This is a genomic window from Saccharopolyspora rhizosphaerae (assembly GCF_003931915.1).
Classification (GTDB): Bacteria; Actinomycetota; Actinomycetes; order Mycobacteriales; family Pseudonocardiaceae; genus Saccharopolyspora; species Saccharopolyspora rhizosphaerae.
Genome location: NZ_RSAA01000001.1, coordinates 228019 through 341037 on the forward strand (window position 1 = coordinate 228019; position 113019 = coordinate 341037).

General features: G+C 71.1%; 114 protein-coding genes, 2 pseudogenes and 1 riboswitch (2 of these 117 cut by a window edge). Of the genes and pseudogenes, 59 read left to right on the forward strand and 57 right to left on the reverse strand.

What is annotated here, in order from left to right:
• Together EIL87_RS01055 and EIL87_RS01060 are read right to left on the reverse strand one after the other, a co-directional pair.
• Positions 1-761 carry the 5' portion of a tripartite tricarboxylate transporter substrate binding protein gene (locus EIL87_RS01055; protein WP_125088217.1) on the reverse strand. Its footprint begins 208 nt before the window's first position, so only the first 761 of its 969 coding nucleotides appear in the window; it begins with the start codon at positions 759-761; its stop codon lies off the left edge, out of view.
• A gap of 34 nt (positions 762-795) precedes the next feature.
• On the reverse strand, positions 796-1968 hold the full coding sequence (locus EIL87_RS01060; RefSeq protein ID WP_233575924.1) for a CaiB/BaiF CoA transferase family protein: 1173 nt from the start codon (positions 1966-1968) through the stop codon (positions 796-798).
• Positions 1969-2158: 190 nt separating this feature from the next.
• On the opposite strand from EIL87_RS01060, the gene EIL87_RS01065 reads away from it, so the two are divergent.
• Both EIL87_RS01065 and EIL87_RS01070 read left to right on the forward strand, forming a co-directional pair.
• Complete coding sequence (locus tag EIL87_RS01065) at positions 2159-2914, forward strand: GntR family transcriptional regulator (protein ID WP_233575925.1); 756 nt, start codon at positions 2159-2161, stop codon at positions 2912-2914.
• Positions 2911-3435 (forward strand): gamma carbonic anhydrase family protein, encoded by a 525-nt coding sequence (locus EIL87_RS01070; protein WP_125088219.1) that lies wholly within the window; start codon positions 2911-2913, stop codon positions 3433-3435. Before EIL87_RS01065 ends, EIL87_RS01070 begins: the two co-directional genes overlap by 4 nt.
• Positions 3436-3656: 221 nt before the next feature.
• On the opposite strand, the gene EIL87_RS01075 is transcribed toward EIL87_RS01070, so the two are convergent.
• Together EIL87_RS01075 and EIL87_RS27210 are read right to left on the reverse strand one after the other, a co-directional pair.
• Positions 3657-4451: a putative protein N(5)-glutamine methyltransferase gene (locus EIL87_RS01075; RefSeq protein WP_407690505.1), complete on the reverse strand. Its 795-nt coding sequence runs from the start codon at positions 4449-4451 to the stop codon at positions 3657-3659.
• A gap of 447 nt (positions 4452-4898) precedes the next feature.
• Positions 4899-5159, reverse strand: a complete 261-nt coding sequence (locus EIL87_RS27210) for a Prokaryotic metallothionein (protein WP_125088220.1) — start codon at positions 5157-5159, stop codon at positions 4899-4901.
• 165 nt (positions 5160-5324) lie between these two features.
• Between EIL87_RS27210 and EIL87_RS01085 the strand changes: the two genes are divergently transcribed.
• Positions 5325-8300 (forward strand): alpha-mannosidase, encoded by a 2976-nt coding sequence (locus tag EIL87_RS01085; RefSeq protein ID WP_125088221.1) that lies wholly within the window; start codon positions 5325-5327, stop codon positions 8298-8300.
• A gap of 52 nt (positions 8301-8352) precedes the next feature.
• On the opposite strand, the gene EIL87_RS01090 is transcribed toward EIL87_RS01085, so the two are convergent.
• A complete protein-coding gene (locus EIL87_RS01090; RefSeq protein ID WP_125088222.1) occupies positions 8353-9459 on the reverse strand; it encodes a peptidoglycan recognition protein family protein in 1107 nt (368 codons plus the stop codon).
• Positions 9460-9691: 232 nt separating this feature from the next.
• Here EIL87_RS01090 and EIL87_RS01095 point away from each other — a divergent pair, with 232 nt between their 5' ends.
• The 3 genes from EIL87_RS01095 (at position 9692) to EIL87_RS01105 (ending at position 13292) form a co-directional block, all read left to right on the forward strand.
• Positions 9692-10003 (forward strand): DUF6221 family protein, encoded by a 312-nt coding sequence (locus EIL87_RS01095; RefSeq protein WP_125088223.1) that lies wholly within the window; start codon positions 9692-9694, stop codon positions 10001-10003.
• Positions 10004-10065: 62 nt separating this feature from the next.
• The gene (locus EIL87_RS01100; protein ID WP_125088224.1) at positions 10066-11064 is read left to right on the forward strand and encodes an NADP-dependent oxidoreductase; all 999 of its coding nucleotides are present in this window, start codon (positions 10066-10068) and stop codon (positions 11062-11064) included.
• A gap of 1691 nt (positions 11065-12755) precedes the next feature.
• Complete coding sequence (locus EIL87_RS01105) at positions 12756-13292, forward strand: thermonuclease family protein (protein ID WP_158628558.1); 537 nt, start codon at positions 12756-12758, stop codon at positions 13290-13292.
• Between the two features lie 95 nt (positions 13293-13387).
• On the opposite strand, the gene EIL87_RS01110 is transcribed toward EIL87_RS01105, so the two are convergent.
• The 3 genes from EIL87_RS01110 to EIL87_RS01120 all read right to left on the reverse strand — a co-directional run bounded on the left by EIL87_RS01110 (position 13388) and on the right by EIL87_RS01120 (position 15849).
• Positions 13388-13567 carry a hypothetical protein gene (locus EIL87_RS01110; protein WP_125088226.1) on the reverse strand — a complete coding sequence of 60 codons (180 nt, stop codon included), beginning with the start codon at positions 13565-13567 and terminating at the stop codon, positions 13388-13390.
• Between the two features lie 376 nt (positions 13568-13943).
• Complete coding sequence (locus EIL87_RS01115; protein WP_125088227.1) at positions 13944-14123, reverse strand: hypothetical protein; 180 nt, start codon at positions 14121-14123, stop codon at positions 13944-13946.
• Between the two features lie 172 nt (positions 14124-14295).
• A complete protein-coding gene (locus EIL87_RS01120) occupies positions 14296-15849 on the reverse strand; it encodes an FAD-binding protein (protein WP_199740129.1) in 1554 nt (517 codons plus the stop codon).
• Between the two features lie 112 nt (positions 15850-15961).
• On the opposite strand from EIL87_RS01120, the gene EIL87_RS01125 reads away from it, so the two are divergent.
• Positions 15962-16372: a hypothetical protein gene (locus EIL87_RS01125; RefSeq protein ID WP_125088229.1), complete on the forward strand. Its 411-nt coding sequence runs from the start codon at positions 15962-15964 to the stop codon at positions 16370-16372.
• Here the strand turns inward: EIL87_RS01125 and EIL87_RS01130 are convergent.
• Together EIL87_RS01130 and EIL87_RS28005 are read right to left on the reverse strand one after the other, a co-directional pair.
• Positions 16366-17010 (reverse strand): NAD(P)-dependent oxidoreductase, encoded by a 645-nt coding sequence (locus tag EIL87_RS01130; RefSeq protein ID WP_125088230.1) that lies wholly within the window; start codon positions 17008-17010, stop codon positions 16366-16368. The genes EIL87_RS01125 and EIL87_RS01130 overlap by 7 nt on opposite strands.
• A 66-nt stretch (positions 17011-17076) precedes the next feature.
• On the reverse strand, positions 17077-18177 hold the full coding sequence (locus EIL87_RS28005; RefSeq protein ID WP_199740131.1) for an alpha/beta hydrolase: 1101 nt from the start codon (positions 18175-18177) through the stop codon (positions 17077-17079).
• A 194-nt stretch (positions 18178-18371) separates the two neighbouring features.
• Between EIL87_RS28005 and EIL87_RS01140 the strand changes: the two genes are divergently transcribed.
• From EIL87_RS01140 to EIL87_RS01150, 3 genes are read left to right on the forward strand one after another with little or no spacing between them, the layout of a single operon-like run.
• Positions 18372-18839: a hypothetical protein gene (locus EIL87_RS01140; RefSeq protein WP_125088231.1), complete on the forward strand. Its 468-nt coding sequence runs from the start codon at positions 18372-18374 to the stop codon at positions 18837-18839.
• A gap of 3 nt (positions 18840-18842) precedes the next feature.
• A complete protein-coding gene (locus tag EIL87_RS01145; RefSeq protein ID WP_125088232.1) occupies positions 18843-19277 on the forward strand; it encodes a hypothetical protein in 435 nt (144 codons plus the stop codon).
• A 25-nt stretch (positions 19278-19302) separates the two neighbouring features.
• On the forward strand, positions 19303-19758 hold the full coding sequence (locus EIL87_RS01150) for a hypothetical protein (protein ID WP_125088233.1): 456 nt from the start codon (positions 19303-19305) through the stop codon (positions 19756-19758).
• Between the two features lie 6 nt (positions 19759-19764).
• On the opposite strand, the gene EIL87_RS01155 is transcribed toward EIL87_RS01150, so the two are convergent.
• On the reverse strand, positions 19765-20397 hold the full coding sequence (locus EIL87_RS01155; RefSeq protein ID WP_125088234.1) for a TetR/AcrR family transcriptional regulator: 633 nt from the start codon (positions 20395-20397) through the stop codon (positions 19765-19767).
• 73 nt (positions 20398-20470) lie between these two features.
• Between EIL87_RS01155 and EIL87_RS01160 the strand changes: the two genes are divergently transcribed.
• Together EIL87_RS01160 and EIL87_RS01165 are read left to right on the forward strand one after the other, a co-directional pair.
• Positions 20471-21328, forward strand: a complete 858-nt coding sequence (locus EIL87_RS01160; protein ID WP_125088235.1) for a sterol desaturase family protein — start codon at positions 20471-20473, stop codon at positions 21326-21328.
• A gap of 77 nt (positions 21329-21405) precedes the next feature.
• A complete protein-coding gene (locus tag EIL87_RS01165; protein ID WP_233575926.1) occupies positions 21406-21756 on the forward strand; it encodes a DoxX family protein in 351 nt (116 codons plus the stop codon).
• A 3-nt stretch (positions 21757-21759) separates the two neighbouring features.
• Here EIL87_RS01165 and EIL87_RS01170 read toward each other — a convergent pair whose 3' ends face one another.
• The 5 genes from EIL87_RS01170 to EIL87_RS01190 all read right to left on the reverse strand — a co-directional run bounded on the left by EIL87_RS01170 (position 21760) and on the right by EIL87_RS01190 (position 25073).
• Positions 21760-22539, reverse strand: a complete 780-nt coding sequence (locus tag EIL87_RS01170) for an ArsR/SmtB family transcription factor (protein ID WP_125088236.1) — start codon at positions 22537-22539, stop codon at positions 21760-21762.
• 141 nt (positions 22540-22680) lie between these two features.
• The gene (locus tag EIL87_RS01175; RefSeq protein WP_125088237.1) at positions 22681-23004 is read right to left on the reverse strand and encodes a putative quinol monooxygenase; all 324 of its coding nucleotides are present in this window, start codon (positions 23002-23004) and stop codon (positions 22681-22683) included.
• 83 nt (positions 23005-23087) lie between these two features.
• Complete coding sequence (locus tag EIL87_RS01180; protein WP_125088238.1) at positions 23088-24005, reverse strand: SRPBCC domain-containing protein; 918 nt, start codon at positions 24003-24005, stop codon at positions 23088-23090.
• Positions 23984-24313: an ArsR/SmtB family transcription factor gene (locus EIL87_RS01185; protein ID WP_125088239.1), complete on the reverse strand. Its 330-nt coding sequence runs from the start codon at positions 24311-24313 to the stop codon at positions 23984-23986. Before EIL87_RS01185 ends, EIL87_RS01180 begins: the two co-directional genes overlap by 22 nt.
• Positions 24314-24350: 37 nt before the next feature.
• Positions 24351-25073 carry a 3-keto-5-aminohexanoate cleavage protein gene (locus tag EIL87_RS01190; protein ID WP_125088240.1) on the reverse strand — a complete coding sequence of 241 codons (723 nt, stop codon included), beginning with the start codon at positions 25071-25073 and terminating at the stop codon, positions 24351-24353.
• A 108-nt stretch (positions 25074-25181) separates the two neighbouring features.
• Between EIL87_RS01190 and EIL87_RS01195 the strand changes: the two genes are divergently transcribed.
• The gene (locus EIL87_RS01195; RefSeq protein ID WP_125088241.1) at positions 25182-25748 is read left to right on the forward strand and encodes an ASCH domain-containing protein; all 567 of its coding nucleotides are present in this window, start codon (positions 25182-25184) and stop codon (positions 25746-25748) included.
• On the opposite strand, the gene trpS is transcribed toward EIL87_RS01195, so the two are convergent.
• Both trpS and EIL87_RS01205 read right to left on the reverse strand, forming a co-directional pair.
• Complete coding sequence (gene trpS / locus EIL87_RS01200) at positions 25730-26794, reverse strand: tryptophan--tRNA ligase (RefSeq protein WP_125088242.1); 1065 nt, start codon at positions 26792-26794, stop codon at positions 25730-25732. The two genes, EIL87_RS01195 and trpS, sit on opposite strands and share 19 nt — an antisense overlap.
• 207 nt (positions 26795-27001) lie before the next feature.
• Positions 27002-27742, reverse strand: a complete 741-nt coding sequence (locus EIL87_RS01205) for a GNAT family N-acetyltransferase (RefSeq protein WP_125088243.1) — start codon at positions 27740-27742, stop codon at positions 27002-27004.
• A gap of 212 nt (positions 27743-27954) precedes the next feature.
• On the opposite strand from EIL87_RS01205, the gene EIL87_RS01210 reads away from it, so the two are divergent.
• Positions 27955-28722 (forward strand): SDR family NAD(P)-dependent oxidoreductase, encoded by a 768-nt coding sequence (locus EIL87_RS01210; RefSeq protein ID WP_125088244.1) that lies wholly within the window; start codon positions 27955-27957, stop codon positions 28720-28722.
• Positions 28723-28945: 223 nt separating this feature from the next.
• Here EIL87_RS01210 and EIL87_RS27215 read toward each other — a convergent pair whose 3' ends face one another.
• Positions 28946-29155 (reverse strand): hypothetical protein, encoded by a 210-nt coding sequence (locus tag EIL87_RS27215; RefSeq protein ID WP_233575965.1) that lies wholly within the window; start codon positions 29153-29155, stop codon positions 28946-28948.
• A 34-nt stretch (positions 29156-29189) separates the two neighbouring features.
• Positions 29190-29477 (reverse strand): annotated as a pseudogene (locus tag EIL87_RS27220) (LysE family translocator); the annotation flags it as partial.
• Positions 29478-29814: 337 nt separating this feature from the next.
• Between EIL87_RS27220 and EIL87_RS01220 the strand changes: the two are divergent.
• The gene (locus EIL87_RS01220) at positions 29815-30801 is read left to right on the forward strand and encodes a malate dehydrogenase (RefSeq protein ID WP_125088245.1); all 987 of its coding nucleotides are present in this window, start codon (positions 29815-29817) and stop codon (positions 30799-30801) included.
• Positions 30802-30892: 91 nt separating this feature from the next.
• Positions 30893-31465, forward strand: a complete 573-nt coding sequence (locus tag EIL87_RS01225) for a GNAT family N-acetyltransferase (protein WP_233575927.1) — start codon at positions 30893-30895, stop codon at positions 31463-31465.
• 240 nt (positions 31466-31705) lie between these two features.
• Here EIL87_RS01225 and EIL87_RS01230 read toward each other — a convergent pair whose 3' ends face one another.
• Complete coding sequence (locus tag EIL87_RS01230; protein ID WP_199740133.1) at positions 31706-32875, reverse strand: coiled-coil domain-containing protein; 1170 nt, start codon at positions 32873-32875, stop codon at positions 31706-31708.
• A gap of 67 nt (positions 32876-32942) precedes the next feature.
• On the opposite strand from EIL87_RS01230, the gene EIL87_RS01235 reads away from it, so the two are divergent.
• On the forward strand, positions 32943-33758 hold the full coding sequence (locus EIL87_RS01235; protein ID WP_125088246.1) for a pentapeptide repeat-containing protein: 816 nt from the start codon (positions 32943-32945) through the stop codon (positions 33756-33758).
• 247 nt (positions 33759-34005) lie between these two features.
• On the opposite strand, the gene EIL87_RS01240 is transcribed toward EIL87_RS01235, so the two are convergent.
• Positions 34006-34794, reverse strand: a complete 789-nt coding sequence (locus EIL87_RS01240) for a TIGR03619 family F420-dependent LLM class oxidoreductase (protein ID WP_125088247.1) — start codon at positions 34792-34794, stop codon at positions 34006-34008.
• Positions 34795-34992: 198 nt separating this feature from the next.
• Between EIL87_RS01240 and EIL87_RS01245 the strand changes: the two genes are divergently transcribed.
• A complete protein-coding gene (locus tag EIL87_RS01245) occupies positions 34993-35358 on the forward strand; it encodes a MerR family transcriptional regulator (protein ID WP_125088248.1) in 366 nt (121 codons plus the stop codon).
• A 30-nt stretch (positions 35359-35388) separates the two neighbouring features.
• Complete coding sequence (locus EIL87_RS01250; protein WP_233575928.1) at positions 35389-35607, forward strand: transposase; 219 nt, start codon at positions 35389-35391, stop codon at positions 35605-35607.
• Between the two features lie 58 nt (positions 35608-35665).
• On the opposite strand, the gene EIL87_RS01255 is transcribed toward EIL87_RS01250, so the two are convergent.
• Positions 35666-36247 (reverse strand): GNAT family N-acetyltransferase, encoded by a 582-nt coding sequence (locus tag EIL87_RS01255; protein WP_199740135.1) that lies wholly within the window; start codon positions 36245-36247, stop codon positions 35666-35668.
• 344 nt (positions 36248-36591) lie between these two features.
• On the opposite strand from EIL87_RS01255, the gene EIL87_RS01260 reads away from it, so the two are divergent.
• Positions 36592-37254, forward strand: a complete 663-nt coding sequence (locus tag EIL87_RS01260; protein WP_125088249.1) for a DUF6518 family protein — start codon at positions 36592-36594, stop codon at positions 37252-37254.
• 7 nt (positions 37255-37261) lie between these two features.
• Positions 37262-37999: an SDR family oxidoreductase gene (locus tag EIL87_RS01265; protein WP_125088250.1), complete on the forward strand. Its 738-nt coding sequence runs from the start codon at positions 37262-37264 to the stop codon at positions 37997-37999.
• A gap of 33 nt (positions 38000-38032) precedes the next feature.
• Here EIL87_RS01265 and EIL87_RS01270 read toward each other — a convergent pair whose 3' ends face one another.
• Together EIL87_RS01270 and EIL87_RS01275 are read right to left on the reverse strand one after the other, a co-directional pair.
• Complete coding sequence (locus EIL87_RS01270; protein WP_125088251.1) at positions 38033-39517, reverse strand: NCS2 family permease; 1485 nt, start codon at positions 39515-39517, stop codon at positions 38033-38035.
• A gap of 121 nt (positions 39518-39638) precedes the next feature.
• Complete coding sequence (locus EIL87_RS01275; RefSeq protein WP_125088252.1) at positions 39639-40499, reverse strand: LysR family transcriptional regulator; 861 nt, start codon at positions 40497-40499, stop codon at positions 39639-39641.
• Positions 40500-40568: 69 nt separating this feature from the next.
• On the opposite strand from EIL87_RS01275, the gene EIL87_RS01280 reads away from it, so the two are divergent.
• A complete protein-coding gene (locus tag EIL87_RS01280; protein ID WP_233575929.1) occupies positions 40569-41429 on the forward strand; it encodes an EamA family transporter in 861 nt (286 codons plus the stop codon).
• Between the two features lie 879 nt (positions 41430-42308).
• Here the strand turns inward: EIL87_RS01280 and EIL87_RS01285 are convergent.
• On the reverse strand, positions 42309-42704 hold the full coding sequence (locus EIL87_RS01285) for a VOC family protein (protein WP_125088254.1): 396 nt from the start codon (positions 42702-42704) through the stop codon (positions 42309-42311).
• Positions 42705-42779: 75 nt separating this feature from the next.
• Complete coding sequence (locus tag EIL87_RS01290; RefSeq protein ID WP_125088255.1) at positions 42780-43808, reverse strand: tyrosine-type recombinase/integrase; 1029 nt, start codon at positions 43806-43808, stop codon at positions 42780-42782.
• Between the two features lie 1698 nt (positions 43809-45506).
• On the opposite strand from EIL87_RS01290, the gene EIL87_RS01295 reads away from it, so the two are divergent.
• From EIL87_RS01295 to EIL87_RS01310, 4 genes are all read left to right on the forward strand, one after another.
• Entirely contained in the window at positions 45507-46919 is a 1413-nt protein-coding gene (locus tag EIL87_RS01295) for an LCP family protein (RefSeq protein WP_125088256.1), read from the forward strand.
• 1474 nt (positions 46920-48393) lie between these two features.
• Complete coding sequence (locus EIL87_RS27225; protein ID WP_233575930.1) at positions 48394-48672, forward strand: hypothetical protein; 279 nt, start codon at positions 48394-48396, stop codon at positions 48670-48672.
• Between the two features lie 1281 nt (positions 48673-49953).
• Positions 49954-50421 (forward strand): hypothetical protein, encoded by a 468-nt coding sequence (locus tag EIL87_RS01305; protein ID WP_125088257.1) that lies wholly within the window; start codon positions 49954-49956, stop codon positions 50419-50421.
• Positions 50418-50747: a winged helix-turn-helix domain-containing protein gene (locus EIL87_RS01310; RefSeq protein ID WP_125088258.1), complete on the forward strand. Its 330-nt coding sequence runs from the start codon at positions 50418-50420 to the stop codon at positions 50745-50747. The genes EIL87_RS01305 and EIL87_RS01310 overlap by 4 nt, the downstream gene beginning before the upstream one ends.
• 36 nt (positions 50748-50783) lie before the next feature.
• Here the strand turns inward: EIL87_RS01310 and EIL87_RS01315 are convergent, their stop codons facing one another.
• Entirely contained in the window at positions 50784-51098 is a 315-nt protein-coding gene (locus EIL87_RS01315) for a DMT family transporter (protein ID WP_125088259.1), read from the reverse strand.
• A 22-nt stretch (positions 51099-51120) separates the two neighbouring features.
• A riboswitch (guanidine-III (ykkC-III) riboswitch) is annotated at positions 51121-51186 on the reverse strand.
• Positions 51187-51363: 177 nt separating this feature from the next.
• On the opposite strand from EIL87_RS01315, the gene argG reads away from it, so the two are divergent.
• The 3 genes from argG (at position 51364) to EIL87_RS27230 (ending at position 54416) form a co-directional block, all read left to right on the forward strand.
• Entirely contained in the window at positions 51364-52779 is a 1416-nt protein-coding gene (gene argG / locus EIL87_RS01320) for an argininosuccinate synthase (RefSeq protein ID WP_125088260.1), read from the forward strand.
• Between the two features lie 163 nt (positions 52780-52942).
• Complete coding sequence (gene mug, locus EIL87_RS01325) at positions 52943-53515, forward strand: G/U mismatch-specific DNA glycosylase (protein WP_125088261.1); 573 nt, start codon at positions 52943-52945, stop codon at positions 53513-53515.
• A gap of 310 nt (positions 53516-53825) precedes the next feature.
• A complete protein-coding gene (locus tag EIL87_RS27230; protein ID WP_233575931.1) occupies positions 53826-54416 on the forward strand; it encodes a hypothetical protein in 591 nt (196 codons plus the stop codon).
• Positions 54417-54504: 88 nt separating this feature from the next.
• Here EIL87_RS27230 and EIL87_RS01335 read toward each other — a convergent pair whose 3' ends face one another.
• Positions 54505-55308 (reverse strand): ABC transporter ATP-binding protein, encoded by an 804-nt coding sequence (locus EIL87_RS01335; RefSeq protein ID WP_125088262.1) that lies wholly within the window; start codon positions 55306-55308, stop codon positions 54505-54507.
• Positions 55309-55496: 188 nt separating this feature from the next.
• On the opposite strand from EIL87_RS01335, the gene EIL87_RS01340 reads away from it, so the two are divergent.
• Positions 55497-56501, forward strand: coding sequence for a translation initiation factor eIF-2B alpha/beta/delta subunit family protein (locus tag EIL87_RS01340; RefSeq protein WP_125088263.1), 1005 nt, complete (start codon positions 55497-55499; stop codon positions 56499-56501).
• Here EIL87_RS01340 and EIL87_RS01345 read toward each other — a convergent pair.
• Positions 56489-56944, reverse strand: a complete 456-nt coding sequence (locus EIL87_RS01345) for a MarR family winged helix-turn-helix transcriptional regulator (RefSeq protein WP_233575932.1) — start codon at positions 56942-56944, stop codon at positions 56489-56491. The genes EIL87_RS01340 and EIL87_RS01345 overlap by 13 nt on opposite strands.
• A gap of 95 nt (positions 56945-57039) precedes the next feature.
• Between EIL87_RS01345 and EIL87_RS01350 the strand changes: the two genes are divergently transcribed.
• From EIL87_RS01350 to EIL87_RS01360, 4 genes and pseudogenes are all read left to right on the forward strand, one after another.
• Entirely contained in the window at positions 57040-57960 is a 921-nt protein-coding gene (locus tag EIL87_RS01350; RefSeq protein ID WP_125088264.1) for a quinone oxidoreductase family protein, read from the forward strand.
• A 189-nt stretch (positions 57961-58149) separates the two neighbouring features.
• Positions 58150-58194, forward strand: a pseudogene (locus tag EIL87_RS27880) (hypothetical protein); the annotation flags it as partial.
• Between the two features lie 254 nt (positions 58195-58448).
• The gene (locus EIL87_RS26685; protein ID WP_158628559.1) at positions 58449-58625 is read left to right on the forward strand and encodes a hypothetical protein; all 177 of its coding nucleotides are present in this window, start codon (positions 58449-58451) and stop codon (positions 58623-58625) included.
• Positions 58622-59839: an MFS transporter gene (locus tag EIL87_RS01360; protein ID WP_125088265.1), complete on the forward strand. Its 1218-nt coding sequence runs from the start codon at positions 58622-58624 to the stop codon at positions 59837-59839. Before EIL87_RS26685 ends, EIL87_RS01360 begins: the two co-directional genes overlap by 4 nt.
• A gap of 7 nt (positions 59840-59846) precedes the next feature.
• Here the strand turns inward: EIL87_RS01360 and EIL87_RS01365 are convergent, their stop codons facing one another.
• A complete protein-coding gene (locus EIL87_RS01365) occupies positions 59847-60602 on the reverse strand; it encodes a type I methionyl aminopeptidase (protein ID WP_233575933.1) in 756 nt (251 codons plus the stop codon).
• A gap of 206 nt (positions 60603-60808) precedes the next feature.
• On the opposite strand from EIL87_RS01365, the gene EIL87_RS01370 reads away from it, so the two are divergent.
• Both EIL87_RS01370 and EIL87_RS01375 read left to right on the forward strand, forming a co-directional pair.
• Positions 60809-61258, forward strand: coding sequence for a hypothetical protein (locus tag EIL87_RS01370; protein ID WP_125088266.1), 450 nt, complete (start codon positions 60809-60811; stop codon positions 61256-61258).
• Positions 61252-61842 carry a hypothetical protein gene (locus EIL87_RS01375; protein ID WP_125088267.1) on the forward strand — a complete coding sequence of 197 codons (591 nt, stop codon included), beginning with the start codon at positions 61252-61254 and terminating at the stop codon, positions 61840-61842. Before EIL87_RS01370 ends, EIL87_RS01375 begins: the two co-directional genes overlap by 7 nt.
• Positions 61843-62115: 273 nt before the next feature.
• On the opposite strand, the gene EIL87_RS01380 is transcribed toward EIL87_RS01375, so the two are convergent.
• Complete coding sequence (locus EIL87_RS01380; RefSeq protein ID WP_125088268.1) at positions 62116-62817, reverse strand: histidine phosphatase family protein; 702 nt, start codon at positions 62815-62817, stop codon at positions 62116-62118.
• 117 nt (positions 62818-62934) lie between these two features.
• Positions 62935-63765: an undecaprenyl-diphosphate phosphatase gene (locus EIL87_RS01385; protein WP_267898785.1), complete on the reverse strand. Its 831-nt coding sequence runs from the start codon at positions 63763-63765 to the stop codon at positions 62935-62937.
• Between the two features lie 261 nt (positions 63766-64026).
• Here EIL87_RS01385 and EIL87_RS01390 point away from each other — a divergent pair, with 261 nt between their 5' ends.
• From EIL87_RS01390 to EIL87_RS01400, 3 genes are all read left to right on the forward strand, one after another.
• Complete coding sequence (locus tag EIL87_RS01390; protein WP_125088269.1) at positions 64027-64998, forward strand: aldo/keto reductase; 972 nt, start codon at positions 64027-64029, stop codon at positions 64996-64998.
• A 160-nt stretch (positions 64999-65158) separates the two neighbouring features.
• The gene (locus EIL87_RS01395) at positions 65159-66139 is read left to right on the forward strand and encodes a YncE family protein (protein WP_125088270.1); all 981 of its coding nucleotides are present in this window, start codon (positions 65159-65161) and stop codon (positions 66137-66139) included.
• Positions 66136-66354 carry a DUF5703 family protein gene (locus tag EIL87_RS01400; RefSeq protein WP_125088271.1) on the forward strand — a complete coding sequence of 73 codons (219 nt, stop codon included), beginning with the start codon at positions 66136-66138 and terminating at the stop codon, positions 66352-66354. Before EIL87_RS01395 ends, EIL87_RS01400 begins: the two co-directional genes overlap by 4 nt.
• Here the strand turns inward: EIL87_RS01400 and EIL87_RS27640 are convergent, their stop codons facing one another.
• Positions 66355-67428 (reverse strand): lipoate--protein ligase family protein, encoded by a 1074-nt coding sequence (locus tag EIL87_RS27640; RefSeq protein ID WP_267898786.1) that lies wholly within the window; start codon positions 67426-67428, stop codon positions 66355-66357.
• Positions 67429-67481: 53 nt separating this feature from the next.
• Between EIL87_RS27640 and EIL87_RS01410 the strand changes: the two genes are divergently transcribed.
• The 3 genes from EIL87_RS01410 to EIL87_RS01415 all read left to right on the forward strand — a co-directional run bounded on the left by EIL87_RS01410 (position 67482) and on the right by EIL87_RS01415 (position 70577).
• Positions 67482-69029, forward strand: a complete 1548-nt coding sequence (locus EIL87_RS01410) for an N-acyl-D-amino-acid deacylase family protein (RefSeq protein WP_125088272.1) — start codon at positions 67482-67484, stop codon at positions 69027-69029.
• A gap of 212 nt (positions 69030-69241) precedes the next feature.
• Entirely contained in the window at positions 69242-69379 is a 138-nt protein-coding gene (locus tag EIL87_RS26690; RefSeq protein ID WP_158628560.1) for a hypothetical protein, read from the forward strand.
• A gap of 220 nt (positions 69380-69599) precedes the next feature.
• Positions 69600-70577 carry a TIGR03621 family F420-dependent LLM class oxidoreductase gene (locus EIL87_RS01415; RefSeq protein ID WP_125088273.1) on the forward strand — a complete coding sequence of 326 codons (978 nt, stop codon included), beginning with the start codon at positions 69600-69602 and terminating at the stop codon, positions 70575-70577.
• A gap of 124 nt (positions 70578-70701) precedes the next feature.
• Here EIL87_RS01415 and EIL87_RS01420 read toward each other — a convergent pair whose 3' ends face one another.
• Positions 70702-71577, reverse strand: a complete 876-nt coding sequence (locus tag EIL87_RS01420; protein ID WP_125088274.1) for a hypothetical protein — start codon at positions 71575-71577, stop codon at positions 70702-70704.
• Between the two features lie 1048 nt (positions 71578-72625).
• On the opposite strand from EIL87_RS01420, the gene EIL87_RS01425 reads away from it, so the two are divergent.
• Positions 72626-73123: a helix-turn-helix domain-containing protein gene (locus EIL87_RS01425; protein ID WP_233575934.1), complete on the forward strand. Its 498-nt coding sequence runs from the start codon at positions 72626-72628 to the stop codon at positions 73121-73123.
• 81 nt (positions 73124-73204) lie between these two features.
• Here EIL87_RS01425 and EIL87_RS01430 read toward each other — a convergent pair whose 3' ends face one another.
• The gene (locus tag EIL87_RS01430) at positions 73205-73945 is read right to left on the reverse strand and encodes a TetR family transcriptional regulator (protein ID WP_125088275.1); all 741 of its coding nucleotides are present in this window, start codon (positions 73943-73945) and stop codon (positions 73205-73207) included.
• Between the two features lie 139 nt (positions 73946-74084).
• On the opposite strand from EIL87_RS01430, the gene EIL87_RS01435 reads away from it, so the two are divergent.
• On the forward strand, positions 74085-75239 hold the full coding sequence (locus EIL87_RS01435) for an acyl-CoA dehydrogenase (RefSeq protein WP_125088276.1): 1155 nt from the start codon (positions 74085-74087) through the stop codon (positions 75237-75239).
• A gap of 152 nt (positions 75240-75391) precedes the next feature.
• Here the strand turns inward: EIL87_RS01435 and EIL87_RS01440 are convergent, their stop codons facing one another.
• On the reverse strand, positions 75392-75682 hold the full coding sequence (locus EIL87_RS01440) for a hypothetical protein (protein ID WP_125088277.1): 291 nt from the start codon (positions 75680-75682) through the stop codon (positions 75392-75394).
• 299 nt (positions 75683-75981) lie between these two features.
• Between EIL87_RS01440 and EIL87_RS01445 the strand changes: the two genes are divergently transcribed.
• On the forward strand, positions 75982-76443 hold the full coding sequence (locus EIL87_RS01445; RefSeq protein WP_125088278.1) for a DoxX family protein: 462 nt from the start codon (positions 75982-75984) through the stop codon (positions 76441-76443).
• On the opposite strand, the gene EIL87_RS01450 is transcribed toward EIL87_RS01445, so the two are convergent.
• A complete protein-coding gene (locus EIL87_RS01450) occupies positions 76437-76913 on the reverse strand; it encodes a YkvA family protein (RefSeq protein WP_125088279.1) in 477 nt (158 codons plus the stop codon). The two genes, EIL87_RS01445 and EIL87_RS01450, sit on opposite strands and share 7 nt — an antisense overlap.
• A gap of 115 nt (positions 76914-77028) precedes the next feature.
• Here EIL87_RS01450 and murJ point away from each other — a divergent pair, with 115 nt between their 5' ends.
• Positions 77029-78654, forward strand: coding sequence for a murein biosynthesis integral membrane protein MurJ (gene murJ, locus EIL87_RS01455; protein WP_125088280.1), 1626 nt, complete (start codon positions 77029-77031; stop codon positions 78652-78654).
• Here the strand turns inward: murJ and EIL87_RS01460 are convergent, their stop codons facing one another.
• The 9 genes from EIL87_RS01460 to EIL87_RS01500 form a co-directional block, all read right to left on the reverse strand.
• A complete protein-coding gene (locus EIL87_RS01460) occupies positions 78655-79380 on the reverse strand; it encodes a type 1 glutamine amidotransferase (protein ID WP_125088281.1) in 726 nt (241 codons plus the stop codon).
• On the reverse strand, positions 79377-80771 hold the full coding sequence (locus tag EIL87_RS01465) for a MurT ligase domain-containing protein (RefSeq protein WP_125088282.1): 1395 nt from the start codon (positions 80769-80771) through the stop codon (positions 79377-79379). The genes EIL87_RS01460 and EIL87_RS01465 overlap by 4 nt, the downstream gene beginning before the upstream one ends.
• A gap of 69 nt (positions 80772-80840) precedes the next feature.
• A complete protein-coding gene (locus EIL87_RS26695) occupies positions 80841-81011 on the reverse strand; it encodes a hypothetical protein (protein ID WP_158628561.1) in 171 nt (56 codons plus the stop codon).
• 564 nt (positions 81012-81575) lie between these two features.
• Positions 81576-82184 (reverse strand): LysM peptidoglycan-binding domain-containing protein, encoded by a 609-nt coding sequence (locus EIL87_RS01470; RefSeq protein ID WP_125088283.1) that lies wholly within the window; start codon positions 82182-82184, stop codon positions 81576-81578.
• Positions 82185-82603: 419 nt separating this feature from the next.
• Positions 82604-83500, reverse strand: coding sequence for an NrfD/PsrC family molybdoenzyme membrane anchor subunit (gene nrfD / locus EIL87_RS01475; RefSeq protein ID WP_233575935.1), 897 nt, complete (start codon positions 83498-83500; stop codon positions 82604-82606).
• Positions 83497-84363 carry a 4Fe-4S dicluster domain-containing protein gene (locus tag EIL87_RS01480; RefSeq protein ID WP_125088285.1) on the reverse strand — a complete coding sequence of 289 codons (867 nt, stop codon included), beginning with the start codon at positions 84361-84363 and terminating at the stop codon, positions 83497-83499. Before EIL87_RS01480 ends, nrfD begins: the two co-directional genes overlap by 4 nt.
• A 2-nt stretch (positions 84364-84365) precedes the next feature.
• The gene (gene fdh / locus EIL87_RS01485; RefSeq protein WP_199740137.1) at positions 84366-87641 is read right to left on the reverse strand and encodes a formate dehydrogenase; all 3276 of its coding nucleotides are present in this window, start codon (positions 87639-87641) and stop codon (positions 84366-84368) included.
• Between the two features lie 114 nt (positions 87642-87755).
• Positions 87756-87983 (reverse strand): hypothetical protein, encoded by a 228-nt coding sequence (locus EIL87_RS27885; protein WP_158628562.1) that lies wholly within the window; start codon positions 87981-87983, stop codon positions 87756-87758.
• 690 nt (positions 87984-88673) lie between these two features.
• The gene (locus EIL87_RS01500; RefSeq protein ID WP_125088287.1) at positions 88674-90428 is read right to left on the reverse strand and encodes an SDR family oxidoreductase; all 1755 of its coding nucleotides are present in this window, start codon (positions 90426-90428) and stop codon (positions 88674-88676) included.
• A 167-nt stretch (positions 90429-90595) separates the two neighbouring features.
• On the opposite strand from EIL87_RS01500, the gene selA reads away from it, so the two are divergent.
• The 5 genes from selA (at position 90596) to EIL87_RS01525 (ending at position 96308) form a co-directional block, all read left to right on the forward strand.
• Positions 90596-91879, forward strand: coding sequence for an L-seryl-tRNA(Sec) selenium transferase (selA, locus tag EIL87_RS01505; RefSeq protein WP_125088288.1), 1284 nt, complete (start codon positions 90596-90598; stop codon positions 91877-91879).
• Positions 91880-91888: 9 nt separating this feature from the next.
• Positions 91889-93625 (forward strand): selenocysteine-specific translation elongation factor, encoded by a 1737-nt coding sequence (gene selB / locus EIL87_RS01510; protein ID WP_125088289.1) that lies wholly within the window; start codon positions 91889-91891, stop codon positions 93623-93625.
• A gap of 72 nt (positions 93626-93697) precedes the next feature.
• On the forward strand, positions 93698-94636 hold the full coding sequence (gene ku, locus EIL87_RS01515) for a non-homologous end joining protein Ku (protein WP_125088290.1): 939 nt from the start codon (positions 93698-93700) through the stop codon (positions 94634-94636).
• A gap of 290 nt (positions 94637-94926) precedes the next feature.
• Positions 94927-95907, forward strand: a complete 981-nt coding sequence (locus tag EIL87_RS01520; protein ID WP_125088291.1) for a phytoene/squalene synthase family protein — start codon at positions 94927-94929, stop codon at positions 95905-95907.
• Between the two features lie 68 nt (positions 95908-95975).
• Positions 95976-96308: a hypothetical protein gene (locus EIL87_RS01525; RefSeq protein ID WP_233575936.1), complete on the forward strand. Its 333-nt coding sequence runs from the start codon at positions 95976-95978 to the stop codon at positions 96306-96308.
• Positions 96309-96411: 103 nt separating this feature from the next.
• On the opposite strand, the gene EIL87_RS01530 is transcribed toward EIL87_RS01525, so the two are convergent.
• Positions 96412-97575, reverse strand: coding sequence for a S8 family peptidase (locus tag EIL87_RS01530; RefSeq protein ID WP_125088292.1), 1164 nt, complete (start codon positions 97573-97575; stop codon positions 96412-96414).
• A gap of 202 nt (positions 97576-97777) precedes the next feature.
• Between EIL87_RS01530 and EIL87_RS01535 the strand changes: the two genes are divergently transcribed.
• Positions 97778-98203, forward strand: coding sequence for a universal stress protein (locus EIL87_RS01535; RefSeq protein WP_125088293.1), 426 nt, complete (start codon positions 97778-97780; stop codon positions 98201-98203).
• Here EIL87_RS01535 and EIL87_RS01540 read toward each other — a convergent pair whose 3' ends face one another.
• On the reverse strand, positions 98204-98965 hold the full coding sequence (locus EIL87_RS01540; RefSeq protein WP_125088294.1) for an IclR family transcriptional regulator: 762 nt from the start codon (positions 98963-98965) through the stop codon (positions 98204-98206).
• A 166-nt stretch (positions 98966-99131) separates the two neighbouring features.
• Here EIL87_RS01540 and EIL87_RS01545 point away from each other — a divergent pair, with 166 nt between their 5' ends.
• The 4 genes from EIL87_RS01545 (at position 99132) to EIL87_RS01555 (ending at position 102713) form a co-directional block, all read left to right on the forward strand.
• Entirely contained in the window at positions 99132-100058 is a 927-nt protein-coding gene (locus EIL87_RS01545) for a U32 family peptidase (protein WP_125088295.1), read from the forward strand.
• Between the two features lie 17 nt (positions 100059-100075).
• A complete protein-coding gene (locus EIL87_RS01550; RefSeq protein ID WP_125088296.1) occupies positions 100076-101524 on the forward strand; it encodes an MFS transporter in 1449 nt (482 codons plus the stop codon).
• A 90-nt stretch (positions 101525-101614) separates the two neighbouring features.
• Positions 101615-101779: a hypothetical protein gene (locus tag EIL87_RS26945; protein ID WP_199740139.1), complete on the forward strand. Its 165-nt coding sequence runs from the start codon at positions 101615-101617 to the stop codon at positions 101777-101779.
• Between the two features lie 28 nt (positions 101780-101807).
• On the forward strand, positions 101808-102713 hold the full coding sequence (locus EIL87_RS01555; RefSeq protein ID WP_125088297.1) for a pseudouridine synthase: 906 nt from the start codon (positions 101808-101810) through the stop codon (positions 102711-102713).
• Between the two features lie 18 nt (positions 102714-102731).
• Here the strand turns inward: EIL87_RS01555 and EIL87_RS01560 are convergent, their stop codons facing one another.
• From EIL87_RS01560 to EIL87_RS01570, 4 genes are all read right to left on the reverse strand, one after another.
• The gene (locus EIL87_RS01560) at positions 102732-103781 is read right to left on the reverse strand and encodes a cyclase family protein (RefSeq protein ID WP_233575937.1); all 1050 of its coding nucleotides are present in this window, start codon (positions 103779-103781) and stop codon (positions 102732-102734) included.
• 97 nt (positions 103782-103878) lie between these two features.
• A complete protein-coding gene (locus EIL87_RS01565) occupies positions 103879-104772 on the reverse strand; it encodes a LysR family transcriptional regulator (RefSeq protein WP_125088462.1) in 894 nt (297 codons plus the stop codon).
• 63 nt (positions 104773-104835) lie between these two features.
• A complete protein-coding gene (locus tag EIL87_RS27645) occupies positions 104836-105120 on the reverse strand; it encodes a DUF3616 domain-containing protein (protein WP_267898787.1) in 285 nt (94 codons plus the stop codon).
• Complete coding sequence (locus tag EIL87_RS01570; protein ID WP_233575938.1) at positions 105026-105967, reverse strand: DUF3616 domain-containing protein; 942 nt, start codon at positions 105965-105967, stop codon at positions 105026-105028. Before EIL87_RS01570 ends, EIL87_RS27645 begins: the two co-directional genes overlap by 95 nt.
• A gap of 163 nt (positions 105968-106130) precedes the next feature.
• Here EIL87_RS01570 and EIL87_RS01575 point away from each other — a divergent pair, with 163 nt between their 5' ends.
• Positions 106131-106343, forward strand: coding sequence for a hypothetical protein (locus EIL87_RS01575; RefSeq protein WP_125088298.1), 213 nt, complete (start codon positions 106131-106133; stop codon positions 106341-106343).
• Between the two features lie 166 nt (positions 106344-106509).
• Here EIL87_RS01575 and EIL87_RS01580 read toward each other — a convergent pair whose 3' ends face one another.
• Entirely contained in the window at positions 106510-107226 is a 717-nt protein-coding gene (locus EIL87_RS01580; protein WP_233575939.1) for a GPP34 family phosphoprotein, read from the reverse strand.
• A 284-nt stretch (positions 107227-107510) separates the two neighbouring features.
• Here EIL87_RS01580 and EIL87_RS01585 point away from each other — a divergent pair, with 284 nt between their 5' ends.
• Positions 107511-109370, forward strand: coding sequence for an ABC transporter ATP-binding protein (locus EIL87_RS01585; RefSeq protein WP_125088463.1), 1860 nt, complete (start codon positions 107511-107513; stop codon positions 109368-109370).
• 3 nt (positions 109371-109373) lie between these two features.
• Here EIL87_RS01585 and EIL87_RS01590 read toward each other — a convergent pair whose 3' ends face one another.
• From EIL87_RS01590 to EIL87_RS01600, 3 genes are all read right to left on the reverse strand, one after another.
• On the reverse strand, positions 109374-109886 hold the full coding sequence (locus EIL87_RS01590) for a MarR family winged helix-turn-helix transcriptional regulator (RefSeq protein WP_199740141.1): 513 nt from the start codon (positions 109884-109886) through the stop codon (positions 109374-109376).
• 26 nt (positions 109887-109912) lie between these two features.
• Positions 109913-110908, reverse strand: a complete 996-nt coding sequence (locus tag EIL87_RS01595) for a hypothetical protein (protein ID WP_125088300.1) — start codon at positions 110906-110908, stop codon at positions 109913-109915.
• Positions 110909-111026: 118 nt separating this feature from the next.
• On the reverse strand, positions 111027-112019 hold the full coding sequence (locus tag EIL87_RS01600) for a PHP domain-containing protein (protein WP_125088465.1): 993 nt from the start codon (positions 112017-112019) through the stop codon (positions 111027-111029).
• A 124-nt stretch (positions 112020-112143) separates the two neighbouring features.
• Here EIL87_RS01600 and EIL87_RS01605 point away from each other — a divergent pair, with 124 nt between their 5' ends.
• Positions 112144-113019 carry the 5' portion of a tartrate dehydrogenase gene (locus EIL87_RS01605; protein ID WP_125088301.1) on the forward strand. The gene runs 192 nt beyond the window's last position, so only the first 876 of its 1068 coding nucleotides appear in the window; its start codon is at positions 112144-112146; the stop codon falls past the right edge of the window.

The following is a 113019-nucleotide window of genomic DNA, read 5'->3' on the forward strand; positions in this document are numbered from 1 at the left end:
GCGAAGGCCACGTCCACCCCCTGCTCCAGGGAGGTGGGGATGTCGGCGAGTTCGGGGTAGGTGTAGCGCTGCTCGGCGAACACGCACAGCGCCTTGAGCTCCCCGGCGCGCAGCTGACCGATGACTTCGCTGGGGTTGAGCGAGGCCAGCTCGACCTGACCGCCCAGCACCGCGGCCATCGACTCGCCGCCGCCTTCGTAGGGCACGGTGTCCAGGTCGGCTCCGGTGGTGGCGCGGATCTGGGAGAACACCACCGCGTCCGGGCCCATCGCTCCCGAGATCGCCGCCAGCACACGCCGCGTGCGCGCTTGCGCGACCGCATCAGCGCAGCTGGTGATGGGGGAGTCGGGGCGGGCCACCAGCAGCGTGTAGTCATCGCCGAGCTTGACGACCGGGGTGAACGAGCGGTGCGAGAAGGCCACCTCCACCGAAGCCGGCAGCGACAACAGCGAGGTTTCGGTGGCCAGCAGGTAGTTCGGCGAACCGGCCTTGCCCAGCAGGTAGGAGTAGCCGACCGCGCCTTGGCCGCCTTCGCGGTTGTCGACGTTGACCGACAGTCCCGGGGTCACCGACACCAGCCCGTCGGCCACCGCGCGCCCGGCGATGTCACTGCCGCCGCCTGCGGCGAAGGGCACGACCATCGTCACCGGCCCGGCCGGCGCGCGCGCCCCGGCGGCGTCCTGCGAGGCCGGCGCGTCAGAACACCCGGCCAGCACCCCGGAGGCCACCAGCAGGGCCGTGATCACCGACAACGCGCGCATCGCTCCTCCTCGAGCTCACCGGTCGCGCCACTGCTCAGGGCTCGGCGACGACTCCTTCGCGCACCAGCCCTGCGATCTCGTCCTCGGCCAGCCCCAGCTCGGCCAGCACCTCACCGGTGTGCGCGCCCAGCACCGGCCCCGCGGCCACCCGCTGCGGCGGGGTGTCCGACAGCCGCATCGGCGAGCCGATCTGACGCACCGGGCCCAACTGCGGGTGCGGGGCGTCCCAGAAGAAGTCGCGTTCGGTGAGGTGCTCGTCGGTGAAGACCTCACCGGTCTCGGCGATCGGCGCGCACGGCACCCCCGCGGCCACCAGCGCCTCCACGACCGCCTCGGTGCCCCAGCCACTCGTGGTGCGCTCGATCGCGGCGATCAGCTCGTCGCGGTGGTGGTAGCGGTCGTAGGAGGAGCCGTAGCGCTCGTCGTCGAGCAGCTCCTCCAACCCCAGAGCCCGGCAGAACGCAGGCCAGGTCTTGGTGGTGGTGGCACCGACGGTCACCCACCCGTCCTTGCTGCGCACCGCCTGGTACGGAGCGCTGTTCTGATGCGCCGAACCGTGCTTGCGGCCGCTTTCGCCGGTGGCGAAGTAGGTTCCTGCCTCCCACACCGCCAGCGACGCGCCGGCTTCGAACAACGACACGTCGGCGAACTGCCCACTCCCGGTGCGCTGCCGCGCCTGCAACCCGGCCATCGCGCTCATCGCCGCGTACAACCCGCACACCAGGTCGCACACCGGCACGCCGACCTTGACCGGGGCGCCACCGGGCTCGCCGGTGATGCTCATCAGCCCGGCACGCGCCTGGGCCATGATGTCCAGGCCCGGCTGGGTGGCCAGCGGACCGTCCTGGCCCCAGCCCGACACCGCGACGTAGACCAGTCGCGGGTAGCGCTCGCGCACCACCTCGGGTGCGAACCCCAGCGAGCGCAGCGCACCTGGGCGCAGGTTCTCGATGAGCACATCAGCAGAGGCCAGCAGGTCGCCGAGCAGCTGCTTGCCGCGCTCGGTCTTGAGGTCCAGCGCCACCGAACGCTTGTTGCGGTTGAGTCGCACGAAGGGGGAGGAGTGGCCCTCCAGGAACGGGCCGGTCTGGCGCACCGGGTCACCGCCGGCGGGGTTTTCCACCTTCACCACGTCAGCGCCCAGGTCGGCCAGCTGCATCGCCGCGTACGGCGCTGCCATGAACGCGCCGATCTCGACCACACGCACACCAGCCAGCGGGGCTGACTCTGATCGGGTACTCAATCCACGCCTCCCACTCCACCGGGCGCTGCCGCGACTACCGTGATCGGCATCACCTGACTTTTGTCTACAGCAGTCAGATCATGGCTGACAAGCTCGACGCACCAGGTTGCTCCGGCCGAGGCAATAGGATCGCGCCGAGCACCGAAGGAGAAACGTGACCGGATCCCTGGACAACACCAGCAGCGCCCCGCACATCGTCGAGCCACCCAGCCTCGTCGAACTCGCCGCCACGACCCTGCGCCGCATGATCGTCGGCGGCGACCTGCTGTGCGGACAACGCATCGTGGAAAACCGGCTCACCGGCCAGCTCGGCATCTCCCGCCCACCCCTGCGCGAAGCCCTGCGCCTGCTGGAGAACGAAGGCCTCGTGCGCCAAGTCCCCCGCAAGGGCGTGATCGTCACCCCGCTGACGCTGCACGACATCTACGAGATCTGCACCCTGCGCGCCGAGTTCGAACGCATGGCCATCCGCCTGGGCGTGCCGGTCACCGACCCCGCCCGGCGCCAGCGCTGCCAGCAAGCCCTCAACGCCATGGCCACCGCCGCCCAGACCGGCGACCGCCCCGCCTACCTGGAACGCTCCTTCGAGTTCCACGTCTCCGTGGTCGGCCTGTCCGGCCTGGCCCGCCTCGAAGAGGCCTACCGCTCCCTGCAACTGCAGATGATGCTGTCGATGGCGCTCAACCGGCGCGCCCGCGAAGACCACGAGAGCCTCGACGGCGACGTGGCCCGCCACGCCCACCTGCTGGAGATCATCGACACCGGCGACCCCCACGCCGTCCTCGACGAACTCGCCACCCACGGCGACCGCAGCTTCCTCGACGGCATCGAGGACAAAGTGGACGGACACACCGACGTCGCGCTCACCTGGCTCGCCCAGCAGCGCACCACCGGAAAGGAACACCGTTGAACGACCCGCTGACCGTGACCGTCGACGACATCACCCCCCAGATCCACCCCGAGGCCTTCATCGCCCCCGGCACCAGCCTCATCGGCCGCGTCGACATCGCCGCACAGGCCAGCATCTGGTACGGCGCCGTGCTGCGCGGCGACCAGGAGGACATCACCATCGGAGCCTCCACCAACGTCCAGGACGGCACCGTCATCCACGCCGACCCCGGCTTCCCCGCCCACATCCACCCCGAGGTCACCGTCGGCCACCGCGCCGTCCTGCACGGCTGCACCGTCGAATCCGGCAGCCTCATCGGCATGGGCTCCGTCGTGCTCAACGGCGCCCGCATCGGCGCCGGATCACTCGTGGCCGCCGGCGCCGTGGTCCTCGAAGGCACCGAGGTCCCACCCGGCTCCCTGGTCGCCGGCACCCCCGGCAAGGTCCGCCGCGAACTCAGCGACGACGAACAAGCCGCCCTCAAGCTCTCCGTCGAGCAATACCTCAACCTCGCCGCCAAGCACCGCAACACCCTCGGCTGAGGCCAGCACGCCGGAGCGGCAGGCCGCGGTGGCGGGAGCAGCGGCGATCTCGCCGCGGATCCGTCGCCGCGGCCTGCCGCTCCGGCGAGAACGGGACGCTGCAGAAGGCGATCAGCACGCCGCCGGTTTCCGCGCTCGTCGAACACGAGGCCCTCCGCCGGCGAACCCACTGCTGATCGACCACCAGCGCTGCAACACGGACTCTGCCGAACGCCGCGCGATCAGCGCTTGCGGCCGGAGACGACCGTGGCATCCAGGTCCTCCCGCCGCGAGATCCGAGGCACGAGACCGGCCGCGCTCATCAACTCTGCGGTCCGCTCGGCCTGCTCCTGCGAGGTCTCCACCAGCAGCACACCCCCGGCCGCGAGCCAGTGCGGTGCCTCGGTGATCACCCGGGCTTGCACAGCCAGCCCGTCGAGGCCTCCGTCCAGAGCGGTGCGCGGTTCGTGATCGCGGGCCTCCGGCGGCATCAGCGCCACCGCGTCGCTGGGCACGTAGGGAGCGTTGGCGGTGACCACCCGGACCCGCCCGGCCCACCGGTCGGGCAGGGGAGTGAACAGATCACCCGTGCCCACCTGAGCACCGGGCAGGTTCAGCTGCGCGCACCGGGTGGCGCGCTCGTCGACGTCGAGCGCCCACACCCGCGCCTCCGGACGTTCGGCGCGCACCGCGGCGGCCACCGCCGCCGTCCCGCAGCAGACGTCCACCACCACATCACCGGCACCGACGTGCTCCACCGCGAGCTCCACGAGGTGCTCGGTGCGCCGGCGGGGCACGAAAACCCCTGGCAGCACCGCGATCCGCAGCCCGCGGAAGCACGCCCAACCCACCACCTGCTCCAGCGGCAACCCCGACTCGCGCGCCGCCAGCAACTCGCCCAACCGCTCGCAGTCCTCACCGGCCTCGGCGGTCAGCAGCTCGGCCTCGTCCTCGGCGAACACGCACCCCGCCGCCCGCAACCGGGCCACCACCGCATCCCGCGACATCACCAGCACAACCCCCCGAACTCGTCCCACACCGATCCTCGCACCCACCCGCTGAGCGAAAATGTCTGCCGTGACCCCGAGGGATCACGGCAGACGAGAAGTCACGTGTTCGGTTGTGCGCTCAGCCCCTCAGCCGCGCGGGTGGCGCGTCATGTGGGTCTGCGAGCGGGGGTGGCGCATTTGCGCGCGGGCACGTTCGAGTTCCCGCGTGAAACCGCCCAACCAGCGAACCATGCTTGCCATAGGGCGTCCTCCATACTGCTCTCAAGGGACTTCATGTGGAGTTGACGGTGTTCCCGCTCGTTGTCAACACCCGGATACGCGGACACCCGTTTCTCCGGTCGAGTACGTACCCGTCACCCGGCATGTCGTCGCAGGTCGTCCGCGTGTTTCAAGCGTGACATAACAGAATGGTCACAACAATGAGCGGACGGTCACACCCCTCCCAGCGACCCCCGGGGCCACGCCTCGTGACGATCAGCCCGGGTGCGCCCCCACGGTGTCCCGCAACTCACCGGCCACCGCCACGTCCGACTGACGCGCACAGTGAGCACAGCAGAAGAACCGCCCGCTGGCCTCCACACCGTGCCCCAGGATCCGGCACCCGCAGTGCTCGCACTGAGGCGCCAAACGCTGGGCCGCGCACTCGAACGAATCGAACGTGTGCACCCCGCCGCCCACGGTGCGCACCTCGAAACTCATCCAGTAGTCGTTACCGCAGACCTCGCAGGTCCCCATGACGAACCGCCTCCACAACGCGATGACGAGCCAACATCGCGAGCATGCGGCCTCACCCCACCCCCGGCAACCGCACACCACCAAGATCCACCCCTGGCGCGCCGCCGGGCCGAGCCAGCATGATCACACACCACACCACAGCACCGAAGCACCCGGAGCCGCACCATGCACGACGACCGCCGCATCGTCGAACAACGACTCGACCGCGTCCTGCACCAGCGCATCAAACCCGCCCAGCACCCCCAGACCCTGCCCATGGACGTCGCCGTCTGGCACACCCCCGGCGAACCCGTGCCCGTCACCGACGCACTAGCCGCCACCTACGAACCCAGCCACGTCGGCCAACCCTGGGGGCCAACCTGGGGCACCGCCTGGTTCCGCTTCACCGCCACCATCCCCGAATCCTGGGCCGGCCACACCGTCGAAGCGCTCATCAACCTCGGCTCCGTCGACGAACGCCCCGGCTTCCAGTGCGAAGGCCTCTGCTACACCCCCGAAGGCACCCCGCTCAAGGCCATCAACCCCCTCAACACCTACGTGACCCTGCCGGCCACCCCCGGCACCCACACGATCTACGTCGAAGCCGCCGCCAACCCCGACATCCTCGGCCCCCACGGCTTCCAACCCACCCACCTCGGCGACGCCCCCACACCCGACGGACCACCCCTCTACCGGCTCCGCCAAGCAGACATCGCCCTGCGCCACACCGACACCACCGCGCTGCACCACGACGCCGAAGTCCTCGACCAGCTCATGCGCGAGCTGCCCGAGAACTCACCCCGCCGCCACGAGATCCTCCGGGCCCTCGAACGCATGCTCGACACCCTCGACCTGCACGACATCCCCGGAACCGCCGCCCAAGCCCGCCAGCAACTCGCCCCGGCCCTGAAAACCCCAGCCCACCCCAGCGCCCACCACATCTCCGCCGTCGGCCACGCCCACATCGACTCCGCCTGGCTGTGGCCCATCCGCGAAACCATCCGCAAGATCGCCCGCACGCTGGCCAACGTCACCACGCTGCTCGACGAGCACGACTTCCACTTCGCCATGTCCCAGGCCCAACAACTCGCCTGGATGAAGACCCACCACCCCCAGATCTACGAACGCGTCCGCCACCACATCCACCGCGGCGGCATCGTCCCCGTCGGCGGCATGTGGGTCGAATCCGACACCAACATGCCCGGCGGCGAAGCCCTGGCCCGCCAGTTCATCCACGGCAAACGCTTCTACCTCGACGAGTTCGGCATCGAAACCCGCGAAGTCTGGCTACCCGACTCCTTCGGCTACAGCGCCGCACTCCCACAGCTCATCCAGCAGTCCGGCTCCACCTGGTTCCTCACCCAGAAGCTGTCCTGGAACCAGACCAACCGCTTCCCCCACCACACCTTCCACTGGGAAGGCATCGACGGGACCCGCATCTTCACCCACTTCCCACCCGCCGACACCTACAACGCCGAGATCACCGGCGCCGAACTCGCCCGAGCCCAGAACAACTTCAGCGAACACGGCTACGCACGCCACTCCCTGCTGCCCTTCGGCCACGGCGACGGCGGGGGAGGACCCACCCGGGAGATGCTCGAACGCGCCCATCGCACCCACGACCTCGAGGGCTCACCCCGCGTCCACCTGCACACCCCAGCCGAGTTCTTCACCGCCGCCCAAGACGACCACACCCAGCCCGCCGTCTACTCAGGCGAGCTCTACCTCGAACTCCACCGAGGCACCTACACCTCCCAAGCCCGCACCAAACAAGGCAACCGACGCAGCGAACACCTCCTGCGCGAAGCCGAACTCTGGGCCACCACCGCCGCCCTGCACACCGGAGCCGACTACCCCTACGACGAACTCGACGAGATCTGGAAACAAGTCCTGCTCCACCAGTTCCACGACATCCTGCCCGGATCCTCCATCGCCTGGGTCCACCGCGAAGCCGAAGCCGCCTACGCCGCCCTGGCCACCCGCCTCACCACCCTCATCGAACGCGCCCAGAAAACCCTGACCGGACCCGGCGAAGTCCCCATCACCTTCAACGCCGCACCCCACACCCATGAGGGCATCCCCGCCCTCGGCGCCGGAACCGCCACCACCGACCCACCCGCCACACCCCAACGCCACCCCGGCGGCACCACCACCCTCGACAACGGCCTCATCCGCGCCACCATCGACGCCCAAGGACTCCTGCACGCCGTCCACGACCACACCGCCGACCGCGAAGCACTCGCCGCCCCCGCCAACCTCCTGCAGATCCACCCCGACCACCCCAACCACTGGGACGCCTGGGACATCGACGGCTTCTACCGCCACAACACCCACGACCTCGTCGAACTCGACTCCCTCGACATCGACGAGCACACCGTCGTCATCCGCCGCAGCCACGGCGACTCCACCATCACCCAAACCCTGTCCGTACCGGCAGGGGAGAAGCGCGTCGACATCACCACCGACATCGACTGGCACGAATCCGAGAAACTCCTCAAAGCCAGCTTCCCCCTCGACGTCCACGCCGACCGCTCATCCTCCGAAACCCAGTTCGGCCACGTCACGCGCCCCACCCACACCAACACCTCCTGGGACGCCGCCCGCTTCGAGATCTGCGCCCACCGCTACATCCACGTCAGCGAACCCGGCTACGGACACGCCCTGGTCAACGACTCCACCTACGGCCACGACGTCACCCGCCACACCCGAGGCGACCAAGGCACCACCACGACCATCCGCCTGTCCCTGCTGCGCGCACCCCGCTTCCCCGACCCCGACACCGACCACGGCCACCACACCCTGCGCTACTCCCTCTGCGTCGGCGCCGACATCACCGAAGCCGCCCGCCAGGGCTACCGCATCAACCTGCCCACCCGAACCCACCACGGCAGCAACCCCGTCACGCCCCTGATCAGCCTCGACAACCCCCACGTCATCGTCGAAGCCGTCAAACTCGCCGACGACCGCAGCGGCGACGTCATCGTCCGCCTCTACGAAGCCCGCGGAGCCCAAGCCCGCACCTACCTCACCACCAGCTTCCCCGCGGGCACCATCACCCGCACCGACCTGCTCGAACGACCCACCCACGACCCCCAACCACCCGACACCCCCCTGAAACTCCGCCCCTTCGAGATCCGCACCCTGCGCATCACCCAAGCGTGAGAAGACCCCCCGGGGGGACCCCCGGGGGCTCGCACCAGCCCGGCAAAGCCGCTCACGACAGCAGACGCTGCCAACTCGCCCGATCCACCCGACCCGACACCGCCAGACCCCGCACCGCCTGGAAATCACGCACCGCCGCGACCACCCGATCACCGAACACACCGTCCACCGGCACGTAGTGCCCCCGCGAGGTCAACAACACCTGCGCCGCGCGCACCGCCTCCCCACCGGCACCCGCACCCAGCTCCGGCGTCACGCCCTCCCAGGCCACACCACCGAACAACCCCGACGGATCCACCCGCGACGCGAAGCACGAAGCCCCCGACGCGGCCTGCTCCACCGACACGCCCGAGGCCGCCCGCTGCGTGGACTCACCGAACACCCCGTCGACCGGCACCGAAGCGCCCCGCGCACCCAGCAGCATCTGCAGCGCCGTCACCTCCGGGCCCTGCACGCCCGGACGCAGCAACGGCCACGTCAACGGCTGCACCACCGGCAGACCCATCACCTTGGCCACCGACTCGCGCAGGTCCGGCAGCTTGCCGTAGAGCACATCACCCGGGCACTCGGTCGACATGTAATCCCGGTGCCCGTAGATCGCACTCGGGCTGATCCCGTACTGCGAGACCATGTACGAGCACAGCTCCACCAACGAGTCCCACAACGACCCCGGAACCGACGCCTCGGTGTAGGTGCCCTCGTTCTCGATGCCCAGCGCCACCGAGTTCTGCTCACCCGCGTGCGCACCCTTGACGTGCTGCGAACCGCCCTTGAGCGCCGAGAGGCTCTTGTGCCGGCCCTCCATCAGGTGCCCGCCGCGCGAGTTGGTGAAGTTCTGGCCCGTGTCGGACCAGCCGTTGGAATCCATGTGGTAGTTCTGGATCTGCCTAGCCAACTCGAACGCGTGCGACTGCGACGTGTCATCGCTGTCGGGCGTCGCCGTGTGGTGCACGATGATCTTGGTCGGCTTGGAGTCGAGCACCTCGATCTCCCCCGACGCGTCCCGCGCGTTCCAGTCCGACGTCGAAGCGATCGACGGCGCCGCGTGCGACCGCCCCGCCGCAGCACCCGCGGGCAACCCGGTGAACCCCACCGCCGAGACCGCCAGTCCACCGGCCAGAACCACACGTCGAGCCACTCGCACTTGCCGTTGCGCCATAACTTCCCACTCCCGAATCCGGTCACCGATCACGAAACAGGGCATGGGCCCTCGGAGATCGACACGCTACAAAGCCGATCACGCTCACGGGAATTCCTGGCGACAAGCCGCCACCAGTTCGCCAAGAAGTCACCAACCGATGATCCGGCGGCAACACCGTCATCACCCGGCGCCCGCCACGTCACTGCAGTGGACCGAGATCACCTGAAGCACACCCGGGGGAGAGCTCACGATGGACCGCTTCGTGACGTTCCTGCGCCGCCAGATCGACATCGACCTCGAACTGCACAGCCAGGCCAGGCACGACCAAGAAACCGGCACCGCCACCCACCGCTGCCTGGTCGGCCCACTGCGCGGCTTCCGCGAGTGCGAGCTCAAAACCCGCCTGCTCACCCAGCACCGGCGCTGCGGCACCGGAGAAGGCCCCTGCGACACCCTGGGAACCAGCTACCCGCCCGAAGACCAACGAGGGTGCCCCACCCTCGCCCTGCTCGCGCTGCCCTACGCCGACCGCCCCGGCTACGCCCAGCGCTGGCGACCCTGACCGGCGCACCAGCAGGGAAGCGGGGTAAGCACCGGGAAAGGACACCCGGTCACGGTGAGGAGATGAGAGAAGTCCGCCTCGCGGCCCACCCGCAGGACACCGCCGCACTCGAACACTTCGACGTCGTCGAAACCACCACACCCGAACCCCAGGACGGGCAGATCCTCGTCCGCAACCTCTGGATGTCGGTGGACCCCTGCATGCGCGCTCAGATGAACAGGGGCGTGGCGAACCTGCCGGGCTTCCAGGTCGGCGAGCCCCTCCACCGCGGCGCGATCGGGGCAGTCATCGACTCCCGCACCGACGACCAGGAGAAGGGCGACGTGGTCCTGCACCGCAAAGGATGGCGCACCCACGCCGTCCTGGACGCACACCACGCCACGAAGGTCGACGCCCACGCAGTGCCCCCGCAGGCCTACCTCGGAGTCCTCGGCACCACGGGTTTCACCGCCTACCTCGGCCTGGCCCGCGAGACCGGCGTCCCCCCCGGCGAAACCGTCTTCCTCTCCGGCGCTGCCGGAGCCGTCGGATCCACCGCCGGCCAACTCGCACGGCACCTGGGCGCCGGACGCGTCATCGGCAGCACGGGAGATCCCGACAAGGCGCGCTGGCTCACCGACGAACTCGGCTTCGACGCCGCCATCAACTACCGCGAGGGCCCGGTCAGCGAGCAACTCGCCGAAGCCGCCCCGGAGGGCATCGACCTCTTCTTCGACAACGTCGGCGGAGAACACCTCGAAGCGGCCCTCGGCGCGATGAACTACCGCGGCCGCATCGCCCTGTGCGGCCAGATCTCCACCTACGACACCGGCGAGCCGCCCACGGGCCCGCGGAACCTGGTGGAAGCCTCCCTCAGGTGCATCAGCATCCACGGCTTTCAGATCACCAGCAGCGAACAGCGTGCTCTGGTCCCCGAGTTCATCGCCGAGGTCGCACCCATGGTCGCCTCCGGCGCCCTCAAGCACCGCGAAACCGTCTACGACGGACTCCACCAGGCACCCGAAGCTCTGCTGGGCCTGTTCACCGGCAAGAACACGGGCAAGATGCTCGTGCGCCTCTGAAACGACATGGGGGAACGGCAGTTCGAGCCGCTGCGACCAGCCCCGGGTCCTGCACCTCAGCGAGGGGGAGAGGAGGGGTGCAACTGAGGGCTTGGCAGGAGGGCAGTGGGGGCAGGTGTGCGGAGGGCGGGAACGGGGTGCTGCAACCGAGAGCGCGTGGAAAAGCTTCATCCCGCACCACTTCTCGGAGTTGGATCATGATAGTACGTGGATAATCTACGTTATCCATCAATCGGAGTGATGGCGGGGCGGTGGCGAGCGGCCGGCTCCTGGGGGATCGTGGCCCTGCCGACCGCGCGGCCACCTGCTTGTCGACCGGCGTTGTGAGCGCAGTGCAACCGCTGCGTCGTACATCGCGCGCACGTCCAGACGCTGCCGGACTTAGCCAGCCTTCGAGCACAGTGCCGGCTCGAGTTGATCAACCGGCCCCGGAATGCCCTGCACGGCGCACCGTTTCGAGGTCCAGTCAGACCAACCCCATTACGTCACAGTGACGCAAATAGGGGTCGTGAGGGGCTTGGGCTTGCAGGGGGATGACAAGGCCATGCAGCCGCCTCAGGTCTGCGGCTGAGCTCGCGGAGTGAAGACGTGAGGTCCCGGCGCCTCCGAAGCGCGAGCCGCTCCACGGAAGTCGGCGGGATCCTTCACCAGGCTGCACAGGACCCGGCCACCGCCTGGCCCGGCCACGACTGCCGCACGTCGCATCCGTGCAGCGTCACAAGCCAAGTCGCACGGGACGTCTCCTCGCAGCGGCCCGTCGAGGCCGAAAACCTCCCGCGGCAACCACTCTCGGCTCGACCGCGCACGATGGCGTAAAGCCGATAATGCACATTATGTTAAGTGGGATGTTCGCGGGCCTCGGGAGGCGCTTCCCCGGGTGGTGCTCCGCTCTTGCTCGACCGGGCCGCCAATGGGCTTCCCACTCCAAGGGCGGCGGGCCCGCAGTTGCGCGGACCTCCAGCAGAGAGCCGGTCAGCGCGTGTCGTTCGTGGCCGTGCAGGATGACCGCGCAGCAGCACGCTGGCGGTCAGCACGACGATCATGGTGATCAAAGCCGTTCGCGCCCCTTCGTTGCGTGGGACGCAGTTCGTCGCTGCCGGTGCACGAGTCGACTTCGCCCCGGCAGCATGGTCCTTCAAGATCGGTGGAAACTGGTGGGCTCTGGCTCGTTGCGCGAACCACGCTTCCGCGGCGGGCGGCTTCGGCCGCTTGGTGCGGAGCCCCGCGGTCGGGCGAGCCCCCACTCCCCTCGCCTGGGATCTCCCGCCACACGAGAACTCGGCCAGCGCACCACTGGAGAGCACCTCGGTGAGGCCGCACCAGCGGTGACAGCCGGGTGCCCAACGTCCGCCTCTCCGTTCGAAGCGCGGTCTACGGGCCGAGCTGCACCAGCGACGTCCCCTGGTCTTGTTGAGTGCCCGAGGGCGGGTCCAAAGCCCCTAGTGGACAGCTGACCTGCGCTTATTCTCGGCGTCAAGGACGACTCGAGACTGGGGGAACACGTGCGGGTCGGCTCCAGGTCTCCGCGGCAGCGAACCGTTGGTGCCGCCTGCGGTGTCCTGATCGTGGGGGTTCTCATCGTTGCGGCTTCCGGCAGCTGCGTCGGCGGAGGCGATGATTCCGCGCCTCCCACACCGCCGATCTCGTCACCCCATGCCGCCGGTTCCGGCGGTGCCCACCCCCCAGCGCCGGTGGCCGCCGCCAAGGTCTGTTCGTACAGCGCGGCCACGGTCTACGACGGTGTGAGCTGCGTTCCCGGCGGCGAGCGGGTGGCTGTCTCGCGTGCCGTGGACGGCGACACCCTGGAGCTGTCCGATGGCCGCCGAGTCCGGCTGCTTGGCGTCGACACCCCCGAGCAGGGTGAGTGCGGGTTCGACGAGGCCACCGAGAACGCGAGCCGGCGCGCCGTCGGCAAGGAGGTCTGGCTGTTCCGCGAGCCGGAGGTCACCACTGATCAGCACGGTCGCGAGTTGGCCTACGTCGACGTGGCTCGGACCGGCAGTGCCAGCGATCTCGGCTGGGTTCAGGCGGTGGCCGGCCACGCCGAGTCCTCCTCGGACAGCGACGCCAACGCCGCCTACGAGGAGCGCATCCGCTCGGTCGTGTCGACTGCGACGGGGCCGTGCGAACAGCCGGCCTCGACGCCGCAGCAGAACTACTACGCCCCTGTTCCGGGTGACGGCGATGGCGACGAGGACTCCTCCTGCCGCCGCACGTGGTCGTGTTAGGCCGTGCCTGCAGTGCGAACCCAACGTGGTCGGGCCTTCGATCCGCGGTGATCTTCTTCGGCGAGCCCGCACGCCTGCCGGTGGTGCTGGGGTCGTCAGAGCTTCGTGCCCTCGGTCTTGGCTTTTCTGCAGTCCTCGCAGTCGGCGCCGCCGTTGAACCACGGGCGCTTGTACGAGCCGGACTTGAGCGTCTTGCCGCACAGCGTCGTCGCGCGGCCGTCCCAGAAGGAGACCGTGCCCTGGTGCGTGCACTCGTCGGGGATGATCTCGGGCATGATCTCGTCCCTCCTACCCCGCCGGTGTGCTGCCTGCCGGTCGATCGCGAATGGGGTACGCGATCGACCAAGCTAGACACGCAGGGTGATCAACAGGGCAGGCGGCTCCACGAATGCGGCGTGCGGCACCTGCGACGCGGTGAACGGTCGGTGGGATGAGGACCCGCCCCACGTCTCTCGGCGACGGAGCCGAGCACGGGCTTGCCCGTGTGCTGGACTCGTGCACGGACACGTCGCGCATGCGTGACCAGGAGGACGGACAGCCGGTTTCGAAGCGAGCTTCGCAGTCGCGGGAGGTGTGTCTCGGGAGCCGGGGCCTCCACTCCGGTGCAGTGGCAGCCCCGAGTCCAGGTGCGCTCAGCGCGTGAGCTTCCGATCAGCGTGTGCTGAGGCAGTCGGCGCAGTTCGCGTCAGTGAGCCACCAGGCGCGGCTCTCCTTGTACGTGCCCTTGGGGAGCGACTTGCCGCACGCGGTCGTGAACCGGCTGTCCCACGACGACTGCTTCCCCTTGTGCATGACGCCTTCGTGGGCGGCCTCGATCTTGAAGTGGAACATGGCACCCTCGCTTCCGGTATCCACTGGTGGACCAGTAAGCGCGAGGTTAGCTACGCCGTGTGATGTTGGATAGGCAACTGAACGGTAATGCGCTGATTGCTTGGTGCATTGCGGTGAGCGGGCGAGGCCCGATTCGAGCCTTTGGTCACTGGAGGTGACCGCCGACCAACGGTCACTCCTCTCCAGCCCTGTGGGCCATGTCGAGGGCGGCGAGGTGGCTGAAGACCATGCAGGCGCCGATCGGGTTCCCGCCGCCGGGGTAGGTGGTTCCCGACACCGCTGCCATCGAGTTGCCCGCGGCGTAGAGGCCGGGGATGACCTCCCCGTGGGTGTCGAGCACGCGGGCGTGGGCGTCGGTGCGCAGGCCTCCCTTGGTGCCCAGGTCCGAGACGCCGAAGGCTGCGGCGTGGAAGGGGCCTTTCTCGATGGGGACCAGGGGTGAGGCGCCGCCGGTGAACGCGCGGTCGAAGGGCTCGTCCCCGCGGCCGAAGTCCTCGTCGGTTCCGTTCGTCGCGAAGGTGTTGAAGCGGGCGACGGTTCGCGTGAGCTCGTCAGCGGGGACGCCGATCGTGGTGGCCAGTTCGTCGAGGGTGTCGGCGGTGTGCCACAGGCCTGCGGCGACGTAGTCGTGGGTGTCGCCGAGCGGGACGCTGGTGGACTGCACGGGTGGCCGCTCCCCTGCCCTGTCGTCGTAGATCATCCAGAAGGGCAGGCTCATCCGGCCGTCGGCGAGGCGTGCGAGGACTTCTCGGCCGATGCGGTCGTAGGCGGCGGATTCGTTGACGAAGCGCCGGCCGTGGTCGTCGACGAAGATGCCGCCGGTGAACCACAGGGAGAAGGTGGAAGTGCCGTCGGGGTGGGTGATGCCGGGTGACCACCAGGCTTCGGACATGAGGTCGGTGTCGGCTCCGGCGGCGATGCCGGCGAGGGTGGCGAGGCCCTGGTTGCTGGGTGGTCCCATGGCGTCGCGGGTGGAGCCGGGCACGCTGTGCTCGGTGCGCATCTGCTCGTTGCGCTCGAAGCCGCCGGCGGCGATGAGCACGCCGCGTCGGGCGTGGACGTGGCGGCGGGTGCCGTGGTGGGTGATCACGGCGCCGGTGACGGTGCCGTGGGTGTGCAGGAGCTCGTCGCAGACGGCGTTGCGGCGCAGGTCGGTGTGGGGTTGTTCGGACAGGGCGAGCAGCAGGCGTGCGAGGAGGGCTTGTCCGCCGAACAGGCCGTCCGGGAGGGGTTCGCCGGCGCGTTCGGTTCCCAGTGGTGGGCGCAGGGCTTCGCGCAGCGCTCCGAGCTTCTCGGCTTTCACGGGTTTGGCCATGATGTGGCGGCCGGTGGTGCTGGCTGCGGGTGCTGAGCCGAAGTAGTCGGGCCAGGGGAAGGCCATGAACTTGAAGGCGGGGTCGGCTTCGAGGTAGTCGATCAGGGGTGCGCCGCCTTCGAGGAAGGCGTCTTGGAGTTCGGTGGGTGTGCGGTCGCCGACGACGGCGCGGAAGTAGGTGCGGGCGTCTTCGAGGGTGTCGGTGTCGCCTGCGCGTTGCAGGGCGGCGTTGCAGGGGAACCACATGCCGCCGCCGGAGTAGGCGGTGGTGCCGCCGAAGTGGTCGGAGGCTTCGGCCACGATGACCGAGAGTCCTTCGCGGGCGGCGGTGTAGGCGCCGGTGAGTGCGCCGCCGCCGGATCCGATGACGAGCACGTCGCATTCGTCGTCCGGGGTGTTCACCATGCCCATGAGTAGAACATGTTCCAGTTCGTGTGGCGAGGTGTTCTTCGGGGTGTCCTCGGGGGTGGTGTCGGGTCCTTCCCGGAGTCGCGGGCGTGCGGTGGTTTCTTAGGTTGGGGCCATGACCTCGCAAGATGTGCGGCTGTCGTGGCCGTTGATCGCGTCGCTCGGTGGGTTGGCCCTGGTGCGTCCGGTGTTGAGCATGACCGGTGCGTTGGACGTGCTGGGCAGGCCGTGGTCGCCGTTGGCGGCGACGGCGGCGATCTCGCTCGTCTGGCTCGCCGTGGTGGTGTGGCGGCGTGAGCCCCGGCCGGTGTTGACCTTGACCTGCGCGGGTGTGGTGTACGGGGCGCTGGCGGTGCTGCTCAGCGCGGTGCTGTCCCCCGTGCTGCACGGTGAGCTGATGGGACCCTTGGCCGCGCCGGCCGGTGTCGGTGTCGTGGTGGTGCTGGTGACCAACGCCGCCTGGGGTGCCGTGGTGGGGTTGGTGGCCTGGGCGGTGCTCTCCCAGCGCGCCCGGGTCGGTCAGTAGGCCACCGACAGGTGTGCTCGGTGGTGCACGGGGGTGTCGATCTCGTCGACGATGGCCAGGGCGAAGTCGGGACCGGAGATGTGCGACTCCCCGTGCTCGTCGGTGAGCGCCACTTCCCCACCGAGCCGGTAGGTGCCGTGGGCGTTGTGGGCGCCCTCGGCCCAGCTGCCGTAGCCGGCCGCGGGGCTGACGAACAGCCAGTCGAGGTCGCCGGGTGTGCCGACCAGGAGCTGGCGGACCTGCTCCATCTCGCGGGCTTCGTCGGCGAAGGAGGCGGGCAGCTCCGGGTCTTCGACGAAGCGGGGCTGGTCGACGTCGGGTCGCAGTGAGCTGAACCCGCCGATGACGAGGAAGCGGGCTCCTGCGGTGCGGGCGTGTTCGGCGAGGTGGCCGTAGATGCGCACGAGCTGCCCGGCCATGTCCCCGCGGGGGGCCAGGGCGGCGATGAGCACGTCGCTGCCGCGGGTGAGTTCGGAAGCGCGGTCCTCGACCGATCCGGTCAGGTACTGCACGCCTTCGAGCGGTTCGCGGGGGTGCGAGCGGCTCAGCGAGGTGACCTGGTGCCCTCGGCTGGTGGCGTGGCGGACGATGTTGCTGCCGGTGAACCCGGTGCCGCCGATGATGGCGATCGTGGACATGCGCTGCTCCTCGTGGCGGGACGGCTTCGGCCCCGTCCTACCACGAGGAGCCTCGGGGCGCGGTGTTCAGCTCCCGGCGGGGTCTTCGAAGCCGACTTCGGGGTGGTGGGCCGAAGGGCCGCGCAGCAGGGGTTGCGGGATGCCGCGCCGGTGCTCGTCGAGGAAGGCGGCCACGTACTCGCGGCTGATCGTGGCGGTGCGGTGCCCGTCGAGGGGTTCGTCGGGCAGTCCGACGCCGAACTGCTCGGAGAGGATCGAGAAGTCGGTGAACGAGGAGTGGCTGGTGCCCGAGATGGTCAGCCAGCGCCGCCAGTCGGTGAGGTGGGACCAGGTGCGTCCCAGGACTCGTCGGTGCCACCGGGCTGGTGCGGGGGTGCGCCGACGAGCAGGAAGGGTGTGTCGAGGTCGCGGTCGAGCGCGGGGAAGGAGGTGCCGTCGAGGTTGATCCCGGCGTGCGTGCGCGGGTCGGCGAGCAGGGTGTGCGCGGCGCTGGCGCCGCCGATCGAGTGGCCGACCACGGCGATGCGCTCGGGCTGCAGCGGTGTGGTGCGGGGGCAGTTCGTCGAGCAGGAACCTGATGTCGGCGACGCGGCCGCGCACCACCTTCTGCCCGTCGAAGGGGTCGCAGGCCAGGCACGGGGTGAGGTGGCCGTCGGGGAACTCGGTGGCGAAGGACTCGTGGTTGTGGCTGAGCAGGGCCACGGCGTAGCCGCGGCTGGCGAGGTCTTCGCCGAGACCGGTCAGTGCGGCGCGGGGGTGGGAGAAGCCGGGCGAGAGCACCACGAGCGGCAGCCGGGGCGCCAGGAGTGGCGCGCCGGTGTGGGCGTGGGTGCCGACGGTGCTGAGGATGTCGTCGGGGACCTCGGGCACGCCTTCCAGGTGGGCGAGGACTTCGCGTGATTCGGCCGGGGTGAGGTACTGGGCGGGTTCTCCGGTGGGCTGTGCTGTGGGGTACCAGAGGGTGATCATGAGTTCGCGTGGTTGCTCGGGTGCCCACGGGTCTGGTCGGTCGTGGTCGACCAGGTGCTGCTGCCGGTGTCCGATGGGCAGCGGACCGGTGGGTTGGGGCAGTTCGAGGGTCGGTGTCGTGGGCGCGGCGGTCGCGGTGGTGGCGAACATCGCCAAGCCGGTTCCGAGTGCCAGTGCGGTGAGCCAGGTTCGTCGCATGCGGTGAGTCTGGCGGGGTGCGCGGGTGGCGGTTTCGAGGCGAACCCTGGTGCGGCCCGGTAGGTTCGCCAGCCCGCTGCCCTGTCGTTGCCCGCAGCGGGGATCAGGGTGGGGCCGAGGAGGGGTGTGCGGTGTCGCTGGAGCGGGCGGCTCGGGCTCGGGTGTCGGGGGCGCGGCCGGGTGAGGTGCCGGTGGTGGATGCGGAGTCGGCGCTGTACGTGGCGGTGTGGGCGTGGAGCAGCGGTGATCTGCTCACCGCGCACCGCGCTGCGGTGCGGGCGCACCGGTCGGGTGGGGGTGAGTTCGCGCGGTTGCTGGTGGCGTTGACCGACCGCGAGGACGCTCGGGATGTCTACGACTCCCCTGCGGCCTTCCGAGCGTTCATCCGCGGTGGCGGGAACGTCGGCTTGTACGAGGCGGTTTCACAGGCCTTGCGGGAGGTCTACCGGCGGGATCGGCCTGCCTCGGTGCTCGACCTCGGGGTGGGTGATGGGCTGGCGCTGGTGCCGGCGTTGGCCGAGCACCGGCCGCGGGTGGGTGTGGTGGAGCCCAGTGCGGCGCTGCTGTCCGAGGCGGAAGCGGGACTGGCCGAGCTCGGGGTCGACCACCGGGCCTGGCAGGTCTCGGCGCAGGAGTTCGTGCGCACCCACCGGCAGCAGTGAGAGGTGGTGCAGTCCAGGTTCGCGCTGCAGTCGTTGACCGACGACGACAAGCGCGAGGTCCTGGGCTGGGTCTGCGGGCACGCGCGGCGTTTCGTGCTGGTGGAGTTCGACGTGCCGCCGGTGGCCGATGTGTGGGACCCGTATTGGTTCCACGACTGCGCGGCGCGTCTCGAGCGGGGGTTGCGGGAGTACGGGCAGGAGCGCGACCTGGTGGGGCTGGGCTTCATCCTGCCGGTGGTGCTGGGCCGGTTCTCCACCACCCCGCCGGTCAACCACGAGCTGGCGATCTCGCGGTGGCGGCAGTTGTGCGTGCAGGCGGGTTTTCGTGAGGTGCGCGCTGTTCGGGTGGTCGATCACTGGTGGCGCCCGGCCTACCTGGTGCGGGCGTGGGGTCAGGGGTGTGGAACGGGTTCGGGGCGTGGTGCGTCGGAGCGGTGAGTGCACCGGTTCGAGAGGAGTGGTCGTGGTGGACGACGCTTGGCCCGAGATGGTGGAGGGCTGGGAGTTGGCCCGCTCGCACGGGCGGGAGACCTACCGCAAGCGGTTGGCCAACAACGTCACGGTGTTCGCGATCTGGGAGTCGGCTGCGGGCCTGGGCCGGGTCAAGGCGCGGGTGGGCTCTGCCGGTTTGGGGCGGGAGTTGACCTGCAGCCGCACCGATTTCCGGGACCGGGAGTCGTTCTGGACCGCGGCGTGGTGCGTGGTGGAGATGGCGGCGAACCTGCCGTTGTTCGACGGCGAGAGCGCAAGCCCCGCGGGCTCGGTGGTGCACGAGCGGGTCGCCGGCTCGGTGGAGGTGGCCGAGGACGGCCTGACCTTCACGTTGGTCAGCGGCCGGACGGTGACGGTGGTGCTCTCCGGTGAGCAGGTCGTCGGGTTGGCGCGGGAGTTGCAGCTGGCCTCCCGGGTGCGGGCCTGAGCGGCCTCACCGGGTGGTCAGGGGCAGCGCGTCGAGGTCGAGCGGGCCGAAGACGACGGTGAACAGCCGTGCGGCGCGCTCGGTCATGGCTTGCGGGGTTTCGCCGGGGTGCTCGGTCCACCAGGTGACCAGGGCGTCGAAGACGTTGACCCACGCTGCGGTCAGCGCTGAGGCGTCCAGCGGGTCGTGGTTGTCGGCCTTGCGGAGCATGTCGGCCACGCCTTGGGCGCCGACGGTGTGCATGCGCTGCTGGTAGTGGACGTGCGTGTCGGCGATCTCCGGGGTGGCGGGCCGGGTGGGGTCGTGCAGCAGCCGCCACATCCAGGTCTGGCCGTGCAGGGTGGTGAAGATGCGGTCGAGGCTGAGGACAGCTTGTTCGGGGCCGACGTAGCCGAGCTGGTCGGTGCGTTCGATGACGCCGGCGACGGTCTCGCCGGCGTGGGTCAGGCACGCCGAGTACAGGCCTTCTTTGGAGCCGAAGTAGTTGTAGATGAGGGGTTTGGAGATGCCTGCGTCGGCGGCGATGCCGGCCAGTGAGGTGCCGGCGTAGCCGTGTTCGGCGAAGGCGCGTCCGGCGATGTCGAGGATCTGGCGTTCGCGGTGTGCGCGGGCGACGCCCTTGGTTCCTGCTTTGGCCACTGCTGGAGTCTACCGCTTCGATTGACCCGCTGGTAACTTACCCGACGGTCAATTCGGCGGCGGGAGGACTCCCATGACGGAACTGCTGGACCCGATGAAGAACCCCGTGACCTACGCGGTGCCGTTCTTCGTGCTGAGCATCGCGGTGGAGCTGGCCGCGCTGAAGTGGCTCGACCACGACGACAACACCACCGGCTACGCCTTCAAGGACGCCCGCACGAGCCTGACCATGGGACTGGGCTCGCTGTTGTTCCTGACCGTGTTCAAGGTGGGCACGTTCTTCATCTACAACGCCATCTACACCCACCTGGCCCCCTGGCAGCTGCCGACCGGCACCTGGTGGTTCTGGGTCGTGCTCATGCTGGGCCTGGACCTGGCCTACTACCTCAACCACCGGTTCGTGCACCGGGTCAACATCGGCTGGGCCGCCCACCAGGCGCACCACTCCAGCGAGTACATGAACTTCGGCACCGCCTTGCGGCAGAAGTGGAACCCCTGGTTCGAGTTCTTCTTCTGGCTGCCGCTGCCTTTCCTGGGCTTCGCGCCCTGGGCGCTCTACGTCGCCTTCTCCTTCAACCTGATCTACCAGTTCTTCGTGCACACCGAGACCATCGACAAGCTCCCGCGGCCTGTCGAGTTCGTGTTCAACACCCCCTCGCACCACCGCGTGCACCACGGCTCCGACCCCGAATACCTCGACAAGAACTACGCCGGGATCCTCATCATCTGGGACCGCGTGTTCGGCACCTTCCAGCCCGAACTGCACCGCCCCACCTACGGGCTCACCCACCCCGTGGAGACCTACAACGTGATCACGCTGCAGTACGGCGAGTTCGGCCGCATCCTGCGCAACGTCCGCGAGGCCACCCGCTGGCGCGACAAGCTCGGCTACCTCTTCGGCCCGCCCGGCTGGGCCCCCACCGCGGACTGAAGCCCTCCCCTGCCCGTCCCGGCTGTCACATCCGAACCCGCGTGTGCGTCGAGCAGGTGAAGGCGATGAGAGTAGCCATGATGTTCGCAGCACACGTGGTCGTGGTGGTGACCGCGGCGCTCAACGCGCTCAGCGCAGGGATGGACCTGGCCGGCTCGCGCTTCGTGCTGGCCAACGCCGAGGCCAACGGCGTGCCGCTGCGGTGGGTGCCGGTGCTGGGTGGCCTCAAAGGCGCTGCGGCGCTGGGACTGCTGGCCGGACTGGCGGGCCTGACCTGGTTGTGGGTGGCGGCCGCGGCGGGGCTGCTGGTCTTCTTCGCCGGTGCGGTGGTGGTGCACGCGCGGGCGGGCACCTGGAGCACCGCGCCGGCACCGGCGTGCTTCCTCGCCCTGGCCGCCACCTCGTTGTGGCTCGCCCTGGCCGGATGAGGCCTACAGCGGTTGGCCGGTTTCCAGCAGCGTTTTGAGGCTGGAGAGCAGCTCCGGCCAGCCCTGGCTGATCATCGAGCGCACCGTGGAGCCGGGGGTGAAACCGGTGTGGGTCACGGTGAGCACGACCGTACCGGCATCGGTGGGTTCGAGGTCGAAGGTGACGGTGGTGCGGGGTTCGGCAGCCAGCCGGGCCCGCAGGTCCTCCTCGATGCCGACGCCCTCGGCCCAGTCGGGGGTGAAGGTGTGCCAGGTGTCGGCCAGGCGGCGCGGCGGGTCGGACTCGACCACGACCTGCTCCGGGTCGCTGATGGTCGTCTCCTTCTCCTGCCAGGTGACCGGTGAGCCGGGATTCCAGTCGCTGTGCAGGCTCACGCCCCAGTAGCGGCGGGTGAACTCCGGGTCGGTGAGGGCCTGCCACAGCTGCTCGGGCGTGGTGCGGATGTGGGTCTGGTAGACGAAGTCGGTGTCGGACATCGGGTTTTCCAGCGTGGTGGCGAGTTCGTGCAGCGCGTGGGCGTGGCGCTGGTGGTAGCGGCTGATCCAGCGGTCGGTGATCGCGGCGATCGGCGCGGAGTTGAGGTGGTGGAGCTTCTCCCTGCCGCGGCGGGTGGTGGTGATCAGCCCGGCGGCTTCCAGGACCGCGAGGTGCTTGCTCACCGATTGGCGGGCCATGTCCAGTTCGCCGCACAGGTCGCGCAGCGTCTGGCCGTTGGTGCGCTGCAGGCTGTCGAGCAGGCGACGCCGGCTCGGGTCGGCCAAGGCGCGGAAGACCTCGTCCACCCCCGCCCTCCTCGATCAATAGCAGTGTCATGCAGCCGTTCGGCTGCATGACACTGCAGGCAGCCGAACGGCTGCATGTCAAGTGCGCGAAAGGGCCCCGGGGCCAACCCGGGGCCTTTCCTGCTGGGGCTCAGCCGGGGATCATTCGACGGCCATCTCGCCGAGCAGAGACCAGTCGTCCTGCTCCAGCGAGGTGTTGATGACCTTCGGGGTCTCGGCCAGGTGCTGCGGCAGGGTCTGCTGGGCGTGCTTGAAGTGCTCGCTGTTGACGTGGGCCGCACCGGCTTCCCCGTCGCGGAAGGCTTCCACCAGCACGTACTCGTTGGGGTCCTCCAGGCTGCGCGACCAGTCGAACCACAGGCAGCCCGGCTCGTTGCGGGTGGCGTTGGTGAACCCGGCGGAGATCTGCGGCCACTGGTCGGCGTACTCCGGCTTGACCCGGAACTTCGCGGTGATGAAGATCATTCGCTCTCCTGATGGCGCTGCGGCGCGATGTCGGACGATGACCATCCTATGTGGCCGATCGCTCCCGGCCAGACGGGTCCGTCTCAGCCCAGCCGGGCGCTGTAGTGCGCGCGCAACCGCTCGGTGCGCTCAGCGGGCCACGGGCAGCGGATCTCGCCGTGCAAGGCGGCGAACACCAGCTCCAAGTGGGTGTGCCAGGCCGCCAGCAGCACGGCGCGCTCGTCGGGGTCGGTGGTGGTGTGGGTGAGCACCAGGCGGGTGCCGATCGGGTGCTGCTCGCGCATCGCGAAGCGCACCTCGCCGCCGGTCCACCCGTAGGCCAGCGTGCGCGGTGCCTCGGCAGCGGTGACCGTGCCGGCCTCGCCGTAGCCGTGGGTGGCCGGCAGGGGCGGCTCGCCGCCGACGGCGGGCTCCTCGCCCCCGGTGAGCAGCTCCCACACCTGCTGCGGGGGCTGCACCAGGTCGCGTTCGAAGCGGATCGTCCACCCCCGGTCCTCGTCGATGACCTCGCCCTCGCCGAGGCCGAAGGTCTCGATGAGCTCTTCGGCGCGGGAGAACCACAGCGCCATGTCGAACTCGCTGGTGGTGCCGGAAAGCCCGGCCTCGAGAGCGTCGAGGCAGATCAGCCAGCCGGCGCCGTGGCGGGCCGCCGAGGGGCGGTCGCTGTCGGGGCCGGAGAGTGTGTGGCTGAACACCAGCAGGCAACCCTGCTCGTGGGCCAGCAGTTCGCAGCGGATGACGTCGGTGTTCCAGCGGAAGGCGAAGACCTTGGGCTCGTCGGCCTCCAGGACCTCCCCGGTCTCGGGTTGCTCGGCCCCTTCGAAGTGGAAGCGCATCGGGGCGCCCGGGGTGGGCGCGTCGAACTCCACGCGCGCCGGGAACCAGGCCGAGAGCTCGTCGGGTGTGGTGATCGCCTTCCACACCGCGGCCGGCGGGTGTGTCAGCACGCGGTGCAGGCGCAGCACCGGGTGACCGTTGATCATCGACAGTTCGGGTTCCATGGCTCATCCCTGGAATCGAGGTGCTGCTGCAGGGCGTCGAGGCGCTGCTCCCACATCTGCCGGTAGGGCCGCAGCCACGAATCGATCTCGGCCAGCGGTTCCGGGCGCAGCCGGTACCAGCGGCGCTGGGCGTCCTGACGGACCTCCACCAGCCCGGCCTGGCGCAGCACCTTGAGGTGCTTGGAGACGGTGGGCTGGCTCAGCGGCAGCTGCTCGACCAGCTCGCCCACCACGCGCTCGCCGGTGCGCAGCAGGTCGAGGATCTCGCGGCGGCGCGGCTCGGCCAGCACCTCGAACGCGGTTTCCACACCAGGAATATAGCCAGTGGGCAATGTTGTGTCGAGTTCAGCGCGACTCCACCGCCAGGATCGCCTCCGCCGCAGCCACCAGCTCAGCGTTGTCGGTGGCGATCTGACCGTCGGGCAGCACCAAGGTGTCCTCCAGGCCGATGCGCGTGGAGAAACCCCGCCGCGCTGCCACCCGCAGCACCGGCCAGGCACCCGCGCCCTCCCCGTGCAGCAGGATCGGCGCCGAGGCCGGGTGCAGCCGCCCCAACAACGCCTCCGCGGTGGCCGCCGCACCCGAAGCGGTGACGTCGGTGACCTCGGCCAGCACCCGCAGCACCCGCCCGCGGTGCGGGGAGAGCTTGAAGTGGTGATCACCGTCGGTGCCCGAGAAGATCCCCGCTTCCACGCCGACGCCGCGCTCCAGCAGCGCCGCGGCCACCTCATCGGCACCCGGCTCGTGCCAGTTCACCGAAGCGTGGTCGGGCAGCAGGGTCCAGGCCTTGATCGCCCGCACCCGCGAGGCGGTGTCGGGCGCGGTCCACGCACCCGTGGTCACTCCCACGCTCACCCCCGGCGCGGCGGCGCGCACCGCCCGCAACGCGGCGGCCACCGCGTGCGGGTCGAGGGTGTCGGTGCCATCAGCGGACTTGGGGTGCAGGTGCACGTCGGTGGCCCCCGCGGCCACCGCATCGGCGGCCGCCTTGGCCAGTTCCTCCGGACGCACCGGAAGGTGGAAGTGCTCGCGCGGTGACCGGGCGCCGTTCAGGCAAACCTGCAGCATGCGCTGATTGTCACCCCATGCGGTGCACCTGCGGTAGTTGATGAACTCGTTTCGTGATCAACGCGCACCCCGCCGGGGGCGTGCAGACCGGGCACTAGCGTGGTTGGCGTGTTGAGCGAGAGGATCGCGCGCGGCGTGGCCGCCGGGCAGATCACCCACACCTACTTCCGCTGGCCCAGCCCGCAAGCCCGCCCCGGCGCCCGCGTGCCCACCCGCGCCGGACTCATCGAGATCACCAGCCTCACCGAGGTCGACCCCGCCGAGCTCACCGACGACGACGCCGCCCGCGCCGGGTTCAGCTCCGCCGCGGGCCTGCGCGCGTCCCTCTCCCGCCACCGCGGCGCGACCTACCGGCTGGAACTGACCCACCTCGGCCACCCCGGCACACCCGCACCGCAACCGGCACCGCTCGAGCAGGCCCGCCGGCGCGAGCTGCAAGCCCAGCTGGCCCGCCTGGACCTGGGCACCCCGCGCGGGCCGTGGACCCGCCGGCTGCTCGAACTGCTGCGCACCCACCCGGGTATGTCGCCGGCCGAAGTCGCCGCCGCCCAGCAGCGCCCCGTCTCGCGCACCAAGACCGACCTGTGGCGACTGCGCGAACTCGGCCTGCTCGACACCACCGCCGAGGGCCTGCGCCTGTCCGGGCTGGCACTGTCCTACCTGGACGCCCCGTAGACCGTGCCCATCGCCTCGCGCACCCGCGCCAGGGTCGCCTCGGCGCGCTCCTCCGCACGCGCGTTGCCCTCCCGCAGCACCTGGTGCAGGTACCCCGGATCGGCCAGCAGCTCGGCCCGCCGCGCCCGCAGCGGCGCGAAGCAGGCGTTGACCGCCTCGGTCACCTCCGCCTTGAGCACCGCCGCCCCACCGGAGCCGATGGACCCGGCCAGCTCCACCGGGTCCCGTCCGCTGCACAACGCCCCCAGCAGCACCAGGCTGGAAACCTCCGGACGCGTGCCGGGCTCGTAGGTGATGTGGCGCTGGGCGTCGGTCTTCGCGCCCCGGATCAACCGCGCGGTCTCCTGCGAAGAGGACCCCAGCATGATCGCGTTGCCCCGGCTCTTGCTCATCTTCGCCCCGTCGGTGCCCAGCAGCAGCGGCGCGGCCGACAACAGCGCTTCGGGCTCGGGGAACACCGGCCCGTAGCGGTCGTTGAACCGCCGCGCGATCGTGCGGGTCAGCTCCAGGTGCGGCAGCTGATCCGACCCCACCGGCACCAGGTTGGCCCGGCAGAACAGGATGTCGGCGGCCTGGTGGGCGGGATAGGTGAACATCAGCCCCGACACACCCGACTGGCGGGAATGAGCGATCTCGTCCTTGACCGTGGGATTGCGCTGCAACTCCGGGACCGTCACCAGGCTCAAGAACGGCAGCAGCAGCTGGTTGAGCGCCGTCACCGCGCTGTGGGTGAAGATCATCGCCTCGTCCGGGTCGACACCGGCCGCCAGGTAGTCCGCGATCAGCGTGATCACGTGCCCCTCGAGGTCCTCGGCCACGTCGCGGTCGGTGAGCACTTGGTAGTCGGCGATCACCAGCCCCAGCTCCACACCCTGGCGCTGCAGGCGCACCCGGTTGTGCAGCGTGCCGAAGTAGTGGCCCAGGTGCAGCGGCCCGGTCGGCCGATCACCGGTGAGAACCCGGAACCGGGAGGGGTCCGCGGTGATCTCGGCTTCCAGCTCGGCGCTGCGCCGCGCCGCGGGAGAGATCTCGACGGTGCTGGTCATGGCGTGCTTCCTCTCGTGCCAGGCGCCGCCGACCGGGGCAGCCCGCACGAGCACGAGCGACGCGCACGAGAAGAGGGCCGTCGGTCGAACGGCCCTCGGGTGAACTGGGATGTGCCGCAGTGGGTGGCCGCTCCTAGCTGGAGCGCCACCAAGCAGAACTGCGCGTGCGGATCACACCCCCACCATAACCGGTGCGCGGCGAGGAAGTCAGGGCACCGCGAAGGTCATGGTCGTGTCGGTGACCTCGAAACCCAACCGCCGGTAGAGCCGCTGCGCCGGGTTGCCGACGGTCACCGCCAGCCCCACCCGCGCGTACTGCTCATCCAACCGCGCCAGCGCGCGGCGCAACAACAGGCCACCCAACCCGGCGTAGGCCGGTGCCGGACGGCGGTAGACGTCGCTGATCCAACCCGTGCCGCCGCGGTCGTTGACCACCAACCCGGCCACGACGCGGTCCGCGCCGTCGACGACCAGCGCGCTGCACTCCAGCAGCGGGCCCAGCACCCGGCCCGACAGCAGCGGCTGCAGCAGCTCGGTGCCCAGCGTGTGGTCGTCGGCGGTGACGTGGTCGGGATGCCCCGGTGGGTAGGCCTCCCGCCACGCCGGCAACAACGCCGCAGCAGGCCGGTCGCAGGCGGTGATCTCCCACGGAGGTGCCGGCGCGAGCTGCGCCCACTCCGGTGGCACCGGATCGGCCTGCAGGTCGCGGTGCATGGTGTGGGCGTGGCGGCGCAACTGCGCCCCGGCGGCCACCAGCCGCTGCCCGAGCTCGAGGTCGGTGACCACGTTCCAGCCGGAAAGCCGCGCGCGCAGCAGTCCCAGCACATCGGGCCCGTCGGTGTCGATCAGCCGCGCCAGGCGCGGGGCCTCGGTCAGCGGCACGTAACGCACCGTCGTGGCCCCGCCGGTCAGCGACACGACCTCACCGGTCCCGCTCTCGTGCAGCATTCAACGACCTCTACACCCCCGCATTCGCCCAGGGCAAGCACTTTTTCGCCCGACACGGCCGGGACACCGGCTCGAGCGAGGTCTTCTCACCGCACCCTCACCACCAGAGGCGCCGGCCGCCGCCGCGCCGCTCTCGGCTGCCCGGGCTGAGGTGCTCGTGCTGGAGCACCCGCCCTGCGCGGGACCGCGGTGGGTGGGCCATGATCGAAGGCATGATCGACCCGCGACTGCGCGACCGCGTCGCCGTCATCACCGGAACCGACAACGCCCTGGGCATCGGTGCCGCCATCGCCCGCGCCCTGGCCCGCCAGCAGGTGCGGCTGCTGCTGGTCAACCCGCCCGGTGCGGTCGACCACCTCACCCCCTCGCTGCGCGCCGACGGTCACACCGCGCACGCGATCACCGCCGACCTGGCCGACCCGGCCTCACCGGAGCGCATCTACGACGAGGCCGAGGCCCGGCTGGGGCCGGTGCAGATCCTGGTCAACAACGCCGCCCACAACGACCCCGACACCTTCACCCGCGCCCGCGGCGCGCGCCCCGTCAGCGCGGCGAGCCTCGACGCCCACCACGCGGTCAACACCCGCGCCCCGGCGTTGCTCATGGCCCAGCACCACCGGCGCCACCAGCAACGCCGCGACGAGTGGGGCCGCATCATCACCCTCTCCACCGACGCCGCCGACGGCGCACCCGGGGAGATCTCCTACTGGGCCACCAAGAACGCCCTGGAGTCGCTGTCGCGTTCGGCGGCCGCGGAGTTCGGGTCCGCCGGCATCACCGTCAACATCATCGCCCCCGGCCCGGTGCAGACCGGCTGGATCAGCCGCGACAACACCACCCGCTTCGCCGAGTTCAGCCCCCTGCGGCGCGTCGGGCACCCCGAGGACATCGCCGACATCGCCGTGTTCCTGGCCTCCCACCAAGCCCGCTGGCTCACGGGACAAACCCTCTACGCAGGCGGCGGCAAACGCATGACCTGAGTTTCGGGGGAGGACTTGTGCTGCGTGGCGGGGCGGGTGGCCGGTTCTGATCGGCTGCGTGGCTCCGTGCGCCACTCCTGATGCATGTCCGGTCCGCGGTGTCGTGGCGAACTCGCCACGACACCCCTCAGAACCGGCGGCGGTGCCAGCCGAGTCCCACACCTGGAGCAGCGGCTACCGCCGCACGCCCCTGGAGCCCCTCAGACCGGGCGGGCCCGGTCGGTCAGCAGGCGCAGAGGACGGTGCCCAGCAGCCACCGTTGCACCCGCATCCACACCGCGCGTCCCGCCAGCAACCGCGACACCGCGCCCGCGGTGAGCACGATCAGGGCGTTGACCGACAGCGCCACCACGATCTGCACCGCGGCCAGCACCAGCCCCTGCACAGCCACCGAGCCGCGCGCCGGGTCGATGCACTGCGGCAGCAACGACACGGAGAAGCACCGCGATCTTGGGGTTGAGCAGGTTGGTCACCAGCCCCATCGTGAGCAACCTGCCCGCACCCACCGGCGGTACCGGCCGCAGGGCGAACACCGACACCGCGCCCGGGCGCAGCGCCTGCCAGGCCAGCCACAGCAGGTATCCGGCCCCGGCCAGCTGCAGAACGGTGTGCAGAGCCGGGACCAGCGCGAACAGCGCCGAAAGACCGGCCGCGGTGGCCACGGCGTAGGCGCCGAAGCCCACCGCCACGCCCAGCAGCGACACCACACCCGCCCGGCAGCCCTGCGTCAGGGTCCGCGACACCAGGTAGAGCATGTTCGGCCCCGGTGTGAGGACCAGGCCCAACGCCACCACCGCGATCCCGCCGATCGCCGACCCAGCCACCACCGCGCCTCCCCTGCTCGCCCCGCCCGTCCCCAGGTGACGCTAGAGCGCAGTCGAGGCGGAACCCAGGCCAATCCCGGTGTGGTGGCGTCATCCACCCAGCACCGCAGGTGTGGTGCTGTGGTGCGGGTCTCGCCTCACCTGCCCGGCTGAATCGGTCCCGCACCGTGTCCACTGTGATCCATGACGGGTCTCCGACAGCGTGGCCGGACTGGGGATAGCATCCCCGGCAGAGCAAACCACCCGTCGAGCAGGAGAACGAGACCTCATGACCAAAGCTCCCGTCACCGTGACCGTCACCGGTGCGGCCGGTCAGATCGGCTACGCGTTGCTGTTCCGGATCGCCTCCGGCCAGCTCATCGACGCCGAAACCCCGATCAAGCTGCGGCTGCTGGAGATCCCGCAGGCGGTCAAGGCTGCCGAGGGCACCGCGATGGAGCTCGACGACTGCGCCTTCCCGCTGCTGCAGAGCATCGACATCACCGACGACGCGCGCACCGCCTTCGACGGCACCAACGTCGCGCTGCTGGTCGGTGCCCGCCCCCGCGCCAAGGGCATGGAGCGCGGTGACCTGCTCGAGGCCAACGGCGGCATCTTCAAGCCCCAGGGCGAGGCCATCAACGCCGGCGCCGCCGACGACGTGCGGGTGCTGGTGGTCGGCAACCCGGCCAACACCAACGCCCTGATCGCCCAGGCCCACGCCCCGGACGTGCCGGCCGACCGCTTCACCGCCATGACCCGCCTGGACCACAACCGGGCCCTGACCCAGCTGGCGCAGAAGCTGGGCGTGTCGGTCACCGACATCAAGAAGATGACGATCTGGGGCAACCACTCCGCCACCCAGTACCCCGACCTGTTCCACACCGAGGTCGGCGGCAAGATCGCCGCCGAGCAGGTCGAGCAGTCCTGGCTGGCCGACGAGTTCATCCCCACCGTGGCCAAGCGCGGCGCGGCCATCATCGAGGCCCGCGGCGCCTCCTCGGCCGCCTCGGCCGCCAACGCCGCCATCGACCACGTCCACACCTGGGTCAACGGCACCCCCGAAGGTGACTGGACCTCGGCCGGTGTGGTCTCCGACGGCTCCTACGGCGTGCCGGAGGGCCTGATCTCGTCGTTCCCGGTCACCGCCCGCGACGGCAAGTTCGAGATCGTCCAGGGCCTGGACATCGACGAGTTCTCCCGCTCGCGCATCGACGCTTCGGTCAACGAGCTGGTCGAGGAGCGCGACACCGTCCGCAAGCTCGGCCTGGTCTGAGCCCGAGCCGCGACCACGTGGGGTGGGTGCGATCCGCGGGATCGCACCCACCCCACGCTCGTTCCACCGCGAAAACTGCTTGCGAACGCGGGTGCCCGGCCAGCAGCATCAGCGCATAGACCGTCCCGCCGAACGCATCGAACTGCCCGGGGCGCTGCTGCGCCGCCCGGTGGCGGCCGACGCCGGCGCGCTGCACCAGGCGGTCACCGAGTCGCTGGAGCACCTGCGCCCGTGGATGCCGTGGGCCGCAGGTGACTACACTACCGATTCCGCGGTGACCTTCATCGACGAGGCCACCACCAGCTGGCACACCGGCCTCAGCTACACCTACCTGATCACCACCGGGCCGAGCATCGCCGGCGCGATCTCGCTGGAGCACCGCATCGGCGACGGCGGCCTGGAGATCGGCTACTGGCTGCACCCGGCCCACACCGGCCGCGGACTGGTCACCACCGCCGCACGCGCGTTGACCGAGCAGGCCTTCGCCCTGCCGGGCATCCACCGCGTGGAGATCTGGCACGACGCGGCCAACACCGCCAGCCGCCGCATCCCCGAACGCCTCGGCTTCACCTGCATCGACACCCAGCACCCGCCGCGTTTCGCCCACACAGCCGGCAAACGCGGCCTCGAGGTCGTCTGGCGGCTCACCCGACCGACCGCCTAGTCCCCCTCGGCTGCTCGACCTCACCTCCACGCCTGACGCAGGCAACGCACCAGGACCTCGCAACCCGCGTCCGCCACGAAGCGCTCAGGAACAAGCCGCCGGGACAGCTGCGTCGGCTTCGTCGGACTTCGCGCGAACGTCGAAGCCTGAAGTCCCCCTCGAAAATCGCGCGAAGTTCGACGGCGTCCTACGCGGCGCGCGTCCTGAGGGCGGTGGACTCCCCTCTCCGTGAACCGGCGCCTACTGCTCCTCTGCGGAAGACGCGGAAGACGCGGAAGGTGCGGGGGTCGAGCGCAGGGCACGCAGCTCGCCGCTGACCTCGTCGAGCTGGGACTCGGCCCGCTCCGCCCGTGCACGCGCCTGATCCCGGGCGTCCTGCACGGCCTCCCACCGCTGGGCGTGGGTGTCGCGCTCGGCCCGCAGCCGCTCAGCAGCCTCCTCCCGCACCCGCTCGAGCTCGGTGGCCTGCTGCTCGCGCAACTGGGCGAGTTCGTGGCGCTGGCGCTCGATCTCGGCCCGCGCGTCCTGCGCAGCCGCCCGCAGCTCCTCCAGCTGATCCCGGGCGGTCTCGGCAGCCGCCTCGGCGCGCGCGGCGCGTTCGGTGGCCTCCGCACGGCGGGAATCGGCCTCGGTGACCTCGCGACGCGCCTGCTGCTCGGCGGCTTGCGCCTGCGCCGCGGCCTCGGCACGCGCCCGCTCCACGTCGCGGTGCGCGGCAGCGATGCGCTCTTCGGCGTCCTCCCGCGCCCGGGTCACCCGCTCCTCGGCCTCCCGGCGGGCGGCGGCCGTGGCGACCTCGGCTTCGTTGCGGGCCGCCTCCACGTCAGCAGCGGCCTGACTGCGCGCTTGCTCGGACTCGGCGTGGGCCTGCTCCGCTTGCGCACGAGCCCGCTCGGCCTCCTCCGTGGACGACTCGGCCTGAGCGATGGCGTCCTCGGCAGCCTCCTCCGCGGCTCGACGGGCCTGCTCGGCCTCGCGCCGCTCCTGCTGAGCGGTGGCCAACGCCTGCTCGGCCTGGGCGATGCGGTGCGCGGCCTCGGCCTGGGCGGCCTGGATCTGCGCCTCGGCAGCCGACGGATCGGTCAGGGTGGCCAGCTCCTCCAACCCGGCGCGCAGGTTGCGGCCCAGCTGCTCGGACAACAGCCGGTACTGGCGCAGCAGCTCCTCGGCACGCAGCCGCGCCCCGTCGAACTCGCTCGAACCCTCCGCGGTGGCCGCGGCCGGGGTCGTGTCGGCCACGGCCTGCAGGCGCTGGCGCTGCTTCCACGCCCGCCAGCGGGTGTGCTCGGGCAGATCGCAGTACTCCGGCGGACGACCCGGCCCGCTGGGGCGCTCCACCGCCCGCTCGCACCCCGGGAACCGGCAGATCCCCTCGGCTTTGTCCTCGGCCCGCTCCGGCTGCTCACTCACGATCAGTGACGGTACCAAGCAACGCCCCCAACACCGGTGATCACCGGAGGTGGGCGACACTGGGACCGTGGTGGATGCCAGGCGGGATCTGCGCGCCCAGTGCGCGCAGTGCTTCGGGTTGTGCTGCGTGGCGTTGCCCTTCTCAGCCTCCGCGGACTTCGCGGTCGACAAGCCCGCCGGTCAGCCGTGCCAGAACCTGCTCGCCGACTTCTCCTGCGGCATCCACGACCGCCTGCGCGAGAACGGTTTCGCCGGGTGCACCGTGTTCGACTGCTTCGGCGCCGGCCAGCACCTGTCCCAGCACACCTTCGGCGGCCTGTCCTGGCGGCACGCTCCCGAGACCCGGGCATCGATGTTCGCGGCGCTACCGATCATGCGCGGGCTGCACGAACTGCTGTGGTACCTCACCGACGCACTCGACCGCACCGACACCACGCCGCTGCACCCGGACCTGCGCACGCGTCACGACGAGGTCGTGCACCTGACCGACCTCGACGCCGACCAGCTCACCGCAGTCGACCTCAACGCCGAACGCGCCCGCACCGGCGACTTGCTGGAACAGGCCAGCCGCCTGGTGCGCGGCGATCCGCCCGGCCCGAACCACCGCGGCGCGGACCTGGTGGGCCGCCGGTTGCGCGGGAAGGACCTGCGAGCCGCCCACCTGCGCGGTGCGCTGCTCATCGGCGCTGATGCCCGCCGCGCCGACCTGCGCCGAGCCGACCTGCTGGGCGCGGACCTGCGTGACACCGACCTGCGCGCAGCAGACCTCACCGAGGCGCTCTACCTCACCCAGCCGCAGGTCTCCGCTGCCCGCGGAGACGCACGCACCCGCCTGCCCCCAGGCTTGGACCGCCCGCAGCACTGGGAACCTCAGGCCCGCTGAGCGCCGCGATCCGCGAACCTGCGCCTGCTCCCGCAGTGGAGGTCTCGCCGGCCGACCCGAGCCTGACAACCGCATCGGACCGAGCGCGACAGGCAGAGGGCGGGTCCAGGGCTCACCCGGCAGATGGCGCCGCCCCGGACCTGTGCCGAGTCGGCCCGCGGTCTGCTCGACGTGCCCGGGACCCGCCTGCGGCACCGAGTTGAGCCCGCCTCGGAGGAACCGGTCCACACTGCGACTCCTTCCTGTGTCAGCCGAGGGCCAGCGCTTCGCCGAGAGCGGCGATCCGAGTGCGCGCACCCTCGAGGTCGCCTGTCCACACGGCGAGGTGTGCGGGTTCGACCCGGGACCACCGGTCGATCTCGGCCACCAGGTCGGCGAGGGTCTGGTCTGCCCTCCAGGTGATCCGTGCGCCTGCGGACACCTCCCAAGAGGTCAGGCTGCGCAAGTGCTTCCGGTCGTCGCTGAACTGCTCAGGTGTGCGGCCGACCGCCTGCCAGGCGTCGCCGAACCGAGCGGCGCGGCGCAGAGCCGAGGCTGAGGTGCCGCCGACGACGAGCGGCACAGGCGGAGAGGGCGTGGGCGCGAACGTGCCACCACCCGGCCCGCGTCCGGTGCGGTGCAGCTCGCGCACCGCCTCGAGGACCTCATCGGTGCGGCGCCCGCGGGCGGCGTAGTCGGCGCCGACCGCGTCGAACTCGGAGCGCTCCCAGCCGGTTCCGACTCCCAGCAGGACTCGTCCGGGGGCCAAGGCGTGCAGCGTGGCGGTCTGCTTGGCCAGCAGGACGGGCTCGCGCAGCGGTGCGATCAGCACCGAGGTGCCCAGCAGCAGTCGCTCGGTGTGGGCGGCCAGGAAGGCCAGCGTCACGAGCGGTTCGTGCACGCCGCCGTAGGTGGTGTTGTAGCCGTGCGGCGGCAGCAGGTGATCAGGCAGCCACAGCGCGCCGAAGCCGTGGTGCTCGGCTGCCACGGCGAGCTCGGCCAGGGCCCTGGGGTCGTCGGTGGCCGATTCACTGGGCAGGACGAGATCTACGCGCACGCCCGGACACCTCCCGCCACGCCACTCGGATCACCGTTGACGTGGCAGCAGACTCCGTGCGCGCCGGAGAGGCCTGAGATCTGCTCGGCGGAGCGGGTGACGTCGAGGCGGCCGGGCCGTGATGGCTCCAGTGCTGTGGTGGTCATGGCAGGATCTTCCACGTTGAGACCGGTGTGAAGGTCAAGAGGAGGACCAGCGGTGCGCATCGGGGACCTGAGCCGACGAACCGGAGTCGCAGCGCACCTCCTGCGCTACTACGAGGCCCAGGGACTGCTCGAGCCCACGCGCGGCGCCAACGGATACCGCGACTACAGCGACGACGCAGTGCTCACGGTGGTCCAGATCAGGAAACTGCTCGCCGCCGGGCTCTCCACAGCCGAGATCAAGCTCCTGCTGCCCTGCGCCTCCGGCGCGACCCCTGACCTGCACCCCTGCCCGGAGTTGCTGGCCACCCTGCGCACGCGCCTGCGTGGACTCGACGAACGCATCGACGCACTCACCCACTCCCGCCAGACCCTCCGCGCCTACCTCGACGCGGTCGACACCGGCACGCACTCCCGCTAGACCCTCGACCGGCGAGGGCCCCAGGCCACGGTGCTGTGCAACACCCACCACCTCGACGCCGCCATCACCGAACTCCGCGCCGCCGGATACGAGGTCGGGGACGAGAACGTCGCCCGCTTGTCGCCGTTCGTACGGCACCACATCAACATGCTCGATCGCTCCTCCTTCCTCACACCGGAAGTCGCCTGCGGCTTGCGGCCGCTGAGGAACCCGTCAAGCGCCGAGGACGAGGAGGAAGTAGACGTCTGACCGTGCGTTCTGGTGTCCCCGGGTGCCCTGATGCGCGCCGGGATCAGACGGATCTGCCTCAGAAGTTGGTCGCCGCTCGCTCGTCCTCTCCGTCACACGCAGCCTCGAACCAAGAACCCGAGCCTCTCCGAAGAACCTCGCCGTCCGCTACCACGTTCGTCGTGGTCATTCCGAGTGCCCGCGCCATGGTGTTGGATGCTTCGTGCTGGGGATGGACGTGCGCCGTCACTTCAACGACGTCGTGCGTGCGCAGCCACTTCACCATGGCCGTCGCGGCTTCACGTGCGTACCCGTTGCCCTGGTGATCACTTCCGACCACCCAGGCGAGTTCGGCGCTGAACCCCGGTGTTCCCAGCGGGGAGAGGGTTGTCTGGACGGTGCCGACGACACGTTCGTCCGACAGGCGCCGCAGGCCCCAGTTCAGCCAGCCTTGCTCGCCATCAGGAGAACTTCCAGCTGATTGCCTCAGGTACTTGGCTTCAAGCTCCTTGAGCGTGCACGGTCTCCCGCCGGTCCACTTGTGCAGGCGGAGCTCGTTGAAGACCGGTACGGCTCTGCCGCGTGCGCCACGCGCAACGGTTCGAGCCGAAGACGTGGTCGTGATGAGCGTGGCTGCTGGCCACGCGGCTGTGCCGGGCACGGTTCGATCGTCATGGTCCTTCCGCCCGTACTGGTCTGGTCTCGTTCAGTCCCAGAGCCGGTGTGAGCACAGACAGGCGGAAGTCTGGGATCTCTCACCGCCTCCGGGCGGCCGGATCCCGGGCTTGCACCGCGACCGTCGCGTCGGCGCCGAGTTCAGCGACTAGGCCGCGCACCGCGGTGGCGTAGGCGCGCCGGGTGTTCGAATTGACACACCTCGGCCAGGAACGACCGCACCGTCGGCCCTACCAGCGATGCTGCTGCTCAGCGCTGTTCTCCGTTCCGGTGTCCCTCGAACCCCGGAACGGCCTCGCGAACCAGCCGCCGGATGGGAAACTGCACGGCATGACCGAGCTCGTCGGTGATGCCGTCCTCACCGGTGCCCACCGACGCCGTGGTGCCACCGGGCCCGTCGTGCTGGCCGTGGCGGCGGGCCTGGCCGCCGGTGCGGCCACCTCCGTGGCCCAGGGCGTGCTGCCCGAACAGGTGGCGTCGCTGGCCAACTCCAGCGGCTCCTGGTGCCTGCTGGCGTTCCTGCTGGCCCTCACCGCCCCCTCAGCACCGGCCGGTGCGGTGTGCGGGTTCGCGTCGCTGGCCTGCATGCTCGCCGGCTACGTGCTCACCGCGTGGCTCCACGGCTACCCCTCCTCCACCGGCATGGTGGTGTTCTGGTCGGCAGCGGCCCTACTGGCCGGGCCCGTGCTCGGCGTGGGCGCGCAGTGGCTGCTGCGCAAGCCGGGACCCCACGCAGCCCTGGGCATCTCGTCGCTGTGCGGGGTGCTCATCGGTGAGGCCGCCTACGGGCTGCTGGTCGTCGCCGAGTCCACCGAGCCGCGGTACTGGTGGAGCGAAGGCGTGTTCGGCGTGGTGCTGCTGGTCGCCGCTGCGGTCTGGAAGTTGCGCGGGCTCGGGGTGATCCTGCAGGCGGTGCTGGTCACCGCCGCGGTGGCCTCTGCGTTCCCGGTGATGTACCTGCACGGCGGCGTGCTGATGCGGCTGCTGCCATGATCGAGGCATGCTCACCATCGTCACCGGCGGCTCGCGCGGTATCGGCGCGGCCACAGCTCTGCACCTGGCCGGCGAAGGCCACGACCTCGTCCTGGGTTTCCGCAGCGACCCTCGTGCCGCCGAGCAGGTGGCAGAGCAGGCTCGAGCACGCGGTGTGCGGGCGGTGGCGGTGCGCGCCGATGTCACCAGCGAACCCGACATCGAGGCCCTGTTCACCGCCGCCGCGGACCTGGGCCGGTTGACAGGGCTGGTCAACAACGCCGGGCTGACCGCGCACATCGCCGACCTCGCCGACACCCCCACCGAAACGATCCGCCACGTGCTCGACGTGAACCTGCTGGGCGCGATCTTGTGCGCGCGGCGTGCCGTGCAGGTGATGTCCACCCGCCGCGGCGGGGAGGGCGGGGCGATCGTCAACGTCTCCTCCAGCGGCGCCACCTTGGGATCGCCGCACGAGTACGTGCACTACTCCGCGGCCAAGGCCGGCGTGGAGGCGTTGACGGTGGGGTTGTCCAAAGAGCTGGCCGCAGAGGGCATCCGGGTCAACGCGGTCGCACCCGGGCTGGTGCGCACCGACATCCACGCCGGGGCGGGCAAGCCCGAACGGGTCGAGACCGCCGCGGCCCGCGTGCCGGCCGGACGTGCCGGTGAGCCCGAGGAGATCGCCCCGGCCATCGCCTGGCTGCTGGGCGAGCAGGCCAGTTATGCCAGCGGTGCGGTGCTGCGGGTGGCCGGAGGTCTCTGAGGCGGCGCGAAGGCCGCCTCAGAGACCGCGGGTTCACACGCCGAGCAGTTCCTTGAGGGGCTCGACGCAGAAGTACAGCACGAACAGCGCCGAGACCACCCACATCAGCGGGTGGATCTCCCGGGTGCGCTTCTGCACGCTGCGGATGAACACGTAGGTGATGAACCCGACGCCGATGCCGGCGCTGATGGAGTAGCTGAAGGGCATGACCACGATGGTCAAGAACGCCGGGATCGCCAGGCCGTAGTCGCTGAAGTCGATGCCGCGGATCTGGGTGAGCATCAGGAACCCGATGACCACCAGGGCGGGGCTGGCCGCCTCGAACGGGACGGTGGAGATCAGCGGGGTGAAGAACATCGCCAGCAGGAACAGCACGCCGGTGACCACGCTGGCCAGTCCGGTGCGCGCGCCTTCGCCGATGCCTGCGGCCGATTCGATGTAGGTGGTGTTCGACGAGGTCGAGGCCGCGCCACCGCTGACCGCGGCCAGCGAGTCGATGAAGAACACCCGCCCGATGCCGGACAGCTTGCCGCTGCGGTCGAGCAGATCGGCCTCGGCGCCCAAGCCCACGACGGTGCCCATGGTGTCGAAGAAGTCGACCAGCAGCAGGGTGAACACCAGCAGCAGCACCGCCACGATGCCCACGTTCTCCAGCGAGCCGAGGAGGTTGAACTGGCCCACCAGGCCCAGGTCCGGCACGCCCAGCACCTTCTCGGGCAGGGCGGGCACCACCAGGCTCCAGCCGCGCGGGTTGCTCGAGCCGTCATCGCCGGTGGACGGGCCGGTGTGGGTGAGCGCTTCGACGATGATGGCCAGCACGGTGGTGGAGATGATGCCCAGCAGGATCGCGCCCTTGACGCGGCGGGCCACCAGTGCGGCGGTCAGCAGCAGGCCGATGGCGAAGACGAACACCGGCCACCCGGCGAGGTTGCCGTCGATGCCCAGCTGCACCGGGGTGGTCGTGCCGGCTTCGTCGGGCACGCGGCGGATGAACCCGGCGTCGACGAAACCGATCATCGCGATGAACAACCCGATGCCCACGCTGATGGCGGTTTTCAACTGAGGGGGCACGGCGTTGAACACCGCGGTGCGCAACCCGGTGAGCACCAGGATGGTGATGATCAGGCCCTCGAGCACGATCAGGCCCATCGCATCGGCCCACGTCATCTGGGTCGCCACCGCCGAGGCCAGGAAGGCGTTGAGGCCGAGACCGGCGGCCAGGGCGAAGGGGTAGCGGCCGACGACGCCCATCAGGATCGTCATCACCCCGGCCACCAGCGCGGTCGCCGAGGCCACCGGCGCCACACCCAGCGTCGTTCCGGTCGCATCCTTGGCGGTGCCCACGATCAGCGGGTTGAGCACGACGATGTAGGACATCGCGAAGAACGTCGCCACACCGCCCCGGACCTCCCGGGAGAGCGTCGAGCCGCGCGCGGTGATCTCGAAGTAGCGGTCGAGCGCACCCACCGGTCTGGTGCTGCGCGGTGGTGAGGGCGTGGTGCGGGGACCTTCGGTCATCTGCTGCGCTCCATGGCGTTCGCGGACAGGCTCGAACGGGTGATCTTAGGCTTCCCTCGCGCCCGTTCTGGCCCGGGTTGTCGAAACGAAACACCGTTCTTCCACCGCGGTGACCCGCTCCTCACCGCGTCGGCCGCCGGTAGAGCTCGGTGAGCAGGTCGACGATCTTGCCGGCGTGGGGATGGCGTTCGTCGCGCCACCAGATCAGCTGCACCGGGATCGGCGGGGCGTCGCGCACCGGGCGGAACACCACACCGCTGCGCCGGTACTGGGTGAGGGTGGCCTCGGAAGTGATGCCGACGACGCGTCCGCTGGAGACCGCGGTCAACCAGTCGTCCACATCGGAGGTGTGCTCGAAGCGGGGTTGCTGCTCCGGCGGCCACAACTGCGGGGTGGTCGACCCGGCGCGGCGGTCGAGCAGCACGGTGCGCTCGGCGAGGTCGCTCAACCGCACGAAACGGCGCCGCGCCCACGGGTCGTCGGTGGCCATCGCGCAGTACCGGCGCTCCAGTCCCACCACGACGCTGGTGAAGCGACGGCGGTCCGGTTCGGAGCGCACCACCGCCACGTCGCAGGCGCCTTCGGCCAGTCCCGCGGTGGCGGAACCGGTGCGCACCAGCTGCAACCGCACCTCCGGGTGTTCCTGGGCCCACCTGCGTTGGAAGGCCACGGTGTGGCGACCCAGCGCCGACCAGGCGTAGCCGACCCGCAGCACCGCCTCGCCGCTGGTGGCGTCGCGCACCAGCTCTTCGACTTCAGCCAGCACTCGACGCGCCCGCGCCAGCACGCGGTGGCCTGCGGCGGTGGGAGCGACCTGGCGGCTGGTGCGCCGCAGCAGCCGGACCCCGAGGGTGTTCTCCAGCCCGGCGAGGGTGCGCGAGACCTGCGCTTGGGAAAGTCCGAGTTCGGCGGCGGCGTCGGTGAAGGTTCCTGCCTCCACGATCGCGACCAGGCACTTCAGCTGCCGCAACTCCACGTCCATGCATCGAGCGTATCGGTGGCGTGGCGGATGCATTGTGCGCAACAGTTCCGCGGCGTCAGGCTCGTCGCCATGACCACCGTGCACACCCCCACCCCGACCGCACCCTCACGTGGAGCCGGGGTGGCGTTGATGTCGGGCAGCGCCCTGTCCAACCAGTCCGGTGCGGCGATCGGCTCGCTGGCCTTCGACATCATCACCCCGGCCGGGGTCGTCGCGGTGCGCCAATGGCTGGCCGCCGTGCTCCTGCTGGCCCTCACCCGCCCCCGCCTGCGGGAGCTGACCCGAGCGCAGTGGCGGCTGGTGATCGCCCTGGCCGCGGTGTTCGCGGTCATCAACCTCGCCCTCTACAGCGCCATCGACCACATCGGACTAGGACTGGCCGTCACGCTGGAATTCCTCGGCCCGCTGGCGGTCGCCCTGGCCGGATCCCGCCGCCGCACCGACCTGGGATGCGCGCTGCTGGCCGCAACAGGCGTGGCGGTGCTGATGCGCCCGCAACCCACCACCGACTACCTCGGCATGGGCTTGGCGTTGCTGGCCGCGGTGTGCTGGGCCTGCTACATCCTGCTCAACCGGGCGCTGGGACGCAGCCTGCCCGGTGCCCAGGGAACCGCCACCGCCTGCGGACTCTCCGGCTTGGTGTTCGTCCCGATCGGCATCGCCGTGCTCGTGACCCACCCGCCAACCGCGCCCGCGCTGGCCTGCGCGATCACCGCAGGCGTGCTGTCCTCGGCGGTGCCGTTCCTGTGCGACGCGCTGGCACTGCGCCACGTCCCGGCCCCGCTGTTCGCGATCTTCATGAGCCTTAACCCGGTCCTGGCCGCCACCACCGGCATGCTCATCCTCGACCAGCACCTCGACGCCGCGCAGTGGGCCTCCATCGCCGCGATCGTCACCGCCAACGCCACCACGATCCTCACCCGCCGATAACCCGTTCCCGCCGGGCAGGGGGCCGCTCTGCGCGATGTCGCGCGAGGTCACGGGCGGCGACCCTGCGGTACGAGCAGCTTGCTGGTGCTGCGTCGCCGCACCTCGGGTGCGGGTTCTGCCTCCGCACGTGTTGACCACCACCAGCCCCAAAACCCCACCACTGCAGACCTCCGTCTGCAGCAGGTCCGACCAGCCGAAACCCCGGTGACCACGCACCCGATCACCGCAGTGGTCCCTCCCCTCGCCCGTGCGCAGCTCCGGCACACGCTGACATCCGGTGATCGGGCTGGCGGAGCACCGGGGCAAGACGTCACCGACTGCTGCGAGGACGGTTACCTGAAACCAGCAGTCATCAGATCCCTGGTTGCGTGCGGAGATCACCCCTCGGCCACCCGCGCGTCCACCCCACCAGCCCCGGAAGCCCGGATGATCGAGGGGCCGGGGCGATCCGTTCTTCTGCGACGACGGGAGACATCCGGCTACGACGGATCTCCGCCGTGGTGGGAGATCTAGTGGTGAGTCCGAGGCGCGCCATCGTGAGCCGATGCGTGGACCGATCGTCGACGTGCACCGTCGTGACCGGCCTTCGTGATCCGGGCGCCGCGGTGGCCGGCAGGGCGAGTGGTGGGCAGGTGGCTCAGCCAGGGCCCCGGGCTGGGGAGCCTCCGCCGACTGGCGCTCAGGGAGCGTTCTTCGCCGAACCCGGCGCTACGCACCTGGCGGCTGGCGGGCTCGCTGACCCCGCACTTCGGACGGCTTCCTCCGAGCCGCTCGCCCTACGAGCGGGCGCGACAGGGGCGCCGTTCGCCGGTGGTGCGGGGCGGCGCTCGGCGAGGCCACCCCGCACCACCCTCTTCCCCCGAGGTGGTGGGCTCGAGGTCAGACTTCGACGATGGCGATGTGGTTGCCGTCCGGGTCGCTGATCATGAACAGCAGCGGAGCTCCGGGGCTGCTCTCCGGCTCGGAGTCGATCTGGACACCACCGAGGGAGCGCAGCCGCTCGTGCTCGGCGTGCGCGTCGGGGGTTTCCACCCCGATGCCGCCACCGCCGGGTTGCCCGCCCATGGGCGGGTTCAGCGCCAGCCGTGCGGTCGAGCCCGGAGGGGCCACCTCCAGCCAGCGGTACTCGCCGTTGGGTCCGAAGGGGGTGTCGCCGCGGACTTCGAACCCGAGCTTCTCGGTGTAGAACCGCTTGGCCGCGTCCTGGTCGGCGACGGTGAACATGGTGACGCCGATGCTGTTGACGGTGGTGGGTGTCTGCGTGTGAGTAGCCATGCTCTGTGGACCACCCGCGGGCCGCGAACTCATCGGCGGCCGACCAAGATTTTTTCGTCACCGTGACTGAAATGATCATGGGGAATGATCATCGGAATCCGGGGGTGTGCGGGTCGCTTCGGCCACCAGGTGCGCCGGGTCGCGGCTCAGCGACAGCGCCACGTGGTCGTAGAGCTGGGTGATCGCCGCTGAGGAGTGTCCGAGCGCGTCGCGGCGGTCTTCCAGGGCCGCGCCGTGCTGGCGGGCGATGGTGTTGAAGGTGTGGCGCATCGAGTGCGGGGTGATGCGCTGCGGCATCGGCACCCCGGCCTGGCCTGCCGTGGACTGCACCAGCCGGTAGATCTGGTGCCGGTTGACCCGCCGGCCGTCCCGGGTGATCACCAGCGCGTCGGTGTCGGCATCGGGGCGCTGCTGCAGGTAGGCGTCCAGCACCCCGTGCAGCCCGCGCGGAATCGGGCGGATGCGCACCTTGCCTCCCTTCATCCGCACGGTCAGCACCCGCGTGCCTTCGCGCTGCCCCAGGTCGGACAGGTCGGCGTTGCACAGCTCCGAGACCCGCACGCCCAGGTCGATCAACAGCGCCATGACCAGCGCCGCGGCCTGCGGACCCAGGGTGCGGTGCTGGTACTGGCCGGCGCCGGTCAGCATCGCACCGGCCTGCTCGGCCGAGACGCTCGCGGTGGGTGAGTGCCTGCGGTCGTAGCGGGGCCGGGCGGCATCCCGCGCTGGGTTGGCGTCGATCGCGCCGGCGCGCACGAGGTAGGTGTAGAAGCTCGAGACCGCGGCGAGCTTGCGAGCGCGGGTGCTGGCGGCCGGGGGCCGCCCGGTGCGCGGGTTCGGCGTGGCGGCCAGTTCGGCGGCGTACATCTGCACCTCGGGCAGCCGCACGGTCACGGGCTCGAGGTCGCGGCGGGTGCACCAGTCCAGGTACTCGCGCAGATCGCGCGCGTAGGCCTGGCGGGTGTCGGAGGAGTCGGTGAACGAGCCCAGCCACGAGGCGATCAGCGCGCTGAGGCTGTGACCGGTGCGCGTGGCCGTGGCCAGCAGTTCCGTTTGCGCCCGACGTCCCGCTACCCCACCGCTCGGCGCCGTCTCGATCTCCACGCTCCCACCTTACCGCACATAAGCGCGATTATGCGCGGTGTCGTTCCCAGCGTTTTCCCGGGCCGCAGTTCCGTTTCGTTTACTTCATAACGTTAGTAACGTAATCAGTTTCAGAAGGATGCGGAGGCCGCGAGAACTAGCGGGGAGCCGATGGATCGGCGGTTGCGCGCTACCGGGGCTCGGGCGCGACCGCCGCCGGCTGTCGGCGCGGCACGAGAACACGCCCGGGCGACGGAGAGGACCCGCCGCGGTCAGCGACTCGGTTGCTCGCCGGCCAGGGAGTGGGAGCGGTTGGCTTTGAGCTGCCCGGGCAAGCCGGCTCGGCTGTCGAGGTGGGCACCCTCGCGACCCTCGGGTCGCTGATCAGCAGGTGCGGAGGCTTGCCGCACGAGGAAGCACGTGCCCCCGCAGTCGTGCACAGGTCTGCTCCACGCTCGCGCGCACCATTCTTCGCCGAGGCAGCGGGAGCGCGCACGAGGAACCGTCCGCATCGGCGGCAGCACTGTTCGACGCCGAACTGGTGCTGCTTGCCATCGTCGGCACGCCAGAACCGGTGTCGATGACTCGGACGTCGACTCACACCAGCAGCGCACAAGGCGCAGGAGGATCGGTCCGCGTTGACGGTGTCACCACGCCAGTCCTCGTCGAGCGCTCTCGGCATCGGCGTGGTCGGCGGTGACCTCGAACCAGGGCATGCCCCTGCCGGGTGTGGACGTCCACGTGCCCGCGCTGGCCGGGGCACCAGGCGCGCAGCCAGAAGCCGCATCCTGCAGTCTGACGTGTGACGCGGGTTTCGAGCGGTCGGTGGCGTGCTGCCGATGCGCGGCTCCGCAGAGCGGACCTCGCGTTGGGCGTTCCACCCGGCCATGAGCACGCCGTCGCGGACGCAGGGGTAGTCGATGCCGCGCTCGGCGGAGAGCTTCGTGCCGCGAGTCGCAAGGCGTGAACCCACTGCACGGCGAACGCCGCTTCGCTCAGCGAGATCCCCCGCTCGCGCGGACGTCGATCAACGGGCGGTTCGAGTGTCTCGGGGCACGATCGCCGGTCCGCACTGCAGCGAGCACGGTCCGGAGGCGAAGCGAGCGGAAAACCTGACCAGCGAGGACACCGAGGTCAGCCAAGCGCGTCCAGGCTGTAGGTCGTGCGCAGCTCAGTCGCGCACAGCGAGCGCCAGCACGGTGAACAGGACATCCCGTCGGTGCCACTGACGAGCGGCCCAGGATCGTCGAGGCGCGCTCCAGGTCCGGCGGTGAGCTCGCTGGTCGGTGGATCGATGTGCGCAGAATCGCCTCCCCGGCGCGCGAGTCGAGCCGGGCATCGGCGCCTGACCGTGGACGTCGGCACGCCGTCACCTCACGCCTGCACCACCCCGGCGGGCCGACTTGGCGGATCCTCAGGCAGTCCGAGGTTCCCTCGTCGAAGGCGAGCGGGTCGTGGTGGTCGACCTCCGACTTCGGAGGGTTCGACTTCCACCGCGGTCGCGCGAGACGCGAGGAGTGCACCGCGGTGACTGCTGCGAGGGTCTTTCGAGTCGCGCAGCTGATAGCTCGTGCGTGTGAACGACCCTCGCGTTGGGGGCGGGTGGTTGCACACTGTTGATCAACACCTGGTCGAAACGCCGCCAGTAGATCATCAGATAGTGTGATCACCCCCGACGTGGCGCTGCGGGGTGCAGTGGAGCGGATCACTCTCGCTGACATGACGCAAGGTACGATCAACCCCGCTCCCCCTGATTTCGAGCCTTTCCCCGAGAGGTCCGAGCGGTCCACTGCGGACACTTCAGGACGGCGCGCGCTGTGGCTGACCCTGCTGTCGGTGCTGACCCCGGGCGTGGCTCACTGGCATGCGGGGCGCCGACGCACCGCGACGGTCCTCGTCGTCTTCAGTGGCTTGATCTGGCTGTCCGTGGCGTTCGCCGTGCTCACCCTCGACCGCGAGCACCTGGTGGGAGCGGCTGTGCGTCCCGCGGTGCTGCTGCTGGTCGCCACGACCGCGATCGTGGTCATCCCCATCTGGATCCTCCTCGTGATCACCTCCTACAACGCGGTGCGGCCGCGGTGCCTCTCCCGGCGCCGCGCCCGCACCGGGCGGATCGCGGTGCTCGCCCTGTGCGTGGCGGTTGCCGCTCCGCCTGCGCTCGTGGCCCACTACGCCTACTCCCAGTACGACCTGATCAACGCCGTGTTCGCCGACGGCGGCGGCAGCCGCTCGTCGGCCGCCGCCGCCGACAGCGACGACCCCGCGGAATCGGCGAAACCGCTGCCGGGCGTCGACCGGCTCAACGTGCTGCTGCTCGGCAGCGACGCGGGTGACGGACGCGTCGGCACGCGAGCCGACACGATGGTCCTGGCCAGTGTGGACCAGGACACCGGCCGGACCGTGCTGCTGAGCCTGCCGCGGAACCTGCAGAAGGCGCCGATGCCGGAAGGACCCCCGAGGGCGAAGTACCCCGAGGGTTATCCGGGCTTGCTCAACGGCGTCTACCGCGAAGGCGAGGACCACGACCCCGGTCTCATGCCCGGTTCCCCGAACCCCGGCGCGGACCTGCTCAAGGGAACGATCTCGGAGGTCCTCGGCATGCCGGTGCACTACTTCGCGCAGGTCAACATGCAAGGTTTCCGCGAACTCGTGGACGCGATGGGCGGCGTCGACGTCAACGTCGCGCGCAGCATGCCGATGGGCAACACCGGCGCGTTCTTCCAGCCCGGGCCGCAGCACCTCGACGGCGCTCAGGCGTTGTGGTACGCCCGTTCGCGCACCGGGGCCAGCGACTACGACCGCATGGAGCGGCAGCGGTGCATGCTCTCCACGCTCGCCGAGCAGGCCGACCCGCTGACGGTGCTGAACCACTACCACCAGGTGGCCGCGGCGGCGAAGGACAACTTCCGCACCGACATCCCCGCCGACATGCTCCAGGACCTCGCGAGTTTGGCGAACAAGGTGGAACCGGCCGGCAGCGTCCAGTTCATGCCACCTCTGATCGAACCGAGCAATCCCGACTTCAACCACATCCGGGCGGTCGCCAAGGACACGGTCGCCCAGTCCGAAGCCGGCGAGGAACCGCAGGCCACCGCTGTGCAGGCCAACAGCCGCGTGGCGGCGGCTTGCTGAGGGCAGCCACCTCGCCGACGCTGCTCGGCCCTGACGGGCTCGCACGCCGAGCAGCGACCCCGGGTCTCCGCGCAGACCCCGACCCTGCGCGGAGACCCGGGACCCTCCTCTCGCTGAGAGACCTTCCGTGAGGCGGCGCAGACGGGCGCCACCCTCGTCACCGCTTTCTGCCTTCGCTTGAGGGGTGGTGGACGTTTCGCGCGAAACGTCCACCACCCCTCAAGCGAAGGCCTTCTCGCGTGAGGTGAGGCCCTCCCGCGAGAAGTTGGCGCTGTGACCCCGCCACACGCGGGCTTTCGAGCCCGACCGGGACTTGAGCGGCTTCGTGGTTGCGCGGCTCCTGGTGCAAGCCAGTACACGACGTCGCGGTGAACACGCATGATGCCGCTGGAACAGGTGCGCGGCGATGCCGTCGAAGGTCCTCTGCCGAACTTCGCGCGAACCTCGACGTGGAGCTTCCGGGGCCGAACTCCGCGCGAAGTTCGGACGCACTGGCGCGGCGCGGGAGCGAGATGGGGCTCCCCGCCGCTGCTCGTTCGAGCCTTGGGGAGACGAGGTGACTCCTCCGGCTCGAACGCCGCGCACAGCTCGGCCGGGGTGGCGGAGTCCCGTGGCCGGCACTACCGCTGCTGAGCGGGCCGCGCACCGAATTGCCGCGGTTCGCCGTGGATGAGCCGGGCAGGAAAACCTGAGTTCGTGACGACCACGCAATCCCAGGCGCTCTCTCGTTGTCACCCGCTGGCTTGGGCCGGAGCCGGCCCTGGGGCACGCCTACGTCTGCGCCGCTTCTCGGATGTTGCTGGGCGGCCTGCCCACTCACGCTGAGGGTGAGGGAGGACGGAGTCGAGGAACCCGACCACGCCTGCTGTTTCGGCCATTGTCAGCGTGGCGACCCGCTGGGTTTGAGTCGTGGTGGTTCCCGGCTGATCATCGGCGTGGTCACCTTCTTCGATTTTCCGGTCAAGGGGGAACGCCGAAGCTCGGGAGCTGGGTGCCCATGGGTGCCGTCCCGTACTCGTCCTCCCGACGTTCTGGGCGGCGACGGCACCGTGCTCTCGGCATGGGCGACTGGAGGAGCTGTTCCTGGCACCTTCAAGGGGGAACGGCGCTAAGGTTCGGAGATGTCTCGATCAGCAGTGAACGCCGATGACGTTGCTCGTGCTGTGCAGCTGGCCATCGCGGTGTTGCGCGAGGTGCCGGAGGAGGGGTGGCGTTCACAGGCCCGGTCGCTGGAGTGGGATCGTTGGGAGACCGTCGAGCACCTCAGCGATGACCTGTTCTCCTACGCCGTGCAGCTCGGTCCCGCTGAACCGTCCGCGGAGCGGCCCGTGCCGTTCGTGTGGCAGCCGCGGCGCAGGGCGGCCCGTGGAACACAGTGCACGCCGACCCGGGCTCCGGACCGGAGGGACTGCTCGAAACTGTGGAGGCGACGGCGGCTTTGCTGGTGGCGATGGTGCGCACAGCACGGCCACGCATGCGTTCCTTCCACGTCTACGGCACCTCCGATCCCGAAGGGTTCGCGGCGATGGGCATCGTCGAGACGCTCGTGCACACCCACGACGTCATCGAAGACTTGCCGCTGACCTGGAACCCGCCTGCCGAGGTCTGCACCAAGGTCCTCGACCGGCTCTTCCCCGACGCCCCCACCTCCACCGACCCGTGGACGACCCTGCTGTGGTCGACCGGCCGCGCGGAACTACCCGGGCGCCCGCGTCTGACCACGTGGCGTTGGTACGGCACACCCCGCGGGTGAGGACCCGTGGGACTCGGGCCCGCTTCCCTGCGGCGGTTCTGCCCCACCGCCTGAGGCGCTGATCAGGGATTCGTCAGTGACGTTTTCCGCTGTGGGCCCGGAAGCCGGTGGATCACGGCCCGTCGCAGCGATCGCCCGGCCGAGAGGGGTGACGTTCGGGCGATAGGTCCCTTTCGGCCCATTCCACCGCGAAGGATCTCGCGGTACTTCCCCGGAGAGCGGGCGCGTGGTCGGCGGGGGTCGGGGTGGACCGAGCACCCCGCGGAGCGCACGTGGTCCTTGGGCGTCGGATTCGACACGCTCAGGGTCGACGGCGCGCCCCTCCACCGCGGCGGCTCTCGACCACGGGTCGTCGCCGAACTCCGGGGTGCCGCCGTGTCAGCACCCGCATCGACCGGCTGGTCGCCACAGGCGTTTACCCACACCCCTCAGGAGACTGACCGGCGGCCCCTGGCCTGCGTTCTAGAACTCCGTCGGAGAAGCCGCCCTGACGCCCGAGTCGCCCACGCTGGACCAGGTGCCGCTGTCCCGCTGCCTGACGACGCACGGCTGGCAACGGCAGATCAAGACCGTCCAAGAGCGGCACCGCGAGCGCCGGGACGAGAGCGCCTCCGGCAACGTGGATTTCGCACGGCGAACCGGCTGCGGTGTCCCGGTGGGACGGACTTGAGCACGCCAGACAAGCCAGGCGTTGGGTCCTCGGGTGCCGAAGAGCCGTGTCAACAGCTGGTTCATAGGCCGAGGGCGAGCAGGAGGCGTCCGCGCATTCCTCCGGTCTCTTGGTCGAGGAGCGCGGGGAATCTCGGTGGGTCGAAAGAGCCTGGGCTCTGGTATGCCGCCGGGAGCTGGTTGGTGGGTAGATGACGTGGGTCGGGACTCAGTCGGCCCGGGTCGGGGACGTCGAGCCGGGTGGCGCTCGACGTGCCTTCGGTGTCGTCGGGCCGCTGCGAGGATCGGCGGTCCTGCCTCGCAGGTAACCCAGTCGTCCCAGCGCGGACCGCAGCAGTCCCAAGCTGCCGAGAGAGCACCGAGCCCAAGCTCGTCGGCGAGATCGAGCACAAGGCAGGACTGCGGCATCCCGGGATCCGGCGGCGCCCGGTTCGACCGATCGGCGCTGCGCGCAGCGGCAGCGAGCTCGCGCGTGCACGCGGAGCGATCCGTCGTTCATCCACGCTCCCCCGGGGGACCACCACCCCGGGGTGCGGCCTGGCATCTGGCAAGGTCTTGCCAATTCGCGTACACTTTCCAATTGGAAAACGAACTGGGATCGGAGAGCCGCTGATGTCAGGAACGCCTGAACTCGACCAGGTCGCCCACGCACGCCGCCAGCTGGCGGCCCACAGCCAGTTCCCGGCCGCCTACTGGGTGCTGTTCGGGATCGGCATGGTGCTGGTGGCCGGGCTCCCGATCTGGATCTCCTGGCTGAACGCGACGGGCGCCTCGGCGGTGACGTGGGTGATCGCGGCGGTGGGCATCGCCTCGTCGTTCTACTCCTTCGGGCGTCGTCGGCGCTCGGGGGTGTCCCTGCCCAAGCGGATCGGCTCCTACCCCGGCGCCTGGCCGTGGTGGCTGGCGAGCGTCGCGGTCACGCTGGGCGGTCTGCTCGGCATCACCGCGCTGGTGGGCGCAGGCCAGCGCGGTTTCGCGCTGCTGGTGTTGCCGGTGGTGGCGCTGCTGGTGCTGGCCACGCAGCTCAAGACGCGTTCGGCGATGCGCCGGGACCTCGAAGAGGGCCGGGTCCGGCCATGACCGAGCACGACCGGACCGCCCGCGCCGAGGAGGGCTCGGGCCGGCACCCGATCTTCGAGACCGGGCCGCGGCTGGCGCTGTGCGCGCTGCTGCAGGGCGCGGACTGGGTCGAGTTCGCCACGGCGCGCGACATGCTGGGGGTGAGCGACTCGGCGGTCTCCAAGCACAGCCGCACGCTCGAGGAGGCCGGCTACCTCGAGGTCCGCAAGGGTTCGGTGGGCAGGCGGCCGCGGACGTGGTTCCGCCTGACCCCCTTCGGCCACGACGCGATCCGCAGCCACTTGGACTGGCTGTCCCGGCTGCGCAACGCCCTCGACTCGGCCTGAGCGCACCTGCCCTTGCGCGGGTCGGAGTCGCGGCGGTCAGTGGGCGAGCTTGAGGCCGACGACGCAGGTGATCAGCCCGAGCAGCAGCGCGATCTTGACCGGCGAGAGGGCCTCGTCGCCGGTGGCCATGGAGTAGCCGACGGTCAGCACCGCGCCGATGGCCACCCACACGGCGTAGGAGGTGCCGGCGGGCAGGGTGCGCATGGCGATCGCCAGCCCGCCCATGCTGATGGCCAGCGCGACGGCGAACACCAGGGACGGCGCGAGGCGGCTGAAGCCTTCGGACTTGCTCAGGGCGACCGCCCACACGGCTTCGAAGGCGCCGGAGATGATGAGGATGAGCCAAGCCATGACGTCGCGCGCTCCCCACGCGCCTGCACCGTCTTTGCATGGCCAGGTACGGTGCGCCTCGTCCGGTTCCTCGTCGCCCTCGATTGTGCCCGGCGGCCGCGGTGGGCGGGCTGCGGGTACCCGGTGAGCTCGGCCACCGCCGCCTACCAGCGCGTCGGTCACTGCCAGGGTGGCTTCGCACCGAGCGTGAGGGCCGCAGGTGAGGTGCCACACCGATGGGCGACCCGGGTGGATAACCATACATCTGGTCGCATAAACTTTCCGCATGTCCAAGGTTCTGACGTCTCTGCCGGTCGGCCAGCGGGTCGGCATCGCCTTCTCCGGGGGTCTCGACACCTCCGTCGCCGTGGCCTGGATGCGCGACAAGGGCGCTGTGCCGTGCGCCTACACCGCTGACATCGGGCAGTACGACGAGTCCGACATCGCTTCGATCCCGGGCCGGGCCAAGGACTACGGCGCCGAGATCGCGCGCATGGTCGACTGCCGCGAGGCGCTGGTCGAGGAGGGCCTGACCGCGCTGTCCTGCGGTGCCTTCCACATCCGCTCGGGTGGGCGCACCTACTTCAACACCACGCCGCTGGGCCGGGCGGTGACCGCGACGCTGCTGGTGCGCGCGATGCTGGCCGATGACGTGCAGATCTGGGGCGACGGGTCGACGTTCAAGGGCAACGACATCGAGCGGTTCTACCGCTACGGGCTGATGGCCAACCCGCGTCTGCGGATCTACAAGCCCTGGCTGGACGAGGAGTTCGTCCAGGAGCTGGGCGGGCGTCAGGAGATGTCGGAGTGGCTGGTCGAGCACGGCCTGCCCTACCGGGACTCGGCGGAGAAGGCCTACTCCACCGACGCCAACATCTGGGGTGCCACGCACGAGGCCAAGTCGCTGGAGCACTTGGACACCGGCATCGAGATCGTCGAGCCGATCATGGGTGTGCGGTTCTGGGACGAGTCGGTGGCCATCGCGGCCGAGGACGTCACGATCGCCTTCTCGCAGGGCCGTCCGGTCGCCATCAACGGCAAGGAGTTCTCCTCGCCGGTCGACCTGGTGCACGAGGCCAACGCGATCGGTGGCCGGCACGGGCTGGGCATGAGCGACCAGATCGAGAACCGCATCATCGAGGCCAAGAGCCGCGGCATCTACGAGGCGCCGGGCATGGCGTTGCTGTTCGCCGCCTACGAGCGGCTGGTCAACGCCATCCACAACGAGGACACCGTGGCGGCCTACCACAACGAGGGCCGCAAGCTGGGCCGGTTGATGTACGAGGGCCGCTGGTTCGACCCGCAGGCGTTGATGCTGCGGGAGTCGTTGCAGCGCTGGGTCGGTTCGGCGGTCTCCGGTGAGGTGACGCTGCGGCTGCGCCGCGGTGAGGACTACTCGATCCTCGACACGCGGGGCCCGAGCTTCTCCTACCACCCGGACAAGCTGTCGATGGAGCGCACCGAGGACGCCGCGTTCGGCCCGACCGACCGGATCGGCCAGTTGACGATGCGCAACCTCGACATCGCCGATTCGCGGGCGAAGCTGGAGAGCTATGCGCAGCTGGGTCTGGTGGGCAAGGCCCAGACCGAACTGGTGGGCTCGTTGCAGGCCGGTGGCGCTGAGGCGATCGCGTCGGTGGGTGCCGAGGAGTCCGAGTCGCAGGCGCTGGACCGCGCGGCGATGGAGTCGGGAACCGACTGAGCACGGATGCGGGCCATGGCCGCTCGCGCGGGTCGCACCGCGCGAGCGGCCATGATCGCATCAGCCCCGCGACCGCCGGCGTGCGGGGGCGCTGGGTGCGGCGGCCGCGTTCGGTGTGGTTAAGGTCCGGTGATGGACCGGGGTCGGGTTGCGGAGGTGCGAGTTGTCGGGTGACCGGCCGAGTGCGCAAGAGCTGGAAGCCGCCAGTGGGGCCACGATCGGTGATGTGCTGGCGCCGGGTTTGAAGGTCTTGTTCTGCGGGATCAACCCGGGTTTGTGGTCGGGTGCGACGGGTTGTCACTTCGCGCGGCCGGGCAACCGGTTCTGGCCGGTGCTGCACGCCAGCAGTTTCACCCCGCGCCAGTTGGCCCCTCAGGAGCAGTCGGAGTTGCTGGAGCTGGGGCTGGGCATCACCAACCTGGTGGACCGGGCCACCTCGAAGGCCGCGGAGCTCACCGATGAGGAGCTGCAGGCCGGGGCGCAGGCGCTGTCGGAGAAGGTGCAGCGCTACCAACCGCAGTGGGTGGCGGTGGTGGGCATCACCGCCTACCGGGCCGCTTTCGGCGCCAAGCGCGCCACGTTCGGTCGCCAGGAGCGCACGATCGGTGAGGCCGGGGTGTGGGTGTTGCCCAATCCCAGTGGTTTGAACGCGCATTGGAGCGCGGGCACGCTCGCCGCGGAGTTCGGGCAGCTCAGGCAGGCGGTGATGGCCGGTGAGGAGTGCCGGTGCGGGTGAATGATCGTGTGCTGCCGAACAGGGGGTGTGCTTTACCGGTCCGTTACCGGTAGGGTCTGCCCCGCCGGAAAGGAAGTCCCCGATCCGGTGACATTGGCCGTTTGCTGACGCAGAGTCGATACGGATGACTATTCAAGACGATCTTGCTCGACCGTGGTTCCAGCCCGTGGTCCCCTCGGAAGCGCAACAGCAGCAGCCGGATCCGGGACCGCCGCAGACGCGCATCAGGGGCGAGTTGCCCGTGGACGAGGTGAGCGAGCCTGCTCAGCCGGCTCCCGGCTCGATGCCTCCCCCGAACGGTGCCCCGCAGGTGGGTGAGTTCCAGACCGCCACGTCCCCGCAGCAGCCGGTGCAGGAACCCGCGCCGCAGGCCCGTCCGCCGCGCCCGAGCACCGCGATGTCGGAGGGCACGACTTTCGCCGAGGCGCTCAACCCCGGTGCGCAGACCCAGTTCTCGCCGCAGCCGGAGACGCAGTTCGCACCGCGACCTGAGGCGCCGTTCTCCCCGCAACCTGAGACCCAGGGCCGGGACATCGCCGGGGACACGGCTTTCCAGGCCTTCTACAGCGACGAGCCGGCTTCGATGCCCTCGATGCCGTCTGTGCCGCCGGGTGCGGGGGCGCAGCAGCCGCCGATGGCGCCGCCGCCGGTGCCCGAGCACGTCGAGGTCACCCAGCCCTACATCCCCGCGATCCGTGATGAGCAGCCGGAGTTCGCCAAGCGGCTGAACCCGGAGATCGCCGCGGCACCGCCGGCGGCGGTGACCGGCCCGCAACCCCCGGTCGAGGAGCGTCCGGCCGCGACGCCGCCGGCCCGCAAGCGCAGCTTGATGCGCCGGGTGGTGCGTCGCATCATCGGGCCGGACCTGCTGCGCAAGGACCCGCCGAAGAAGCGGCGCTGAGCACGTCCTGCTCGGAGGCGGTGGTCTCGGCACGGGCGCAGACCTGCATCCTGCGCCCGTGCCCAGGCCACCGCCTCCGTTGTTGTCGCTAGCGGGCGCGGGCGTGCCAGCGCCCGTGGTCGCGGGTGATGTGCACCGGGTGGTCGAAGCACTTGCTGATGTGATCGCTGGTGAGGACCTCGGCGACTGCGCCTGCGGCCAGGCAGCGTCCTTCGCGCAGCAGCATGGCGTGGGTGGTGCCGGGCGGGAGTTCTTCGAGGTGGTGGGTGACCAGGACGGTGGCCAGCTCGGGGTGGCCGGTGCGCAGGTCCTCGAGGCTGGTCAGCAGTTGTTCGCGCGCGGCCAGGTCCAGGCCGGTGGCGGGTTCGTCGAGCAGCAGCAGCCGTGGCTGGGGCATGAGGGCGCGGGCGATGAGTGCTCGGCCGCGTTCGCCTTGCGAGAGGGTGTTCCAGCGGGCGTGGGCGCGCTCGGTCATGCCCAGCAGGCTGATCAGTTCTTCGGCGCGGTGTTCTTCGTCGTCGGTGGGCTGCCGGCGCGGGACGAGTTCGGTGGTGTTGGTGGCGCCGGTGAGCACGACCTGCCGCACGCTCAGCGGGGTTCGCAGCGGGTGGCGGGGGTTGATGTGGCCGACGAGGCTGCGCAGGGCGCGCATGTCGACCGCGCCGAGGCGGTGTCCGAGGACTTCGACGCTGCCGCGGGTGGGGTGGCCTTGGGCGCCGAGCAGGTGCAGCAGGGTGGACTTGCCTGCGCCGTTGGGTCCGAGCAGTGCCCAGTGCTGACCGGGGTGGACCTGCAGGCGGATGTCGCTGAGCAGGTGGGTGCCGTCGCGGACGACGTCGACGTCGGTGGCGCGCAGCACCGGGCCGGTGCCGGTGGGGCGGGGTGGGGTCACGGCGGTGTCCTTCGCGTGCGCCTGCCGGCGCGGGTGTTGCGTGCTGCTCGGGCGAGATCGAGCCTGCCGGGTGCGGCGATCATCGCGGTGGTGAGCTTAGCAAACGAGTTGGTGGCGGCCGGGCGGGCGCGAGCGGCTGGTTAGGCTTCGGCGCGCACGTGTTCCTCCGTCCTGCCTCTGAGGGTTCGATGTCTTCTCGTCTTGCGCCCGTTCTTGCCGACAGCGTCCGCTTGGGCGATGACGGGGTGCACGTCCTGGATCGCCGGGTGTTCCCGTTCGAGCACCGGTGGGTGCACGCGCGCACGGTGGAGGAGGTCGCGCGGGCGGTCGAGGAGATGGTCACCCAGTCCTCGGGCCCCTACTTCGCGGTGCTGTGGGGGCTGGTGCTGGCCGCGCGTGAGGCCGACGGTGACGATCCGCAGGTGGCGCGGGAGCGGGTGGGCGCGGCGGCGCGCCGGTTGATCGCCACGCGTCCGACCAACGACCAGCCGCGCAAGGCCGCGGCGTTCGTGCTGGAGGCCATCGCCGAGCGCGAGGACGTCGCGGCTGCGGCGTTGGAGGGGGCTCGTGCCGGGGATGCCGATTACCGGCGGCGGTGCCGGGAGATGGGTCGCGCGGGGGCGGCGCTGCTGGGGCACGGTGCGCGGGTGCTGACCCACTGCTGGGGTGATCTCTACTTGCTGGGACTGGTGGAGGCGTTGCTGGAGCAGGGCAAGGCTCCGGAGTTCGTCTGCACCGAGACCCGCCCGTACTTGCAAGGGGCGCGGTTGACCGCGGAGTCGCTGGCCGAGATGGGGGTGCCCACGACGCTGGTGACCGACGCGATGCCGGCGTCGTTGATGCGCGAGGGCCGGGTGGATGCGCTGGTGACCGCCAGCGACCGGGTCACGCTGGACGGGTCGGTGGTCAACAAGGTGGGCACGTTGCAGTTGGCGGTGGCGGCCCGGGCTTTCGGGGTGCCCTTCCACGCGTTGTGCCACGCCCCGGACCCGCATGCGCGCGAGGGCGCGCAGGTGCCCATCGAGTTCCGCGACGGCCGAGAGGTCCTGCACACCTTGGGGCGCCGCAGCGCTAGCGAGAAGGTCAGCGGCCTGTACCCGGCTTTCGACGTCACCGACCCGCAGTGGGTGAGCACGGTGGTCACCGACCGCGGCGCGTTCAGCCCGGCCGAGGTGCACCGCTACTGGTCGTGATCGTCGCGCTGCAGCCGTTGCAGCAGGGTGATCAGCAGTTCGCGTTCGGCGGTGCTCAGCGGGGCGAGCAGCTGCTGGTTGGCCTGGTCGGCCAGGGTGGCGCAGCGCTGGAGGGTGGCCAGTCCTTCGGGGGTGGCCGACACGGCGTTCTTGCGGCGGTCGCTGGGGTTGGGGCGGCGCTGCAGCAGGCCTTTGCCCTGCAGTTCGTTGACCAGGCCGACGACGTCCTTGGGGTCGATCTCCAGGCGGCGCACGAGGTCGGCTTGGGCCAGCGGCCCGTGTTCGGCCACGGCGGCCAGCACGGCGTGCTGGCTCAGCCGCAGGCCTTCGGCGGCCAGAGCGGCTGCGACGAGGTCGCGGCCGCGGGCGGCGACGCGGCCGGTCAGCCAGCTGGGCAGGGACTGGATGTGCTGCAGGGCTCGGGTGCTGCGGGAGTCGGCCACGTCGGCATCCTAACCTAAATTCGTTGGACTCCCCAACGAGACCTGCTCTACCGTCGGATCGTTGGTGAACCCATCGATCTGGTCAGGAGTGCGTGATGCGACGCGTCAACTACACCGTCCACGGCGGCCCCGCGGTCTTGTTCGTCGAGGACGCCCCCACCCCCGTGCCCGGCCCCGGCCAGCTGCTGGTGCGCTGCGAAGCCGTCGGCGTCACCCTGCCGATGGTGCGACGGGTGCGCGAGGCCCCCGAACCGGTACCGCTGGGCGGCGAGATCGCCGGGGTCGTGCAAGCCCTGGGTCCGGGAGTGCGCGGCTTCGGCATCGGTGATCGCGTCACCGGACTGTGCTTCGAGCACGCCTACGCCGATCTGGCGCTGCTGAGCGAGGACATGGCCTCCCGCATCCCCGACCACGCCGACGCCACCACCGCGGTGGCACTGGTGCGCAGCGGCCTCGTGGCGCGCCAGGCCTGCGCTCTCGGGCTGCTCGGGCACGGCGAGACGGTGCTGATCACCGCCGCGGCCGGTGCCGTGGGCACGATGGCGGTGCAACTGGCCCGCGCCCACGGCGCCCGCGTGATCGCCGCGGTCAGCACCGCGGCCGACAAGCGCGCCTACCTCACCGCGCTGGGCGCCGAGACGGTCGTGGACTACGACGCGGACAGCTGGGGCGAGCCGGTCGACGTGGCCCTGGAGGGAGTGGGCGGGCAGCTGCTGGGCAAGTCGGTGCGGGCGCTGGCCCGCAGCGGACGCCTGGTGGCCTTCGGCGCGCAACCCGGCTCGATCCCCGCCGGCGAGCTGATGTCGCGGACGGCCTCGGCGACCGGGTTCCGGATGGCCACCACGTCCAAGCCGGCGCTGCTGGCGTGCTGGCGCGACGAGTTGTGGGACTGGCACCGCGACGGCTGGCTGCGCACCCGGGTGCACGCCGAGATCCCCCTCGCCGAAGCCCACCGGGCCCACGAGGCCATCGAGTCCCGCACCAACCTCGGCAAGGTGGTGCTGGTCGTGGACTGACCCCCGGGCTGCAGGAGCGAGCACCCCGCTCCTGCAGCCCGGACCACAAAGCCACTTTGCAAACGTTCTTTGCGATCGTGCTGTCAGAGCATGGATGAGCGGACCCAGCCGGAGGTCGTCGAGCTCGACGCCGCGAAGCTGCGGGCCCTGGCCCATCCGCTGCGCGTACGGCTGCTCAGTGCGCTGCGCATGGAGGGGCCCTCCACGGCCACGGCACTGGCCCGTCGCTTCGGTGAGAACTCGGCCAACACCAGCTGGCACCTGCGCCAGCTCGCCCGGGCCGGGCTGGTCGTCGAGGACACCGGACGCGGCAACCGCCGCGAACGGTGGTGGGCGGCCGCCCACGAGCTGACCTCCCTCGACCCCGCCGCCCTCTCCCGCGACCCCGAACTGGCCGGCCCCCTGGCGACCTACCTGCACGCGGCCAACACCGCGCACCACGACCAGGTCGCCACCTACATCGCCACCATGGGCGAGCACCCACTACAGTGGCGATCGGTGGCCGGCTCTCCGACGAGCGCCTGTGGCTCAGCGCCGAGGAAGCCGCCGAACTCGGCCACCAGATCACCGAGCTCGTGCAGCGCCACCGCAGGCCGCGCCGCGACGACGACACCGAGGTCATCGACCACTGGCACCTGCTGCCCCGCCGCCGGGTCGACCCGTGAACCGGCAGCTGGCCGGCCTGATCGCCTCCACCGCCATCTCCGGGCTGGGCACCGGGATGACCATGCTGGCCATCCCCTGGTTCGCGCTGGTGGCCCTCGGCGGCACCCTGCACACCGGCCTGGTCGTCGCCGCCGAAACCACCGGCCTGCTGGTGGGCTCGGCGATCGGCGGTGGGTGGGTGGACCGGCTGGGAGCACGCCGCGCGGCGGTGACCTTCGACCTCACCGCCGCAGCCGTGGTCACCACCGTGCCCGCACTGCACCACCTGGAGGCCCTCACCGAACCGGCACTGATCGCCCTGGCAGCAGCGCTGGGCCTGGCGCGCGCACCGGCCGGCACCGCACGCCACGTCCTGGTGCCCGACATCGCCGCCCGCACCGGGATGGCGGTGGAGCGCGTCACCAGCGCCCACGACGCACCTCAGCAGGGCGCGCACGCGCTGGGCGCCCCGGTGGCCGGTGTGGTCATCGCGGTGCTCTCCGCACCGGCGGCACTGCTGCTCGACGCGGTCAGCTTCCTGCTCGCCGCCGCGATCACCCAGGCCTGCCTGCCGGCAACCAGGCGCTCAGGGCCGCGATCGCGAGGGGTGGCGGCCCTGCGCGAGGGGTGGCGCTTCGTGCTCGGCGACCGCACCCTGCTGGCGATCATGTCCATGGTGGCGGTGACCAACGGCCTCAACGCCGGCCTGTTCACAGTGCTGGTGCCCGCCTACGGGGTGCAGGTGCTGGGCTCACCGGTGCAGCTGGGCGCGGTGTTCGCCGCCACCTCCGCGGCCCTGATCGTCGGCTCGGTCGGCTTCGCCCTGCTGGGCCTGCGCTGGCCCCGCCGCCCGACCGTGGCGGTGTGCTACCTGCTGGTGCTGGGCCCGCGCGCGGCGATCTTCGCGCTGCAGCCGCCCCTGTGGTTGTTGGTGGCCCTCAGCCGCGTGCTCATGCTGGCCTTCGGGCCGCTGAACCCGATCCTCGGTGCGGTCAAGGCCGAACGCACCCCACCAGCGATGCGGGCCCGGGCCTACGCGGTGATCTCCACCGCGGCTCTGGCGGGGATGCCGCTGGGCACGGTGCTGGCCGGGGCGGTGAGCGCGCAGATCGGCCTGATCGCCTCCTTCGCCCTGTTCGCCGCGGCGGCCACCGGGATGTCGTTGTGCCCGCTGCTGTTCCCCGCGTGGCGCGGCTTGGAGCGCCCACCCACCGCAGCGGCAGCCACGGTCTGACGCGGGCTCAGCTGGCGGTGAGGACGCGCGGGCCGTGGTCGGTGATGACGAGGGTGTGGCCGACGTGGGCCGCGCGGCTCTCGTCGCCGGTGCGCACGATCGGGTTGTCGCGTTCGAGGTGGTCGCGGCCGCCTGCGGTGAAGATCGGCTCGATGCTCAGCACCAGACCGGGCCGCAGCGGGATCCCGCGGCCGGGGTGGCCGTCGTTGGGCACCGCCGGTTCCTGCCGAGGTTGCCTGCCCAGGCCGTGACCGCCCAGTGGAGGGATGCCGTATCCGGCGCTGCGCCCGACCAGGCCGATCGCGCGGCACACAGCACCCAGCCGCGCTCCGGGCTGGGCGGCGGCGATGCCATCGGCCAGGGCCTGGCGGGTGGCATCGATCAGGGCCTGGTCCTGGGGGCGTGCGGTGCCCAGGACCAGGCTGGTGGCCGCGCGGGTGCACCAGCCCTCCAGGTGGAGCGTGACGGCCACGCTGAGCAGGTCCCCGTCCTCGGGCACCCGGGAATCCGGTGGGCCGCCGGTGATCTCGTCGTTGAGCGAGGTGCTGATCACCTGGTCGCCGAGTGGGCGAGCTCCGGCCCGGTCGGCGACCTCGCGTGCGACCTCGTCGAGCTCGGCCAGCGACACCCCGGTCACGGCGTGCTCGCCCACCGCGCGCAGGACCGCGGCCGCCACCGACCCGGCCGCCTCCAGCGCCTCGATCTCATCCCGGTCGCGCAGTTCGATCACCACACCCCCGATGATGCCTTGCCGCACCGACACGAACTCACCACAGTGGACACTGACCGAGCGTGGTGGTTCGTGCTGAACCCGTGACCACCAATGGTTTTCAGTGAAGATCCGAGACGGATTCGGCAACAATCACGTAAAGTGCGCGGGACCCCGCACGAAGGAGATCGCCGCACGTGCCCGCCCAACCCCCCGTCTGGCTCCGCCGGTGGTGGCGAAGCCCCCTGGTGGTGCGCTTGGTGCCCGCCGCAGTTCTGATCGTGGCCACCGGATCCGGGGTGGCGGCCAACCTGCCCGCCACCCCCGAGACGACCCACACCGCCACACCCGCACCCCAGCCGGTCGCCGCTCCACCGGCCGCGCCCAGCACGGCAGCACCACCGCCCCCGCTGGCACCTCCCCCTGCGCCGGCGCCCCCGCCCGCACCGACCACCACCAGCGAGTCCACGACCTCGGCGCCGAGCACGACGCGCAGCACCCCGCGCACGACCCGGAGACCTGCACCGCCCCCGCCGCCGACGACCTCGAGCCTGGAGCCGGCGCCGACCAGCACGGGCCGGTCGACCTCGCAGCCGGAGGTCGCCGAGGGCCAGCCCTGCGACGATCCCGGCGACGTCAGCCGCGGCGACGACGGCGACCGCTACGTGTGCGACTACGACGACGGCACCTGGAGGTGGCGCGAATGGTGACCCCCGACCGCCAGGCACCGCAGACCGAGTACGACACCCTCATGCTCGGCGAACTGACCCCCGTCCGCGAGCAAGCGCTGCACGGCCACGAAACCCTCGCCAAAGCCCCGACGCACTCGCAGCGCCGCGACGTCGGCGAAGACCTCGACTTCCCCGACCAAGCCCCACCCACGCCCCCGCGCGGCACCCTGCCCGACGGCACCATCCGCACCACCGGCTGGCTGCAGATCGGGCCCGTGACGATCTCCTCAGGGGTGTGGGCGGCGCTGAGCGGACTGGCCGCCGGACTGGCCCTGACCTGGCTGTGGACGTGGCTGCCGCTGGTGCTGGCCGTGGCAGGGGTGCTGGCCTGGTGGACCTGGACGCGGCGGCTGCGACCGGCCTCCCGCGCCACCAACCTGCGCCGCCTGCCGGCAGCCCGACTGCGCCCGGGCATGCCCGTGCGGCTCTACGGCCCGATCGGCCCCGTGGGCATCGTGGAGGACATCGAGGCGGACGAGCTGGTGAAGGTGACCTTCACCAGCGGCCACCGGCGCAGGCTGCGACCGCAGCACCCCTGCCACCTCGTCGAAGTCCAGGATTAGGTCTCGGAATCTTCGTTGAGGTCGTTGTGCTGGGCGGTGCGGGTGGCAGGACCTGAGCGGCTCCGTGGACTCCGTGCGCCGCTCCTGATGCATGTCCGGTACACGGCGTCGCGGCGTACGCGCCACGACGCCGTGTACCGGCGGCGGTGCGAGGTGAATCCCGCACCTGAGGACGCGGCTGCCGCCGCGGGCCGCCTGGTCCTCGGGTCTTGCGGCGGTGCCGCGGTTGAGTCCCACCCAGAACGGGCGGTTTTCGCTTCGTTCGGGCGAGTTCTAAGGCGTGCTTTCGGCGTCGCCGTTGTCCGTGCCGCCGGTGCTGCCGCCGACCACGGCGTCCGAGGACTCCGACTCGGCCGGGGGCAGCAGACCGGACACGTCGCCACCGGTGTCGTTGACCTTGAGCACGAAGGGGCGGGTCTCGGTGTAGCGCACCACGCTCACCGAGCACGGGTCGACCACGATGCGCTGGAAGGAATCCAAGTGCAGCCCCAGCGCATCGGCCAGCACCGACTTGATCACATCACCGTGGCTGCACACCAACCACACCTCGTTCGAGCCGAGCAGGCGGTCGTGCTCGCGCACCGCGGCCACCGCGCGCGACTGCACCTGCGCCAACCCCTCACCGCTGGGGAACACCGCCGCCGAAGGGTGCTGCTGCACGACCTTCCACAGCTCCTGGCCGGTCAGGTCCTTGATCTTCTGGCCGGTCCAGTCGCCGTAGTCGACCTCGGAGAAGCGCTGCTCGACCACCGGCTCGATCCCGCGCGCCACCGCCAGTTCCGACACCGTTTCCCGGCAGCGCTGCAGCGGGGAGACCACCACCCGGCTCAGCGGCACGTCCTTCAACCGCGCCTGCAGGCCCGCGGCCTGGGCGCGGCCCGTTTCGTCCAGACCGACACCGGGCGTGCGCCCGGCCAGAACCCCGGAACCGTTGGCCGCCGAACGCGCGTGCCGGAGGAGGATGAGAGTCGCCACGTCCGCCGAGGGTAGGCCTCCCCGACCACCCCACCGCCCGCAGGGCCGCTGCGAACGCGAAACGGGGCGGCCCCGATGGGGCCGCCCCGTCTTCTCCGTCCACTGCGCGTCAGGACCTCACGGCTGGATCACACCGGAGCCCAGCAACGCGAACACCGCCCCGCCCAGCACGATCCGGTACCAGACGAACAGGTACACGCTGTGCTTCTGCACGAACCGCAGCAGCCACGCGATCACCGCGTAGCCGATGACGCCGGCCACCACGGTAGCCACGATCATCTGCGCTCCCGTGGGCTGCAGCCCGTACGGGCTGGGCTCGAACACGTGCGAGACCTCCGAGATCCCTGCGGCGAACACCGCCGGGATCGCCAGCAGGAACGAGAACCGCACCGCCGTGGCCCGCTGCAGACCCAGCGCCAGACCTGCGGTGATCGTCCCGCCGGAGCGGGACACACCCGGGATCAGCGCCATCGCCTGGGCGAAACCCATCAGCACACCGTCGCTGAGGCGCAGCCGGCTCTGCTCCCGCAGCTGCTTGCCGTACCGCTCGGCCAACCCCATCAGCACACCGAAGATCACCAGCGTCGCACCAGTGATCCACAGGCTGCGCAGCGACGAGCGGATGTAGTCCTGGAAGAAGAATCCCAGGACACCGATCGGCAGGCTGCCCACGATCACGTACCAGGCCAGCTTGTAGTCCTGGGTGGCACGCACCTCGGCGTTGACCAGTCCGCGGAACCACACCCCGACCAGCCGGACGATGTCACCGATGAAGTAGATCACCACCGCCAGTTCGGTGCCGATCTGCGTCACCGCGGTGAACGACGCACCCGCGTCCTCGCCGAAGAACAGCTTCGACACGATCGACAGGTGCCCGGACGAGGAAATCGGCAGGAACTCGGTGAGCCCCTGGACCACGGCCAGCACCATGGCCTGCAACCACGACACGAAACCCACTCCACACATCGACAAGGGACGACCCGGGCCGCCCTGCAACCGCCGACCCGGTGCCCAGATCTTCCAGCATCACCCCGTGCCGACCTCCCCCGCCCTTGATCACCCCATCAGGGCAGGTCAGACACTCTTCGATCACGCAACGCAACCACACGGGCGACGCACCACCACCAGTGTGATCCACACCACCCCACAGCGGACCCGCCGAGGCCACATCACCCGCCACACCCACCACACCGCCTACCCTCCACCACCGTGGAACAGCGACAACTCGGCAACAGCGGCCTGCGCGTCTCCCGGCTCGCACTCGGCACCATGACCTGGGGACTCGACGTCGACGCCGACGAAGCAGCCGACCAGCTGACCACCTTCCACGACGCAGGCGGCACCCTCATCGACACCGCCGACGTCTACCAAGACGGCCACGCCGAACAACTCCTCGGCACCCTGCTCACCCACCACCTCCCCCGCGACGAGATCATCCTCGCCACCAAAGCCGCCGCACGCCGCAAACCCGGCCCCTTCGGCGGCGGTGCCTCCCGCGGAGCACTGCTCAACGCCCTCGACGAATCACTGCGCCGCCTCGGCACCGACCACATCGACCTCTGGCAACTCCAAGCCTGGGACCCCGGCGTCCCCCTCGACGAAACCCTCGCCGCCCTCGACACCGCCGTCACCACCGGCCGCGTCCGCTACACCGGCATCGCCAACTACACCGGCTGGCAAACCGCCACCGCCGCCGCACACCAACACCACCACCCCACCCGCACCCCCCTGATCTCCACCCAAGTCGAGTACTCCCTGCTCGAACGCGGCGCCGAACGCGAAGTCGTCCCCGCCGCCGCACACCACGGCCTCGGGATCCTCGCCTGGGCACCCCTCGGACGCGGCGTGCTCACCGGCAAGTACCGCAACGCCACCCCACCCGACTCCCGCGGCGCCACCACCCACCTCGCCGGCTACGTCGACCACCACCGCACCGAACGCGCCGCCCGCATCGTCCAAGCCCTGCTCACCGCAGCCGAAGGCCTCGCCACCACACCCGGCCACGTCGCACTCGCCTGGACCCGCGACCGCCCCGGCATCACCGCCCCCGTCCTCGGCGCCCGCACCACCGCCCAGCTCAAGACCGCGCTCACCACCGAAGACCTCACCCTCCCCCCAGCCATCCGCGCCGCCCTCGACGACATCAGCGCACCCCAGCACGGCTACCCCGAAGCCCAATAACACCCCTCGGCACGCTTCCCGCCACACCACCGACATGCCACGCTGAAAGGTCCCCACCCCACCAGGGGCGCACCGGCACCGATCGGCCATGCTGGAGGAAGCAGCAACCACCCAGCGGAAGCAGCGGCACCGCAGGGCAGCAACACCGAGGAGGACCTCGTTGCGTCGTCTGATCACCACCTGCCTCACCCTCACCCTGCTCGCCGGGTGCGGCGCAGACGACAACACCGACCCCCTCCAAGTCACCGACACCCTGAGAGCCGCCACCCCCGCCACCGCACCCCCGGCGACCACCCCTCCCGCAGGCACCGTGCACCCCGCACCACCCGTCCAGCACACCGCCTACGACCGCGACACCCGCACCCTCGTGCTCGCCGCCGGCCCCCAGCTGCACCTCATCGACACCGCCACCGGCCACCGCCGCACCCTCGACCTGCCCGCACCACCCGGCAACCTCCGCGCCAAAGGCGGACAGGTCCTCGCCGCGCTGCCCGACGCCCACCAGATCACCCGCGTCGACCTGCGCACCGCCACCGCACACCCCACCCCCGTGCCGGGCGCCCCGGTCGACGCCCTCGACCTCGACCCGCACCGCACCGCCGTCGCCCTGCGCGACACCGCCACCGTCACCATCCTCACCGACGGCCGGCCAACCACCACCACTGAGAAGTTCCAAGGCCCCGCACGCCTGCTCGTCCAAGGCGGCCGCCTCCACGTCCTCGACCGCCTCACCACAGCCATCACCCCCGTCGACCCCACCAACGGCGGCAAAGGGGCAGGCCTGCGCGCAGGACAAGGCGCCACCAGCGCCGTCCAAGACCGCTACGGCCGCATCCTCACCATCGACACCCGCGGCCAAGCACTCCTCGCTTTCAGCACCGACCCGCTCATCCTCAAGCAGCGCTACCCGGTCCCCGGCGCCCCCTACGGCCTCGCCTACGACCCCGGCACCGACACCGCCTGGACCACCCTCACCGCCACCAACGAACTCGTCGGCTACGACATCGCAGGCGGCGAACCCCAAGAACGCCACCGCATCCCCACCATCAGCCAACCCGACTCCCTCACCCTCGACCCCGACACCCACACCCTCTACATCGCCTCCGCAAACGGCGCCGGATACCAGGTGGTGAGAATGTGAGCACGAGCGAAGGAAACACCGACACCGATTGGGAATACCAGCCGCTGCGCCTGCCACCCGGCACCACCCGGATCAGCGCGGCGACCCAACTCAGCATCCACGCCGAGTACTCCGGCTGGGAACTCTCCCGCGTCCTGCTCTACTCCGACGGCACCCGCAAGGTCTGGCTCCGCCGCAAACGCAGCACCCCCGGCCTGCCCAACGTCATCACCTGATCACGGCACCCGCCACAACCACGACTCCGCGGCGAACTTCGAGGCCACCAACTCCTCGGCCCGAGCCACCTCCGCCGCGCTCACCGGCCCCGCCGTGAGCCCGAACCGCGACCGGAAACCCCCCACCAACCGGTCGACCACCACTTCGCGCGCCAGACCGGTCTGCCGCGCCAACGGGTCCACCCGCTTCGCCGCGCTCCCCACCCCCTTGTCCGACAACTTCTCCCGGCCCACGCGCAACACCTCGGCCAACTTCGCGCCATCGACCGAGTACGACATCGTCACGTGGTGCAACACCGCACCCGAGCCCATCCGCTTCTGCGCCGCACCGCCGATCTTCCCGCCCTCCGAGGCGATGTCGTTCAACGGCTGGTACCACACCTCCAGACCCAGGTCCCGCAACACACCCAGCACCCAGTCGTCCAAGAACGGGTACGACTCCGCGATCGACATCCCCGCCACCAACGACGGCGGCGCGTACAGCGAATACGTCACCGTGCAACCCGGCTCCACGAACATCGCCCCACCACCGGTGATCCGCCGCACCACCTCCACCCCGTGCCGGCGCGCAGCCTCCAGGTCCACCTCGTTGCGCACCGACTGGAACCCGCCCAACACCACCGCAGGCGACTCCCACTCCCAGAACCGCAACGTCGGACCACGACGCCCCGCACCGACCTCCTCGGCCAGCACCTCGTCCAACGCCATGTGCATCAACGGCGACCGCGGCCCCTCACGCACCAACTCCCACGCGTGATCCGACCACCCCGTGGCCCGCGTCAACGCCCGACGCACCGCCGTGGCCACCGCCTCCGGCGAAAACCCCACCAACCGCGCCTGATCCGGCAACCCACCCCGGATCCGACGCGCCAACTCCTCCGCCTCCGCCGACACCGCAGCCCCCACCAACGAGGAGTTGATCGCCTCCAACGCCTCGTCCGGCTCCAGGAAGAAGTCACCGCTCACCCGCACCTGCGAGAGCCTGCCCTCGGCCACCTCCACGTCGGCGGCCACCAACTTCCCGCCCGGGACCTTGAACTCACCGTGCACGCCCGCACCCCTCTCCGCCAACATCGACTCCACCCACCACACCACAACCACCCGCCGGCGTCCCGGAAGGCCCACGCATGACCGAACTGCTCACCGGCGCCCACCTCGCCGACGGCACGGGCGCAGCCCTGCACCACGCCGACGTCCTGCTCGACCACGACCGCATCACCGCCGTCGCACCACCCGGCACCCTGCCCCGCCACCACCCGCACCGCGACCTCACCGGACTCGTGCTCGCCCCCGGCTTCATCGACTCCCACTCCCACGCCGACAACGCACCCCTGCTCACCGAGCACGACACCACCAAGGTCCTGCAAGGCGTCACCACCGAAGTCGTCGGCAACTGCGGCTTCAGCCTCGCACCGCGCACCACCACCCACGACAACGAGCACCGCGAACTCCTCCACCGCCTCTTCCCGCCCCTGCACGCCACCTGGACCGGCTTCACCGAACTTTTCGCCGCCACCGACGCCGCGGGCCACGTCACCAACCACTGCCCCCTCGTCGGCCACGGCACCCTCCGCGTGGCGGCCACCGGCATGACCCAAGCGGCACCGGACACCGACGCACTCCGGCAGATGCGCGCCCTGCTCGAAGAAGCCATGGGCGCAGGCGCTTTCGGACTCTCCAGCGGACTCATCTACCCACCCGCCACGTTCGCCACCACCACCGAACTCACCGCACTGGCCGAGGTCCTCGGCGGCGACGGCCTCTACGCCACGCACATGCGCGACGAAGGCGACCACCTCCTCGACGCCATCGACGAAGCCCTGCACATCGGCCGCGCCGCCGGGCGCACCCACCTGTCCCACCTCAAGAGCACCGGCCCCAGCAATTGGGGCGCCATGCCCTCAGCCCTCGAGCGCATCCAGCACGCGCGCAGCACCGGGCAGGTCGTCCACCAGGACGTCTACCCCTACACCGCCTCCTCGACGACGCTGACCGCCCTGCTGCCCGCCCACTACCTCAGCGGCAACGCCCGCCACACCCTGGAGAAGCTCACCGCTCCCGGAGTGCACGCCGAACTCACCGACGCGCTCACCGGCTCCACCCGCTTCGACCGCATCCTCATCGCCACCACCACCAGCCACCGCCACGAAGGCCGCACGCTCACCGAGATCGCCACCGCATCGGACACCGACCCGGTGCAGGTGCTCATCGACCTCCTCGTCACCGAGGAGCTGCGGGTGGCGATGATCCACTTCTCGATGCACGAGGACGACCTCGAGCACGCGTTGCGCGATCCCCGCACCGCCATCGGCTCCGACGGCCTCCCACCCGGTAACGGCGGCACCCCGCACCCGCGCCTGACCAGCACCTTCCCCCGGTTCCTCGGCCGCTACGTCCGCGGACGCGGCGTCCTGGACCTGCCGGAGGCGGTCCGCCGGATGACCTCCCTGCCCGCCGAGATCTTCCGCATCCCCGACCGCGGGGTGATCACCCCGGGCCGCATCGCCGACCTGGTCGCCTTCGACCCGGCCACCGTCCTGGACGTAGGCGACTACCGCGACCCCTTGCGCCCGCCCACCGGCGTGCCCTGGGTGTGCCTGGCAGGGCAGACCGTGGTCGAGGCCGGCGAGTTCCTCGGCATCCCCGCAGGACGCCGGCTCAGCCCATCGGCTTGACGCCTCCTTCCGAGCAGTTTTGCCGGTGGGAAATGGGCCCACTGGACGCAGTATTGAATTCAGCTGACACTGAAGTGATAGAAGTTAAGAAGGAGAAGAAGGCGGCTCGACCGGGGGATTTCCCAACCGGGTGTGGCGCGTCGCACATGCGATCAGTGGACCTCCGGCGCACGATCGGCCGGGTGAAATCCATTGCCGAGAGGAGCCCCGCCATGACGCTCTCAGATCATCGAGCAGCCCCGCAGGACTCCTTCGACCCGGACGTGGACCTGGACCTCCCGGCCCAGTCCCGTCGGGAGTCGGTCGAGACCGAAGACGACGAGAGCCACGTCATCCGCGGCTACGACTGAGCACCGACCCGGCGCGCCGCTCACGGTCGCAGCACGACCTCCCAGGACCCAGCGGCGCGCCGCCGCTCCCTTCCTCGCCTTCCGTGCGGTCTTCCGCGACCCAGGTGCTCTTCGACTGATTTCACTCGGCACTGAAGTCACGGAGGAAAACAACTCGCCAGTTCGGTGGACTTCGCTCGATCCGGCCGCCGCGCGGCACCCGGCCGGGCACCATCCGGACATGGCTGACTTCCGGTTCTCCACCAACATCTTCGGGATCCGCTCGCTCCCCGACTTCACCGGGACCTGTCGTCGCGCTGAACGGCTCGGCTACGACACCGTCTTCGCCGCGGACCACCTCGGAGTCCCCTCCCCCTTCCCCGTGCTGGTGGCCGCCGCGAACGCCACCGAACGGCTCCACGTCGGCACCCTGGTGCTCAACGTTCCGTTCTGGAACCCGGTCCTGCTGGCGCGCGAGATCGCCACCACCGACGTCCTCACCGGCGGCCGCCTCGAGGTCGGGCTCGGCGCCGGGCACATGAAGTGGGAGTTCGACGAGGCCGGCATCGACTGGGAACCCTTCGCCACCCGCACCGAACGTCTCCGCGCCACGATCGACGAACTCACGCGGCAGTTCGCCCGGGACGGCTTCGAGCAGCAGCGCGAGCGCAACGCCGAGTTCGACCTCCCCGCCCTCCGCCCGGTCCAGCGCACGGGCTTCGACGGGTCCGGCCCCCCGCTGCTGGTCGGCGGCACCGGAGACCGCGTGCTGCGCATCGCGGCCGAGCACGCCGACATCATCGGCATCGCAGGCGCGCGCCAACTCCCCGGCCAGGAACCCGGCACGCTGCGGCTCTGCACCGCCGAGGAGGCCGACGAGAGGGTCGCCTTCGCCCGCAGGACCGCTGGGACTCGCGCCGACCGGGTCGCATGGCACGCCCTCGTCCAAGCCGTCGTCCCGAGCGTCGACCGGCAGGCAGCCGCGTCCGAGCTCCTCCCCCGCTTCGGCGACACGATGTCGCTCGAGCAAGTCCTGGAGACACCGTTCCTGCTCATCGGCACACCGGAGGAGATGGCCGAGCAGCTGCGCCACAACCGGGACCGCTACGGCTTCACCCACTACACCGTCCACGGCCCCTTCATGGACGCCTTCGCGCCCGTCATCCCCCTCCTCAAGTCCCCGGCCTCCGAGGCCGGGGACGGCCCGCTCCGGCGGTAGCGGGCGAGGGCGCGGTGGTGCAGCACAGCTCGGCGAGCGGTTCCGAGGGAGTACGCCACGAACGCACGCGCGCCCCTCGGGAGGATCCCGAGCGGCGCGTTACCAAGCTTCTCGCGCTGCGCGGTCACACGTACTCGGGCGTGAAGATCCGGGCTTTGTAGAAACGGGCGTCCGACCAGCCTCGCTCATCGGTCACTTCGAGCTTCTCGTTGTCAGCGAAGCTGACGTGCGTGCCCATCTCCCCGGTCTCCTTGGAACCGACCACGTAGACGTACTCGCCAGAGGGGTGGTGGGCGATGGACTTGACCCTCTTCTTGGCCCAGTTCTCCTCCGGGGCGCCGATCTCCTCGTCGTCGACGTGGAAGCGGTAGACGCCTTGGCTGTCGGTCACCAGCAGGTGACCGGGGTTGGCGTAGTCGGGCTGCAGGTCGTGGCCCATCTTGGGGCCCGCGTGCTTGATCGGCACAGTCTTGTAGACGTCGAGGTCGGTGTTCAGTCCCGACCCCTTGACCTCGTAGGCGACGAGCTTGCCGTCACCCAGAACCCAGAGGAGGCCCCTGCCTCCGTACGGGCACCAGTGGATCCCGTGCGCGCCGGCGAAGGTCCACGACCTGACTCGCTCGTAGTTGTCGAAGTCGTCGATGTTGTCCGGGTTCCTCGGGGAGTACAGCTGGAGGTTGTTGTCCCCCTGGGAGCTGACGGTCAAGATCGAGCCGTTGTGCGGAACTCGCTCGATGGAGTGGGGGTTGTCATCGGGCAACTCGGCCCAGATCAGGTCACTCCGGGAGTCGGTGTGTTCTCCCCTCTTCTTGATGTCGACGACACCGGCGGCTCCACCGGACGCGACGACCAGGGCGATCAACCCACGAGCCCGGGTCTTGCGGATCTTGACGTCGGAGAGGTCAGCCCAGCTGTGGTCCCACGGGTACTCCTTGCCCTCGAAGGTCCAGATGATGGCGTCGTCGTTCCACCGCTTGGCGTTCCGGTCGAAGACGCGCACGGTCCGGGAGTTCTGATCGACTACTGCAAGGTGGTAACTCGGCGCGGCGCTCGCCGTACCAGCGCCGAGAACCGACGACGAACCGAGGATCGTGGTGGCGGCCATCCCTTTCAACACAGTGCGTCGGTTCGTCCCCGATCCGCGCGGATCAGTCATTCCCACGTTCGCAACTCCCCAGTGTGAACTAGCAACTTCCCCAGGTGTGATCCTGTCGATCAGGAGGAAGTATGCCCACGGCAGGGTGGGTGGCGGGCGCCGAACGCTCGGGTTCCCCCGTTCAGCGCATTCGCCGGGATGCAGTGCAGGTTGACTCGCGCCGGGACGTTCCGGGTCCGAGGTTTGCCTCTGTGGGGGTCACGTGGGCAGCGACAGGAGGCGGAGCGCACCAGGAGGCCACGGCACTGCGGGACCAAGGGACGTCCACATGGCTCGGCAGGGGCATGGTGAGGATGCCGCCGGGTTGTTGGACCATGACGTCGGTGGGTGGAGGAGTCCACCCCGATGTCCCGGTAGACAGGCATGCGGTGTCGAGCGGCAGAACAGGAGACCGAACTGTTGGCCCTGCGCCGATGCCTGGGCCATGACTGCGGACACGACACGCCTTGCCAAGCCGCGGCCCTGCAGTTCCGGTGCAATGATCACGCCCTCAGGCCGGCCACATGCGAAGTGGTGCCCGCGACGGAGACAGGTACGGCGACCCAGCCGGCATGTGCCACCAGGCGGTTGTTCGCCCTGATGCCGGAGTGCTGTTCCTCCGGCGCCAGGTCAGCCCCCGAACGGAGACTTTGCTCGACCGGCTGACCCCACGCACTCGCCGTCGTCTCCGGCCTGCGGAACCGCGGCATCGGCTTCACGTCGCTCCACGAGGCGCTCGACACCACCACACTTGGCGGGCGCTTGACCTTCCACGTCTTCGCCGCGCTCGCGAGTTCAGCCGCGAACTTGTCGTCCAGGGCACAACGAGAGCCCGGACGCACTTCTCGCCCGTGGCGCCCGTCTCGGCCGCCCGTCGGCCAGGTCCGAGGAACAGATCCGTCACGCCCGGAACTTGCTCACCCGCTCGGAAGGCACCGTCACCTCGATCGCCAAGCTCCTTGGCGTCTCCCGCAGCACGATCTACCAGTACGTACTCGAGCCGAAAGGCGCGCCAGACCACGCTCGGGCAAGACGGAGAGCACGCCGGTTCTGCCCCGCCTCGCGCAGTCAGCGGCGGCGGTCACCGCTGACTCCCCTCCGATGCTCCCCACGGGCCAACGTCCGGTCGAGCGCGCCCGCCTGCGCCTGGACCCACCTGGACCCGACGACGGTGGGGCGGCTCACCTGGCCTGTGCCGCGACCAGTGAGGAGCTGGAGAGCCGAGCGAACGAGACCGCCGAGCTCGACGCCTGGGCTGTGGTGGCCCGTCTGGAGACCGGACCCCGGTGTCCGCGCCCACCACGACCGGATGCGCCGGCTGGTGCGCTCCACCGCCCGCCCGCCGACTCCGCCCTGGGGTGGCTCCTGGCTTGGCGGCGCGTTCCGCGAGGGCCGGGTGCGCGAGCAGTGATTTCACTTGGCACTGAAGTGATGGATGCAACCAAGATGTGACTCAGGTGATCATCTTCGGCACTCAGTGCCGTGAGGAACGTCAGCGCTCGATGTCGCGCAGGGCGTCCTGGACGCGCGTGGCGACCACGTCGGCCGAGGCCGAGGTCCGCACGGCCGCCACCACGACGGTCTCCGCGCGGTCGGACTCCCCGGTCGGCCACTGCCCCGACAGCGCCTCGGCGACCTGGCCGGTGGCGTGCCGCAGCGCGGCGCGGGCGTCGAGCTCTCCCCCGCTGCGCAACCACTGCCGCAGGACGTGGTTGTGCGCGGCGACCACCGCCGCCGCGGCCACCGCGGCGTGCAGCTCGGCGTCGGGCCGCCCGGCGAAGCGGGCGCGCAGGTACCGGGCGAAGACGCGCTGGTAGCGGTCGATGCTGGCGATCTCCTTGTCGCGCAAGGAAGGGACCTGCCTGGTCAGCTCCGAGCGCTTCAGCGAGACCTCGGGTTCCTCCAGGTACATGCCGAGCACGAACTCGGCCGCCTGCCCGAGCACCAGCAGGGCGTCGGCGTGCGGGTCGGCGGACTCCAACAGCTCCACGACTTCGGCCAGCCGTTCGTCGTGCCCGGGGAACACGACGTCCTCCTTGGACCGGAAGTACCGGAAGAAGGTCCGCCGGCCCACGCCGGCGGCTTCAGCGATCTGGTCCACGGTGGTCGCCTCGAAGCCCTGCTCGGCGAACTTCTCCAACGCGGCGACCGCGATCGCGCTGCGCACCTTCCGGCGGCCGTGCGGAGTTCGTCCGGAACGGGGCTTGGGCGCCGCAGCGACTGCCTCGGACATGGCCGGAATATAACACCGGTGAATTGCTAGTGGCACTCAGTGCCGTTACGATGAGCCGCGACATCAGGTCCGCCGCGTTACGCGGGCGGCATGCGACGTACCCCGCCGCGATGGTGCGACGGGACTAGGGAGGGACCCGGTGGACCCGAACTTCGACACCTACAAGCTCGCCGAGGAGCACGACGCGCTGCGCGACGCGGTGCGCGCTCTGGCGGAGAAGGAGATCGCGCCCCACGCGGCGGAGGTCGACGAGCAGGAGCGCTACCCGCAGGAAGCGCTCGACGCCCTGGTCAAGGCAGGATTCGCCGCGACCCACATCCCGGAGGAGTACGGCGGCGAGGGCGCCGACTCGGTGGCCACCTGCATCGTCATCGAAGAGGTCGCCCGCGTGTGCGGCTCCTCCTCGTTGATCCCGGCGGTCAACAAGCTCGGCACCATGCCGATCCTCCTGTCGGCCTCGGAGGACCTCAAGAAGCAGGTCCTGCCCGCCATCGCCAAGGGCGAGACCACTGCGTCCTACGCGCTGTCCGAGCGCGAAGCCGGCTCCGACGCCGCGGCGATGAAGACCCGTGCCCGCCTCGACGGCGACAACTGGGTGCTCAACGGCAGCAAGTGCTGGATCACCAACGGCGGCGTGTCCAAGTGGTACACCGTCATGGCCGTCACCGACCCCGAGAAGGGCGCCAACGGCATCAGCGCGTTCGCGGTGCACGCCGACGACCCGGGCTTCACCGTCGGTCCGAAGGAGAAGAAGCTCGGCATCAAGGGCTCTCCCACCGTCGAGCTGTACTTCGAGGACGCCACCATCCCGGCCGACCGGATCATCGGCGAGCCGGGCACCGGTTTCAAGACCGCGCTGAAGACCCTCGACCACACGCGCCCGACGATCGGCGCGCAGGCGGTCGGCATCGCGCAGGGTGCGCTGGACCAGGCCCTGGCCTACGTCAAGGAGCGCAAGCAGTTCGGCAAGGCCATCGCGGACTTCCAGGGCGTGCAGTTCATGCTCGCCGACATGGCGATGAAGGTCGAGTCGGCCCGGCAGATGGTCTACGTGGCCGCGGCCCGCGCCGAGCGCGGTGAGCCGGACCTCGGCTTCATCTCGGCCGCTGCGAAGTGCTTCGCCTCCGACGTGGCCATGGAGGTCACCACCGACGCCGTCCAGCTCTTCGGCGGCGCCGGCTACACCCGCGACTTCCCGGTCGAGCGCATGATGCGCGACGCCAAGATCACCCAGATCTACGAGGGCACGAACCAGGTCCAGCGCATGGTGATGGCGCGCAACCTGCTGAAGTGAGCGGCTGACACCGCGTGCCCCGGCGGACCCGGTCCGCCGGGGCACGCGCGTGAGGGAGGGCCGGCGACACCGGTCGATCGCGCTGGAGCGAGCTGCGCACCCGCCGAGCGTCGGTGGTGGCTGCTACCTGTAGCCGCATGACCGACGACCGGTCACCTTGGAGGCCAGGGCGATCCCCGGCCCGTGGCCGGACGCTGAACCCGTTCGTCGTCCTGGACGACGCGGCCGGGTTCAGCGCCTTCGCGGAACAGGTCGTCGACGCGGTCGAAGTCACCGACGCCAGGACGCTCACCCCGGCGGGCACGCTCATCCACGCCGAACTCGCCCTCGGTGACTCGTTGCTGCTGCTGGCCGATCGACACGACGGGTGGGCGCCGCGACCGGGCCTGCTGCAGGTGTGGGTCGCGGACGTCCGAGCCGTGCTCGACCGTGCCGTCGAACACCAGGCCACCGTCGTGACGCCGCCGACGCCCTTCTACGGCTCGGTGACCCTCGCCCGGCTCCAGGACCCGTGGGGGGGCCTCTGGTGGGCTACCAGCCCGTGCCCTCCAGACGGACCCGAAGCCGGTCTGGGAGGGCGGGCCGGACACCGTCTTCCGGACGCTCGACGAACACCTGCGCGCCCAGCCGTAGGTCGAGGTCCTCACCGGTCCTGTGCGGGCGGACCGCCTTCGAGATGTCGGTGGAGCCAGGCGCCACCACACTGAGTTCACTCGACGCAAGGCCCGACACAGGAGTGGCCATGACCGCGCTTGGGAGCTTGTTCACCTTCATCGGCCGGATCTTGATCGGCATCATCCTCATCGCGCACGGCTGGCAGAAGCTCATGGTCTGGGGCGTGCCGACCACGGCGCAGAACTTCAGCCAGATGGGCATCCCACTGCCCCAGGTCGCGGCCTGGTACGCGACCATCGTCGAACTCGTCGGTGGGATCCTGCTGATCCTCGGCCTCGCCCTGCCGCTGGTGGGCCTCGCCGTGGCGATCAACATGGCCGGCGCGATCCTCTTCGTCCACCTGCCCCACGGCCTGTTCGCCCCCAACGGCTTCGAGCTGCCGCTTGCCGTGGGCGCGGCCGCGCTGGCGATGGGCTTCAACGGCGGCAACTGGTCGATCGACCACGCCGTGTTCGGCCGCCGCGGGAGGCGTGGTCGCAAGCCGGCGGACGAAGCCACGACGTGGGACCGGCCCAGCGACACCTACTGAGGCTCTCCCGGGTCGACCGCACGCCGCTCGTCTCGGGCGGCGATGTAGTTGCCCGACTCGGCGTAGAGGCTGGTCAGCAGCCAGCTGGCCACGCCGATGTCGTCGCCGATGCCCAGCAGCGGCAGGAACTCCGGGATGAGGTCGACCGGCGAGACCAGGTAGACCAGCGCGATCAGCCACAGCAGGAGCTGGTAGCGCGGCAGCTGCGGGTTCTCGCCCCACGCGGTCACCCGCAGCATCGTCGGCACAGCGCGGACCCGGGCCACCGGGGAGCCGCCCGCGGCCGCGCGGTGCGCGCGAGCGGCGGCGCGCAGCGGGGATCGCCGCACCCGGGCCACCAGGCCGGCGACCGCGATGCCCAGTCCCCCGGCCATCAGCCCGACCGGCAGCAGCCAGCCGCCGGCGTCACCGCCGAAGGCGATCGCCACCACCGCTCCGGCGACGAGCAGCAGGACTCCGAACACGATCACGCGCGCACTCCTTCCGCAGCCTCCGCTGATCAGCCTGCCACGGATCGGCTTCATCCGGCGGGAGCGGGTGTTCCGTGGCACCTTCAACATCGAACTGCGCCGAGGGGAGGGACACGTGGTCGACCAGGCCGACACCGGTGTTCGACGCCCCTCACTGGCCCGCGCGAGCGCCGCGATGGCCGTGGCCACCGCGACCAGCAGGGTCAGCGGACTGCTCGCCAAGGTGCTGCTGGTCGTCGTGCTCGGTCTGGGCGTGGTCAACGACTCCTACACCGTGGCCAACACGCTGCCGACCGTCGTCAACGAACTGCTGCTCGGCGGGGTGCTGACCAGCATCGCAGTGCCGCTGCTGGTGCGCGCGCAGCAGGAAGGGCCGAAGCAGGGCGAGTCCTACGCCCAGTGGATGATCACCATGGGCGGGGTGCTGCTCGTGGTGGCCACCGCGGTGGCGGTCGCCTGCGCCGGGCTGCTCACCGCGCTGTACCTGGGCGCCGACACGCGGGCCAACGCGGAGCTGACCACCGCCTTCGCCTACCTGCTGCTGCCGGGCATCGTCTGCTACGGCATGTCGGCGCTGCTGCAGGCGATCCTCAACGTGCGCGGTGTCTTCGGGACTCCGGCGTGGGCTCCGGTGGTCAACAACCTCGTCGTCATCGGCACGGTCGTGGTCTACGCGCTGGTGCCCGGGGAGATCTCCACCGACCCGGTGCGCATCGGTGAACCGAAGCTGCTCGTGCTGGGGCTGGGGACCCTGGCGGGCATCACCGCCCAGCTGCTGGTGATGGTCCTGTCGTTGCGGCGCAGCGGGTTCCGCTACCGGTGGCGCTGGGGCTGGGACCGCCGGCTCTCGGAGTTCGGCGGACTGGCCGGCTGGGTTGTGCTCTACACGTTGATCAGCCAGGCCGGGATGGTGGTGATCACCCGGGTCACCGCGCAGGGCACCCCGGGCAGCGTGGCGACGTTCAACTACGCGTGGCTGCTGTCGCAGGTGCCCTACGGCGTGCTGGGGGTGTCGCTGCTGACGGCGCTGATGCCGCGGATCAGCGAGGCCGCCGCGGCCGGGCGGACGCGCGCCTTCGTCGACGACGTGGCGTGGGGGACGCGGATGACCGCGGTGCTGCTGATGCCGGTCAGCGCGCTGCTGGTGGTGGCCGGCGGCCCGCTGTCGGTGGCCTTCTTCTCGCTGGGCGCCAGCGATGTGGCCGCCGCCGGGCGGCTCGGCTGGGCGCTGGCGGCCGCCGCTGCGGGGGTGGTGCCCTTCGGGATCACCATGCTGCAGCTGCGGGCCTTCTACGCGATGCACGACGCGCGCACGCCGACCTGGATCAACGTGATCATGGTCGTGGTGCGCAGCGCGCTGTGCTACCTGGTGCTGGCCACGGTCGAGCCGGAGCACCTGGTGCTGGGCGTGACCGCGGCGATGTCGGCGAGCTTCCTGCTGGGCGCGGTCGTCGGGCAGGTGTGGTTGCGGGTCCGCCTCGGCCCGCTCCGCACGGCGTCGACGCTGCTGGGCTGCTCACGCGCACTTGTGGCCGGGGTGGCCGGTGCGGTGTGCTCGCTCGCAGCCCTGTCCGGTGCGCGGTCGCTGGTCGGGCCGGTGAGCCCGATGGTCGACGCGTGGCTGGCGCTGCTGCTGCACGGGGTGGTCGTGCTCGCGGTCAGCGTCGGCGTCCTGGCGCTGCTGCGGGCGCCCGAGCTGAAGCCGGCCCTGCAGAAGCTGGGCCGGCTCGCTCGTCGCTGACTACTTGCGGTTGCGCACGTGCACGCGGGTGCGTTCGGTGCGCAACGCCGTGAGCTCCGGTGGGTCCGGCAGCGGCTCGAGGGGTTCGCCGAGGGCCCACTCCAGCAGCAGGTCGGCCAGCTTCGGGTTCCGCGCGAGGACGGGGCCGTGCAGGTAGGTGCACACGACGTGGCCGCTCACGGCGCCTTCGGCCTCCGCGTGGCCGTTGCCGGTGCCGCGCATCACCCGGCCCAGCGCGTGCGAGCCGGGGCCGAGGACGGTGCGGCCGAGGTGGTTCTCGAACCCGGTGAGCACGCCGATGCCGCCGAGGGTGGCCTGGGTGGTGACCTCGCCGATGGCGCGTCCGCGACCCGGTTCGGTGGCGGCGTCGACCAGGCCGAGCCCTTCGTGGCGCTGCCCGTCGCCGGTGACGAAGGTCGTGCCCAGAACCTGCAGCCCGCCGCAGATGCCCAGCACCGGCACCCCGCGCTGCACGGCACGGGTCAGTCCCCCGCCCCGGCGCAGGAAGCGGACGGCGGCGACCTGGGCGACGTCTTCGCCGCCACCGATGAGGTAGAGGTCGCAGTCCTCCGGCACGGCGTCGTCGGAGGAGAGCACGGTGACCAGTTCGCTGCCGATGCCGCGCCAGCGCAGGCGTTGTCCCAGCACGATCGCGTTGCCGCGGTCGCCGTAAGTGCCCAGCAGGTCGGGCAGCACGAGTGCGATGCGGACCCGTTCCCCGGTCATCGCCGACTCCTGGCCAGCACGTCGCGGAAGGCGGTGTAGTTGGCGATCACGTCGGGCACCCGGCCGTCGGTGCCGCCGAGCGCGACCTCCACGGTGGAGGCGACCGTGGCGGGGACCTGGGCGTAGCGCAGGCGGACCGCCAGGTCCAGGGCCCGGTCGCCCGCGACCTGCACGGGTCGGCCGCGCAGCATCTCGAAGTCGACGTCCCACAGCCAGGACACGTCGTAGCCGTCGGCTTCGCGGCTGTTGACCACCAGCACCAGCGGTTCGTCGTTGCCGGAGACCAGGTCGAGCATCTCCAGCCAGCTGGCGGGGTTCTTGGCCAGCAGCAACCGCACCTTGCGGCCACCGATGCGAACGGTGTCGTAGCGCCCGGCGGCCTGCGAGATGCGGCGGATGCGGGCCAGCGCTGGGGCTTCCTCACCGCCGAGGTGCAGGGCCGCGGCGAGCGCGAACGTGGCGTTGACCCTGTTCACGTGCCCGGGCAGCGCGAGGGCGAGTTCGTGGTGGGTGCCGGCGGCGTCGAGGACACCGGTGTCGGTGACCTCCCAGTCCGCGGCCGGGCGGGCCAGGCCGCACTGGCAGCGCCAGTCGCGGTCGACGTCGCCGATGAAGGCACCGCAGCGGGGGCAGTTGAGCGCGTCGTCGCGCCAGCGCACGCCGCCCGAGACCCAGGTGACGTTCGGGTGCCCGGAGGCGGCGAAGACGATGTTGGGGTCGTCGCGGTTGGCCACGACCTGGGCGCCGGGCGCGCGGGCGAGCGCCCGGCGCAGGCTGGCGGCCACCGTGCGGACTTCACCGACCCGGTCGAGCTGGTCGCGGCTGAGGTTGAGCAGCAGGATCGCAGCCGGTTCGAAGCGCTCGGTGACCTGCGCCAGGTGCAGCTCGTCGACCTCCAGCGCGGCGAACGGGGCGTCGAGCTTGGTCATCAGCGCGGCGACGTGGCCGTCGAGCATGTTGGCGCCGGTGGCGTTGCTGACCGCCGGTGCCTGGGCGCGCAGCGCTTCGGCGACCATCTGAGTGGTGGTGGTCTTGCCGTTCGTTCCGGTGACCATGACGACACGCCGACCGGTTGCCAGCCGTTCCAGCAGGCTGGGTTGTAGCGTCAGCGCGAGTCGGCCGCCGATCATGCCGCCAGAACCGAGACCGAGCCGCTGGGACAGCGACGCGGCCATCCGGCCGGTGTTGACGGCCAGGGCGCTGCGCAGGTCCAGCCGACGTTGACGTTCGGCCGGTGGCCGCGTCGGCGCGGGAACGACCTCCCAGCGCTGGCCGGTGCTGCGCCGCTGGTCAGGTGGCCGGTGCTGTCCGGTGCGCTGCTCCGGCGCTTCGCGCTGGGCCGGTGTCTGGTCGACCGAGGGTCCGTCGGTCTCCCGAGTGGTGTCGGTCATGCGTCGCCTCCCCCCTCGGGCGGCCGTCGCACGCGGCGCGCCCTGTCGGCTCAGGGCGGCGCGACACCGCTATTCGGCCGCACTGGAGTGCGCCGCCCGTCGCTTCTCGGCCAGTGTGGCTCGGGCGCGGCGAAACAGCGCGACGATCAAGAGCACGAGACCGGTGGTGATCGCGGCCGGTCCCACCCAGCCGTCGATGCCGTTCGAGGCGGCGGCATCGAGCTGAACTGCGGTGAACATCGGGGTCCCCTTTCCGAAGGTCGGGGGGAGGGGTGCACGTCGTGAGTGCGGTCACGCCCATAATCCGGCGCTACCGAACCCGGCGGCAGCGCAGACTTACCCGCACTTCCCGCTATCGGGGAGTTTTCACTCGCGCTGATTCCGCGCGAGGACGCAGTGTGATCACGTGGTCGGCTCGGGAGATCAGAGCCGGATTCATGGAAGGTGCGTTTTTCTTGCCGCTGCGGAACTTTGAGGCCGAATGGCGGAGTGACCACGTCCGCGCGATCCCCCGTTGGGGTTCTTCGTGCCAATACGCTCGGCGATCAACGAATGTGCAATTACGCTCGGATTCGATCCCGACGGCGTCCGTCAAGATCCGAAGGGAGCCGACCGTGATCGAACTCCTGCTGCTGCTGGGCCTCTTCGCCTTCGCCGGAATCGGCTGGACCGCGTGGGACATCCGCAACGACCTGCGCCGCCGCAAGCTCAAATGAGGAGCGCATCTGCGAACGAGGGGCCCCGCCGGAGAGAGGCAGGCGGGGTCCCTCGTTCACGCGCACCCTGGTCCGGAGACCGGGTGGGTCACTTGAGCAGCAGCTGCTGACCCGGGAAGATCTTGTTCGCGTCGTGGACGTCCGAACGGTTCTTCTCGAAGATCCGCTCCCAGCTCACACCGCTCTTCTCGGCGATGCTGCTGAGCGTGTCACCGGCCTGCACGGTGTAGGTGTTCGACACCTCGACCGTCTTCTTGACCGGGTTCTTCTTCTTGGGGGTGGACTTCTTCTCGCTGGAGCTGCCCGAGGCGACGTCCTGGTGCTCGGCACTGCCGCTCTTGGTCAGACCGGCCTTCTTCGAGCAGGACGGCCACGCGTTCGGGCCCTGCGCCTGCAGCACGCGCTCGGCGACGGCGATCTGCTGGGACTTGCTGGCCTGCGCGGCGTTCGAGCCGTACTCGGTGCCGCCGTAGGCCGACCAGGTGGACTGGTTGAACTGCAGACCACCGTAGTAACCGTTGCCGGTGCTGGTGCTCCAGTTGCCACCGCTCTCGCACTGGGCCACGGCGTCCCAGGTGGACTCCGAGGCGGCGTTGGCCGGGGCGGTCATCGCGAACGGCGCGGCGACCACAGCGCCGGCGAGGGCGGCGCGGGTGAAGTTGCGACGGGTGTTGCTGACCTTGCGGTGCTTGCCCATTTCTGCGTCATCTCCAGCAGCGCCTCCGTGTCGCGGCGGCTCAGGCCCGCCCGCGCCGAGCGAGTCCGCCCGGCCTGCCGCGCCGGTTGACCAGCGTTCGCCACGTTCCTGCCCGCAATGCGTCTCGGGGTTGCGGAAAGCCCGCCGGGCAGGGTTCGGCGCTGCGGACTTCCGGTCGTGCCGTCGGCTCGGGGGCGCCGACCAAGGCAACGCTACGTAGTTGAAAAGCCTTAACCAAAACCAATCGTGGGTGGCACTCGTCATAGAAACGCAACCAAGATCGCAACGATGTTGGTATTTCCGCTGGTCATTTCTTGATCAGCAACGCGTTATTCAGGCGCAATCAAACTACGCGCGGTGAGACTTGAACCACTACTCACTCACGTGAGTGATTACCAGAAGTCAACAGGCGAATTCGATCAGTGAACTCCGCCACCGGCGACGGCGCGCCCTTCCTCCACGCGTTCGCGCTGCGGCTCGACCGTGTACCGGGGGTCGCGGGCCGTCTCGCGACCCGCCTCGAACACGCCGTAGCGCGTCGCGATCGCCCCGAGCGTCAAGCACGCGCCCGAGGCGATGCCCGCGGCCCGGCTGCGTCCGGCCAGCAGGGCGAGTCCGGCACCCACCGCCGTGGCCGCCTTCGCCGCGCGCAGCACCGTCCCCGGCCGGCCGGTCCGGTAGGCCTCGGCGGACAGGCCCATCCGCTCCTCCATGCGCCGGCTCGCCGTCAGCTCGAGCACCGATCCGGCCACCGCCATCCGGCGGGCGGGCGCGGATTCGGCGGGAGCGGCCACCATGCCCACCGCCCCGGCGCTGGCCAGGGCGCTGCCCGCGAAGACGAACGGCAGCTCGCGGTAGGGCTCGTGCCAGCCCGGCACGGCGGTGTCGGCCAGCAGCACGGCCGTGTAGGTGGTCATCGCCGGGGCGATCACCCCCGCCGCCGCACCGGCCGCACGGCCCGGCAGCGGCAGCAACCCGGTCAGATCGCTGGCCGCAGCCGCACCGGCCAAGCCGGAGAACGGCGCGAGGATCCACGATCCGACGCTCAGCGGCGAGGTCGGCTTGAACACCCGCAGCATGTTGAGGAACCGCATCGGCCGGTGCAGGTCGTGCACCAGGGCGACGACGCTGGCCGAGGCACCCACCGCCGCGGCCAGCCGCCCGCTGCGCGCCAGCTGCTCCCGACCGGTCAGATCGGCCATCAGCGCCATCGTCGACGACGCCCCCGCCATGCCGCCGAGGTAGAGGTAGGCGGGCACGTCGGGCACCTTCCACACCGGCTCCTTGAGGACCGGGCGGCCGTAGTACGACGTCACCTGCGCCTCCCCACGAACGATCCGACGATCACCGCCGCGGCCGCGGCCGCGGCGGCAGCGGCGTGCCGCCACATCGAAGGCAGGTCGCGGGTGGTCACGACCGGGTCCGGCGGCAGGCCGTAGACCTCCGGCTCGTCGAGCAGCAGGAAGAACGCCCCATCTCCCCCGACGCCGTCGGTCGGCTCGTGGCCGTAGAGCCGAGCGCTGGTCACCCCCTGCTGGTGCAGCTCGTCGACCCGCATCGCGGCGCGTTCGCGCAGCTCGTCCAGAGGGCCGTACTGGATGGACTCGGTCGGGCAGGCCGTCGCGCAGGCCGGCATCAGCCCGGCTCCGAGCCGGTCGTGGCACATCGTGCACTTGGCGGCGCCGCCGGTGTCCGGGCGCATGTCGATCACGCCGTAGGGGCAGGCGGGCACGCAGTAGCCGCAGCCGTTGCACACGTCGTCCTGCACCACCACCGTGCCGTGCTCGGTGCGGATCAGCGCACCGGTCGGGCACACGTCCAGGCACGCGGCGTGCGTGCAGTGCTTGCACACGTCGGAGGACATCAGCCAGCGCACCTGCTGCTCGTCCGGGGCCCCGAACTGCGGCATGCCGAGCTCAGCGGGCGTGCCCTGCTGCTCGACGAAGGCGACGTGCCGCCACGTGGTGCCGCTGAGCTCCTCGGTGTTGTCGTAGGACATCCCGGTGAAGTCGAAACCGTCCTCGGGCAGCAGGTTCCACTGCTTGCACGCCACCTCGCACGCCTTGCACCCGATGCACACGCTGGTGTCGGTGAAGAACCCGGCGCGGGACTCCTGGGGCGGGTAACCGGTCTCCTCCGCCGGGTCGGGCAGCGGGCCGGACAGCCGGTTGGCGGTCACGCTCAGCCTCCTTCGGTGCTCGGGTCGTCGGCGTGCTCGGTGCCGGTGCGCTCGGTGATGCCCGCGCGGTCGCGGTAGTCGGCGACCAGCCGGTTGAGCGCGGCGGCGCGCGGGCGCCGCCCGGGGCGGACGTCGCAGCTGCCCGCCTTGGTCTCCATGATGTGCACGTTGGGGTCCAGGGCCACGCCGATGAGCTCGTTGGCGGCGTCACCGGTGGTCAGCCCGTTGCGCCCCCAGTGCCAGGGGATGCCGATCTGGTGCAGCGTGCGGCCGCCGACCAGCAACGGCCGCATCCGCTCGGTGACCATGACCCGGCCTTCGACGGCGCTGCGAGCGGTGATCACCGTGGCCCAGTCCCCGTGCACCAGGCCGCGTTCGGCGGCCAGCTGCGGGGAGACCTCCAGGAACATCGCGGGGGCGAGCTCGGACAGGTGCCGCAGCCAGCGGCTCATGCCCCCGGCGGTGTGGTGCTCGGTGAGCCGGAACGTGGTGAACACGTACGGGAACACCTCGGTACCGGGTTCGAGACCGCTGGGCTGGTAGCGGTTCTCCGGGCGGGAGTTGATCTGCCGCGCGGGGTTGCGCTGCTGGTTGGGGTGCAGCCGGTTGGCCACCGGCGACTCCTGCGGCTCGTAGTGGGCCGGGAAGGGCCCGTCGACGAGCCCAGCGGGCACGTAGAGCCAGCCGCGGCCGTCGCTCTGCATGATGAACGGCTCGGTGCCCGCGAGGCCGTCCGGCCCGACCGCGCCCTCCCCGGGCTGGTAGTCGGGGCGCTTGTTCTTCTCGAAGTCGGGCTCGTCGAGCCCGGTCCACTGGCCGCGCTCGGCGTCCCACCACACGTAGGCCTTGCGCTCGCTCCACGGCTTGCCGTCGGGGTCGGCCGAGGCGCGGTTGTAGAGGATGCGCCGGTTGGCCGGCCACGCCCAGCCCCACTCCAGGGCGACGCGGTCCTGCTCGCTCCCGGGCTTGCGGCGGGCGGCCTGGTTGACGCCGTCGGCGGTGACGCCGCAGTAGATCCAGCAGCCGCAGCTGGTGGACCCGTCGGCGCGCAGCTGCGGGTACCGCGACAGCGGAGTGCCGTCCTGGTCGTGGCCGTTGATCTCGGCGAGGACCGCTTCGGCGCTGGGCTCCTCGACCTCGCCGTGCGTCGGGTAGTCCCAGGTCAGCTCGGTCACCGCGCGGTCGCGCTCGTCCTCGCCGCTGAGCTTCTCCCGGATGCGGCGGCCCAGGTGGTAGAAGAACCACAGGTCGCTGCGCTGGTCATCGGTCGGTTCGACGGCCTTGTGGTGCCACTGCACGAGCCGCTGGGTGTTGGTGAAGGTGCCGTCCTTCTCGGCGTGGGCGGCGGCCGGCAGGAAGAACACCTCGGTGCCGATGTCCTCGGTGCGCATGTCGCCCGTCTCGATCTCGGGACCGTCCTTCCAGAAGGTGGCGGTCTCGATCATGTTGAGGTCGCGCACCACCAGCCAGTCGAGCGCGGCCAGGCCCATCCGCTGCTGGCGGGCGTTGGCCGTGCCCACCGCGGGGTTCTCGCCGATGACGAAGTAGCCCTTGCAGCGGCCCTCGATCTGGTCCAGGACCGTCTGGAAGGTGCCGTGGTCGCCGGTGATCCGCGGCAGCCGGTCGAAGCAGAAGTCGTTCTCGGCGGTGGCGTGCTCACCCCACCAGGCCTTGAGCAGGCTGACCGTGTAGGCGCGGATGTTCGCCCAGTACCCGCTGGCCTGCTCGTCGTCGGCGACGAACGCCTCCAGGTCGGTGTCGGTGTGCGCGTGCGGCATCGGGATGTAGCCGGGCAGCAGGTTGAACAGGGTCGGGATGTCGGTCGACCCCTGGATGCTGGCGTGCCCGCGCAGCGCGAGGATGCCGCCACCGGGGCGGCCGATGTTGCCCAGCAGCAGCTGCAGGATCGACGCCGCGCGGATGTACTGCGACCCGACGGTGTGGTGCGTCCAGCCCACGGCGTAGGCGATGGCCGAGGTGCGGTCCCGCCCGGAGTTGGCGATGAGCTGGTCGGCGACCCACCGGAAGTCGTCCTGCGAGATGCCGCAGATCTCCTCCACCACGTCCGGGGTGTAGCGGGCGTAGTGGCGCTTGAGCAGCTGGAACACGCACCGCGGGTGCTGCAGCGTCGGGTCGGACTCGGGTCGGCCGTGGTAGACCGGCCCGCCGGACCCGGCGCGCTCGGGCTTGCTGCCCTGGCGTTCGCGCCCGTGCGGGCTGGTGGGGGCCTGCTCCGGTCCGTGGCCACCCACCGGCGGCACCGCGGAGCTGCCCTCGTACTGCCAGGTGCTCGTGTCGTAGCTGCCTGCTTCGGGGTCGAACCCGGAGAACACGCCGTCGAGGTCCTCGGTGTCGCGGAAGTCCTCGCCCACGATCATCGCCGCGTTGGTGTAGGCGACGACGTAGTCGTGGAAGTACGCGTCGTTGCTGAGCACGTGGTTGACCAACCCGCCGAGGAAGGCGATGTCGCTGCCCGCGCGCAGCGCGAGGTGCTTGTGCGCGACCGCCGACGTGCGCGTGAACCGCGGGTCGACGTGGATGACCGTGGCGCCGCGGTTCTTGGCCTCCATGACCCACTGGAACCCGACCGGGTGGGCTTCCGCCATGTTGGAGCCCTGGATGAGGATGCAGTCCGATTCAGCGAGGTCCTGCTGGAAGGTGGTGGCGCCGCCGCGCCCGAAGGAGGCACCCAGACCGGGCACCGTGGAGGAGTGTCAAATGCGGGCCTGGTTCTCCACCTGGATCGCACCGAGGGCGGTGTAGAGCTTCTTCATGAGGTAGTTCTCCTCGTTGTCGAGGGTCGCTCCTCCGAGGCTCGCGATGCCCATGGTGCGTCGCAGGGGCCGGCCGTCGTCGTCGGTGTCCTCCCAGGTGGCGGAGCGGGTGGCGACCACCCGCTCCGCGATCATGTCCAGCGCGGTGTCGAGGTCGAGGTCCTCCCACTCGGTGCCGTGCGGCCGCCGGTAGCGGACCGTGGTCTCGCGCAGGGGCGAGGTGACCAGCTCCCGGCTGGCCGAGCCCTTGGGGCACAGGCGCCCGCGGCTGATCGGCGAGTCCGGGTCCCCTTCGATCTGGGTGATCCGGCCGCCGGAGGTGTAGATCCGCTGGCCGCAGCCGACAGCGCAGTACGGGCACACCGAGCGCGTGACCTCATCGGCCTCGCTGGTGCGCGCCTGCATCTCGTCGGTGCGGCGGGACCGGGCCGCTGGCCCCCGTCCCAACCGGTCGGGGCCGGTGAGCTGTCGCAGCACCGGCCAGTCCAACCACGTGGGCGTCATGGGCCGAGGCTACCCAGGCTGTCGATCACCCACACCTCGTCGGGCGCACGAATTCGGGTCGACTTCCCCGCCGGGTGAGCACGCCGTCCGATGTGGATCGCTCCGGCCGTGGGATCAGGTGTTCGCGTCGTAGAGCAGCGTCCGGGTGTGCTCCTCGGAGTAGTAGCGCTGCAGTTCGGCCAGCGAGTCGTCGGGGCGGTCCAGGTTCTTGGCGATGACGGCGCGCGGGGCACCACCTCGGGCTCCCAGGTGGACGGGTACCACCACCCGGACCGCAGGAACGCCTTGGTAGTAGGCCTCGTGACGCTCGGTGTTGGCGGGGTTCGGGCGGACCGTGTCCACGATCGGGTTCCAGTTGCGAACCTGGTCGGCGAGCAGTGCTTCCTCCGCGGGCGGCCGGCCTCGGCGCGGCGGTGGAAGACCTGCTCGACCTCCACCAGCAGCACCACGCTCGGGTGGTGTCCCCGCACGACCACGCGGTCGAAGAACGGTGCGTCGCGCAGCAGCCGGGCGCGGCCGTTGATGCGCAGCGCGTCCCCGCGACCGGGGAGGAGGTGGAGGGGCCCGACGTGCGGGTGGGACGGCACGTTGGCGGAACCCGTCGGTGCGCCGGTTGCCGGGGCGGTCGGGCAGGGCGATGGTGCGGTCGTCGAGGACCAGCGTGAACCCCGGCGGGTCGCCCCTTGGGCGTGACGTCGCAGCGTCCCTGCTCGTCGGCGGTGGGAACCAGGCAGAACGGGGAGGCCGCGAGCCACGCGCGGTGCAGCGCGGTGCGCTCCTTGTCCAGGACCCGCTGCAGCGGCGGGCCGACGATGTCGTCCAACTCGTCGGTCGAGGTGATCTCGCTCAGGCCGTCCAGCTCCACGGTGCCTCCCTGATCGCTGCCCTCGACACTGCGGTCGGCGCCGGGTCACCGGAAGGTGCTCGTGGCGGTACCGCCCGGCCGCACGCCGGGCAACCGGGCGGCACCGCTCCCCTCCGGTCCCCCGACCGGGTCTGCGCAGGTCGACAACGAGTCGAGCGTGCCCTCCCCTACTCGGGCATGAGGTCGGCTCGCGCGGCGGCGCGCAGCAACCGCGGGGTCAGCCGCGACAGCGCGAGCCCGGCGCGCGCTTCCGGGGTCACCGGGAGGACCGCGGGGGCACGGCGCGTGGCGCGCAGGATCTCCTCGGCCGCGCGCTCCGGGCTGTAGTCGCGGCGCTGGTAGAGCTCGGTGGCCGCGCGCCGGCGCTTGGCCTGCTCGGCCTCGTCGAGGCCGGCGAAGCGGCTGCTGGTGGTGATGGCGGTGTTGACCAGACCCGGGCACACGGCGGTGACCTTGACGCCGTCACCGGCGAGCTCGACGCGCAGGCATTCGCTGAGCCGCAGCACGGCCGCCTTGGTGGTGCTGTAGGCCGGCAGGACCCGGGACGGCAGGTACGCGGCGGCCGAGGCGACGTTGATGATCCGGCCGCCTTCACCGCGCTCGACCATCTGCCGCCCGAACAGGCGGCAGCCGTGGATGACGCCCCACAGGTTGACGTCGATGACGCTCTCCCAGTCGGCGACGCTGGTGTCCAGGAACGCCCCGGCCAGGCCGATCCCGGCGTTGTTGACCACGACGTCCGGGGTGCCGAGCTCGCTGTGCACGCGCTGGGCGAAGTCGGTCATCGCGGCGCCGTCGGAGACGTCGACCTGGTGGGTGGTGGCGTTCTCACCGAGCAGCTCCGCCGTGGCGGCCAGACCTCTCGGGTCGACGTCGGCGGCCACGACGTGCGCGCCGGCCTCGGCGAAGACCTGGGCGGTCGCGCGCCCGATGCCGCTGCCCGCACCGGTGATGACCACCAGCTGGTCGGCGAACGCGCCCCGTCCCGGCAGCACCCGGGCCCGGCGCAGACCGCGGGTCTGCTCGCCGCCCTCGACGTGGTCGACGAACTCGGCGGTGCAGCGGGCGACGAGTTCCGGGCGGCTGCGCGGCAACCAGTGGCCACCGGGGAGCTCGCGCACGCGCAGGTCCTCGGCGAGGTCCTCGACCTGCGTCTGCAGCGGGGTGGAGACGAACGGGTCGCCGGTGGGGGCCAGCACCTGCACCGGGACGGTCGTGTGGCGCTGGACGGGGTCTCCGAGGCGTCCGGCGTTGGCGCGGTAGAGCTCCAGACCGTTGACGCCATCGGAGGTGGCCGGTCGTCTCGGCCTTTCCGCGGTCTTGGGGTCCCAGCGCTGCAGGTGGGCGATCAGGGTGCCCATGAACCCGCTGCGCCAGGCCAGTTCCGGCAGCACGGGCAGCTGGAACAGGCCGATGTAGGCGGAGAAGGCCAGTTGCGTGACCAGTTCTCGCAGGTCCCGGACGTTCGGCCGCAGCTTCGAGCGCAGCCATCGCCCGTAGTGGTCCAGGCACGGGCCGGAGATCGAGGTGAAGGAGGCGATGCGGCCCGCCGCGCGCGGGTCGGTCACGACGTGCCAGGACTGCACCGAGCCCCAGTCGTGGCCCAGGAGGTGCACGGGCCGGTCCGGGCTGACGGCCTCGGCGACGGCGAACAGGTCGTCGGCGAGCCGTTCGAGGCGGTAGCCGTCGGTGCCGTCCGGGCGGTCCGATCCGCCCGCGCCCCGCACGTCGTAGGTCACCACCCGGTAGCGGTCGGACAGGGCGGCGACCACGCCGTCCCAGACGGTGTGGTCGTCCGGGTAGCCGTGGACGGCCAGCACGGTCGGCGCGTCCGGCGGTCCGTGCTGGTGCACGGCCAAGCGCAGCCCATCTCCGGTGCCGAGCTGTCCGCCGGAACTCGCCTGCCAGGATGCGCCAGCCATGCGCGAAAGCTTATCCACGGTGTCAACGGCCGTTGTCACCGTTTCCCCTCCACCCCGGGCCTCTTCGGGCGGCTCCGAGCTCCCGCGAGCCGTCGGGGCGCGCCTGGTCCGGGCGGGTGGCGGAGCGTTGTCGCGCGAGGTGGAGGACGGCTCCATAAGGTGGGGGCATGGGTGATCAGCGGCGTGATGTTCCGGGCACCGACCGGGTGCTGGCCGAGCCGGAGGTGGCCGCGGCCGTGCAGCGGCTGGGCCACGACCTGGTCGTGCGGACGATCCGCGAGGTCGCCCAGCGAGCTCGGGACGGGTTGCTCGACCCGCCGGCCGTGGTGGCCGAAACCCTCGCGGCACTCCCCCGTTCGGCCTCCGGCCTGCGACCCGTGGTCAACGCGACCGGCGTGCTGCTGCACACCAACCTCGGCCGGGCCCCGCTGTCGCGGGCCGCTCGGGAGGCGCTTCAGGTCGCGGCCGGCACCACCGACGTGGAACTCGACCTGCACACCGGCGACCGGGGTCCGCGCGGGGCCTCGGCCGTGGAAGCGCTGGTGCAGGCCGTTCCCGGAGCCGAGGCCGCGCACGTGGTCAACAACGGAGCGGCCGCGCTCGCACTGGCCGCCACCGCCCTGGCCGCCGACCGGGAGATCGTCCTGTCGCGCGGCGAGATGGTGGAGATCGGCGACGGCTTCCGCATCCCCGACCTGCTCACCTCCACCGGGGCGCGGCTGCGCGAGATCGGCACCACCAACCGGGTGCGCCTCGACGACTACCGGCAGGCGCTGAGCGCCGACACCGGTTTCGTGCTCAAGATCCACCCGTCGAACTTCGTGATCAGCGGCTTCACCGCCGAGGTCCCGGTCGGCGAGCTGCGCGGTCTCGACGTCCCGGTGGTCGCCGACATCGGCTCCGGGCTGCTGCGGCCGGAACCGGCGCTGCCCGACGAGCCGGACGCGGCAACGACTCTGGCCGACGGGGCCGACCTGGTGATCGCCAGCGGGGACAAGCTGCTCGGCGGACCCCAGTGCGGCCTGCTGATGGGACGCGCCGAGGTCGTGCACCGGCTGCGCCGCCACCCCCTGGCCCGGGCGCTGCGGGTGGACAAGCTGACGCTGGCGGCGTTGGAGGCGACCGTGCGCGGGCCGCGGCCCCCGGTCTCCGAGGCGCTGCACCGCACGGGTCTCGCGCGTCGGGCTGCTGCGCTGGCCGACGCGCTCGCCGCCGCCGGTATCCCCGCCGAGGCGGTGGAGTCCGAGGCGACCGTCGGCGGGGGCGGAGCACCGGGTGTGGCGCTGCCCAGCGCCGCGGTGGCGCTGCCGACGCGCTTCGCCAAGCAGCTGCGGCTCGGCGAACCACCCGTGATGGCGCGGTTGGAGCGGCACCGGTGCCTGCTGGACCTGTTCGCCCTCGAACCCGACGACGACGAGAAGCTGCGCCGTGCGGTGGTGGCTGCGCACTAGGAGGTGCCGATGCGCGTGGTGGCCACGGCCGGGCACGTCGACCACGGCAAGTCCACGCTGATCCGACGCCTGACCGGGATGGAACCCGACCGGTGGGACGAGGAACGCCGCCGGGGGCTGACCATCGACCTCGGCTTCGCCTGGACCGAGCTCGACGACGGCTGCTCGGTGGCCTTCGTCGACGTGCCCGGGCACGAGCGCTTCGTGCCGAACATGCTCGCCGGGATCGGCCCGGTGCCCGCGGTGCTGCTCGTGGTCGCCGCGGACGAGGGCTGGATGCCCCAGTCCGAGGAGCACCTCGACGCGCTGCACGCGCTGGGCGTCGACGAGGGCCTGCTGGTCATCACCCGCAGCGACCTCGCCGACCCGCGCGAGGCGCTGGAGCAAGCCCGGGACCGGCTGCGCGGCACCAGCCTCGCCGACATCCCGGCGGTGCAGGTCAGCGGCCACACCGGTGCCGGCCTCGACGAGCTCGCCAAGGAGCTCGACGCGATGCTGCACCGGCTGCCGCCCGCCGACCTGGACGCCGACGTGCGGCTGTGGATCGACCGCGCGTTCGCCATCAAGGGCGCGGGAACGGTCGTGACCGGCACGCTGCAGGGCGGCACGCTGCGGGTCGGCGACCGGCTGAGCATCAGCCCCGCCGGGCTCGACGCCCCCGTCCGCGCGCTGCACGCGCTGGGCTCGGCGGCGGAGTCGATCAGCGCGCCCACCCGGGTGGCGGTCAACCTGCGCGGGATCGCGCTCGACCAGGTCCGACGCGGCCACGCGCTGCTCACACCCGGCCGCTGGTGGACCACCGACGTGCTCGACGCCCGCATCCACCCGAGCTCCGACCTGCCGCAGGAGCTGACCCTGCACATCGGGGCGGCCGCGGTGACCGCCCGGGTGCGCCCGCTGGGCGCCGACACCGCGCGGCTGACGCTGCGGCAACCGCTGCCGCTGCGCATCGGTGACCGGGCGCTGCTGCGCGATCCCGGTGGGCACCAGGTGCGCGGTGGGGTCACCGTCCTCGACGTGCGACCCCCGCAGCTGCGCCGGCGAGGGGCCGCCCGAGCGCGCGCCGAAGTCCTCGCCGGTCTCGACGGCACGCCGGACGGGCTCGACGAGCTCAACCGGCGCGGGCTCGTGCGCGCCGACGAGCTGGCGGCGATGGGCGCGACCCCGCCTGGGACCGGACCGTGGCTGATGTCCGAGCGGCACCGCGCGCACCTCGCCGCCCGGCTGCGCGAGGTGCTCGCCGAGCACCGGCGCGGACACCCGCTCGACGACGGGATGCCCGCCGCAGCCGCGGTGCGCGCGCTCCGACTGCCCGATCCCGCGTTGCTGCCCGACATCGCCGCCGAAGCGCAGATCCCGCTGGAGGGCGGGCGGCTCGACGGCGGGACCGGTCTCCCGGCGACCGTGGCCCGAGCGGTGGAGCAGCTGCGCACCGGACTGCGCGAGCACCCCTTCCGCGCCCCCACCGCCGAGGAGCTGGGTGAGCTCGGCATCGGAGACCGGGAACTGGCCGCGGCCGAACGCACCGGGGCGCTGCTGCGGCTCGGCCCCGGGCTGGTGCTGCTGCCGGACGCCGAACACGTCGCGCTGCCCCGGCTGGCCGAGCTCGACGAACCGTTCACGCTCAGCGAGGCCAAACGGGCGCTGGACACCTCGCGGCGGGTCGCGGTTCCCTTGCTGGAGCTGCTCGCTCGCCGCGGCCACACCCAGCGGTTGCCCGACGGCACGCACCGCCTCGTGCGGTGAGCTCTGCGATCTTGCGCCGGCCACCGCATCGTGGAAGTGGGGACGCCGGCGCCGGGCGATTGGAGGCACGCCATGCCGCGCAAGATCTGGACCGGGTCGATCAACTTCGGCCTGGTGACCATTCCGGTCGGGCTCTACGCCGCGACCGAGGACCACACGATCAGCTTCCACCAGTACCAGCGCGAGACCACCGACCGGATCCGCTACAAGCGGGTCAACGAGAGCACCGGCAAAGAGGTCGACTACAACGAGATCGTCAAGGGTCGGGAGCACGGCGACGGGATCATCACCGTCGAGCAGTCCGAACTGGACGAGATCGCGCCCGGCCGCTCGCGCACCATCGACATCAGCACCTTCGTCGACCTCTCCGAGATCGACCCCGTGCACTTCCAGAAGACCTACTGGCTCGCGCCGAACTCCAAGGAGCACTTCCGGCCTTACAACTTGCTGCGCCGCGCCATGGAGGAGACCGGCCGGGCCGGCATCGCCACGTTCGTGCTGCGCGGCAAGCAGTACCTCACCGCGGTCCGGGCCGACACCGACGTGCTGGCGCTGAACACGCTGTACTTCGCCGACGAGATCCGGGACCCGGCCGACCTCATCGGCGACCAGCCCGAGCAGTCCAAGCCGTCGGAGAAGGAACTCCAGATGGCCACCACGATCATCGAGTCGATGAGCGGCGAGTGGGAGCCCGAGGAGTACCACGACACCTACACCGAGCGCGTCGAGCAGCTGCTGGCCGAGAAGGCGCGCGGCGGCGAGGTGCAGGCGGCCGAAGCGCCCCCGCAGCCCACCGACGTCGTCGACCTCACCGAGGCGCTGCGCCGCAGCGTCGACGAGGCCCGCAAGGGCCGCAAGCCGGCCCCGTCCGAGGACCTGTCGTCGCTGACCAAGGCCGAGCTCGACGACCGCGCCAAGCAGCTGGGCATCAAGGGCCGGTCGAAGATGAAGCGCGCCGAGCTGGAGGAGGCCGTGGCCGAGGCCGAGAAGGGGGCGCGCAAGGCCTCCTGAGGCGACCACACCCGTGGTGGTTACGCACCTGTGCGTCCCCCGCACGGGTGCGGATGACGAAGTTCCGCGTTCCTGCGTCATGGTCGCGCCCGGGGGCGGTCCCGCCCACGTGGGCGGGTCCTGGAGCCGCTCACGGGCGCGCGGAACGCAGAGGGGATTCCGCGTGTGAAGATCCGCCGGGTGCGGCTGCTGTGGATGCGGCCGCACCCGGCGGTCCCGCGCGTGACCGGGTTCACCGAGCACCGCCACCGGCGGCGTTGAGCCGGGCCGGATGTGCTGAGATTCAGCGCATGGACGCGGGGGCCTGGACGGGGGTGGGAGCACGCCGGGAACTCGGCGCCGCCGGTGTTCCAGCCGCCTTGCGCCCGGCCTACCTGCGGTCGCGGGCGCTCAACGCCGAGCACGGCCGCACCTACTTCCTGGCCACGCGGCTGCTGCCGCCCTCGCGGCGGCCCGCGGTGCACGCGCTCTACGGCTTCGCGCGGTGGGTCGACGACATCGTCGACGAGACCGGGCCCGGCTCCCCCGCCCAGCGCGCCGAACGCCTCGACGTCCTGGAACACCGGCTGCGGCCGGCGCTGGCAACCGGCACCAGCGAGCACCCGGTGCTGGCGGCGCTGGCCGACACCGCGCAGCGTCACCGGATCGACCGGGGCCTGTTCGCGGACTTCCTGGCTTCGATGCGGATGGACCTCACCGTCACCGACTACCCCACCCGTCGCGACCTCGAGCGCTACGTGCACGGCTCGGCCGCGGTCATCGGCCTGCAGCTGCTTCCGGTGCTGGGCACGGTCGGCGCGGTCGAGGACGCGCGGGCGGCGGCCGCGGCGCTGGGCGTGGCCTTCCAGCTGACCAACTTCCTGCGCGACGTCGGCGAAGACCTCGACCGGGGTCGGGTCTACCTGCCCGCCGACGAGCTCGCGGTCCACGGCGTCGACCGGGAGCGGCTGGCCTGGTGCCGCCGCAGGGGGCGCCCCGACGGGCCGGTGCGGCGCGCGCTGGCCGACCAGGTCGCGCGGACCCGCGCGCACTACCGCACGGCCGAACCGGGGATCGGGTTGCTGGCCCCGGAGTCCCGGCCGTGCGTGCGCACGGCGGCGGTGCTCTACGGCGAGATCCTCGACCACGTGGTCGCCTCGGGCTACGACGTGTTCGCCCGGCGCGTCGCGGTACCGGTGTCGCGGCGCGTTCAGGTGGCGGCGCGCGGAGCAGGTGAGGCGCTGGTCGCGCGGGTGCTGCGCGGAGGCTTGGCGGCTCCTTCCGGCGGGTAGTACCAGGGCAGACCGGCATGCAGCCGGGTGTTTCCGCCGCCTGCGTGTTCGACCCGGGGAGCCCGATGATGAGCGTACGATCAACGAGCTGGCAGGACGTCAGCGCGACCGCCGACATGATCACCGTCGCCGGGCAGCGCCTGAACGAGGGGACCCGCGCGATCGCGGGGACTCCGGCGGAGGCGGCCAGGGCCCGGGACGCGCTGCTGGACCTCAGCGCGGCCAGCGCGCGGCTGGCGCGGCAGCTCGACCTGCTCGCGGCCGACAGCGGAGGCGCGGGCTCGGAGCCACCCGAGGTGCACGTCGCGCTCGACCAGGCCGCCGCCGCGGCCGAAGACCTCGGCAACTGCACGAAGGTGGCCGCCCGGGCCATCGAGGACGAGCTCAACGCCGAGCACTGACCCCACGACCCCAGGACGTCTTCGGCCCCCGTTCCGCGCAAGCGGCTCAGGCTGACGTCGCGAGCGTGGCCGCCGCACTGCGGCGGCCACGCTCGCTGTCTCATCAGGGTGCTTGGACCAGGCCCGCGCCGACGTCGGTGGCCGGTAGCGGCAGCCGGCGGGCCGACTGGGTCAGCCGGGCCCACAGCGCCCGCGCCCGGTCCGGCGACTGCTGCGCGTGCAGCGCGGCGACGCCGGAGACGTGCGGCGTGGCCATGCTGGTGCCGCTGAGCTTGCGGTAGCGCTCGGCACCGGGCCAGCTCGAGTAGACGTCGACACCGGGCGCGGCGAGGTCCACCTGCCCGCCCCCGGGGTCGTCGACCGTGCCGCAGGAGAAGTCGGCGACCTGCAGCTGCGAGTCGACCGCTCCGATCGCCATCACCGACGGGCAGTTGGCCGGGTGGCCGACCGGGGCGATGATCCCCGCCGAGCGCTGGCTCTCGTTGCCCGCCGCCGCGATGATCAGCGTCCCGCGCTCCAGCGCGCGCCGCGCGACCCGTTCGAACGCTTCCGACGGGGGCGCCCCGGGCTCGACGGCCGAGCCCAGCGACATGGACACGATCGAGCAGCCGTTGGAGATCGCCCACTCGATGCCGGACAGGATCCCGCTGTCCGTGCCCGACCCGTCGTCGCCGAGGACCTTGCCGGCGTAGATGGTGGCTTCGTGGGCGATGCCGTACCCGGGTCCGGCTTGCGAGGTGCGCGGGCCGCAGGCGGTGCCGATGACGTGGGTGCCGTGCCCGTGGCCGTCGTGGGCGCTCTGCCCGTCGACGAAAGCGCCGGTGACGATGTCGCGACCGGCGAAGTCCGGGTGCTTCTCGTCGAGCCCGGTGTCGAGCACGGCGACGCGCACCCCGGCTCCGGTGGCGGTGGCGGCGTCGGCGCGCACCGCCTGCAGCCCCCAGGTGAACTCGCCCTCCGGCGGCGGGGCGGGTTCGCCGATGGCGAAGACCCGGCGCTCGGGTTCGATGGCGGCGATGGGCCCGGTTTCCCGGGACGCCCGCTGCAGGTTGGCGTACTGCTCCTCGTCGGCGTCGATCAGGGCCACGCCGAGCTGGTGCAGGACGATGCCGCCGGCGGAGCTGAACAGCTCGCCGGGGGCCGCGCCCGCGGCGTCGGCGGTGTTGGCGCAGTTGATCCCGGTCAAGCGGGTCACTTCCCGGGTACCGATGATGGTGGAGTCGTCTTCGAGCAGGACCAAGTAGCGGCCGGTCTGGCTGGAGGTCATGTCGCTCCTCGTCGTCGGTGGCGCGGGTGCCTCATCGGTAGCCCACCGAGATCGACGACCACAACGGGATGACCACCCCTAAACCCGTTCGTGTGACGGGCCGCGGGACGAACCGCGCCGACACGCCGCGCCGCGTTGCGGGGACTGGACGGGATCACCTCCGCGTACTTCCATGGGACCAGGGCCAACCCGGGAGGTCGTCATGACGCACCACGGCCGGATCGTCGTCGGCGTGGACGGATCGGAACCCTCGAAGTGCGCGATGCGGTGGGCGCTCGAGCAGGCCGAGCTCACCGGCTCAACGGTCCGGGCGATCAGCGCGTGGGAGTTCCCCGCGTTCTACTCCTGGGAGGGCGGGCCGATGCCGCCCGACGACTTCGAGGAGGCGGCGCGGCAGGTCCTCGACGACACCGTCGAGGAGTTCCAGCAGAAGAAGCCGGACGTGACCATCGAGCGCGAGCTGGTGCACGGCCACGCCGCGCAGGCCCTCATCGACGGCTCGGCCGAGGCCGACCTGCTCGTCGTCGGCAGCCGTGGGCACGGCAGCTTCTACGGCGCGCTGCTGGGCTCGGTGAGCCAGCGCTCGGCCCTGCACGCCAAGTGCCCGGTGGTCATCGTCCGGCACTGATCACGCGGTGTGGCCGAGCCTCTCCGACAGCGCGGCGGCACCGTCGCGCACCAGGTCGCGCAGCGCGGCCTCGGTCTCGTCGTTCCAGCGCAGGATGGGCACCGAGATGCTCATCGCGGCGACCACCTCGCCGCTGGTGTCGCGCACCGGCGCGGCCACGCACGCCACCGACTCGTTGGACTCGCAGTACTCGCGGGCCACGCCGTCCTCGGCGATCTCGTCGAGCTCCTTCCGCAGCGCCTTGCGGGTGGTGATGCTGTGCTCGGTCATCGGCTCGAGCTTGTGGCCGCTGTAGATCTCGTCGACCTCCGCGCGCGGCAGCGCGGCCAGCAGCGTCTTGCCCAGCGCGGTGCAGTGCGCCGGCAGCCGGCGGCCCACGGCGGAGACCATCCGCACCGGGTGGCTGCTGTCGACCTTGGAGACGTAGAGGACGTCGGCCGTGTCGCGCACGCCGACGTGGACGGTCTCCTGGCAGCGCTCGGCGATCTCCTCGGCCACCAGCTGGCCTTCGCGGGCCAGGTCCAGCCGCTCCGCGTAGGCCGACCCCAGCTGGAAGCTGCGCACCCCCAGCCGGTACTTGTTGGTGGCGCGCCCGGTGGGCATCAGGTAGCCCCGCTCGTTGAGCGTGCCGACCAGTTCGTGCACCGTGGTGCGCGGCAACCCGAGTTGCGCTGTGATCTCGGGGGCGCTGAGTTCGTCGGCCTCCAGGAACAGTTCGAGCACGTCGAACGCCCGCTCCACCGCCGGTACCGCTCGTGCCAACGCCGTCGCTCCTTCCCTCGTCGGGCCCGCCGCCGCAGCGGTTGACCGATATTTCGAACATCGTACCCGATATCGGTCGAGGGGGAACCGTGTTCTTGACCTCGACTTCGCCGCGATCTTACGATTCTGCGAACGTTGTTCGGAATATCGGACGGAGACTCCCCAGGTGCGCCAGACACGCGAATTCCTGCGATCCCTCGGCCTGCCCACCGACGACACGGCGGCCACCAGCGACAAGAGGTTCCCCGACGGCGCCCAGTACCGCGTGGAGATCCCCAGCACCGAAGGCCCCGAGGTCCTCGACGCGGTGCTGGCCGAGGCCGACGCGCGCGGCGTGCTGGTCCACCGGATCTCCCAGGGCAGCGGCGGGATGCTCCTCACCGACGACGAGCTCGGCGCCATGGCCGCCACCGCCGCCGCGCGGTCGGTCGAGCTGAGCCTGTTCGCCCGGCCGCTGGCCGGGTGGGACACCAGCGCGATGGCGGTCTCCTCCGGCGGCGCCCCGGTCGCCGCGCAGGCGCGCGGCACCGAGCAGCTGGTGCACGTGCTCGAGGACGTCCGCCGCACCGCCGAGGCCGGCATCCGCAGCGTGCTGATCACCGACCTGGGCGTGCTCAAGGTCGCCTCGGCGATGCGCGAGGCCGGGGACCTCCCCTCCGACATGCAGTTCAAGATCAGCGTCCAGATGGGGCTGGCCAACCCCGCCTCGGTGCGCATCGCCGAGGACCTGGGCGCCGACACCTACAACGTGCCCACCGACCTCAGCCTCGGGCAGCTGGCGGCGATCCGGGCGGCCACCGACCTGCCGCTGGACATCTACGTCGAGGCGCCCGACGACATGGGCGGGTTCGTCCGCCACTTCGAGATCGCCGAGATCGTGCGCGTCGCGGCCCCGGTCTACGTCAAGTTCGGGCTGCGCAACGCGCCGAACATCTACCCCAGCGGCAGCCACCTGACCCCGACCGCCATGGCGCTCGGCCGCGAGCGCGTCCGGCGCGCTCAGCTGGGCCTCGGGCTGCTGCAGCGCTACGCCCCCGAGGCCAAGGCCTCCTCGCTGCCCGCGGACGGACTGGCCGTGCCCGCCCTCGGGTAGCGGCCTATCGTCGGCGCGTGCCCACCGCCGTCGCGCTCCGCTCCGCTTCCGGCCGCTGGATCCTGGTGGCCGGCATTCTCGGGTCCGGCGTGGCGTTCCTGGACGGGTCGGTCGTCAACGTGGCGCTGCCGGCCATCGGCCGGGACGTCGGCGGCGGGCTGCGCGTCCTGCAGTGGGTCCTCGACTCCTACCTGCTCACGCTCAGCGCGCTGCTGCTGCTCGGCGGCGCGCTGGGCGATCGCTACGGCCGCCGCAGGGTGTTCGCCGTCGGCGTCGTGCTGTTCACGCTCGCCTCGCTGGGCTGCGGGCTGGCCCCCACCGGCGAGGCGCTGATCGTGGCACGGCTGGCCCAAGGCGTGGGCGGAGCACTGCTGGTGCCCGGCAGCCTGGCCCTGATCAACGCCTCCATCGACCCCGACGACCGCGGTGAAGCCGTCGGCCGCTGGGCCGGGCTGACCGGGATGTCTTCGGCCCTGGGGCCGTTCCTCGGCGGCTGGCTGGTCGACGCCGCGTCCTGGCGGTGGGTGTTCTTCATCAACGTCCCGATCGCCGCCGCCGCGCTGCTGGCGCTCCGCCACGTCCCCGAGAGCCGGGACCCGGACTTCAGCGGGCGTCTGGACTTCGGGGGCGCGGCGGCGGTCACGATCGGCCTGTCCGGAACGGTCTTCGCCCTCATCGAGGTGCCCACCGCGGGCTGGGACGCCGCGTCCACCACAGCCGCGGTGGTCGGGGCCACCGCACTCGTGGTGTTCCCGCTGCTGGAGAGGCGCCACCCGGCTCCGCTGCTGCCCCTGTCGCTGCTGCGGTCCTCGCAGTTCGTCGGCGCGAACCTGGTGACCCTGGCGGTCTACGCGGCGCTGAGCGGAGCGTTGTTCCTGCTCTCGCTGCAGCTGCAGCAGACGATGGGCTACTCCGCGCTGCAGGCGGGCATCGCGACGCTGCCGATCACGGTCATCATGCTGCTGCTGTCCGGACGCGTCGGCGCGCTGGCGCAGCGCACCGGACCGCGGATCCCGATGACGGTCGGGCCCTTCGGCTGCGCCGCCGGGCTCGTGCTGCTCACCCACGCGGAGCTCGGCGCGAGCTACCTCGGCGGTGTCCTGCCGGGCGTGCTGGTCTTCGGCCTCGGGCTGTCGATCACGGTGGCACCGCTGACCGCGGCCGTGCTCGGCTCGGTCGGCCCCGAGCGCGGCGGCGTCGCCTCCGGGGTGAACAACGCCGTCTCGCGCCTGGCGGGGCTGCTGGCGGTGGCGGTGCTCCCGGTCGTGGCGGGGCTCGCCGGCACCGGGGCAGGCGCGCCGCTCGGGCCGGGATTCGCCACCGCCATGTTGATCTCGGCAGTTCTGTGCGGTGCAGGAGGAGTGCTGGCCGCGCTGACCATCGGGAAGGGCGACCGGGTCGAGACCCCTCCCCTGCCCGGCCTCAACCACGCCTGCCAGGACCCGGCCTGCGAGTGCCGCGACTGACCGCGGCCCAGCACGGGCGAGCACCCACGTCACCGTTCCGGACGATCAGATCACCCTCCTCCCACGGCACAGGTGTGATGTGATCGAGTCATGAGACGAGGTCGGCGCGGCCATCCGTGCGAGGTCCCCACCCAGATCGGGCTGTGGCGGTGCCCGGACTGCGGCCAGCAGTGGGAGGTCCACGGCATCGAGGGCAATCCCCGCATCCGCAAGGTCAGCCGCGTCGGCTGGTTCCTCGCCAAGCTCCTCGGGTGAGCTGACCGCTGGCTATCCTGGGCGGACCATGCGTCGCAAGCTCCGCTCCCCGCTGCCCCAGCGCGACGGCCTGGACCCGGTCCGGCTGCACTTGCCCACCGACGGGCGGTGGGCGACCGTGCGGGACTTCCTCGTCGAGCGGATCCCCAAGCTCGGGCCGGAACGCATCGACGAGATGCTCCGCGTGGGGCGGTTCGTCACCCACGACGGGCCGGTGCCGCCCGGAGCCCCGTTCCAGCCGGGCGGTTTCGTGTGGTTCCACCGCGACGTGGCACCGGAGGTGCCGGTGCCGTTCGAGCTGGACGTCCTGCACCGGGACGAGGAAGTCCTGGTCGTCGACAAGCCCCACTTCCTGGCCACCACACCGCGCGGCGAGCACATCACCGAGACCGCGCTCATCCGCCTGCGCAGGCAGCTGGAGCTGCCCGAGCTCTCCCCCGCGCACCGGCTGGACCGGGCGACGGCGGGTCTCGTGCTGTTCGTGGTCGACCCTGCGCTGCGCGGCCCCTACCAGACGCTCTTCCACGACCGGCGGGTCGACAAGACCTACGAGGCCATCGCGCCCCACGACCCGCGGCTGACGTTCCCGCGCACCGTCCGCAGCCGCATCGTCAAGCACCGGGGCCGGCTCGCCGCCGTCGAAGAACCGGGCGAACCGAACGCCGAAACCCGCATCGAGCTGGTCGAACACCGGGACGGCCTGGCCCGTTACCGCCTGCACCCCCGCACCGGGCGCACCCACCAGCTGCGGGTCCACCTCAACTCGCTGGGCCTGCCGATCCTCGGCGATGACCTCTACCCCGAGGTCCGCCCGCACGCGCCCCGGGACTTCAGCAACCCGCTGCGCCTGCTCGCCACGACGCTGACCTTCCCCGACCCGCGGACCGGTCAGCTGCGCCACTTCCACACCCGCAGGACCCTCGACTGGCCCTGACCAGCCCGGGCGCGGTCCTCAGAGGGTCGCGACGGGGGTGGTCGGCGAGCCGACGGCTCCGGGGAGGTTGAGGGGTGGGGCGGTGAGCAGGAAGCGGGAGCGGCCGAGGCGGTGCAGGTCCTCGGCCAGGGGTGTGAGGTGCCAGAGCTCGCCGAGGTGGACGCCGAGCTTGAACAGGCAGTGGTGGTGCAGCGGCAGCGCCGGAGCCGGCGGTTCGGCCGGGCCGGCCGGGAGGTTCTCGACCGCGTAGTTGTCGGCGATGAGCGCGGTCAGCCCGGTGTCGGTGACCCACTTCTGGAGGCGTTCGTCGCGCCCGTCCAGCGTCGCGCACGCGCCGTGCAGGACGTCGGGATCGGGGTCGCCGTCCAGGTCGATGAGGCGCTGGGCGAACCCCGTGTGCAAGCACACCAGATCGCCCTCTTCCACCTCGACGCCGTCGGCGGCCATGATCTCGGCGAGCGTGTCGTAACCGACCACCGAGCGCCCGTCGCCGAGGTGCTTGCGCAGGTCGATGAGCACGCCACGGCCCTGCACCCCGGTGCGGGCGAGGTTGTCGATGCCCAGCGGACCACCGCTGGAGGTCGTGCGCTCGTGCAGCTCGTCGGTGCCCGAGTCGGCCAGCTCCGCAGGCCCGGTGATGTGCTCGCCCGCGCGGAACCCGTTGTAGAAGACCGGTTCCGGGACTCCGTCGGCGTCGGCGTCGAACAGCGCTCCGGCGTGGGCGAAGGAGTCCCACTGCGTCGAGTACTGCAGGTGCAGCACGACGAGGTCGTCGCAGAGCACGTCGGTGGCGCCGTCGGAGTGACCGCGCAGCTCGTAGTTGAAGTTGATCTCGCCGAACCGCCGGGTGGGCCGGAGCACCGGCGGGAACCGGTTGAGGTTCAACGCGTTCCCGCCCGGCAAGGTCAGCGGCAGGCTCAGCGCGTGGGTGATGCCCTCGCGCACCTCGGCGGCCGCGGCGCGGACGCGCTCCGGGGTCAGCAGGTTCATCCGCCCTGAGGTGTCGTCGGGGCCGAAATCACCCCAGTTGGACCCCTCCGGCCGTTGCTTCCAGCGTGCTCCGGTCACGTTCGCCTCCCGGGCTCGAGGTCGACTGGAGGCAGCCTCGCAGTCCGGTCGGAAGCGATCAACCGCTCCACGGCCGGGGTTTCCGGCGACCCTCGGGTCACTCCGGTGTCGGCAGGGCGGTTTCGGCGATGTCGAGGACGGTGTGCAGCGCGGCGTTGGTGTTGTCCTCGCGCCAGGCCAGCGCCGCTCTCAACCGGGTCGGTTCGCCGGCGAGCTCGCGGTAGACCAGCCCGGTCTGCTGGATGTGCTGGCAGGACGTCAGCGTCAACGTCACCCCGACACCCGCCGCGACCAGCGCGAGGATCGTGTAGGAGTCCGGCGCTTCCTGCACCACCCGCGGGGTGAAACCACCCGCGACGCACGCCTTCACCAGCGCATCGCGCAGCGTGGACCCGGCGTTGGACGGGAAGCTGACGAACGGCTCGTCGGCGAGTTCGGTGATCGGCACCCGGTCCAGACCGGCCAGCCGGTGGTCGGTGGGCAGCGCGCAGATGAGCTCCTCGACCTCGATGACGCGGGTCCGCACGCCGGGCTGGTTGACCGGTAGCCGCACGAAGCCCAGGTCCAAGGTGCCGTCGGCGACCTTGGCCAGCGCCACGTCGGCGTAGGTCTGCCCGCGCATCACCAGCTCGAGGCCGGGGTGGGCGGCGCGGACCGCGCGGGTGAGCACCGGCAGCGCTTCGTGGCTGGAGGCACCGGCGAAACCGACGGTGACGCGCCCGTGCTCGCCGCGCCCAGCCGCCTTGGCCGCGCCGACCGCGATCTCGACGTCGTCCAGGACGGTGCGCGCGGGCTCGAGGAACGACTCCCCGGCGTTGGTCAGCCGGACCGAGCGGGTGTTGCGCTCGAACAGCCGCACCCCGAGCTCCTTCTCCAGCTGGCGGATCTGCTGGCTCAGCGGCGGCTGAGCCATCTGCAGGCGCTTGGCAGCACGGCCGAAGTGCAGTTCTTCGGCGACCGCGATGAAGGCGGTCAGGTGGCGCAGCTCCACGACTCCTCCCCGATCCATCCGCACCTGGTCTTGATCCGACCCTAATTCGGTAGGCGGGCGGTCTCAATCCCGGGTGCGAGCGGTCGGCGAGCTCGGCCCTTCCGGCCGATCAGACCTCCACGCACCCCTGGCTGCTGCGACCGCACCGTTCGCGTGCCGGAATGGGCGCCGTCCGAGGTGCAGGACGTCGGCGAGGACGGTGCCGGGGCCTTCGAGGCGGTGGGCCGCGGTGCTGTCCTGCACGACGAGGAGGTCACCGGAGGGCAGCACCGCCAGTCCTCCGGCGTGGTCTTCGCCTTCCCCGTGGGACAGGTCGAGCTCGCTGTGCAGGTCGTCGCGGCGGACCACGCCGGCAGTGTCCCGGTGAGCGGCGCCCGGCCAAGCGGTAGGCCCGGACCCGGGCCGTCGAGGTCCATCGACGGCCCGGCGAGCAGCGGCAGGTCCTCTCCGTGCACACACAGGCGCGGATGCCCAGCCCGTCGAGGTCGAGGAAGGTCTTGGCGCAGCGGTGACCGCCGCGGGAGGCGAGCACCAGTTCCCCGTCGGTGCCTGCACGCGGTTTGAGCTGCAGCAGCACGGCCCAGCCGCGCAGCACCGGCCCGCGCAGCCCCAGGTGGACGCGCTCCTGACCGGCTTCTCCGTGCACGGCGATGCCTTCGACGTCGAACCCGTTCTCCTTGCCGGTGAGGTCCAGGAACGGCCGGAGGTGCTCGCCCTCGGCTAGCAGCTCGACCAGTCCTCCCCTCCCGAGCGCAGCGCTGCTCGCGCCTTCCGGGGTGCGTTCGGCCGGCACGGGGTCGGCCAGCGCGATGCGGGCGAGCACGCGGCGGCTGGGTTCGGCGGAGACCGAGGCGAGGCGTGTGGCGGCCTTGGCGTCGGAGTGGCTGGGCTTGACCTCGCGGCGCTTGGCGCTGCGCGAGCCCACCACCCACAGGTACGGGCCGTTGCGGCAGACCCCCTCCACGTCGACCTCGTCGTCGGCTTCCCCCGGGAGGTCGACGACGTCGGCGAGCGGGAAGCTGACGTGGTCGCGGTGTGCGGTGGGACGGGCGGGATCGTCGCAGGTGAGCCGTTCGACCGTGGCCGTCTCCCCGCGGTGTGCGCCGTCGGCGCGCACCGCGGGGAGGTTCGCGTGCGTGGTGGCCTCGACCGCGCCGGCGGTGAACATCAACCGCACCGTCCGTGCTACGTTCACGCATCGTTCCTACCAGGTTCCGGCGCCGTGAGCTCCCGCGTCAGGGCGGCACGACGAGCCCCCCGCCCACACGATCAAGTGACTGCGGGAACCGGTGGGGCAGGTGCGCGGTCCTAAGCCATGTCGTTGTCCTCGCGTCCATGGGAGAAGGAGAGGGATCGCTGTGCCAGACATCCGGGTCCGGCTCCGCGGTGGGCCTCAGGACGGTCAGGAGCTGACCGTCTCGGCCGACTCATCGGGCAAACCGATCCCGCGCATCACCTTGCCCGCACGCGCTCGCAACCCGGAGGCGGTACCGCCGCGGCTGATCTACGAGCGCTCGGGCGAGAACGGTGATGGAACCTGGGAATTCCGCTACGTGGGTGCCGAAACCTGACACCGCGTGGCCCCGGCAGGGCGCGGAGCCGGGTGCCCTGCCGCACCGCACCTGCGAGGGAGACGCCGCGGCTTTCCGCACGGCAGCTCCGACACCGCAGACGGGTTCACGTCCTCGCGCGCTGACGAGCTCCGCTCCCCGTTGGCAGACCTGGTCTGCGGCCGCCTCAGCGCCGCGAGGGTGTCCCGGAGACTCCGCAGGCGGTCGCGATCTCGGCGACCAGGCTGCGCAACGCCCCGGGCAGCAGCGACTCCCAAGAGGACAACCGGAACTCCCCTTGCCTCTGGGCCTGCTTGGACAAGGCCAGGTGCCGCAGCACCCCCGTCTCGCGCACCAGCAGTGCCGAGGTGATCTCGGCGAGCCGCTCGGGCACGGTGATGATGCCGCTACCGGAGGCGGAGTCGGCCGCGGTGAACAGCTCTTCGAGCGCAGCCGTGGCGTTGCCGCACTGGGTGTCGGCGACGCGCCAGGCCGCCGCTGACCCACCACGCAGCCCGCCGGAGACCGGGACCTCGCGCAGCACGTCGACCAGCACCAACCGGCAGCGCACCTTCTCCACCGCGGTCCCGGCGAGGCGGGCCAGCCAGGTGCGCAGCTCGTGACCCGCTTCGCGGCGGATCTCGCGCAGCACCGTCCAGGACAGGAAGTCCGGGCAGCGGCCGTTGCCGCTGGGCCGCACGTCGGGGGTGACGGCGATCTCCTGCTCCACGATCAGCTCGGCCAACAACCCGCCCGCGCAGCCCAGGGCCAGCAGGTCGGAGCCGATGCGCGGGGACAGCCGGGCTTCACCAGCGTGGGCGGCCAGGAAGAACCGGTCCGCGACGCGCAGCGGGAGCCTCGTGCTGCCGGGCTCCGCACCGCTCCCGCCACCGGCCTTCAACACGTGGTCGCTCTCCTCGTCACAGCCAGGACGTGGTGCGCGCCGGAAGACGCCCCTCGCAGCACCCCTCGGTGCGCCATCGTTCAAGATCAACGCCCTCGCGCGCACCGCCCGGCCCCAGGATGTGGCCGAATCGTTGTGGTCGATCATCGTCCGCTTCCCGGGTCGGGAACAACCGAGAGGCGCATTGACTTCCACCTAACACGAACTCCGAGGATGTACAGGTCCGAACCGATCGACACCACCACGTCACGAAGGACCTCCACGTGAACGCCAACTGGTCGACGATGCGCTCCTTCGCGAGCGACAAGTCCGTCACCCGGCAACGCCTGTCCGCGGGCCTGCTCCGCCGCATCGGCGGCTACGCCCGCCCCTACCTGCGCGACATCGTGCCGTTCCTGGTGCTGGTGGCGCTGGCCGCCGCGCTCGGGGTGGTCAACCCGCTGCTGTTCAAGGCCATCATCGACAACGGCATCGTGCCGAGGAACTTCTCGCTGGTCGTGTGGCTGGCCTTGGCGGTGGCCGGGGTCGCGGTGCTGGAAGCGGTGATGAGCCTGGCGCAGCGCTGGTACTCCGCGCGGCTGGGCGAGGGCCTGATCTACGACCTGCGGCGCGAGGTCTTCGACCACGTGCAGCGGATGCCGGTGGCCTTCTTCGTGCGCGCCCAGACCGGCGCCCTGGTCAGCCGGCTCAACAACGACGTCATCGGCGCGCAACGGGCGCTCACCTCGACGTTATCGTCGGTGGTGTCCAACGTGCTGAGCCTGGTGCTCGTGCTGGCCACCATGTTCACGTTGTCCTGGCAGATCACCGTGATCTCGCTGGTGCTGCTGCCGCTGTTCCTGCTCCCGGTGCGCTGGGTGGGGCGCAAGCTGCAGCGCATCACCCGCGAGCAGATGAAGCTCGACGCCGAGATGAGCTCGCTGATGACCGAGCGCTTCGGGGTGGGAGGGGCGATGCTGGCCAAGCTCTACGGCCGCACCGACGAGGAGTCCGAGCGCTTCGCCGCCCGGGCCGAGAGGGTCCGCGACATGGGCATCGTCTCGGCGATGTACAGCCGGGTGTTCATGGTCGCCTTGACGCTGCTCGCGGCGCTGGCCACGGCCGTGGTGTACGGCCTGGGCGGCGGTCTGGTGCTGGCCGGGGCCTTCCAGCTGGGCACGCTGGTGGCGCTGGCGAGCCTGCTCAACCGGCTGTACGGGCCGCTGACGGCGCTGTCGAACGTGCACGTGGACGTGATGACCGCGCTGGTGAGCTTCGACCGCGTCTTCGAGGTCCTCGACCTCAAGCCGATGATCACCGAGAAGCCGGAGGCCCGCGAGCTGCCGGCCGGGGCCTCCGACGTCGAGTTCGACCACGTCTCGTTCCGCTACCCCGCGTCCCACGAGGTGTCGCTGGCGTCGCTGGAGTCGGTGGCACGGGCCGACAACGCCCCGGCCCACCCGGTGCTGCACGACATCAGCTTCCGCGCCGAGCCGGGCCAGACCGTGGCGCTGGTGGGGCATTCCGGTGCCGGCAAGACGACCATCACCAACCTGGCCGGGCGGCTCTACGACGTCGACTCCGGTGCCGTGCGCATCGGCGGGGTCGACGTGCGCGACACCTCGCTGGCCTCGCTGTACGAGCACGTCGGCGTGGTCACCCAGGAGGCGCACCTGTTCCACGACACGATCCGCGCCAACCTCACCTTCGCCCGGCCCGAAGCGACCGAGCAGGAGCTGGTCGAGGCGCTGCGGGTGGCGCAGCTGGGGCACCTGATCGACTCGCTGCCCGACGGGCTGGACACGGTGGTCGGCGACCGCGGCCACCGGCTCTCCGGTGGGGAGAAGCAGCGGCTGGCGATCGCGCGGCTGCTGCTCAAGGCACCGCCGATCGTGGTGCTCGACGAGGCCACCGCGCACCTGGACTCCGAGTCGGAGGCCGCGGTCCAGCGGGCGCTGGCCACGGCGTTGTCGGGGCGCACGGCGCTGGTCATCGCCCACCGGCTGGCCACCATCCGCGAGGCCGACCGCATCCTGGTCATCGGCGAGGGGCGGATCGTCGAGGAGGGCACCCACGAGGAGCTGCTCGCCCGCGGCGGTCACTACGCCGAGCTCTACCGCACGCAGTTCGCCGCGCAGCGCTCGGACTCCGGCGAAGCCGCCTGATCCTCAGCGTTCGGACGCGGAGGCGCGCAGGTCGCCCGGGGGAGTCACCGAGAGGGCTCCTTCCGGGTCGACGCGCGCCAGCAGGGCCGAGCAGAGCTCGTCGAGGAGGGTGACCTGCTCCTCGCTGAGGGCGTCGATGATCAGGGAGCGGACCTTCTCGACGTGGCCGGGAGCGGTGGCGACGACCTTGGCCAACCCGTCCTCGGTGAGCTCGGCGATGCTGCCGCGCGCGTCGTCCTCGGCCTTGCGGCGGGCGACGAAGCCCTGCTGCTCCAGCCGGGAGACCACGTGCGAGACCCGGGACGGCGAGGCGTTGGACTGCTGGGCGAGGTGGCTCATCCGCAGTTGTCGTCCGGGCGCCTCCGACAGCATCGCCAGCACCCAGTAGCCGAACATCGTGAGACCGGCGTCGCGCTGCAGCTGCGCGTCCAGCGCCGCGGGCACGACGGTCATCACGGCGGCCAGCTTCCGCCAGGCGCGCTGCTCGTGGTCGCTCAACCAGCGCGTGTCGCTCACACCTCGGAGCCTAGCAGCGTGAAGCTTCAAAGAGGCTGTCCGACCAGTGGCGACACGCCCTGCGCGGCGCAGAACGAGCCGATCTTGTCCCGCAGCTGCACCGCAGCCGGGGCCGCCTGCAGCGGTGTGCGCTCGAGCGCCTTGCCGAGCCGGCGCAACCGCCGCAGCACGGCTTCGGTGCGGCGGGACGTCGCGGCGGCCAGCACCAGGTCGACCTGTTCGGCCGCGCCCTCCAGGTCCCGACCGCGCAGCCGCACCGCGGCCAGGTCCAGCCGGGCCAGGCACAGCTCGCCGACGCGCCGGTGCGGTTCGAGCTCCTGGGCGTACCCGGCGATGGCGGTGATCGCGTCGCGCTCCGCGCGGGCCAGCCCCACCTGACCGCCCAACCACAGGGCGGTCGACGAGGCGTAGGCGTACTGCTTGGCGACCGGGAACTCCAGGAGCCCGGCCGGGCCACCGGTGTCCACGACCTCCTCGCGCGCCTGCTCGGCGCGGGTCAGGGCCCGCTCGGCGGCGTGCGCGTCGCCGAGCCGCGCGTGCGCGCGGGCTTCGAGGGCAGCCAGCCGCACGGCGGCCGTGCCGGATCCGGGCGGGTGGTGCCGCCCGTCGCGGGCGAGCTCGACGGCGTCGCGGCAGCGGTCCTCCCAGTAGGCCACCAGGCTCTGGGTGCCGCGGATCCAGCAGCGCAGCGCGTTGTCGCCGGCCTGCTCGGCGCACTGGAAGGCGGTGCGCGCCTGGGCTTCGGCCGCCAGCGGGTGCCCCAGGTCGAAAGCGGCGTTGGCCATCGCCGCGCACGCCAGCCCGGCGGTGTGGAACCAGTCGCGGGCGTGCTCGGCGGGAACCCGCCGTTCCAGCACCTTGAAGGCGCGGTCCCGCAGGTCGCGCAGCTCCACGTACAGCGGGAAGACCCGCTCGTGCGGGTAGCTCTCGATGATGCGGGCCACGTCGGCGCGGACGCGGTCGAGGTTCTGCGGCCCGCCGTGCCGGGGTCGGGTGGTGGGCAGTGGTTCGGTGGCCGGCATGAGGGCCTCGCTCTCGACGTGGGCTGCCTGCGAGGCCGCGGAGCCACGCGCCGCTCCGTCGCACCGGGGCCTCACGCGTACGGTGGCAGCCCGCGTTCGAGGCCCGCAAGAGGGGCTTCTACCGGGTGATATCCGCTGCTCGCCGGGTGTTGAGGATCCGATCCGCGGGGATCTCGCACTCCTCGGCGCGGGCGCACCCGTGGGCCAACCAGTCCAGCTGGCCGGGCGCGTGGGCGTCGGAGTCGATGCTGAAGGTGCAGCCGAGGTCGCGGGCCAGGCGCACCAGTTCGCGCGGTGGGTCGAGCCGGTCCGGTCGCGAGTTGATCTCCACCGCCACGTCGTGGTCGTGGCAGGCGGTGAACACCTCGTGCGCGTCGAAGGTCGACTGCGGGCGCTTGCGGTCGCCGACGAGCCGCCCGGTGCAGTGCCCGAGCACGTCGACGTGCGGGTTGCTGACCGCGGCGACCATGCGGCGGGTCATGGGTCCGGAGCGCATCCGCAGGTCCGAGTGGACGCTGGCGACCACCACGTCGAGCTCGGCCAGCAGCTCCTCCTCCTGGTCCAGCGAGCCGTCGCCGAGGATGTCGACCTCGATGCCGGTGAGGATGCGGAACGGCTTGAGCTCCCGGTTGAGCTCGGCGACCACCCCCAGCTGCTCGCGCAGCCGCTCGGACGAGAGCCCGCGCGCCACGGTCAGCCGGGGCGAGTGGTCGGTCAACGCCATCCACTCGTGCCCGAGCCAGCGGGCCGTGGCGGCCATCTCGGCGATCGGGCTGCCGCCGTCGGACCAGTCGGAGTGGGTGTGGCAGTCGCCCCGCAACGCCGCCCGCAGGCCGGAACCGCGCTCGGGCACCTCCGCCGTGTCACGCAGCTTCACCAGGTAGTCCGGGGTGTCTCCGCGGTGGGCCTGGGCGATCACCTCGGCCGTGGTGCGTCCGATGCCCTCCAGCTCGGTGAGCGTGCCCGACTCGACGCGCCGGTCGAGGTCGGAGACGTCGCCGAGGACCGCCGCAGCGCGCCGGAAGGCCCGCACGCGGTAGGTGGGCGCGTTCCGCCGCTCCAGCCAGAAGGCGATCTCGCGCAGCGCCGAGACCGCACCACCATCGCTCATCCGTCCTTGGTAGCCGGAGACGTCGACGTTCGCCACCGTGACACCGAGGAGCGTTCCCCTGCGGTGTCCGCGGGGGTTGGATGGGGTGCGGACGCGTCCCCCTACTTGCGACGAGGTGTGCCCAGTGCAGCAGTACGAGATCGCGGTGTTGCCCGGTGACGGCATCGGCAACGAGGTCATGCCCGAAGCCCTGCGGGTGCTCGACGTGATCGGCGCGAAGTACGGCGTGCGGTTCGACCGCCGGCACTTCGACTGGAGCTGCGAGACCTACCGCAAGACCGGCCGGATGATGCCCGAGGACGGCCTCGACCGGCTGCGCGACCACCACGCGATCCTGCTGGGCGCGGTGGGCTACCCGGGCGTGCCCGACCACATCTCGCTGTGGGGGCTGCTGATCCCGATCCGCCGGGTCTTCGACCAGTACGTCAACCTGCGGCCGGTGCGGCTGCTGCCCGGCGTGACGCCGCCGGTGCGCGACAAGCAGCCCGGTGACATCGACTTCTGGGTGGTGCGGGAGAACACCGAAGGCGAGTACTCCCAGCTCGGCGGTCGCCAGAACGAGGGCACCGACCGGGAGAGCGTGCTGCAGACCGCGTCGTTCTCCCGCTTCGGCACCGACCGCGTCATGCGCTACGCCTTCGAGCTGGCACGCCGCCTGGACAAGCCGCACGTGACCTCGGCGACGAAGTCCAACGGGATCTACTACTCAATGCCGTTCTGGGACGAGCGGTTCGCCGAGATCGCCCAGCAGTACCCGGACGTCCGGGTGGACCAGGACCACATCGACATCCTGTGCGCGCGGTTCGTGATGAGCCCGGAGCGCTTCGACGTGGTGGTGGCCAGCAACCTCTTCGGCGACATCCTCTCGGACCTGGGGCCGGGGGTGACCGGAACGATCGGAGTGGCGCCCTCGGGCAACATCAACCCGGAGGGCGAGCACCCGTCTACGTTCGAGCCGGTGCACGGTTCGGCGCCGGACATCGCGGGCACGGGCATCGCC

Coding starts and splice junctions, on each gene's coding strand:
- EIL87_RS01350 (WP_125088264.1), top strand. CDS start 57,040: ATGCGACGCGTCAACTACACCGTCCACGGCGGCCCCGCGGTCTTGTTC.
- EIL87_RS27210 (WP_125088220.1), bottom strand. CDS start 5,159: ATGGGGACCTGCGAGGTCTGCGGTAACGACTACTGGATGAGTTTCGAG.
- selA (WP_125088288.1), top strand. CDS start 90,596: ATGGGTGATCAGCGGCGTGATGTTCCGGGCACCGACCGGGTGCTGGCC.
- EIL87_RS01210 (WP_125088244.1), top strand. CDS start 27,955: ATGATCGACCCGCGACTGCGCGACCGCGTCGCCGTCATCACCGGAACC.
- EIL87_RS01085 (WP_125088221.1), top strand. CDS start 5,325: ATGCACGACGACCGCCGCATCGTCGAACAACGACTCGACCGCGTCCTG.
- EIL87_RS01220 (WP_125088245.1), top strand. CDS start 29,815: ATGACCAAAGCTCCCGTCACCGTGACCGTCACCGGTGCGGCCGGTCAG.
- EIL87_RS26695 (WP_158628561.1), bottom strand. CDS start 81,011: ATGTTCACCGCAGTTCAGCTCGATGCCGCCGCCTCGAACGGCATCGAC.
- EIL87_RS01595 (WP_125088300.1), bottom strand. CDS start 110,908: ATGCCGGCCACCGAACCACTGCCCACCACCCGACCCCGGCACGGCGGG.
- EIL87_RS01430 (WP_125088275.1), bottom strand. CDS start 73,945: ATGTCCGAGGCAGTCGCTGCGGCGCCCAAGCCCCGTTCCGGACGAACT.
- EIL87_RS01090 (WP_125088222.1), bottom strand. CDS start 9,459: ATGGCGCAACGGCAAGTGCGAGTGGCTCGACGTGTGGTTCTGGCCGGT.
- EIL87_RS01375 (WP_125088267.1), top strand. CDS start 61,252: ATGGTGACCCCCGACCGCCAGGCACCGCAGACCGAGTACGACACCCTC.
- EIL87_RS01280 (WP_233575929.1), top strand. CDS start 40,569: ATGACCACCGTGCACACCCCCACCCCGACCGCACCCTCACGTGGAGCC.
- EIL87_RS01415 (WP_125088273.1), top strand. CDS start 69,600: ATGGCTGACTTCCGGTTCTCCACCAACATCTTCGGGATCCGCTCGCTC.
- EIL87_RS01310 (WP_125088258.1), top strand. CDS start 50,418: ATGACCGAGCACGACCGGACCGCCCGCGCCGAGGAGGGCTCGGGCCGG.
- selB (WP_125088289.1), top strand. CDS start 91,889: ATGCGCGTGGTGGCCACGGCCGGGCACGTCGACCACGGCAAGTCCACG.
- EIL87_RS01315 (WP_125088259.1), bottom strand. CDS start 51,098: ATGGCTTGGCTCATCCTCATCATCTCCGGCGCCTTCGAAGCCGTGTGG.
- EIL87_RS01120 (WP_199740129.1), bottom strand. CDS start 15,849: ATGGGCATGGTGAACACCCCGGACGACGAATGCGACGTGCTCGTCATC.
- EIL87_RS01125 (WP_125088229.1), top strand. CDS start 15,962: ATGACCTCGCAAGATGTGCGGCTGTCGTGGCCGTTGATCGCGTCGCTC.
- EIL87_RS01535 (WP_125088293.1), top strand. CDS start 97,778: ATGACGCACCACGGCCGGATCGTCGTCGGCGTGGACGGATCGGAACCC.
- EIL87_RS01165 (WP_233575926.1), top strand. CDS start 21,406: ATGATGTTCGCAGCACACGTGGTCGTGGTGGTGACCGCGGCGCTCAAC.
- EIL87_RS01470 (WP_125088283.1), bottom strand. CDS start 82,184: ATGGGCAAGCACCGCAAGGTCAGCAACACCCGTCGCAACTTCACCCGC.
- EIL87_RS01175 (WP_125088237.1), bottom strand. CDS start 23,004: ATGATCTTCATCACCGCGAAGTTCCGGGTCAAGCCGGAGTACGCCGAC.
- EIL87_RS01285 (WP_125088254.1), bottom strand. CDS start 42,704: ATGGCTACTCACACGCAGACACCCACCACCGTCAACAGCATCGGCGTC.
- EIL87_RS01095 (WP_125088223.1), top strand. CDS start 9,692: ATGGACCGCTTCGTGACGTTCCTGCGCCGCCAGATCGACATCGACCTC.
- EIL87_RS01555 (WP_125088297.1), top strand. CDS start 101,808: ATGCGTCGCAAGCTCCGCTCCCCGCTGCCCCAGCGCGACGGCCTGGAC.
- EIL87_RS01410 (WP_125088272.1), top strand. CDS start 67,482: ATGACCGAACTGCTCACCGGCGCCCACCTCGCCGACGGCACGGGCGCA.
- EIL87_RS01295 (WP_125088256.1), top strand. CDS start 45,507: ATGACGCAAGGTACGATCAACCCCGCTCCCCCTGATTTCGAGCCTTTC.
- EIL87_RS01500 (WP_125088287.1), bottom strand. CDS start 90,428: ATGGCTGGCGCATCCTGGCAGGCGAGTTCCGGCGGACAGCTCGGCACC.
- EIL87_RS01600 (WP_125088465.1), bottom strand. CDS start 112,019: ATGAGCGATGGTGGTGCGGTCTCGGCGCTGCGCGAGATCGCCTTCTGG.
- EIL87_RS01275 (WP_125088252.1), bottom strand. CDS start 40,499: ATGGACGTGGAGTTGCGGCAGCTGAAGTGCCTGGTCGCGATCGTGGAG.
- EIL87_RS01115 (WP_125088227.1), bottom strand. CDS start 14,123: ATGTTCCACTTCAAGATCGAGGCCGCCCACGAAGGCGTCATGCACAAG.
- EIL87_RS01305 (WP_125088257.1), top strand. CDS start 49,954: ATGTCAGGAACGCCTGAACTCGACCAGGTCGCCCACGCACGCCGCCAG.
- EIL87_RS01340 (WP_125088263.1), top strand. CDS start 55,497: ATGTCTTCTCGTCTTGCGCCCGTTCTTGCCGACAGCGTCCGCTTGGGC.
- EIL87_RS01460 (WP_125088281.1), bottom strand. CDS start 79,380: ATGACCGGGGAACGGGTCCGCATCGCACTCGTGCTGCCCGACCTGCTG.
- EIL87_RS27640 (WP_267898786.1), bottom strand. CDS start 67,428: ATGTTGGCGGAGAGGGGTGCGGGCGTGCACGGTGAGTTCAAGGTCCCG.
- EIL87_RS01445 (WP_125088278.1), top strand. CDS start 75,982: ATGACCGCGCTTGGGAGCTTGTTCACCTTCATCGGCCGGATCTTGATC.
- EIL87_RS01260 (WP_125088249.1), top strand. CDS start 36,592: ATGACCGAGCTCGTCGGTGATGCCGTCCTCACCGGTGCCCACCGACGC.
- ku (WP_125088290.1), top strand. CDS start 93,698: ATGCCGCGCAAGATCTGGACCGGGTCGATCAACTTCGGCCTGGTGACC.
- EIL87_RS28005 (WP_199740131.1), bottom strand. CDS start 18,177: ATGCGACGAACCTGGCTCACCGCACTGGCACTCGGAACCGGCTTGGCG.
- EIL87_RS01160 (WP_125088235.1), top strand. CDS start 20,471: ATGACGGAACTGCTGGACCCGATGAAGAACCCCGTGACCTACGCGGTG.
- EIL87_RS01270 (WP_125088251.1), bottom strand. CDS start 39,517: ATGACCGAAGGTCCCCGCACCACGCCCTCACCACCGCGCAGCACCAGA.
- EIL87_RS01190 (WP_125088240.1), bottom strand. CDS start 25,073: ATGCTGCAGGTTTGCCTGAACGGCGCCCGGTCACCGCGCGAGCACTTC.
- EIL87_RS01265 (WP_125088250.1), top strand. CDS start 37,262: ATGCTCACCATCGTCACCGGCGGCTCGCGCGGTATCGGCGCGGCCACA.
- EIL87_RS26690 (WP_158628560.1), top strand. CDS start 69,242: ATGACGCTCTCAGATCATCGAGCAGCCCCGCAGGACTCCTTCGACCCG.
- EIL87_RS26945 (WP_199740139.1), top strand. CDS start 101,615: ATGAGACGAGGTCGGCGCGGCCATCCGTGCGAGGTCCCCACCCAGATC.
- argG (WP_125088260.1), top strand. CDS start 51,364: ATGTCCAAGGTTCTGACGTCTCTGCCGGTCGGCCAGCGGGTCGGCATC.
- EIL87_RS01465 (WP_125088282.1), bottom strand. CDS start 80,771: ATGACCGACACCACTCGGGAGACCGACGGACCCTCGGTCGACCAGACA.
- EIL87_RS01520 (WP_125088291.1), top strand. CDS start 94,927: ATGGACGCGGGGGCCTGGACGGGGGTGGGAGCACGCCGGGAACTCGGC.
- EIL87_RS01180 (WP_125088238.1), bottom strand. CDS start 24,005: ATGGAACCCGAACTGTCGATGATCAACGGTCACCCGGTGCTGCGCCTG.
- EIL87_RS01585 (WP_125088463.1), top strand. CDS start 107,511: ATGCGCTCCTTCGCGAGCGACAAGTCCGTCACCCGGCAACGCCTGTCC.
- EIL87_RS01100 (WP_125088224.1), top strand. CDS start 10,066: ATGAGAGAAGTCCGCCTCGCGGCCCACCCGCAGGACACCGCCGCACTC.
- EIL87_RS01130 (WP_125088230.1), bottom strand. CDS start 17,010: ATGTCCACGATCGCCATCATCGGCGGCACCGGGTTCACCGGCAGCAAC.
- EIL87_RS01525 (WP_233575936.1), top strand. CDS start 95,976: ATGAGCGTACGATCAACGAGCTGGCAGGACGTCAGCGCGACCGCCGAC.
- trpS (WP_125088242.1), bottom strand. CDS start 26,794: ATGACCAGCACCGTCGAGATCTCTCCCGCGGCGCGGCGCAGCGCCGAG.
- EIL87_RS27225 (WP_233575930.1), top strand. CDS start 48,394: ATGCGTTCCTTCCACGTCTACGGCACCTCCGATCCCGAAGGGTTCGCG.
- EIL87_RS01205 (WP_125088243.1), bottom strand. CDS start 27,742: ATGCTGCACGAGAGCGGGACCGGTGAGGTCGTGTCGCTGACCGGCGGG.
- EIL87_RS01110 (WP_125088226.1), bottom strand. CDS start 13,567: ATGCCCGAGATCATCCCCGACGAGTGCACGCACCAGGGCACGGTCTCC.
- EIL87_RS01530 (WP_125088292.1), bottom strand. CDS start 97,575: ATGACCTCCAGCCAGACCGGCCGCTACTTGGTCCTGCTCGAAGACGAC.